The sequence below is a fragment of the Cobetia sp. 3AK genome, from assembly GCF_029846335.1.
Taxonomy (GTDB): domain Bacteria; phylum Pseudomonadota; class Gammaproteobacteria; order Pseudomonadales; family Halomonadaceae; genus Cobetia; species Cobetia marina.
On sequence record NZ_JARWKR010000006.1, the window covers coordinates 1 to 115,343 of the forward strand.

Annotated in this window: 91 protein-coding genes and 1 tRNA gene (1 of these 92 running past the window's edge); 38 read left to right on the plus strand and 54 right to left on the minus strand. The window is 62.3% G+C overall.

Annotated features, from left to right (window positions below; all coding sequences use genetic code 11):
• Positions 1-142: 142 nt before the first annotated feature.
• Together QD228_RS09780 and QD228_RS09785 are read right to left on the minus strand one after the other, a co-directional pair.
• Positions 143-3,082, minus strand: coding sequence for an FAD-binding and (Fe-S)-binding domain-containing protein (locus tag QD228_RS09780; protein ID WP_279875455.1), 2,940 nt, complete (start codon positions 3,080-3,082; stop codon positions 143-145).
• Between the two features lie 64 nt (positions 3,083-3,146).
• Positions 3,147-4,853 (minus strand): L-lactate permease, encoded by a 1,707-nt coding sequence (locus QD228_RS09785; RefSeq protein WP_279875457.1) that lies wholly within the window; start codon positions 4,851-4,853, stop codon positions 3,147-3,149.
• A 412-nt stretch (positions 4,854-5,265) separates the two neighbouring features.
• Between QD228_RS09785 and QD228_RS09790 the strand changes: the two genes are divergently transcribed.
• From QD228_RS09790 to QD228_RS09800, 3 genes are all read left to right on the plus strand, one after another.
• Positions 5,266-6,033 carry an FCD domain-containing protein gene (locus QD228_RS09790; RefSeq protein ID WP_077379971.1) on the plus strand — a complete coding sequence of 256 codons (768 nt, stop codon included), beginning with the start codon at positions 5,266-5,268 and terminating at the stop codon, positions 6,031-6,033.
• 74 nt (positions 6,034-6,107) lie between these two features.
• On the plus strand, positions 6,108-8,468 hold the full coding sequence (locus QD228_RS09795) for an ATP-binding protein (protein WP_279875459.1): 2,361 nt from the start codon (positions 6,108-6,110) through the stop codon (positions 8,466-8,468).
• Positions 8,465-9,910 carry a sigma-54 dependent transcriptional regulator gene (locus QD228_RS09800; RefSeq protein ID WP_084207741.1) on the plus strand — a complete coding sequence of 482 codons (1,446 nt, stop codon included), beginning with the start codon at positions 8,465-8,467 and terminating at the stop codon, positions 9,908-9,910. Before QD228_RS09795 ends, QD228_RS09800 begins: the two co-directional genes overlap by 4 nt.
• 36 nt (positions 9,911-9,946) lie before the next feature.
• Here QD228_RS09800 and QD228_RS09805 read toward each other — a convergent pair whose 3' ends face one another.
• From QD228_RS09805 to QD228_RS09815, 3 genes are all read right to left on the minus strand, one after another.
• Positions 9,947-10,654 carry a metal-dependent hydrolase gene (locus QD228_RS09805; protein WP_077379967.1) on the minus strand — a complete coding sequence of 236 codons (708 nt, stop codon included), beginning with the start codon at positions 10,652-10,654 and terminating at the stop codon, positions 9,947-9,949.
• A 247-nt stretch (positions 10,655-10,901) separates the two neighbouring features.
• Entirely contained in the window at positions 10,902-11,444 is a 543-nt protein-coding gene (locus tag QD228_RS09810; RefSeq protein WP_191236384.1) for a gamma carbonic anhydrase family protein, read from the minus strand.
• Positions 11,445-11,611: 167 nt separating this feature from the next.
• Positions 11,612-12,955: a sodium-dependent transporter gene (locus QD228_RS09815; RefSeq protein ID WP_077379963.1), complete on the minus strand. Its 1,344-nt coding sequence runs from the start codon at positions 12,953-12,955 to the stop codon at positions 11,612-11,614.
• 282 nt (positions 12,956-13,237) lie between these two features.
• Between QD228_RS09815 and prlC the strand changes: the two genes are divergently transcribed.
• Together prlC and QD228_RS09825 are read left to right on the plus strand one after the other, a co-directional pair.
• Positions 13,238-15,286, plus strand: a complete 2,049-nt coding sequence (prlC, locus tag QD228_RS09820; RefSeq protein WP_084207739.1) for an oligopeptidase A — start codon at positions 13,238-13,240, stop codon at positions 15,284-15,286.
• A gap of 170 nt (positions 15,287-15,456) precedes the next feature.
• Positions 15,457-15,708: a YheV family putative zinc ribbon protein gene (locus tag QD228_RS09825; protein WP_077379959.1), complete on the plus strand. Its 252-nt coding sequence runs from the start codon at positions 15,457-15,459 to the stop codon at positions 15,706-15,708.
• Positions 15,709-15,834: 126 nt separating this feature from the next.
• Here QD228_RS09825 and sodC read toward each other — a convergent pair whose 3' ends face one another.
• Positions 15,835-16,404 (minus strand): superoxide dismutase family protein, encoded by a 570-nt coding sequence (sodC, locus tag QD228_RS09830; protein ID WP_084207737.1) that lies wholly within the window; start codon positions 16,402-16,404, stop codon positions 15,835-15,837.
• Positions 16,405-16,563: 159 nt separating this feature from the next.
• Positions 16,564-17,415, minus strand: a complete 852-nt coding sequence (gene metF, locus QD228_RS09835) for a methylenetetrahydrofolate reductase [NAD(P)H] (protein ID WP_077379955.1) — start codon at positions 17,413-17,415, stop codon at positions 16,564-16,566.
• A 348-nt stretch (positions 17,416-17,763) separates the two neighbouring features.
• Between metF and QD228_RS09840 the strand changes: the two genes are divergently transcribed.
• On the plus strand, positions 17,764-18,693 hold the full coding sequence (locus QD228_RS09840; RefSeq protein ID WP_077379953.1) for an AEC family transporter: 930 nt from the start codon (positions 17,764-17,766) through the stop codon (positions 18,691-18,693).
• 3 nt (positions 18,694-18,696) lie between these two features.
• On the opposite strand, the gene QD228_RS09845 is transcribed toward QD228_RS09840, so the two are convergent.
• The 3 genes from QD228_RS09845 to QD228_RS09855 form a co-directional block, all read right to left on the minus strand.
• Positions 18,697-19,590, minus strand: a complete 894-nt coding sequence (locus QD228_RS09845; RefSeq protein WP_279875462.1) for a UDP-2,3-diacylglucosamine diphosphatase — start codon at positions 19,588-19,590, stop codon at positions 18,697-18,699.
• A gap of 139 nt (positions 19,591-19,729) precedes the next feature.
• Positions 19,730-20,878 carry a diguanylate cyclase gene (locus QD228_RS09850; RefSeq protein WP_167592949.1) on the minus strand — a complete coding sequence of 383 codons (1,149 nt, stop codon included), beginning with the start codon at positions 20,876-20,878 and terminating at the stop codon, positions 19,730-19,732.
• Positions 20,879-21,088: 210 nt separating this feature from the next.
• Positions 21,089-22,564, minus strand: a complete 1,476-nt coding sequence (locus QD228_RS09855; protein ID WP_077379947.1) for an NCS1 family nucleobase:cation symporter-1 — start codon at positions 22,562-22,564, stop codon at positions 21,089-21,091.
• 393 nt (positions 22,565-22,957) lie between these two features.
• On the opposite strand from QD228_RS09855, the gene QD228_RS09860 reads away from it, so the two are divergent.
• On the plus strand, positions 22,958-23,698 hold the full coding sequence (locus QD228_RS09860) for an aspartate/glutamate racemase family protein (RefSeq protein WP_279875464.1): 741 nt from the start codon (positions 22,958-22,960) through the stop codon (positions 23,696-23,698).
• 99 nt (positions 23,699-23,797) lie between these two features.
• Here QD228_RS09860 and QD228_RS09865 read toward each other — a convergent pair whose 3' ends face one another.
• From QD228_RS09865 to metK, 3 genes are all read right to left on the minus strand, one after another.
• Positions 23,798-25,069 (minus strand): sodium:proton antiporter, encoded by a 1,272-nt coding sequence (locus QD228_RS09865; protein ID WP_077379943.1) that lies wholly within the window; start codon positions 25,067-25,069, stop codon positions 23,798-23,800.
• Between the two features lie 194 nt (positions 25,070-25,263).
• Positions 25,264-25,767, minus strand: coding sequence for a YgjP-like metallopeptidase domain-containing protein (locus QD228_RS09870; protein ID WP_279875466.1), 504 nt, complete (start codon positions 25,765-25,767; stop codon positions 25,264-25,266).
• A gap of 176 nt (positions 25,768-25,943) precedes the next feature.
• Positions 25,944-27,164, minus strand: a complete 1,221-nt coding sequence (metK, locus tag QD228_RS09875; RefSeq protein ID WP_077379939.1) for a methionine adenosyltransferase — start codon at positions 27,162-27,164, stop codon at positions 25,944-25,946.
• A gap of 446 nt (positions 27,165-27,610) precedes the next feature.
• On the opposite strand from metK, the gene tkt reads away from it, so the two are divergent.
• From tkt to QD228_RS09915, 8 genes are all read left to right on the plus strand, one after another.
• Positions 27,611-29,605: a transketolase gene (tkt, locus tag QD228_RS09880; RefSeq protein WP_279875468.1), complete on the plus strand. Its 1,995-nt coding sequence runs from the start codon at positions 27,611-27,613 to the stop codon at positions 29,603-29,605.
• Between the two features lie 435 nt (positions 29,606-30,040).
• Positions 30,041-31,177, plus strand: a complete 1,137-nt coding sequence (locus tag QD228_RS09885) for a glyceraldehyde 3-phosphate dehydrogenase NAD-binding domain-containing protein (RefSeq protein ID WP_077379935.1) — start codon at positions 30,041-30,043, stop codon at positions 31,175-31,177.
• Positions 31,174-32,337, plus strand: a complete 1,164-nt coding sequence (locus QD228_RS09890; protein WP_279855708.1) for a phosphoglycerate kinase — start codon at positions 31,174-31,176, stop codon at positions 32,335-32,337. Before QD228_RS09885 ends, QD228_RS09890 begins: the two co-directional genes overlap by 4 nt.
• 181 nt (positions 32,338-32,518) lie before the next feature.
• Positions 32,519-33,583: a class II fructose-bisphosphate aldolase gene (gene fba / locus QD228_RS09895; RefSeq protein WP_077379931.1), complete on the plus strand. Its 1,065-nt coding sequence runs from the start codon at positions 32,519-32,521 to the stop codon at positions 33,581-33,583.
• A gap of 154 nt (positions 33,584-33,737) precedes the next feature.
• On the plus strand, positions 33,738-34,112 hold the full coding sequence (locus tag QD228_RS09900) for a translation initiation factor Sui1 (RefSeq protein WP_279875470.1): 375 nt from the start codon (positions 33,738-33,740) through the stop codon (positions 34,110-34,112).
• A gap of 74 nt (positions 34,113-34,186) precedes the next feature.
• Complete coding sequence (locus QD228_RS09905) at positions 34,187-34,636, plus strand: YbaY family lipoprotein (RefSeq protein WP_136939537.1); 450 nt, start codon at positions 34,187-34,189, stop codon at positions 34,634-34,636.
• 34 nt (positions 34,637-34,670) lie between these two features.
• Positions 34,671-35,591, plus strand: a complete 921-nt coding sequence (locus QD228_RS09910; protein ID WP_077379925.1) for a nuclease-related domain-containing protein — start codon at positions 34,671-34,673, stop codon at positions 35,589-35,591.
• Positions 35,592-35,730: 139 nt separating this feature from the next.
• Positions 35,731-36,567, plus strand: coding sequence for an alpha-L-glutamate ligase (locus QD228_RS09915; protein WP_084207730.1), 837 nt, complete (start codon positions 35,731-35,733; stop codon positions 36,565-36,567).
• Positions 36,568-36,671: 104 nt separating this feature from the next.
• On the opposite strand, the gene QD228_RS09920 is transcribed toward QD228_RS09915, so the two are convergent.
• The 7 genes from QD228_RS09920 to QD228_RS09950 form a co-directional block, all read right to left on the minus strand.
• Positions 36,672-38,423 carry a BCCT family transporter gene (locus QD228_RS09920; protein ID WP_077379921.1) on the minus strand — a complete coding sequence of 584 codons (1,752 nt, stop codon included), beginning with the start codon at positions 38,421-38,423 and terminating at the stop codon, positions 36,672-36,674.
• Positions 38,424-38,773: 350 nt separating this feature from the next.
• Complete coding sequence (locus QD228_RS09925; RefSeq protein ID WP_084207729.1) at positions 38,774-40,111, minus strand: deoxyguanosinetriphosphate triphosphohydrolase; 1,338 nt, start codon at positions 40,109-40,111, stop codon at positions 38,774-38,776.
• Positions 40,112-40,335: 224 nt separating this feature from the next.
• Complete coding sequence (gene ntrC / locus QD228_RS09930; RefSeq protein ID WP_077379917.1) at positions 40,336-41,745, minus strand: nitrogen regulation protein NR(I); 1,410 nt, start codon at positions 41,743-41,745, stop codon at positions 40,336-40,338.
• Positions 41,742-42,821, minus strand: a complete 1,080-nt coding sequence (gene glnL / locus QD228_RS09935; protein ID WP_077380022.1) for a nitrogen regulation protein NR(II) — start codon at positions 42,819-42,821, stop codon at positions 41,742-41,744. Before glnL ends, ntrC begins: the two co-directional genes overlap by 4 nt.
• Positions 42,822-43,134: 313 nt before the next feature.
• Positions 43,135-43,776, minus strand: coding sequence for a DUF4124 domain-containing protein (locus QD228_RS09940; RefSeq protein ID WP_279875475.1), 642 nt, complete (start codon positions 43,774-43,776; stop codon positions 43,135-43,137).
• A 417-nt stretch (positions 43,777-44,193) separates the two neighbouring features.
• Entirely contained in the window at positions 44,194-45,600 is a 1,407-nt protein-coding gene (gene glnA / locus QD228_RS09945) for a glutamate--ammonia ligase (RefSeq protein ID WP_065392424.1), read from the minus strand.
• Complete coding sequence (locus QD228_RS09950; protein ID WP_136939534.1) at positions 45,593-45,886, minus strand: hypothetical protein; 294 nt, start codon at positions 45,884-45,886, stop codon at positions 45,593-45,595. Before QD228_RS09950 ends, glnA begins: the two co-directional genes overlap by 8 nt.
• 373 nt (positions 45,887-46,259) lie before the next feature.
• Between QD228_RS09950 and typA the strand changes: the two genes are divergently transcribed.
• The 3 genes from typA (at position 46,260) to rnk (ending at position 50,151) form a co-directional block, all read left to right on the plus strand.
• Positions 46,260-48,068 carry a translational GTPase TypA gene (gene typA / locus QD228_RS09955; protein WP_077379915.1) on the plus strand — a complete coding sequence of 603 codons (1,809 nt, stop codon included), beginning with the start codon at positions 46,260-46,262 and terminating at the stop codon, positions 48,066-48,068.
• Positions 48,069-48,694: 626 nt separating this feature from the next.
• Positions 48,695-49,585 (plus strand): WYL domain-containing protein, encoded by an 891-nt coding sequence (locus QD228_RS09960; protein ID WP_077379913.1) that lies wholly within the window; start codon positions 48,695-48,697, stop codon positions 49,583-49,585.
• Between the two features lie 152 nt (positions 49,586-49,737).
• The gene (gene rnk / locus QD228_RS09965; protein ID WP_077379911.1) at positions 49,738-50,151 is read left to right on the plus strand and encodes a nucleoside diphosphate kinase regulator; all 414 of its coding nucleotides are present in this window, start codon (positions 49,738-49,740) and stop codon (positions 50,149-50,151) included.
• Between the two features lie 6 nt (positions 50,152-50,157).
• Here rnk and QD228_RS09970 read toward each other — a convergent pair whose 3' ends face one another.
• Complete coding sequence (locus tag QD228_RS09970) at positions 50,158-51,615, minus strand: coniferyl aldehyde dehydrogenase (protein ID WP_279875477.1); 1,458 nt, start codon at positions 51,613-51,615, stop codon at positions 50,158-50,160.
• A 293-nt stretch (positions 51,616-51,908) separates the two neighbouring features.
• A tRNA-Arg gene (locus tag QD228_RS09975) sits at positions 51,909-51,985 on the minus strand.
• A gap of 145 nt (positions 51,986-52,130) precedes the next feature.
• Between QD228_RS09975 and QD228_RS09980 the strand changes: the two genes are divergently transcribed.
• Entirely contained in the window at positions 52,131-52,625 is a 495-nt protein-coding gene (locus QD228_RS09980) for a c-type cytochrome (protein WP_279875479.1), read from the plus strand.
• A gap of 13 nt (positions 52,626-52,638) precedes the next feature.
• Here QD228_RS09980 and rep read toward each other — a convergent pair whose 3' ends face one another.
• The 4 genes from rep to pyrE form a co-directional block, all read right to left on the minus strand.
• Positions 52,639-54,720 carry a DNA helicase Rep gene (gene rep / locus QD228_RS09985; protein ID WP_077379907.1) on the minus strand — a complete coding sequence of 694 codons (2,082 nt, stop codon included), beginning with the start codon at positions 54,718-54,720 and terminating at the stop codon, positions 52,639-52,641.
• A 75-nt stretch (positions 54,721-54,795) separates the two neighbouring features.
• Entirely contained in the window at positions 54,796-55,269 is a 474-nt protein-coding gene (trmL, locus tag QD228_RS09990) for a tRNA (uridine(34)/cytosine(34)/5-carboxymethylaminomethyluridine(34)-2'-O)-methyltransferase TrmL (RefSeq protein WP_136939531.1), read from the minus strand.
• A gap of 145 nt (positions 55,270-55,414) precedes the next feature.
• On the minus strand, positions 55,415-55,975 hold the full coding sequence (locus QD228_RS09995) for a YfaZ family outer membrane protein (RefSeq protein WP_077379903.1): 561 nt from the start codon (positions 55,973-55,975) through the stop codon (positions 55,415-55,417).
• Between the two features lie 55 nt (positions 55,976-56,030).
• A complete protein-coding gene (gene pyrE / locus QD228_RS10000) occupies positions 56,031-56,705 on the minus strand; it encodes an orotate phosphoribosyltransferase (protein ID WP_279875481.1) in 675 nt (224 codons plus the stop codon).
• Between the two features lie 86 nt (positions 56,706-56,791).
• Here pyrE and QD228_RS10005 point away from each other — a divergent pair, with 86 nt between their 5' ends.
• The gene (locus QD228_RS10005) at positions 56,792-57,559 is read left to right on the plus strand and encodes an exodeoxyribonuclease III (RefSeq protein ID WP_077379899.1); all 768 of its coding nucleotides are present in this window, start codon (positions 56,792-56,794) and stop codon (positions 57,557-57,559) included.
• Positions 57,560-57,692: 133 nt separating this feature from the next.
• Here the strand turns inward: QD228_RS10005 and rph are convergent, their stop codons facing one another.
• A complete protein-coding gene (gene rph / locus QD228_RS10010) occupies positions 57,693-58,439 on the minus strand; it encodes a ribonuclease PH (RefSeq protein ID WP_084207725.1) in 747 nt (248 codons plus the stop codon).
• 198 nt (positions 58,440-58,637) lie between these two features.
• Between rph and QD228_RS10015 the strand changes: the two genes are divergently transcribed.
• Positions 58,638-59,501 (plus strand): YicC/YloC family endoribonuclease, encoded by an 864-nt coding sequence (locus QD228_RS10015; RefSeq protein ID WP_077379895.1) that lies wholly within the window; start codon positions 58,638-58,640, stop codon positions 59,499-59,501.
• A 71-nt stretch (positions 59,502-59,572) separates the two neighbouring features.
• Here the strand turns inward: QD228_RS10015 and QD228_RS10020 are convergent, their stop codons facing one another.
• Complete coding sequence (locus tag QD228_RS10020) at positions 59,573-60,028, minus strand: very short patch repair endonuclease (protein WP_279875482.1); 456 nt, start codon at positions 60,026-60,028, stop codon at positions 59,573-59,575.
• 44 nt (positions 60,029-60,072) lie between these two features.
• Here QD228_RS10020 and dcm point away from each other — a divergent pair, with 44 nt between their 5' ends.
• Positions 60,073-61,758 (plus strand): DNA (cytosine-5-)-methyltransferase, encoded by a 1,686-nt coding sequence (gene dcm / locus QD228_RS10025; protein ID WP_279875484.1) that lies wholly within the window; start codon positions 60,073-60,075, stop codon positions 61,756-61,758.
• 69 nt (positions 61,759-61,827) lie between these two features.
• Here the strand turns inward: dcm and QD228_RS10030 are convergent, their stop codons facing one another.
• From QD228_RS10030 to QD228_RS10045, 4 genes are read right to left on the minus strand one after another with little or no spacing between them, the layout of a single operon-like run.
• Positions 61,828-63,918 (minus strand): AIPR family protein, encoded by a 2,091-nt coding sequence (locus QD228_RS10030; protein ID WP_279875486.1) that lies wholly within the window; start codon positions 63,916-63,918, stop codon positions 61,828-61,830.
• Positions 63,911-64,876 carry a PD-(D/E)XK motif protein gene (locus tag QD228_RS10035; RefSeq protein WP_279875488.1) on the minus strand — a complete coding sequence of 322 codons (966 nt, stop codon included), beginning with the start codon at positions 64,874-64,876 and terminating at the stop codon, positions 63,911-63,913. The genes QD228_RS10030 and QD228_RS10035 overlap by 8 nt, the downstream gene beginning before the upstream one ends.
• A complete protein-coding gene (locus tag QD228_RS10040) occupies positions 64,866-67,613 on the minus strand; it encodes a Z1 domain-containing protein (RefSeq protein ID WP_279875490.1) in 2,748 nt (915 codons plus the stop codon). Before QD228_RS10040 ends, QD228_RS10035 begins: the two co-directional genes overlap by 11 nt.
• The gene (locus QD228_RS10045) at positions 67,613-69,118 is read right to left on the minus strand and encodes an ATP-binding protein (RefSeq protein WP_279875492.1); all 1,506 of its coding nucleotides are present in this window, start codon (positions 69,116-69,118) and stop codon (positions 67,613-67,615) included. The genes QD228_RS10040 and QD228_RS10045 overlap by 1 nt, the downstream gene beginning before the upstream one ends.
• A 246-nt stretch (positions 69,119-69,364) precedes the next feature.
• On the opposite strand from QD228_RS10045, the gene QD228_RS10050 reads away from it, so the two are divergent.
• The gene (locus tag QD228_RS10050) at positions 69,365-69,793 is read left to right on the plus strand and encodes an organic hydroperoxide resistance protein (RefSeq protein ID WP_077379887.1); all 429 of its coding nucleotides are present in this window, start codon (positions 69,365-69,367) and stop codon (positions 69,791-69,793) included.
• A gap of 96 nt (positions 69,794-69,889) precedes the next feature.
• Here QD228_RS10050 and QD228_RS10055 read toward each other — a convergent pair whose 3' ends face one another.
• The gene (locus QD228_RS10055) at positions 69,890-71,470 is read right to left on the minus strand and encodes a BCCT family transporter (RefSeq protein WP_077379885.1); all 1,581 of its coding nucleotides are present in this window, start codon (positions 71,468-71,470) and stop codon (positions 69,890-69,892) included.
• Positions 71,471-71,811: 341 nt separating this feature from the next.
• Positions 71,812-73,392, minus strand: a complete 1,581-nt coding sequence (locus QD228_RS10060; protein ID WP_279875495.1) for a BCCT family transporter — start codon at positions 73,390-73,392, stop codon at positions 71,812-71,814.
• Between the two features lie 294 nt (positions 73,393-73,686).
• Between QD228_RS10060 and QD228_RS10065 the strand changes: the two genes are divergently transcribed.
• Entirely contained in the window at positions 73,687-74,688 is a 1,002-nt protein-coding gene (locus QD228_RS10065; protein WP_240499631.1) for a GlxA family transcriptional regulator, read from the plus strand.
• A gap of 115 nt (positions 74,689-74,803) precedes the next feature.
• On the opposite strand, the gene QD228_RS10070 is transcribed toward QD228_RS10065, so the two are convergent.
• The gene (locus tag QD228_RS10070; RefSeq protein ID WP_077379879.1) at positions 74,804-75,991 is read right to left on the minus strand and encodes an MFS transporter; all 1,188 of its coding nucleotides are present in this window, start codon (positions 75,989-75,991) and stop codon (positions 74,804-74,806) included.
• 546 nt (positions 75,992-76,537) lie between these two features.
• Here QD228_RS10070 and gmk point away from each other — a divergent pair.
• The 4 genes from gmk to QD228_RS10090 all read left to right on the plus strand — a co-directional run bounded on the left by gmk (position 76,538) and on the right by QD228_RS10090 (position 80,667).
• Positions 76,538-77,194, plus strand: a complete 657-nt coding sequence (gene gmk / locus QD228_RS10075) for a guanylate kinase (RefSeq protein ID WP_077380016.1) — start codon at positions 76,538-76,540, stop codon at positions 77,192-77,194.
• A gap of 346 nt (positions 77,195-77,540) precedes the next feature.
• The gene (gene rpoZ, locus QD228_RS10080; RefSeq protein ID WP_077379876.1) at positions 77,541-77,792 is read left to right on the plus strand and encodes a DNA-directed RNA polymerase subunit omega; all 252 of its coding nucleotides are present in this window, start codon (positions 77,541-77,543) and stop codon (positions 77,790-77,792) included.
• A 111-nt stretch (positions 77,793-77,903) separates the two neighbouring features.
• Positions 77,904-80,069 carry a bifunctional (p)ppGpp synthetase/guanosine-3',5'-bis(diphosphate) 3'-pyrophosphohydrolase gene (locus QD228_RS10085; protein WP_077379874.1) on the plus strand — a complete coding sequence of 722 codons (2,166 nt, stop codon included), beginning with the start codon at positions 77,904-77,906 and terminating at the stop codon, positions 80,067-80,069.
• Between the two features lie 208 nt (positions 80,070-80,277).
• Positions 80,278-80,667: a RidA family protein gene (locus tag QD228_RS10090; protein WP_077379872.1), complete on the plus strand. Its 390-nt coding sequence runs from the start codon at positions 80,278-80,280 to the stop codon at positions 80,665-80,667.
• A gap of 241 nt (positions 80,668-80,908) precedes the next feature.
• On the opposite strand, the gene QD228_RS10095 is transcribed toward QD228_RS10090, so the two are convergent.
• Entirely contained in the window at positions 80,909-81,796 is an 888-nt protein-coding gene (locus QD228_RS10095) for an NAD-dependent epimerase/dehydratase family protein (RefSeq protein WP_077379870.1), read from the minus strand.
• A 71-nt stretch (positions 81,797-81,867) separates the two neighbouring features.
• Here QD228_RS10095 and QD228_RS10100 point away from each other — a divergent pair, with 71 nt between their 5' ends.
• Positions 81,868-82,833, plus strand: a complete 966-nt coding sequence (locus QD228_RS10100; protein ID WP_077379868.1) for a hydrogen peroxide-inducible genes activator — start codon at positions 81,868-81,870, stop codon at positions 82,831-82,833.
• The gene (gene recG, locus QD228_RS10105; RefSeq protein ID WP_077379866.1) at positions 82,830-84,971 is read left to right on the plus strand and encodes an ATP-dependent DNA helicase RecG; all 2,142 of its coding nucleotides are present in this window, start codon (positions 82,830-82,832) and stop codon (positions 84,969-84,971) included. Before QD228_RS10100 ends, recG begins: the two co-directional genes overlap by 4 nt.
• Before the next feature lie 96 nt (positions 84,972-85,067).
• Here recG and yccS read toward each other — a convergent pair whose 3' ends face one another.
• Positions 85,068-87,320 (minus strand): YccS family putative transporter, encoded by a 2,253-nt coding sequence (gene yccS / locus QD228_RS10110; protein ID WP_279875496.1) that lies wholly within the window; start codon positions 87,318-87,320, stop codon positions 85,068-85,070.
• Positions 87,321-87,522: 202 nt separating this feature from the next.
• On the opposite strand from yccS, the gene QD228_RS10115 reads away from it, so the two are divergent.
• On the plus strand, positions 87,523-87,939 hold the full coding sequence (locus tag QD228_RS10115; protein ID WP_077379862.1) for a DUF2780 domain-containing protein: 417 nt from the start codon (positions 87,523-87,525) through the stop codon (positions 87,937-87,939).
• Positions 87,940-88,022: 83 nt separating this feature from the next.
• Here the strand turns inward: QD228_RS10115 and QD228_RS10120 are convergent, their stop codons facing one another.
• The 3 genes from QD228_RS10120 to QD228_RS10130 all read right to left on the minus strand — a co-directional run bounded on the left by QD228_RS10120 (position 88,023) and on the right by QD228_RS10130 (position 90,292).
• Positions 88,023-88,379, minus strand: coding sequence for a hypothetical protein (locus tag QD228_RS10120; RefSeq protein WP_077379860.1), 357 nt, complete (start codon positions 88,377-88,379; stop codon positions 88,023-88,025).
• A 178-nt stretch (positions 88,380-88,557) separates the two neighbouring features.
• A complete protein-coding gene (locus tag QD228_RS10125; RefSeq protein ID WP_024952843.1) occupies positions 88,558-88,833 on the minus strand; it encodes an HU family DNA-binding protein in 276 nt (91 codons plus the stop codon).
• 274 nt (positions 88,834-89,107) lie between these two features.
• Complete coding sequence (locus tag QD228_RS10130) at positions 89,108-90,292, minus strand: FAD-dependent oxidoreductase (RefSeq protein WP_191236405.1); 1,185 nt, start codon at positions 90,290-90,292, stop codon at positions 89,108-89,110.
• A gap of 151 nt (positions 90,293-90,443) precedes the next feature.
• On the opposite strand from QD228_RS10130, the gene QD228_RS10135 reads away from it, so the two are divergent.
• The 4 genes from QD228_RS10135 to phoR all read left to right on the plus strand — a co-directional run bounded on the left by QD228_RS10135 (position 90,444) and on the right by phoR (position 94,223).
• Positions 90,444-91,091 carry a chorismate lyase gene (locus QD228_RS10135; protein WP_240704350.1) on the plus strand — a complete coding sequence of 216 codons (648 nt, stop codon included), beginning with the start codon at positions 90,444-90,446 and terminating at the stop codon, positions 91,089-91,091.
• A gap of 30 nt (positions 91,092-91,121) precedes the next feature.
• Positions 91,122-92,003 (plus strand): 4-hydroxybenzoate octaprenyltransferase, encoded by an 882-nt coding sequence (ubiA, locus tag QD228_RS10140; protein WP_279875499.1) that lies wholly within the window; start codon positions 91,122-91,124, stop codon positions 92,001-92,003.
• Between the two features lie 227 nt (positions 92,004-92,230).
• Entirely contained in the window at positions 92,231-92,920 is a 690-nt protein-coding gene (gene phoB / locus QD228_RS10145; protein WP_077379851.1) for a phosphate regulon transcriptional regulator PhoB, read from the plus strand.
• A gap of 7 nt (positions 92,921-92,927) precedes the next feature.
• On the plus strand, positions 92,928-94,223 hold the full coding sequence (phoR, locus tag QD228_RS10150; protein WP_279855721.1) for a phosphate regulon sensor histidine kinase PhoR: 1,296 nt from the start codon (positions 92,928-92,930) through the stop codon (positions 94,221-94,223).
• 105 nt (positions 94,224-94,328) lie between these two features.
• Here the strand turns inward: phoR and cysZ are convergent, their stop codons facing one another.
• From cysZ to QD228_RS10180, 6 genes are all read right to left on the minus strand, one after another.
• Entirely contained in the window at positions 94,329-95,057 is a 729-nt protein-coding gene (cysZ, locus tag QD228_RS10155) for a sulfate transporter CysZ (protein WP_084207711.1), read from the minus strand.
• A gap of 186 nt (positions 95,058-95,243) precedes the next feature.
• Positions 95,244-95,969 (minus strand): phosphate signaling complex protein PhoU, encoded by a 726-nt coding sequence (gene phoU, locus QD228_RS10160; RefSeq protein ID WP_077379844.1) that lies wholly within the window; start codon positions 95,967-95,969, stop codon positions 95,244-95,246.
• 256 nt (positions 95,970-96,225) lie between these two features.
• The gene (gene pstB / locus QD228_RS10165; protein ID WP_077379842.1) at positions 96,226-97,071 is read right to left on the minus strand and encodes a phosphate ABC transporter ATP-binding protein PstB; all 846 of its coding nucleotides are present in this window, start codon (positions 97,069-97,071) and stop codon (positions 96,226-96,228) included.
• Entirely contained in the window at positions 97,068-98,867 is a 1,800-nt protein-coding gene (gene pstA / locus QD228_RS10170) for a phosphate ABC transporter permease PstA (RefSeq protein ID WP_084207710.1), read from the minus strand. The genes pstB and pstA overlap by 4 nt, the downstream gene beginning before the upstream one ends.
• Positions 98,864-100,894 carry an ABC transporter permease subunit gene (locus QD228_RS10175; RefSeq protein ID WP_279875500.1) on the minus strand — a complete coding sequence of 677 codons (2,031 nt, stop codon included), beginning with the start codon at positions 100,892-100,894 and terminating at the stop codon, positions 98,864-98,866. The genes pstA and QD228_RS10175 overlap by 4 nt, the downstream gene beginning before the upstream one ends.
• A 139-nt stretch (positions 100,895-101,033) precedes the next feature.
• Positions 101,034-102,032: a phosphate ABC transporter substrate-binding protein gene (locus QD228_RS10180; protein ID WP_176493840.1), complete on the minus strand. Its 999-nt coding sequence runs from the start codon at positions 102,030-102,032 to the stop codon at positions 101,034-101,036.
• Between the two features lie 367 nt (positions 102,033-102,399).
• On the opposite strand from QD228_RS10180, the gene QD228_RS10185 reads away from it, so the two are divergent.
• Positions 102,400-102,825 (plus strand): acyl-CoA thioesterase, encoded by a 426-nt coding sequence (locus tag QD228_RS10185; protein WP_077379833.1) that lies wholly within the window; start codon positions 102,400-102,402, stop codon positions 102,823-102,825.
• Between the two features lie 129 nt (positions 102,826-102,954).
• Here QD228_RS10185 and QD228_RS10190 read toward each other — a convergent pair whose 3' ends face one another.
• The 3 genes from QD228_RS10190 to hexR all read right to left on the minus strand — a co-directional run bounded on the left by QD228_RS10190 (position 102,955) and on the right by hexR (position 107,527).
• Entirely contained in the window at positions 102,955-104,055 is a 1,101-nt protein-coding gene (locus QD228_RS10190; protein WP_077379831.1) for a TRAP transporter substrate-binding protein, read from the minus strand.
• Between the two features lie 206 nt (positions 104,056-104,261).
• Positions 104,262-106,484, minus strand: coding sequence for a DNA helicase II (gene uvrD / locus QD228_RS10195; RefSeq protein ID WP_084209565.1), 2,223 nt, complete (start codon positions 106,482-106,484; stop codon positions 104,262-104,264).
• 176 nt (positions 106,485-106,660) lie between these two features.
• Positions 106,661-107,527, minus strand: coding sequence for a transcriptional regulator HexR (gene hexR, locus QD228_RS10200; protein WP_043331730.1), 867 nt, complete (start codon positions 107,525-107,527; stop codon positions 106,661-106,663).
• A gap of 166 nt (positions 107,528-107,693) precedes the next feature.
• Between hexR and QD228_RS10205 the strand changes: the two genes are divergently transcribed.
• On the plus strand, positions 107,694-107,912 hold the full coding sequence (locus tag QD228_RS10205) for a hypothetical protein (protein WP_077379827.1): 219 nt from the start codon (positions 107,694-107,696) through the stop codon (positions 107,910-107,912).
• Between the two features lie 482 nt (positions 107,913-108,394).
• Here the strand turns inward: QD228_RS10205 and QD228_RS10210 are convergent, their stop codons facing one another.
• On the minus strand, positions 108,395-109,762 hold the full coding sequence (locus QD228_RS10210; protein ID WP_077379825.1) for a sodium-dependent transporter: 1,368 nt from the start codon (positions 109,760-109,762) through the stop codon (positions 108,395-108,397).
• Positions 109,763-110,163: 401 nt separating this feature from the next.
• Positions 110,164-110,991, minus strand: coding sequence for a DUF72 domain-containing protein (locus QD228_RS10215; protein ID WP_240704349.1), 828 nt, complete (start codon positions 110,989-110,991; stop codon positions 110,164-110,166).
• 333 nt (positions 110,992-111,324) lie between these two features.
• Between QD228_RS10215 and QD228_RS10220 the strand changes: the two genes are divergently transcribed.
• The gene (locus tag QD228_RS10220; RefSeq protein WP_077379821.1) at positions 111,325-112,017 is read left to right on the plus strand and encodes a YitT family protein; all 693 of its coding nucleotides are present in this window, start codon (positions 111,325-111,327) and stop codon (positions 112,015-112,017) included.
• On the opposite strand, the gene rluF is transcribed toward QD228_RS10220, so the two are convergent.
• The 3 genes from rluF to QD228_RS10235 all read right to left on the minus strand — a co-directional run.
• The gene (gene rluF, locus QD228_RS10225) at positions 112,014-113,303 is read right to left on the minus strand and encodes a 23S rRNA pseudouridine(2604) synthase RluF (protein ID WP_077379820.1); all 1,290 of its coding nucleotides are present in this window, start codon (positions 113,301-113,303) and stop codon (positions 112,014-112,016) included. The two genes, QD228_RS10220 and rluF, sit on opposite strands and share 4 nt — an antisense overlap.
• 169 nt (positions 113,304-113,472) lie before the next feature.
• Positions 113,473-115,320, minus strand: a complete 1,848-nt coding sequence (gene glmS / locus QD228_RS10230; protein ID WP_077379814.1) for a glutamine--fructose-6-phosphate transaminase (isomerizing) — start codon at positions 115,318-115,320, stop codon at positions 113,473-113,475.
• 11 nt (positions 115,321-115,331) lie between these two features.
• Positions 115,332-115,343: the end of a DeoR family transcriptional regulator gene (locus QD228_RS10235; RefSeq protein ID WP_077379812.1), read on the minus strand. 768 nt of this gene lie beyond the right edge of the window; only the last 12 of its 780 coding nucleotides appear in the window; its start codon lies off the right edge, out of view — the gene reads right to left on this strand; it ends in the stop codon at positions 115,332-115,334.

A 115,343-nucleotide genomic window follows, 5' to 3' on the forward strand; every position in this document is an offset into this window, starting at 1 on the left:
TTCACCGCTGGTAACGCCATGCGTCCCCGGCAGCGGATGCGTACTTTACGCACGAACCGGCGTGAGCACAAGGGCTTTTTCAAGAGATTGTCATCACGCTGTCACGGAGCGTCACACTCCCTCTTCTCCCTATCCTTGCCCTCTATCCTTGCCTTGATGCCGAGGCACGCTCCACCAGGCCAAGAATCGACTGATAACTGAGCCCTGAGTGCTCACTCAGCCCTATCTCACAGGTGCGCGAGTTGGAGACACCATAGTCACAGTCGGCGACCACGTCCTTCAGCCCTTTCAGCGCCGAAGCATTGAGCTCCGGTGTCGCGAAGCCCTTGTCTCCCGCGAAACCACAGCAGGTGATCTCTTCCGGCACGACGATCTCGGTCGCACACTGGCGCGCCAGTGCCACGAAACGCTCCGCCAAGCCCATGCGGACACTGGAGCAGGTGACATGCACCGCGACTCTTGCCTTGAGCGGCGTGATCGAGAGGTGTGGCAATAGATAGTCGAGCACCAGCTGCACCGGCTCGACCAGCGTGAGTGATACCTCGAGATGTTCACGTGCGTAGGCCTGTGCCTGGGCGAGACACGGGCTGGTATCACAGAAGATCGGCAGACGCCCGCCATCGCTCGCTTCCACCAGCGCGGCTGCCAACTCGGCGGCCTTGGCATCCCCGGCCTCGAACTGGCCCTTGGACTGGAAGGCCATTCCGCAGCACAGAGCATCCACTCCCTTGGGCAGAACGACTTCGAATCCCGCCTTGTCCATCAGGGCCAGCGCCATCTCGGTGGCGCTGCGCGGATCGATGTCGCCAGTGGCGACCCCGAAGACACGCGTGGCACAGGACGGAAAATAGACGACATGCCCATTGGGCGTCTCGTTGCGCCCCAATGGCTGCGCCAGACGCTTGAGATAGGGGCGCGGAGCGGCGGCCGGCATGCTGGGGGTCCATTGCTGCACCCTGTCGCCGGAGACCTTGCGGGCGGCCTGAGTCAGCCGTCGCATGTTGCGCGTACCGACCACACCATGCAGCCCATCTGCCAGGCGCAAGACACCGCGCATGCCACTGGTGACATGGGTGAAGTGCTCGCCGGCCCAGTGCGCCACCTTCACCTTGCCCGGATGATCGGCACCGGCGTTCTCCTCGTGGCGCAGACCGCGGATCAGATCCCCGGTATTGATGCCGACCGGACACTGGGTCGCACACAGACCATCTCCCGCGCAGGTCTCCATGCCTTGATAGGCGTAATCCTTCTTGAGCGCCGCCAGCTGAGCGCGCTGCTCGTCCGTCGGTATATCGAGGGCGGCGAGTCGTGCGATCTCACGCCGGATGACGATGCGCTGACGTGGAGTGAGGCTGAGATTCTTCGACGGACACACCGACTCGCAGAATCCGCACTCGATGCAGCGATCCACCAGCGGGTCTGCTGCCGGGAGAGGCTTGAGGTTCTCCAGATGCAGACGGGAATTGCGTGTCAGGATGACTTCCGGATTGAGCAGATTGTCCGGGTCGAAAGCCTCCTTGATACGCCACATCAGGGCGTAGGCCTCCTTGCCCCACTCAAGCTCTACATAAGGTGCCATGTTGCGACCGGTACCATGCTCGGCCTTGAGCGAACCACCGTATTCCTGCCCCACCAGCCGTGCGACGTCATCCATCAATGCCTGATAGCGCTCCACCTCGCCTTCACGCTCGAAGCCCTGCGGGAAGACGAAATGCAGGTTGCCTTCCAGCGCGTGGCCGAACAGGATCGCCTGAGAGTAGCCATGACGCTGGAAGACCTCCGTCAGCGCCCCGACCCCTTCCGCCAGCCGCTCGATGGGGAAGGCGACATCCTCGATGATCACGGTGGTCCCCAGGTCACGCACCGCACCGACCGCCGGAAACAGCCCCTTGCGGATCTTCCAGTACAACGCATAGCGCTGCGCATCCTGGGTGAAGGCCCACGCTTCACAGGTCTCGATGCCTTCCAGCACGCGGGCGACCTCCGCCATGCGCGTCTCCAGCTCCTGCTGATGCGCGCCGCGCACATCCACCAGCAGCGCGACCGCCGCTTCCGGCAGGGTGCGCAGCACCTCCGGCATGCCCGGCGCGTCCTCGACGGAGCGCAGCGCCGCGCGATCCATCAGCTCCACCGCCGCCACCGGCGCCGTCTTGAGCAGCATGGTGGCGCGACAGGCCGCATCGATGTTCGGGTAGTAGACCAGCGCCGCCGCCTTGTGTGACTCCTCGATCACCGTGCGATAGGTGATCGAGGCGATGAAGCCCAGCGTGCCTTCCGAGCCGATCATCAGATGCTTGAGGATCTCGAGACCATCGGCATAGTCGACCAGCGCATTGAGGCTGTAGCCGGTCGTGTTCTTGAGGCGGTACTTGTGGCGGATGCGCTCCGCCAGTTCAGGGTCCGCCCGCACATCGCAGGCCATCCTTTCCAACGCTGCCAGCAGGCCAGCGTGGCTTGCACGGAAGGCCTGTACGCTCTTCGGCACCGCCGTATCCAGGCAGGTGCCATCGGCGAGAATGACGCGAATGTCCTCCACGGTGCGATAACTGTTGTGTGCCGTGCCGCAGCACATGCCGGAGGCGTTGTTGGCCGCGATGCCACCAATCATGCAGCTGTTGATGGAGGCCGGGTCCGGGCCGATCTTGCGCCCGAAGGGGGCCAGCAATTGATTGGCACGCGCGCCGATCACCCCCGGCTGCAGGCGGATACGACTGCCCTGTTCCAGCACCTGCGCCCCACGCCACTCACCGCCCAGCTGGATGAGCACCGAATCCGTCAGCGCCTGACCGGACAGCGACGTCCCGGCCGCCCGGAAGGTTACCGGCAGCTTGCGCGCCCGACACTCGCGCAGCACATGCCCCAGCTCCTGCTCGTCATGCACGCGCACCACCAGCTGCGGCACCAGACGATAGAAGCTGGCATCCGTGCCGTAGGCCAGCGTCCGCAACGCGTCGTGAATCAAGCGCTCAGCGGGAAGGTGCAATGCCAGCGCCTCGCGCAATGCCAGATAGGCAGCAGCACGCTCAGTCGCCGATGGGGTCTCGCTCAAGGCATCTCGTGCAATGGCGTCAGGAGCAGTCATGGCCAATCTCTTTTTGAAAAAACGGTGTGGATGTCAGTCAGGGCGGCATCACGAAAAGGCTCTGTCACTTGAGCAATGGGTCACTCAGGCCCAGCAAGTGGAACGCCAGCAAGCCAAGCACGCCAGAAGCCAACAGATAGTAAGCCGTCGGAATCGCCGTCATGCGCAGGGTGCGTCCCTCACGCCCCAGCAGGCCGACGGTCGCCGAGGCCGCCACCACATTGTGGATGGCGATCATGTTGCCAGCCGCCGCCCCGACCGCCTGCAGCGCCACCATCAGCGCTCCCGAGAGCCCGAGCTGGGCAGCGACATTGAACTGGAACTGGGACAGCATCATGTTCGAGACCGTATTGGAGCCGGCGATGAAGGCCCCCAGCGCGCCGATGCCGGACGCGAACAGCGGATACGCCTGACCGAGACTGTCGGCCACCACGTTCGCCATCACCACCGGCATCGAGGCCAGGTCGTTCAGATTGACGCCGGAGTTGATCAGGATGCGCACCATGGGAATGGTGAACACCAGCACGAATCCGGCCCCGACCAGCGTGCGCCAGGATTCACTGGCCGCCGCCACCAGCTGACGCGTCTGCATGCGATGCAGCATCAGGGTGATCAGTGCCACGAAGACCATGATGCCGCCCGGCAGGTAGAGCGGTTGTATCGACCCCGACACACCGCTGGCCCCCACCAGGTCCGTGGCACTGAACTGCACGCTGACCAGCCAGCCCTTGAAGTCACTCGATACGCGTGAGGCGACCAGCAGCAGCGCGATCAGCCCATAGGGCAACCACGCCAGCCACAGAGGCAGCGGTTTTCTGCCCGCCGCGGCGGCCTCGACGTCATCACGCTCCAGCGTCAGGTCTCCCAGCCAATGTTTGGGCCACTCGGCCTCGGGCGGAAAGTCCCAGCTGTCCTTCGGCAGTAGAAATCCGGCACGCGCCGCCGGTACCACAAGGATCAACCCGACCAGCGCCCCGATCAGTGACGGGAATTCCGGGCCGAGGAAGATGCCCGCCGCCACGTAGGGCAGCGTGAAGCACAGGCCGGCGAACAGCGCGAACGGCGCAATCGACAGCCCCTCGCTCCAGCTTTTCTTCGCACCGAAGAAGCGCGTCATCATCACGGTCATGAACAGCGGCATCAGCAGGCCGACGATGCCGTGCACGATGGCAACTTCCGAGGTGATCAGCTGCAGGAAGGCTTCCCAGCTGGAATGGTTCGCCAGCAGCTGCTCACCGAGATTGGCCTTGTCGAGGCCTGCATTCACGCCGATCACGATCGGCGTGCCCACCGCCCCGAATGACACCGGCGTCGACTGGATCATCATGCCCACCATCACCGCCCCCAGCGCCGGGAAGCCGATGGCGACCAGCAGCGGCGCCGCGATGGCCGCAGGCGTCCCGAAGCCGGAAGCGCCCTCGATGAAGCTGCCGAACAGCCAGGCGATGATGATCGCCTGTACGCGCCGATCCGGGCTGATGGTGGTGAAGGCACCGCGGATCACCGCGATCGCCCCGGAATGCTTGAGGGTGTTGAGCAGGAAGATGGCGCCGAAGATGATCCACAGCACCGAGACGGTGACCATCAATCCCTGCAGCGTGGAGGCCAGAATGCGCGTCAGCGACATCTGCCACACGAAATAGCCGATGGCAGCGGTGACGAGGAAGACCAATGGCATGGCGCGGCGCGCGGGCCATTGCAGGCCGACGAGCAGGATGCCCGCCAGCAGAATGGGGGCAAAGGCCAGCAAGGCCAGGAGGGGCTCGGACATGACGGAAACTCCGCAGGCGAATTGTTGTGATTGTTGTCGGGCACAGCAGTGAAGCACTCGGGGTTGGCGCACCCTCTGGTCAGGTCTCCACGCAAATTGGTCATACCAATTTACCTTGCTGCACCTCGGCATAATCTAGGCGTCGCCCTCATGGCGGTCAAACATCATGAGCTGCCTGATATCTAGACATTGGTCAAAGCACCACCGCCCTTTAAAATTGGTATTACCAATTGTTGGCAATCCCAATCAGCCACGCGAGGCGTGGTTGTCATACATATTGGTAAGACCAATGTCGGCTATAGCGCGAAGTCGCCACACGCCACACTGATCCTCGGTCGCGCCTCTTCTGCATGCCGCACACCGGCTTGCAGCACTCGGCGCCACCTTTCACTTCTGCCGCAAGGACACTTCCATGCGTTACGCCCCCGTCCGCCAACCCCGTATCGCCGATGTGCTCACCGAACGCCTCGAGAGCATGATTCTCGAGGGCAGTCTGAAGCCCGGTGAGCGGCTTCCTCCGGAGCGCACCCTCGCCGAGCAGTTCGAGGTCTCGCGACCGTCCGTACGGGAAGCCATCCAGAAGCTGGCGGCGCGCGGGCTTTTGACCTCACGTCAGGGTGGCGGCACCTACGTGTCCGAAGAGTTGGCGCGCGCCTGGTCCGACCCGCTCAGTGCGCTGCTGGGTCGGCACTCCGAGTTCAATCTCGACCTGCTGGAGTTTCGCGACGCCCTGGAAGGCATCAGCGCCTATTACGCTGCCATGCGCTCCACCCCGGCCGACAAGGAGATGCTGCGTCAATGCTTCGAGACGCTGGAGAAGAGTTTCGAGGGACGTGACCCGGAACTGGAAGCCGGCGCGGATGCCGCCTTCCACCTCGCCATCGCCGAGGCCGCACACAACGTGGTGCTGCTGCACTCGATGCGCAGCCTGTTCCAGTTGCTGGAGAAGAGCATCGTGGCCAACCTGCGCCACCTGTTCGAGAAGCCGGAATCGCGTCCGCGCCTGATCCAGCAGCACCGCACCCTGTTCGAGGCAATCATGGAAGGACGCGCCGAGGACGCCCGCAACGCGGCCCACGAGCACCTGGTGTTCGTCGAGGATTCACTGCTGGAGCTGGAGCGCGCCGAAACCCGTGCACAGCGTGCCCTGCGCCGTGCCCAGGCCATGCCGGAGCGCTGAGGGTGCAACGCTGATGGATCAGTGAGGGTGGCCGCTCCCCCTCCCCTTGAGCCCTTGCCCAGGAAGGCCTGCCGATGAAGGACACGCGTCTGCCTCACCACTGGCGTCTGCTGCTGGCGATCGTGCTACCGATCGGTCTGATGCTGTGCGTCTGGCAGGCGGTGGCCGTCGCGCGCAGCCAGTCACTCGAGCGCCTGACCCATGAAGCAGACAACGAGTTGCGCCTGACCGCCGCCAGCCTGCGTGGTCAACTGAGTCAGCATGCCTACCTGCCACGGCTGGTCGCCGAGAACGATCAGCTGCGCGCTTTCCTTGATGCCCCCGATGACCCCAGCGCCGAGATGGCACTCAATCAACGGCTCGATCGCATGCGCGCGCTCGCGAAGGTGTCCGACCTCTACCTGGTCAACGACGTCGGCACCACCATCGCCGCCAGCAACTGGCGCTCGGCATCCACCTTCATCGGCCAGAACTATCGCTTCCGCCCCTACTGGAAGGACGCCATCGATGGCGGCGAAGCACGCTTCTACGGGCTGGGGACCAGTTCCGGCGAGCGTGGCTACTTCTTCAGCGCCAGCGTGGTGAGTCCCCGCGGGCGGCGCGGCGTGGTGGTGGCCAAGGTGCAGATCGCCGCGCTGGAAGCGGCATGGCTGGATCAGAATGCCGACATCATGGTCACCGACCCCCACGGCGTGATCTTCATCGCCAGTCAGCCCGACCGGGTACTGCGCACGCTGGACCCCCTCAGTGACGAGACCCGCAACCGGCTGCTCGACACCCAGCGCTATGCCAATCAACGCCTGCGCCCCCTGCGGCTCTATCACCGTGAAGCCTTGTCCGATCTGTCGACGCCCGAGCCGCCCTTGCGTCTCGACGCCGTCACCACGGTCGAGCTGCTGCAACTGACGCCGGGCGATCTCTGGCAGCACGCCTGGTTGAGCCTGTCACGCCCGCTGCCGGACATCGGCTGGCGCCTGCATGTGCTCAAGCCACTGGCCCCGCTGCGCGGCAGCATCTGGCAAGCCGCCGGACTGGCCGCCGGTGGCTACGTACTGCTGTGCCTGCTGGCGGGGCTGGGCTGGCAACGGCTGCGCATCCTGCGCGAGCGGCGTCTGTTCGCCGAACGTGAACGACAGTCGCTCGCCGCCAGTCAGCAACGGGTGCGGGGCATCATCGACCGCACTCAGGCGGGGCTGTGTATCCTCGATGAACGTGCTCACCTGGTGTACCTCAATCCTACCGCCGTGGCGCTGTTCGGTTCGCCCTTGAGCGCCGATGCCTCACGGGACGACAGCCCCCGGCAGCCCAGCGCACGCGAAGGGCGTGACCTGCGCGAACTGTTCCTGCCGGCCGAGCGTGCGCTGCTGGACCACCTGACCCGCCCCCGCCCGATCGGGCCGCTGGAAGTGCATGGCCTGCGCAGCGGAGTGGCCGTGCCGCTGGAGCTGTCCTGCGCCCCGCTACCGAGCCCCAATGGCCCGCGCTGGCTGGTGACGGTCTTCGATGTCAGCGAGCGGCGCGCCCAGGCCGAGGCTCTCGCCCAGGCACGCGATGCCTTCGAGCAACGCGTGGTCGAGCGCACCCGTGACCTCGCTGCCAGCAATGCGCGCCTGAGCGCGGAAGTCGAGGAACGCACCCGCGCCGAGCGTGAGCTGCGCGCGACCCGCGATGAACTGATCCAGACCGCCAAGCTGGCAGTGCTTGGCGAGCTGGCCGCCGGCATCAACCACGAGCTCAACCAGCCGCTGGCCGCCATCCGCGCCTATGCCGAGAATGCCAGCGCCTTCCTCGCCCGTGCCCAGACACCTCAGGTCGAGAGCAACCTGCGCCAGATCACCGAGCTGACCCAGCGCATGGGCGAGATCAGCGCCCAGCTGCGCCAGTTCTCGCGCAAGAGTGGTGACCGCCTGGAAGCGGTCGACCTCGCCACCAGTCTCGACTATGCCCTGCGCCTGCTGCAGCCACGCTGTGATGCCCAGGCAGTCGACATCACGCGTGAGCAGAGCACCGCCCTGCCCAGGGTGCGTGCCGAACCGGTACGCCTCGAGCAGGTACTGGTCAATCTGCTCAGCAATGCACTGGATGCGCTGGCTGACAGACCGTCAGCGCCAGCCTGCCTCCAGCTGAACCTGCATGAACGAGCCGGAAGTGAAGGCACGCAAGTGGTGCTGGAAGTGCATGACAACGGCCCGGGGCTTGCGCCAGCCCAGCTGACGCGGGTCTTCGAACCCTTCTATACCCAGCGCGCCGATGGCAAGGGACTGGGACTGGGGCTGTCGATCAGCGCGCGTATCGTGGCGGATCTCGGCGGCACCCTCGAGGCGCATCCCTCACCGCTGGGGGGCGCACTGTTCCGGCTGACGCTGCCGGCGTCGGGCACGCCATCACAGCCCCTTTCCCCATCCGCCGCCGCCAATTCACAGGAGCCGTCATGAGTGATGTCACGAATGCTGACATGCAGGTGCTGGTCGTGGATGACGAACCACATCTACGCGACAGCCTGAGCCAGAGCCTGATGCTGGCCGATTACCTCACCCGGCCGCTGGCCAGTGCCGAGGAAGCGCTTGAGATCCTGAACACCGAAGCCCCCTTCGAAGGCGTGGTGATCACCGACATCCGCATGCCGGGCATGGATGGTCTGAGCCTGCTGCGCGCTGCCCGTGAGCTGGATGACGAGCTGCCGGTGATCGTGATGACAGGGCATGGCGATGTCGATACCGCCGTCTCCGCCATGCAGGGCGGCGCCTGGGACTTCATCGAGAAACCCTTCGATCGTGAGCGGCTGCTGGACGGGGTGCGGCGTGCGGTGGCCGCCAGACGTCTGGCGCTGGAGAACCGCTCGCTGCGCGAGCAGCTGGATACCCAGCGCAACAGCGCCGGGCCGCGCCTGGTCGGCAGCAGCGAGGTGATTCAGCGCCTGGATGCCCAGGTCTCACGGCTGGCGGCGGTGGATGCCGATACCCTGCTGTACGGCGAGACCGGAGCCGGCAAGGATCGCGTGGCCCGCTGTCTGCACGAGCGCAGTCTCCGTGCCAGCAAGCCCTTCGTGGCACTCAATTGTGGCGGCATGCCGGAGACGTTGATCGAGTCGGAGCTGTTCGGCCACGAAAAGGGGGCCTTTACCGGCGCCAGCGAGCGCCGGATCGGCAAGCTGGAACACGCCGACGGCGGCACCCTGTTTCTCGATGAGATCGAGTCCATGCCGATGTCGTTGCAGATCAAGCTGTTGCGTGTCCTTCAGGAGCGCAGTATCGAGCGACTGGGCAGCAATACACCGCGCCCCATCGACATCCGCGTCATCGCGGCCACCAAGCGTGACCTGCGTGAAGCGGCCAGCGCCGGCGACTTTCGTGAAGACCTCTACTACCGCCTGAACGTCGTCACGCTGTATCTGCCGCCACTGCGTGAGCATCGCGAGGATATCCTGCAGCTGTTTCGACACTTCGCCATTCTGGCCAGCGAGCGCACCAGTCTGGAGGTTCCGCCGCTGGATTCGCGTACGCTGCAGGCGCTGCTCGACCATGACTGGCCGGGCAATGTGCGTGAGCTGAGAAACTGTGCGGAGCGTCATGTGCTGCTGGGGGGGCTGGAGGGCAATATCGGCGACAGCATGGCGGAGGGGCAGCCGCCGGGAGGTTCCGCCGAACAACGCAGCCTGCAGGCGGAGATGTCACTGGAAGAGAGCGTCAGCCAGGCAACCGAAGGGCAGGCACTGCCGACACGCATGGAGGCCTTCGAGGCCGCGCTCATCCGTGACGCGCTGGCCGCGTGCCGCGGACAGGTCGTGATGGCCTGCGAACGACTGGGACTGCCGCGCAAGACACTTTACGACAAGCTCAAGAAGCATGGCCTGAGTGCCGAACCCTACCGGCGCTGAAGCGCATGGCGGACTGCGGGAGAGGTAGCCGTCGTGTCAGACACCGGCCATCAGGCGAGACAGGCTGGCGCCGAAGACGGACAACGGTCCCTGCAGGTGCATGATGTCCACCAGCACCGCCAGCGGCGGTAGCCAGGGAGTCATCGCGGCGATCACCGCCACCATCGCCAGCGAGTTGCCCGGCTCGCGGTAATCGAACAGCTTGAAGGCAGTGCCGAAACTCTTCTTGAGACGCGCCCCGACCATGTCGACGCTGTACATCTCATCCAGCAACAGATGGATCATGGCGCCGAACAACAGGGCGGCGCCCTGCCACCAGGCCTGCTCCTCACTCTGGCCGAGCAGATGCAGACTGGCGGCCGTCACGCCCAGCGAGCACAGCAATGAGGCCAGCAGGGAATGCCAGATGCCGCGATGGACGGTGAAACGCTTGAAGATGGCGCTGGCCACATAGCGCACGCCCAGATAGGTCGCGCCGCCCGCCATCATCAGCGGCCCCGCCAGCAGGCGGTCCTGCAGCAGCAGCACGCAGGCCATGGTCGCCAGCACCGCAAACAGCGTGAACAGGATACGGATGGCGCGCGAGTTGTCGGAGTCGATGTCCGGCAGGATGCCACCGAAGGTCGTCAGGCTCGCCAGCGGCACACCCTCCGCCAGTGACCACAGGCCGCCTTGCCAGCCGGCCGCCGCCACGATACCGCCGGCAAAGGCTGCCACGGTGATATGGGTACGAAAATTGGCCATGAGATACGGGTCGCGAGCCCTCGACGATGTCACTGGACCAGTCACCACACGCTGTCACTGGATATATGTCCAGATTATGACGCAAGCATTTCATGAAAAACAATGGCTTGTCCGGGTTTGTGAGTGCAGATGCTGCCTCCACCGTCAACGCTCGGGAAATGCAGCCCCCGAAACGCGCACTCCCCCGCCAGCCTGGGCCGACGGGGGAGTGCTCTTTGCTGCGCTCGGGGAACTCCTTGAAGGAGGTTCAGCCGGCGTAATCCTCAGACAGATGCTGATCCTTCAGCTTGACGTAGTTCACCGCCGAATAGGTGAAGAACTCACGCTCGCTGTCCTTGATGGGACGCAGCGCACGCGCGGGATTGCCCGCATACACATGCCCGCCTTCGAGACGCTTGCCAGGCGGCACCAGTGCGCCCGCCGCGATGATGACCTCATCCTCCACCACCACACCGTCCATCACGATGGCTCCCATGCCGACCAGCACGCGGTCATGGATGGTGCAGCCGTGCAGCACGGCCTTGTGGCCGATGGTGACGTCGTCACCGATTTCCAGCGGATGGCCGCCCGGATTGAAGTCGCTGGCGTGAGTGATGTGCAGCACTGCCCCGTCCTGCACGCTGGTACGCGCGCCGATACGGATACGGTGCATGTCGCCGCGGATCACGGCCAGTGGCCATACCGAGCTGTCATCACCGAGGGCGACATCGCCCAGTACGACACTGCTGGGGTCGATGAAAACCCGTTCGCCCAGCCGCGGCGTCAGGCCCTTGAAGGATCGAATGCTCATGCCTTGCCTCCTGAATTAGGCCACCAGCCTACTGCTCCCATCGTCATGATGCCAATAGCGCGGCAGCCTGAATCGCGTTGCGGTTTGCTCGACGACGCTCATTTCCCCGCCTTGCGGCACCGCCCCTCCCGAGGACTAAACGCCCTGCTCACGTAACCCTTGGCGGCCTACTTGAAGAAGCTCCACCCCAGCACGACCAGCACCAGCGGAATCGAGATCCAGCGCAGCACCCAACGCCAGCGACGGAAGAAACGACGCGACGTCCCCAGCCCCGCCAATGCCAGATTCTGCGGCATGATCCAGCCCGCGAAGATGGCGATCAGCAGGCCGCCGATCGGCAGGAAGAAGTCCGGCGGAATCGTCGTCACCACATCGAAGGCGTTCATCTCGCCCAGCAGGTGCACCTCCTTGAGGCTCGAGAAGGACAGCACCGACAACAGGCCCATCGCCCAGACCGCGATACCCACCGCCAGCGCGGCACGCCGACGTGTCATTCCCCAGCCCTGCAGCACCTCGACGATGGGTTCGGCGATGTTGATCGAGCTGGTCCAGGTCGCCAGCAGCAGCAACAGGAAGAACAGCGCCAGCAGCAGGCTGCCGCCCGGCAGATTGGCAAAGGCGATGGGCAGGCTGACGAACATCAGGCCGGGCCCGGAGGCCGGGTCCAGCCCCTGACTGAACACCGCCGCGAAGATGGCGATCCCCGCCAGCAATGCCACCCCGATGTCCAGCGCCGCCACGGCGATCGCGGCCGTCGGCAGACTCTGGCGCTCCGGCATGTAGGCGCCATAGGCCATCAGCGCACAGGCGCCGACCGCCAACGTGAAGAAGGCATGCCCCATGGCATTGAGTATCACGTCCAGCGTGATGGCGTCGGGATTGGGCATGAACAGCCAGCTGATGGCGGGACCGAAGCCCGGAGTGCTGATGCTGTAACCGGCCAATGCCAGCAACAGCACGTAGAGCAGCGGCATCATCAGGTTGTTGAGACGTTCGAGCCCCGAGGAGATGCCGGCGGCCACCACGCTCATGGTCATCAGCATGAAGACGGTGTGGTTGAAGGTCATGGTGACCGGGTCTTCCAGGAAGGCACCGAAGGAGGCGCCGATCTCCGGCGGGCTCATGCCGCTGAAGTCCCCCTTCAGTGAATCGACCAGATACTCGATCGACCAGCCCGACACCACCGAATAGAACGACAGGATGAAGAACATGGTGATGGCACCGAAGAAGCCCAGCCAGCGCCAGTTCGGCGTACGGCCAGCGCTGGTCGCCAGATGGGCGAGCGCCTGCATCGGCCCGCGCCGACCGGCGCGACCGATCATGATCTCGGCCATCATCACCGGCAGGCCCAGCAGCAGCACGAAGCCGATGTACAGCAGCAGAAAGGCCGAACCGCCGTTCTCGCCCGTCATGTACGGGAAGCGCCAGATGTTGCCCAACCCGACGGCAGCGCCGGTGACGGCCAGGATGAAGGCGCGGCGACTGCCCCAGCGTTCGGTGGTTTCGCTCATGTCTGCTCTCGTGGTGAAGAATCGATAGTCAATGAAGGCTCATCAGGGGCTGCAAGATAGCAGCCGCGTCGTTCAGGGCCAATGCAGGCTCGGCTCGGGCGTCCCACGCGGAGAGGTCCGGGCCGCCTCCTATCGGGTCGATAGATTGAATAACACGCGCCAAGGCCTCACATTCTAGGTATCCCCGCGGCGACGGTGACACCGTTCTCGTGGCGCCTCCGACGCGCCAGTCTTCCTTTACCGTTCACCGCTGCCGCCCATCCGAATGACGCGAGGTACACGATGTCGATCAATCCCCTGTTGGAACGCAACACTCTGCCCCCCTTCGACACCCTCAAGGCCGAGCATGTCGAAGACGCGATCAGCGAACTGCTGGAGCACAACCAGCAGGAGATCGAGCGCCTGATCGAGGCCACCCGCGACGACACGCGCTGGGACAACTTCGCCGCGCCGCTGGAAGCGCTGGGCGACCGCCTGAGTCAGGCCTGGTCACCGGTCTCGCACCTCAACTCGACCATGAATTCCCCCAAGCTGCGCGAGGCCTATCAGGCCTGTCTGGCCAAGCTGTCGGCCTACTCCACCTGGGTGGGTCAGAACAGCGATCTGGCTGCGGCCTATCAGCGCCTTGCGGACAGCGACGAATTCGCAAGCCTCGATGAAGCCCAGCAGAAGGCGATCACCAACAGTCTGCGCGATTTCCGTCTCGCCGGTGTCGATCTGCCCCAGGACAAGAAGCAGCGTTATGGCGAGATCCAGGCGCGCCTGTCCGAACTCTCCAACACCTTCTCCAACCATGTGCTGGATGCCACCCAGGCCTGGCACAAGGATGTCGAGGAAGAGGCACTGGCGGGCGTGCCGGAAAGCGGCCTCGCGGCGCTCAAGGCCAACGCCGAGGCCAAGGGGCTGGAAGGCTATCGCATCACCCTGGACTTCCCGAGCTTCTTCCCGGTGCTCAGCTACGCCGACAACCGCGAGCTGCGCGAGGAGGTCTACACCGCCTTCGTCACCCGCGCCTCGGAAAAGGGTCCCAACGCCGGTGATTTCGACAACGGTCCGGTGATCGAGGAGATTCTGGCCCTGCGTCAGGAACTGGCCAGGCTGATCGGTTTCGACGATTACGCCTCACTGTCACTGGCGACCAAGATGGCCGACTCGCCGGCACAGGTCATCAGCTTCCTCGAGGACCTCGCGACCCGCGCAGTGCCCCAGGCGCGTGAAGAGTTCAACGAGCTGGCGGCCTACGCCACCGAAAGCCTCGGCATCGATGACCTGCAACCGTGGGATGTCGGCTACGCCAGCGAGAAGCTGCGCGAATCACGCTACGCGATCAATCAGGAACAGCTGCGCCCCTACTTCCCGGCGCCGCAGGCCATCGACGGGCTGTTCGAGGTGGTCAATCGCCTCTACGGCATCACCTTCCAGCAGCGTGAAGTGCCGGTGTGGCACGACGACGTCAGCTACTACGAGGTGATCGAGAATGACACGCCGATCGCCGGCTTCTATCTCGACCTCTATGCCCGCGAAGGCAAGCGTGGCGGCGCCTGGATGGATGAGTGCCGCGTGCGTCGTCGCCGCGAGGATGGCAGCCTGCAGTTGCCGGTCGCCTATCTGACCTGCAACTTCACCCGCCCGGTGGGTGGCCGCCCGGCGCTGCTGACCCACGATGAAGTGGTCACGCTGTTCCACGAGTTCGGTCACGGTCTGCATCACATGCTGACCCGTCAGGAAGTCGCCGAAGTCTCCGGCATCAATGGCGTGGCGTGGGACGCCGTCGAGCTGCCCAGCCAGTTCATGGAGAACTTCTGCTACGAGCGTGAAGGGCTGGATCTGATCGCGCGTCACGTGGACACCGGCGAGCGTCTGCCCGACGACATGCTCGAGCGCCTGCAGGCAGCCCGCAACTTCCAGGCGGCGATGACCATGGTCCGCCAGCTGGAATTCTCGCTGTTCGACTTCCGCCTGCATCACGAGCTCGACACGCCGTCCGCCGGCGATGTCCAGACGCTGCTCGACGAGGTACGCAGCAAGGTCGCCGTGGTCCCGGCAGTCGAGTTCAACCGCTTCCAGAATGGCTTCAGCCACATCTTCGCCGGCGGTTACGCCGCGGGCTACTACAGCTACAAGTGGGCCGAAGTGCTGTCGGCGGATGCCTTCAGCGCCTTCGAGGAAAGCGCCGTCTTCGACACCGCCACCGGTCAGCGCTTCCGGGAAGAGGTACTGGCCAAGGGTGGCTCGCGTGATGCCGCCGAGCTGTTCCGCGCCTTCCGGGGCCGTGACCCGCAGGTCGATGCCCTGCTGCGTCACTCCGGCATCGGTGCCCAGGCGGCCTGAGCCTCGCCCAGACCCCGGTCTTGATGACGGCGCAAGCCTGATCACACCGCTGACCCTGCGCCCCTGACCTTTGCCGGTCGGGGGCGTATCATATGGCGCATCGTCCGCCTGACGCTCGCATTGCCCGATGCCGAGCGGCCTGACACAACCAGATCCTGACTGGAGGCACCATGTCTACCATCAAGCGCTTCATCGCGGGTGCCGTCTGCCCACGCTGCGGAGCAATGGACCGCCTGCGCACCTGGGAGCAGAACGAGACACGCTACCGTGACTGCGTGTCCTGTGACTTCTTCGAGCAACAGGCCATCGAGGAACCGCCCACCCTCGAGGAGCTATCCACGCGCGTGAACGCGCCACGCGACGAGCCCGCGAGTGATGAGGTCCAGCCGGTGCGTATCCTGGACCCCGGCAAGCGGCATTGACCGCATGTGATTGTGATATCGCGAGCCCCCCATGGCATCCATGCTTGCTGCATGAAAAAGCCCCGCCAGATGGCGGGGCTTTTTCATGCAGCTCGACGGACTGTCAGCTCGACTGGCCCACGGCTTTCATTTGACCACGCCGCAGGCAACGCGCGAGCCGCCACCACCCAGCTTGGGCGTATCGGTGTAGTTGTCACCGCCGGAGTGGATCATCAGCGCATGACCGCCGAGATCGCTCTCCTTGAGGCGCGGAGCCAACACCGGCAGCGAGATCTTGCCATCGGCATCGACGCTCAGCGCCGGAAGATCGCCCAGGTGGCCATCGCCATACGGGCCCTGGTGGGTGCCGGTCTCCTCTGGGTCGAAGTGGCCACCTGCCGCGGCACCGGCCACGGCCTCACCGTCCTTCTCGGCGGGTTCGCAGCTGGCATTGGCATGCAGGTGGAAGCCATGGATGCCGCTTTCGAGCCCTTCGATCTTCGGCGTCAGCAGCAGACCATCAGCAGTGTCCTCGGCCATGATGCTACCGACGGTCTCGCCCACCCCGTCACTGCTGACACGATGCATTTCCACCTCGGTGGCCGCCTGGGCGACACCCCCGAACAACCAGGCACCCAGCGCCACCGCAGCGGCGCTCTTGAAGGGCTTTCTGGTAGATGACGCAAAGGATGCCGTGTGCTGTGTCTCGTGATTCATGAGCAATCTCTCCTTCACTGAGGCCGGCTCCACTGCCGACGCCTTGAGTGGCTTGCGGGCCGCTGTCGCAAGCGGCTACCCCTCAGACCTCAGGGCGAGAGACGTCACATTCAATGCAATTCTGCCAATGACTTGCCGCGCACGCCGGGCGAGCACACCTCAGCGAGAAGAGATCCCTAGGTTTTCCAGCACCTTGAGACACGGCCCGGCCTGGTTGAGGGTATAGAAATGCAGACCCGGCGCGCCGCCATCCAGCAGACGCTGACTCATCCGCGAGATCACCTCGGTACCGAAGGCCTGGAGGCTCTCGCTGTCATCGGCGTAGCTCTCGAGCTGCCTGCGAATCCAGCGCGGAATCTCGGCACCGCAGGAGTCGGAGAAACGCGCCAGCTTGGTGTAATTGGTGATCGGCATGATGCCCGGGATGATCGGCTGCTGGATGCCCAGATCACGTGCTCGCTCCACGAAGTGGAAGTAGGCATCGGCATTGAAGAAGTACTGGGTGATGGCGATGTCGGCCCCGGCATTCATCTTGCGTGCGAAGTTCTCCAGATCCATACGGTAGTTGTCAGCCTGCGGGTGACACTCCGGGTAGGCGGCCACCGCGATCTCGAAATGATCGCCGGTCTCGTCACGCACGAACTCCACCAGCTCATTGGCATGGCGCAGTTCACTGCGCGCGCCCATCCCGGACGGCAGATCACCGCGCAGCGCCACCAGGCGCTTGATGCCCTGCTCGCGATACTCGCCGAGAATCTCGCGCAGCTCACCACGGTCGCTGCCGACACATGACAGATGCGGCGCCGTGCAGATACCGCTGCTGCGCACGGACTGCACGGTATTGAAGGTGCGCTCACGCGTGGAGCCACCAGCGCCATAGGTGACCGAGAAGAATGCCGGGTCCAGCGCGGCCAGACGGTCACGGACACCCATCAGCTTTTCACGTCCCACCTCGGTATTCGGTGGAAAGAACTCGAAACTGATGCCTGAGGGGTGTTCGCTGGCGCTCATGGGGCGGCCTCCTGATCGGTCGTGTCCGGCATTGATGTTCTTGTGCCGCACACGTCGCGGTGTGCGTGCTGCCGTGTGACGCTGCGCTGATGACACAAGCACGCGCACGGTGCATGTCATGCATCATGACCTGCGCCTCGATCCACGGCCAATGAAAGGTTTTCGCCTCAACATCAATATCATTCATATAAGAATCTGCTTTCTTATAACCACAACGCCTTACCCGACTCACCTGCTGCGCGACATCCTCCCTGCGGCCTGAGCGGGCGCCGTTTTCGAGATGACGTCGGCACATGACTCACGGCATGATGGCTCGCATGCCCTCGCCCCGCTTCACAAGGAACCGTGATGGATCACCTGGATCTGCAGCAACCGCTCTGGATGCTGATCACCTTCGTTGCCATCGGCGCACTGTGCGCCCGCAAGCTGGCCATCGACCCACGCCCCATCGCTACCTTGCTGATCTACGTGATCGCGCCGCTGACCTTCTTCCGCGGACTGGTGCTAGGCGAGCCCTCCTTGAGCGATCTGGGTCTGACACTGGGCCTGTTCACGCTGTCGAGCCTCATCTGTCTGCTGGTGCGTCCACTGGCCGCGAAGTTCTTCCCGCCGCAGGAGGCCGCCTTGCTCGCCTTCTCTTCCGGCACCGGCAACACCGGCTACTTCGGCCTGCCGGTCGCGATGCTGTTGCTACCGCCGGAAGGCGTGACCCAGTACCTGTTCTGCCTGCTCGGCATCACCCTGTATGAGTTCACGCTGGGCTTCTACGTCAGTGCGCGCGGGCAGTTCTCGATGCAGCAAAGTCTGGTGAAGATCGCGCGGCTGCCGCTGATCTACGCCTTCATGGCCGCACTGCTGGTCGGCACGCTGGGGCTCCAGGTGCCGGGGGCGGTCATGGAGGGGCTCGACTACTTCAAGTACAGCTACACGGTGCTGGGCATGATGATCATCGGCATGACGCTGGGGGGCATCAGCCTGCGCGAGGTCGACCCGCGCTTCATCCTGGCCGCGACTGCCCTGCGTTTCGTGATGTGGCCGCTGCTGAGTCTGGGCAGCGTGATGCTGCTGGGCAGCCTGTTCGCACTCGACCCGGTACTGGCGCAGGTCCTGCTGCTGCTGGGGGTGGTGCCGATGGCCGCCAATGTGGTCGTGCTGGCCATCGAGCTGAACATCCAGCCGGCCAAGGGCGCGATCGCGGTGATGCTGACTACCCTGGCGGCCCCGCTGATCATCCCACTCTACCTGTCATGGATGCTGACGATCAGCGGGCTGGGGTGAGGCTCAGGCCCCGGCCATCTCGGGGGTGACGGCCTCGGTGGCGGGTGGCACGACCTGACGCGGCATCACATGACGCGGGGCGCTTTCGAGAATCTGCCCCTGCCAGTCGATCAGATGCAGTGCGCCGTCGCCATCTTCCGCCAGCGCAGTGCAGTGCTCTACCCAGTCGCCGTCGTTGCAGTAGAGCACGCCATCCTCGACCCGAAAGCCCGCCTGGTGGATATGCCCACCGACATAGCCATCCAGGCCTTCGAGACGGGCCTGGCGCATGGCCGCCTCCTCGAACTGGGCCACGTAGCGCTGGGCGACGCCACTGCGGCGCTTGAGCGCGCTGGCCAGCGACCAGTAAGGCAGACCGAACATGCCACGCGCGCGGTTGCACCAGCGATTGAGCGACAGGATGAAGCCGTGCATGCCATCCCCCAGCGTGAGCAGCCACGGCGCGATGCGCACATGGGTATCGAATTCATCGCCGTGGGAGACCAGCAGGCGGCGCCCGCTGCCGGTGGTGTGGATCGCGCGCCGCTCGATGCTCACGTTGTGGAGCTTGAGGCCGCAGAGCCGACGGAAGGCGGCATCGTGATTGCCGGGAATGTAGATGACCTCGCAGCCACTGCGTGCCAGGCGCAGTACCCGCGCCACCAGCGCCTGCTGGTCCTTGTCGAGCACCGCACGCTTGCGCATCGCCAGCAGATCCACGATATCGCCGACCAGATACAGACGCTCAGGGCGCACGCGCCGCAGCAGCTTCGCGAGCAGCGCCGCCTGACAGTCCGGCGTGCCCAGATGCACGTCCGAGATGAACAATGTCCGCACCTGGCCGAGTGACGCATGCCGTGGCGCCGCCTCTGCAGAAGACGCCGGAGAAGACGGGGGAGCGAAGTGCGGCACGGGCATGTCAGTTACCTCTGATCAATCACCTCGGGATCGGCGAGCGCAGACAGACATGGCTACGCCCCGGATTGCCGGACCAGAGTGACCGCGTGCGATGACGCCTCCATAACAGGACCATGACCGGGCGATGACAACTAGCCGCTCACGCCTGCTGATTGCTCCCCTTTACCACCGCATGCCGGCCGGCGCGCTTCTGACGGTACATGCGATCATCCGCGATGTGGATGAGATCCTGCACGCTGATCTCGCCCTGCAGTACCGAGTCATGCGTGACCCGCCCGATGCTCACCTCGACCGGAAAGGCGATCTGCTCCTCGAGACGTTGCGCCTCCAGGTGATGCATCAGCTGATTCGCCGCCTGCTGACTGGCCATGTCGCAGGCCCCGGGCAGCACGACCAGAAACTCGTCTCCGCCCAGACGGCAGGCCATCCCTTCCTCTCCCGCGGCCTGTGCCGCGCCTGCGGCGACCAACTGGATCAGCCGGTCCCCCTGGGGATGGCCAAAGGTGTCGTTGACGTACTTCAAGCGATCGACATCCACGAACAGGATGGATAGACACCGGCGTTCTCGCAGGCTGGCGGCCAACGTCCTGTCGAGAAACTCGAGACCACAGCGGCGGTTGGGCAGACTGGTCAGCAGGTCATGGTTGGCACGGTATTCCAGCTCATGCTGCTGCGTGAGCAGCTGCTGATTCATGTGGCTGAGCTCGGCGTTGCGCACCTCCAGTGCCCGGCGCAGCTTGACGGTACGCAGGAAGGTGGAGCTGCGAGCGTGCGCCAGCGCCGGCGCCATGATCATCGTCGCGATCATGTAGGCACCTCCCGCGCCGGCAAGGTCCTTGAGCGAGAGCGGGCTCAGCCATAGAAAGAGCGGCAGATAGCCCAGTATCAACGGCAGACTGCTGACCAGCTGGTACCGCCAGCCCCACACCAGCCACGCCGGCATGGCGATCAGCATGGAGGTCGAGAAGCTCAGGTTCCACAGCGATAGCGTGATGGCATCCTGGATCATCGTCGCGCCGAAGCAGAAATACAGATTGGCGCAGACGGCGCCGAGCAATGCGATATCGTCGGGTCGACGTGGCTGGCGACGCAGTAGCGTCACACACAGCACACAGACACCGAGAAGCAGAAAGCGCCCGAGCCACAGGGTCGGCCAGGCGTCAGGGACCTGGAAGTAATCGAACAGCAGAAAGCACGCCAGACCCGCCATCGCGAACAGCACGAAGGTATGATTGAGTCGCGCCCGATAATGGCGAGACTCCTCATCCTCCATCTCACTGCATGGCATGAGGTGATCATGGAACGACACGGCACGTCCTCTCGGAAAGCTGGGGCATGGCCTCATGCTACACCTGCCGCCAGCCTCCCCCTATCCCGACGGCTCGCGTCCCGCCAACGCTACTGCCACGAGTCCTGGCGGCGAGATGCACTCAGGGCCCGATACCGGGAAGGTACGGGCCCTGAGCGTCTCGACGTGACTCGCGCCTTTCGCCTGCGGTCAGACGACCTTGCCGCGTGAACCAGCAGGCACATAGATGCGCGCGGAGGCAGCATCTCCCAGCCAATATCCCGAGAAGATGCCATACAGCCCTGCCGCCATCAGGCCGCCGATGAACAGCGTGAAGTGGGTGATGTCACCCAGCGGCAGGAAGCTGATGACCAGCGTCACCGCCGAGGAGGCCAGCAACGCCTTGACCGCCGCGACATTGACGCCCTTCTCGAAGAAATACTCTCCCTGCGCGCTGTCGGTGAACAATGCCCGGGTGTTGATGCCGCCCTTGTGGATCAAGTAGTGATCGAACAGGATCACGCCATACACCGGGCCGATGGCCGCGGCGAGAATGCCCACGGTGTACTGGATGATCTCCGGATTGTTGAACAGATTCCACGGCGTGATGAAGATGGAGCCGACGGCGGCGAGCATGCCGCCCATCCGCCAGCTGATGCGCGACGGCGCCACATTGGAGAAATCGAACGCCGGTGACACGAAGTTGGCCACGATGTTGATGCCGATGGTCGCCAGCACCAGGGTCAGGATGCCCAGCGCCGCCGCGACACCGTTGTCGATGCGCGCGACAGTCTCCATCGGGTCATGCAGCATCTCGCCGAAGATGGGCTGCGTGCCGGACACTACTACCACGGTGATGACGGCAAACAGCAGGAAGTTGACCGGCAGGCCCCAGAAGTTGCCACGCTTCACGTCACCAGGCGTGGCGCAGTAACGCGAGAAGTCACCGAAGTTGAGCGTCGGACCCGCGAAGTAGCCCGCCACCAGGGCCGCGGCGATCACCATCTGCCACAGGGCATCACTGCCGGAGAGTGTCTTGCTGCCCAGCGTGAAGCTGATGTTGTCCCAGCCGGCCTGCCAGACGATCCAGCCCGCCAGCGCGAACATCACCACATAGACCGCCGGCCCGGCGAAATCGATGAAACGGCGCACCGCGTTCATGCCCCACCAGAACACCAGCGCCTGCAGCACCCACATGAACAGGAAGCAGTACCAGCCAAGCTGCGAGAGGCCGAGGTACTGGACCTCGGTCAGCCCCTCCAGCGACGGCACGTAACGCAGCAGCACCAGCATCAAGGCATGTGCCGCCAGATACGTCTGGATGCCGTACCACACCACCGCGATCAGCCCGCGGATGATCGCCGGGATATTGGCACCATAGATGCCGAAGGACTGGCGGCATACCACCGGAAACGGTACCCCCGTCTGCTGGCTGGGCCGCGAGATCAGATTGGCGAACACCTGCACCACCAGAATCCCCACCAGCATCGAGACCAGAATCTGCCAGCTGGCCAGGCCCAGGGTGAACAGACTGGCGGCGAAGACATAGCCACCGACACTGTGCACGTCGGACATCCAGAACGAGAAGATGTTGTACCAGTTCCAGTTCTGCTCGCAGGGCGCGAGGTCGTCGTTGATGAGCCGCTTGCTGGCGTTGCTCAGGTCAGGGGGAGTCTGGGGTGTCATTGTTGTCTCCAGAGGGGGCTTGGTGCCCGAGTGGACGTTCCGTCCGTGGGCCGGTCACGAGGCATCACGCCTCGCCATGCCTATCCCCCTATCAACAAGCATGCCAATGAAACACATGTTGCGGCTTTTCAATCTCCCAGCGTTTCCCCCAGCCCCCATTCTGCCTGCACCTCCTGCCAGTACTACCTCTCAAGCCGAAATCGCTGCCCCCTCAAGCACCATCGATTCCCCCTGCATTCGCCATATGCACCACCAGGGCGCACCAGCGATGAAACGAACGTTGCTGAAGCGGTGATTGCCCGTCTGGCACGAATGCTGCTCACGTATTGACCATCCTGCTCGAACGTCTCACCCATCCCCGCGAGCCTAACCTCATCACAGGAGACACGCGCCATGTTGCGTCTCAAGGTCATCAATCCCAACACCAGCCAGGCGATGAGCCAGCAGATGGCGCACTCGCTGCAACGACAGCTCGCGGACGACGTCCGACTCGAGGTACTGACCGCCGAGCATGGCGCCCCCAGCATCGAGACAGCCGTCGAGGAAGCCATGGCGGTGGTCGCGCTGCTGAGTCTGATCGCCCGGGACAGGGAAGGCCTGCTGGACACGCCCCCCGCCGATGGCTATCTGCTGGCCTGCTTCGGTGACCCCGGCCTTGAGGCCGCCCGCGAACTGAGCCCCGTGCCGGTGATCGGCATCGCCCAGGCCGCCATGCACATGGCCACGCTGGCGGCACCCTCCTTTGCCATCGTCACCAGCATGACCAGCACGCTGCCGATGTCCGAGCAGCTGCTGGAGCGCTATGCGATGCGTCCGCTGTGCAAGGCACTGCTGGCCTGTGACGTCCCGGTACTGGCGCTGTCCGAGGCGCGCACTCCCCCGCAGGCGCTGCTCGAGAGCTGTGAGCAGGCCAGGGCGAGCGGTGCCGGCAGCATCGTGCTGGGCTGCGCCGCGATGGGCCCGCTGCGCGACGCCATCGCTCGGGATATCGGTCTGCCGGTGGTCGACCCGCTGCTGGCGGGACGGGATCTGCTGCTGACATTGATGCGCCAGCCCGCCGTCACCCGCGCGGCGCCGGGCGGCGAGGCCAAGTCGCTCAGCGGCGTCTTTGCCCGGGGGCTGGCCGCCCTCTGACCTGCCATTGCGATGCCATTGGCTTGCCTCTCTCGACAGCAACGAAAACGCCCCCTCACTGCTGTCAGTGAGGGGGCGTTTCTCTTGGCAGGCTCTGACTCAATGCTGGTCGTGCGGCGCCTCCGAGCGAGAGCGATCCCCGACGACTGCGGTCACCAGCTTGCCGATGCTCAACCCCTGCACGAGGATCGAGAACAGCACGATGATGTAGGTGGTGACCACCAGCGGCTCGCGGAAGTCACCTTCGGGAATCGCCAGGGCCAGTGCCACCGAGATGCCGCCACGCAGTCCCCCCCAGGTGAGCACGCGCGTGGTGCCGGCCCGGAAGGTATACCAGCGCCGCAAGATGCTCAGCGGAATGCCGATCAGCGCCAGACGCGAGAGCAGGATGACCGCCACCAGCGCCAGGGCGATGCCGATCGAGGTCAGGGTGATCGGCATCAGCACCAGCTCGAGGCCGATCAGCACGAACAGCACCGCGTTGAGGATCTCGTCGACCAGCTCCCAGAAACCGTCCAGATAGCGGCGGGTGTTGTCGGACATGGCGCCATCACGCGCCATGTTGCCGATGATCAGCCCCGCCACCACCATCGCGATGGGGCCGGAGACGTGCAGCGCCGAGGCCAGCGCGTAGCCGCCCAACACCAGCGCCAGGCTCAGCATCACCTCGACCTGATACTGGTCGATGCTGCGCATCAGCTGATAGACCAGCGCACCCAGTGCCAGCCCGAGCAGAATCCCGCCGCCGGCTTCCTCGAGGAACAGGAGCCCCATGTGGCCGAGCTCGACCTCACCGCTGCCCGCCGAGGCCGCGCTCAACAGCGCGGTGAACAGCACCACCGCCACGCCATCATTGAACAGTGACTCGCCGACGATGCGGATCTCCATGTCGGCAGGCGCTCCGGCGCTGCGCATGATGCCGAGCACGGCGATCGGGTCGGTGGGCGAGATCAACGCGCCGAACACCAGGCAATACAGGTAGGGCACCTCGATGCCGGCCCACTGGAACAGCCACCAGGCGGCGGAGCCGATCACCAGGGTCGAGACCAGCACGCCCAGCGTGGCCAGCAGGCCGATGGAGCGGCGATAGGCCTTCAGACGCGAGAGATCCACGTGCAGCGCACCGGCGAACAGCAGGAAGGACAGCATGCCGTCCATCAGCAGGCTGTTGAAGTTGATGCGCCCCAGCCAGTCTTCCGCGATGTCGGCCACGACGGTGGTCACCGCGAAGTGATCCAGCCCGATCACGCCGAGTGACAGCACCAGACCGATGGCCATCACGCCGATGGTCGGGGGCAGGCGCAGGACCCGGTGGTTGAACCACATGCACACGGCAGTGATGGTAATGAACAGTGCAGCGAGATTGAGCATCCGAAAACGGTCCTTTGCAGTGGCGCCGATACCCTGGAGGGCATGACGTCCTTGTCATTCGTCTTTCATACGAGCTGATGCGGAGAGCCACTCGCGTGGCCAGCAGCGCTGATCGTGACTGCCATAACGGGTCGTGACTGCCAGAACGGGTCGTGACTGCCAGCACTGGCCGTGATTCCCAGCACTGGCCGTGACTACCAGAGATCACCGTGACGTTCACGGTGACAGAGATAGAGACGCAGCTCGAACTCACGTTGATGATACTCCGGCTGCATGTGACAGCAGAGTCGATAGAACGCCTTGTCGTGGGCCTTCTCGCGCAGATGCGCCAGCTCATGGACCACGATCATGTTCAGCAGCGGCTCCGGCAGGCGCCGAAACAACGACGAGATGCGGATCTCGTGCTTGGCCTTGAGCTTGTTGCCCTGCACCCGCGACACGAAGGTGTGCAGCCCCAGGGCGTTGTCGATGACGTGAATCCGGTCGTCATAGATCACCTTGCTGATCGGCGCCGAGCTGCGCAGGTGCTGATTCTTCAGCGCCATGGTGTAGTCATGCAGCGCACGGGCCCCCTGCAGCTGATGAGGCTCGGGATATCTAGCGAGAAAGAAGGCTGCCGTCTTGCCCGACGCCAGCAGTTCACTCGCCTGCTGTTGGATCTCGGGGCCGTAGCCCTTGAGATAGCGTAGATCAGCCACTGGGCCTCTCTCCTGTTGCTGTCCCACAAAGGGTCAGACCTGCGTGTCAGTCGGGCTCGCGCCGCTAACGCTCCACCAGAGACAAGAAAACCCGCCGAAGCGGGTTTTCCTGTCATGACACTGAGCCGGCAGGGGCGAGATGTCCCTCCCCTGCCAGGCCTGTCGAGCTGACGACCTTACAGGCCGGCAGCAGCCTTGAGGCCAGCGGCACGGTCGGTCTTTTCCCACGGGAAGGCGGTGAAGGTTTCGGTCTTCTTCTCGCCGGTCACGTCGGTCCAGCTGTAGCTGTGCTCGAACGGCTCACGACCGAAGTGGCCGTAGGCAGCGGTCAGCTGATACATCGGGTGCGCCAGATCCAGCATGGTGGTGATGGCATACGGACGCAGGTCGAAGTGCTCGCGCACCAGCTCGACGATCTTGGCATCGCTGATCTTGCCGGTGCCGAAGGTGTTGATCGAGACGGAGGTCGGCTCGGCGACACCGATGGCGTAGGAGACCTGGATCTCGCACTTGTCGGCCAGACCGCTGGCGACGACGTTCTTGGCCACGTAACGACCGGCATAGGCGGCGCTGCGATCGACCTTGGACGGGTCCTTGCCGGAGAAGGCACCACCACCGTGACGGGCCATGCCGCCGTAGGTGTCGACGATGATCTTGCGGCCCGTCAGACCACAGTCACCCACCGGGCCACCGATGACGAAGTTGCCGGTCGGGTTGATGTGGTATTCGGTGGTCTCGGACAGCCACTCGGCCGGCAGGACCTGCTCGATGATCTCGCGCTTGACCATCGCGCGCAGGTCTTCCTGGGACACTTCCGGGTCATGCTGGGTGGACAGCACGACGGCTTCGACGGCGACCGGCTTGCCGGCTTCGTCGTAGCGGAAGGTGACCTGACTCTTCGCATCCGGACGCAGCCACGGCAGCATGCCGTTCTTGCGCAGTTCCGCCTGACGCTCCACCAGACGGTGAGCGTAGTGGATCGGCGCCGGCATGAAGGAGTCGGTCTCGTTGGTGGCATAGCCGAACATCAGGCCCTGGTCGCCCGCGCCCTGATCTTCCGGCTTGGTGCGATCGACGCCCTGGGCGATATCGACGCTCTGCTTGCCGATCAGGTTCAGGACACCACAGGTCTCGCCGTCGAAACCGACATCGGAAGAGGTGTAGCCGATATCCGTGATGACACGACGTACCAGCTCCTCGAGATCGACCCACGCGCTGGTGGAGATCTCACCGGCCACGATGGCCACGCCTGTCTTGACGAGCGTTTCGCACGCCACGCGTGCCTGCTTGTCGCGCGCGATGATGGCATCGAGCACGGCATCGGAAATCTGGTCGGCAATCTTGTCCGGGTGCCCTTCGGACACGGACTCGGATGTGAAGAGTGAGTATTCGCTCATTGGTCCTCGACCCTCTTTTCGGATGCGGGGATGATTCGGCCACTGACGGCAGATGGCTGCTTGAGACCGAGTAGAAACACGCTTGCGGCGCACGTTGAGGACTGACACAGACGGCCCGGCCTCGGGGGGGCGAGTTTACACGCCACTTATGTGAGTGCCTAGCGCCATGCGGACTGCACGACGGCCGTTTCGAGACCTTTTTGCCACAAGAAGGACACCAACCGGCATAAGTCAGCAAGACGCATGGACGGCTGCGGGGCCCGGATGCGATTTGCCGCGCCCCGTCATCTCGGTGACAATACTGGCCCGGAGATCGCGTACGGGCGAAGCTTCGTACGCACAAGGTTCACGCGACGCACTGTCCTTTCCGGCGCGCTGCGCACCACAGGCAGAACGCCGTGATTCATTGCCACACTCTTGACGCCCCGCAGGCGAGGAGCTATTGCATGCCTTCCCGTTTTGACCTGGCCAACGCCATCCGTGCACTTTCCATGGACGCCGTTCAGAAGGCCAAGTCTGGCCACCCCGGCGCCCCCATGGGCATGGCCGACATCGCTGAAGTGCTCTGGAACGACCACCTCAAGCACAACCCGGCCAACCCGAACTGGGCCGACCGTGACCGCTTCGTGCTGTCCAACGGCCACGGCTCCATGCTGCTCTACTCCCTGCTGCACCTCACGGGCTACCAGCTGAGCCTTGAAGATCTGCAGAACTTCCGCCAACTGCATTCCAAGACCGCCGGTCACCCGGAATACGGTTATGCGCCGGGTATCGAGACCACCACCGGCCCGCTGGGCCAGGGGCTGGCCAATGCCGTGGGCATGGCGATCGCCGAGAAGACACTGGCGGCGCAGTTCAACCGTCCGGGCCACACCGTCGTCGACCACACCACCTGGTGCTTCCTGGGCGATGGCTGCCTGATGGAAGGCATCTCCCACGAGGTCGGCTCGCTGGCCGGCACCCTGGGTCTGGGCAAGCTGGTCGCCCTGTATGACGACAACGGCATCTCCATCGATGGGGAAGTCGAAGGCTGGTTCACCGATGACACCGCCAAGCGCTTCGAAGCCTATGGCTGGCACGTCGTGGCCAACGTCGACGGCCACAAGCCGGAAGAGATCAACGCCGCCATCGCCCTGGCCAAGAGCCACGACGACAAACCGAGCCTGATCATCTGCAAGACCGTCATCGGCTTCGGCTCCCCGAACAAGGAAGGCACCGAGTCCTGCCACGGCGCTCCGCTGGGTGATGACGAAGTCGCGGCGACCCGCGAGAAGCTGGGCTGGACCCACGCACCCTTCCACATCCCGGAAGACATCTATCAGGGCTGGGATGCCAGCGAGCGCGGCGCCAAGCTCGAGAGTGACTGGGATGCGCGCTTCGCCCGTTACGCCGACGCGCACCCGGAACTGGCCGCCGAGTTCACCCGTCGTCTGGAAGGCAAGCTGCCGCACGCCCTGAGCAGCGAGAAGATGATCGAGGATGCTCAGGCCGCCGGCGACAGCCCGGCGTCGCGCAAGGCCTCCTTCGAGTGCCTGAACCAGCTCGGCCCGCAGCTGCCGGAACTGCTCGGCGGCAGCGCCGACCTCGCCCCGTCCAACCTGACCTTCTGGAAGGGCGCCCAGGCGATCACCCGCGAAGACTTCAGCGGCAACTACCTGCATTACGGTGTGCGTGAGTTCGGCATGGGCGCGATCATGAACGGCGCCGGTCTGCACGGCGGCTTCATCCCGTACGGCGCGACCTTCCTGATCTTCATGGAGTACATGCGCAACGCCGTTCGCATGGCCGCCCTGATGGGTCAGCAGGCCGTCTACGTCTTCACCCACGACTCCATCGGTCTGGGCGAAGATGGCCCGACGCACCAGCCGATCGAGCAGCTGACCAGCCTGCGCACCACGCCGAATCTGTCCACCTGGCGTCCGGCGGATGCCGTGGAGACCGCAGCCGCCTGGGATGCGGCCATCAAGCGTCACTCCGGCCCGACCGCGCTGATCCTGTCGCGTCAGAACCTTCCGCACCAGAACCGCGACAAGGCCCAGCTGGCCAACATCAGCCGTGGCGGTTACGTGCTGAAGGACGCCGCCAACGGCCAGCCGGAACTGATCCTGATCGCCACCGGCTCCGAAGTCGGTCTGGCGATGGATGCCGCCGCCGAGCTGGAAGCCGCCGGTCGCGCCGTGCGTGTCGTGTCCATGCCGGCCACCGACCTGTTCGATGCCCAGGACGCGGAATACCGCGAATCCGTGCTGCCGTCCTCCGTCACCGCGCGCGTGGCGATCGAAGCCGGGCATCGTGACTACTGGTTCAAGTATGTCGGCCTGAACGGCGACATCATCGGCATGGAGACCTTCGGGGAATCCGCGCCGGCTGGCGACCTGTTCAAGCACTTCGGCTTCACGGTCGAGAACGTGGTCGAACGCGCCAACACGCTGCTGGGCTGATCACCGCCTGACTCACCCCGTCGATGACGGAGTGGGACGCAGATCGACGCCGCCGCCTCCCGATGGGAGCGGCGGCGTTTTCGTCTGTGCGACACTCGAGAAGCCCTCCACCGTCACCGGCTGTCGCCTGTAGTCGACGCGCTCCATGTCAGTCACAGCTTGATGACACGATTCATCCTGCATGAACGGTCATTCTCCGGCGATCCAGCCCTCGACAGACAGTGCGGATGGCGACTACACAACCCCTCCAGTTGGGTAGTGTGACTACGTGTTCTTAGACGAAAAAAACCAGAAATCAGGCGCTTGCGCGCCTTTCGCTCCCTCCGCCCAGCAAAGCGATGCGCTACCATGGACCCCCTGAAAAACACCCGGAACGAGACCTCATTGAGCCATCAGTCCCCTCTGCCCACCTCCGACGCCTCCCAGGAGGCCAGCATGCGCCTTCGCCAGGGGAACGCCCCCTTGCGAGTGGCCATCAATGGCTACGGACGCATCGGTCAGTGTGTGCTGAGAGCGCTGGTGGAACGTGAAGCACGTGGCGAGACGCTGCCACTGGAAGTGGTGGCGATCAACGAGCTGTCAGACCTGGACACCATTACCTATCTGACACGCTACGACACCACCCATGGCCGCTTCCCCGGCACGGTGGAGCAGCGCGACGGCCAGCTGGTCGTCAACGGCCATGCGATCAGCATCCTGTCCGAGGCCAATCCAGACTGCCTGCCCTGGCGGGCACTGGGGATTGACCTGGTCCTGGAGTGCTCCGGCAGCTTCAAGGACCGGGCCACCGCCGAGCGCCATCTGTCGGCAGGCGCGGGACGGCTGCTGTTCTCCCAGCCCGGCGATACCGACGCCGATGTCGATGCCACCATCGTGTGCGGCATCAACCAGTCGGCGCTGGCCCCCGCCGGGACAGGGCAGGACGCTGGCGGCATGCGCATCGTCTCGGCGGCGTCGTGTACGACCAATTGCCTGATCCCGATCCTCACGGTGCTGGAGCAGGCCTTCGGGCTGGAGCGTGGCGTCACCACTACGGTGCATTCGGCGATGAACGACCAGCCGGTGATCGACGCCTACCACCAGACGGACCTGCGCCTGACGCGCTCCGCGATGAGTTCGATCGTGCCGGTGGATACGGGGCTGGCCAAGGGCATCAACCGCCTGATGCCGCATCTGGAAGGACGCTTCGAGTGTCTGCACCTGCGGGTGCCGACCATCAACGTGTCCTGCATGGACATGTCCATCGAGGTGAAGCGCGACGTGAGCGCGGACGAGGTCAATGACCTGCTGCGCGAGGCCTGCGCACGACGCCTGCAGGGCCTGATGGGGTTGAGCGAGGAGCCGACGGCGTCCATCGACTTCAACCACGATCCGCGCTCGGGTATCGTGGATGCGACCCAGACCCGTGTTGCCGGCGGCCGGCTGATCAAGATGCTGTGCTGGTTCGACAACGAATGGGGCTTTGCCAATCGCATGCTGGACGTCGCCACCCATTGGCACGCCTGCGAGATGACAACGCCTCTGGCGACGGGAGCTCTCTCCACCGATTCACGACCAAGGAACCCGTCATGAACGTGCAAACGATGACCGCCCTCGACCTGTCAGGCAAACGCGTGCTGATCCGCGAAGATCTCAACGTGCCGGTTCGCAATGGTCAGGTGACCAGCGACGCGCGTATCCGCGCCAGCCTGCCGACCATCACGGCGGCCCGCGATGCGGGAGCGCGCGTCATGCTGATGAGCCATCTGGGCCGTCCCACCGAAGGGCAGCCGGAAGAGCAGTTCTCTCTGGCACCGGTCGCGGCACACCTGGGCGAGCTGCTGGGCAGCCCGGTGCGTCTGATCACCGACTATCTCGACACGGCACCGGACGTCGCCGAGGGCGAGGTCGTGCTGCTGGAAAACGTGCGCTTCAATGCCGGCGAGAAGAAGGACGATGAAGCGCTGTCTCGCGCCTACGCCGCCCTGTGCGACATCTACGTGATGGACGCCTTCGGCACTGCGCACCGCGCCCAGGCCTCCACCCATGGCGTGGCACGCTTCGCCCCGGACGCCTGCGCCGGCCCGCTGCTGGCTGCCGAGCTGGAAGCCCTCGAGAAGGCACTCGCCGCGCCGCGCGCGCCGATGGTCGCCATCGTCGGCGGCTCCAAGGTCTCCACCAAGCTGGACGTGCTCAAGGCGCTGTCCGACAAGTGCCATCAGCTGATCGTCGGTGGCGGCATCGCCAACACCTTCATCGCCGCCGCCGGTTACAACGTCGGCAAGTCGCTCTACGAGGCTGACCTGCTCGATACCGCTCGCGCGCTGATGGACAAGGTCGAGATCCCGCTGCCCACCGACGTCGTCGTGGCCACCGAGTTCTCCGACAAGGCCGAGGCCATCGTGCGTGACGTTGCCGACGTGCGTGATGACGAAATGATTCTGGATATCGGCCCGGACACCGCCTCCCGCTTCGGGGCGCTGCTCAAGGATGCCGGCACCATTCTGTGGAACGGCCCGGTGGGCGTGTTCGAGATCGACCAGTTCGCCAACGGTACCGAGAAGCTGGCCATGGCCATCGCCGAGAGCGACGCCTTCTCCATCGCTGGTGGTGGGGACACCCTGGCGGCCATCGACAAATACGCTGTCGAGTCCCGCGTGTCCTACATTTCTACCGGTGGCGGTGCCTTCCTCGAGTACGTGGAAGGCAAGACGCTACCGGCCGTGGCGGCATTGGAAGCCGCTGCAAGCTGACCCGGGCTGCGCTCGAATGGCGCAGCGACAAGGTCCTCATCGACTGTCCCGGTACCCTGAGCCAGCCACATGCCCGGGGTACCCGGTAACTGGGTCACGGTAACAGGGCCATCCTCTGCCTGCGGCACAGGGTGGCCAGACGCTACTCCCTTTTCCATTCCCCAAGAAGACAGGTGATGTCATGGCATTGATCAGCATGCGCCAGATGTTGGACCACGCAGCCGAGTACGGATACGGCATTCCCGCGTTCAACGTCAACAACCTCGAGCAGATGCGCGCCATCATGGAAGCCGCCGACCACACCGACTCTCCGGTGATCGTCCAGGCCTCTGCAGGCGCTCGCAAATACGCCGGCGCGCCGTTCCTTCGCCACCTGATTCTGGCCGCGATCGAGGAATTCCCGCATATCCCGGTGGTCATGCACCAGGATCACGGCACCTCGCCAGCCGTCTGCCAGCGCTCCATCCAGCTGGGCTTCAGCTCGGTGATGATGGACGGTTCGCTGGGGGAAGATGGCAAGACCCCGACAAGCTACGAATACAACGTCGATGTGACCCGTCGCACCGTCGAGATGGCGCATGCCTGTGGCGTGTCCGTCGAAGGCGAACTGGGTTGCCTCGGCTCGCTGGAAACCGGCATGGCCGGTGAAGAAGATGGCATCGGTGCCGAAGGCAAGCTGGACCACGACCAGATGCTGACCGACCCCGAAGAAGCCGCCGACTTCGTCAAGAAGACCCACGTCGATGCCCTGGCCATCGCCATCGGCACCTCCCACGGCGCCTACAAGTTCACCAAGCCGCCGACGGGTGACACCCTGTCCATCCAGCGCATCAAGGAGATCCACGCCCGCATCCCCGAGACTCACCTGGTGATGCACGGCTCTTCCTCCGTGCCGCAGGACTGGCTGGAAATCATCAACGAATACGGTGGCAAGATTCCGGAAACCTACGGGGTTCCGGTCGACGAGATCGTCGAAGGCATCAAGCACGGTGTGCGCAAGATCAACGTCGATACCGACCTGCGCCTCGCCTCCACCGGCTCCATCCGTCGTTTCATGGCCCAGAACCCGTCTGAATTCGACCCGCGCAAGTACCTCAAGGAATCCGTGAAGGCGATGCGCGACATCTGCATCGCACGCTACGAAGCCTTCGGTGCTGCCGGCCACGGCAGCAAGATCGACCCGATCAACCTCGAAGCGATGTTCGAGCGTTACCACCGTGGCGAGCTGGACCCGAAGATCAACTGATCTGACGGCCATGCGCACGACGGCATGAACGAAAGGCGGCCCGCAGGGGCCGCCTTTTTTTGACGCATCAGGGTGCCGCTGCCGACGCGCACGGGTATCCTTTCCTCAGGCACCGCCGACAACGCATCATTTTTCTGGTACCGCAGGAGACATCATGGCCTCGCTCAAGGATCAACTTTCCGGGCTTGTCTATTCCACTGAACACGGCGCCACCTGCCCCGAATGCCGCCGCGCCGAAGCCGACTGCGAGTGCGCGGACCTCGCCGAGCGCGAACGCCTGGCAAGCCTCGATGGCGTGGTGCGTATCCGCCGCGAGACCAGCGGCCGCAAGGGCAAGGGCGTGACCACCGTGAGCGGGATTCCGCTGGCGGAGAAGGAACTCAAGGCGCTTGCCAAGACTCTCAAGCAGCGGTGTGGCACCGGCGGCAGCCTCAAGGACGGTATCGTGGAGATCCAGGGCGATCACCGCGAGACGCTCAAGACCGAGCTGACGCGACGCGGCTATACCGTCAAGCTGGCCGGCGGCTGAACCTGCACGCCCCGGCATCCGTCTCATCAGACATCTCGGTTGGCGGCGTATCGCCGACCGCACAAGGGACCTCCATGCTGAAACTCTCCATGCCTCATCCTTCCCGCTCTCTGGCCATCGGCGCACTGCTGCTCGGCACGCTGGGGCTGGCGGGCTGCATGACCGGCCCTGACTTCGCTCAGCTGGAGGCACGCGTGGTGCCACAGCAGGCCTTCCAGGCACCGGGTGATGCGCTGCTGGAGGTCCGCCTGGTGGATATCTCCAGAGCCGATGCACCGGCCAACCTGATCGCCAGCACCCGCTTCGGCGGTCTGCGCCAGGGGCCTTTCCCGGTCAGCCTGCAATATGATCGCAATGCCATCGAGGATGGCCATCGCTATGCACTGCAGGCCGACGTGCGCAGTGACGGCAAGCTGTACTGGATCAATGACAGCGTGGTGCCGGTACTGGACACTACCCACAACGCAGCGCAGGGTGAGGTCGAGGTGCCGATCGTGCCGCTGCCACGTGCGCTGGGCCACTGAATACGCTCCCCTCTCCTGTAGATAGGACATCCCGATGGATTGGCTGGAATACCTGTTACCTGTCTTCTTTCTCACCCCGCTGGGCGCCATCGCGCTGGTGGTGCTGGGCATGCGCGGCCTGCATGAGCGCCGCATCCAGTCACCCCTGACCCGCCGCCAGCTGCGCGAGCCGGGCCAGAGCCTGCGAGACCGCCTCGATGACGCCTTCCAGTCATTGTTTCTCGATGGCGCACTGGGACCGCTCATCACCCTGAGCCCGCTGATCTATGGCATGGGACGCATGGTGTTCGGCGAAGAGCAGAACTGGCTGGAGTGGGCGGGCTATGGACTGGCCTGCGCGCTGTTCGTGCTGATCTTCGCGCTGCGCCTCACCCGCCACTTCCAGCGCATCCGCAAGTTGAAGCTGGGGCTGGCCTGCGAGCTGTCCATCGGCCAGGAGCTGGATCAGCTCATTCGCCCGGAGCAGTTGAGCAGCGTGGTCTATCATGACGTCCCCGCCGACGGCTTCCATATCGACCATCTGGTGCTCACGCCGCTCGGTGCCTATGCCATCCGCACCAAGGCGCGCTCGCGTCCGCTGGATGCTCTGGGAGCGATCAAGAACGAGGTCAAGCTGGAGGATGGGCGTCTGCACTTCCCCGGCGGGCGCGAGCGCAAGCCGCTGCGCGAGACACGCGTCGCGCGTGACTGGACTGCCGCCTGGCTCAAGCGCGAGTGTGGTGTCGAGGTACCGGTGCACGGCATTCTGGCGCTGCCGGGCTGGCAGATCATCCGGCGTGGTGAACAGCGCAAGGGCGACCCGGACGTCGTCAATGGCGAAGGGCTGGCCGAGTGGCTCAGCACCCATTGCATGACCCCGGAGGATGGCTGCCCGGCGCTGGATGAGGCACTCAAGCAGCGCATCAACGAGGCGATTCTGCTGCGGGTACAGGCCGAACGTATGGAAACGCCCTAGGCCAGCGACTGGCGGCCTCCCATCCGCCCGTCACAAGGACTTGCCAAGCGGGCCGGCGCGACGTTAAATACGCGCCGGTCCAGCCCTGGCTCCTTGATCGCGCCATCGCAATGATGGCGCTTCTGGCGACATATCCCCCATGAAACTCATCACCTTCGACGCATTTCGCACTCTCGGTATCGCCGGCGTTCGCTATATCAAGCCGGAACGCATGCTGGATCACCTCGACGAGATCCGCGCCGCCGACATCCTGCTGTTTCCCGAATACTGGCAGATCACCACCCTGGTCTATGGCCTGGGAAAACGCATCTTCCCGAGCCTGCCCAGCTACGCCATCGGCCACGACAAGGTCGAGCAGACGCGCGTCTTTCAGGCCATCTGCCCGGACAATGTGCCGCCCACCGAGATTCGGGGTGCCAGCCGTCAGGCAATCGACGACATCGAGGCACGCTTCGGCTATCCGCTGATCGTCAAGGAAGTGAAGAGCTCCATGGGGGCCGGGGTGAAGCTGATCCAGTCACGTGGCGAGCTGGAAGCCCACGCAGCCGAGCACCCGGTGCTGTATGCCCAGCCGCGGCTGGATATCGATCGCGACCTGCGCATCGTGGTGGTCGGTGGCGAAGTCATCACTGCCTACTGGCGCGTCACGCCGCTGGGCGGCTATCGCTCCAATGTCAGTCAGGGCGGCGAGACGGCCTATGACAACATCCCGGCGCCCGCCATCGAGCTGGCGCTGCAGCTGGCCGAGGCGCTGAGTGTCGACCACGCCGGTTTCGATATCGCGATGGTCGATGGCCATCCGATGGTCTTCGAGTTCAATCGTCTGTTCGGCAACCAGGGCATTCAGGACAGTTCACGGCGTATCGGTGCCGCCATCAGTCGCTATCTGGCCCTCGACAATGACGACAAGGACCCGACGCCGCCGGTGCTGACACCGCGCCGCTCCCGCAGCGAGACACTGCAGGAAACCGCCTGAGTCATCGCCCCTGAGACTCACCAGCTCCGTCATCCAGACGACAGAAAGCCGCCCCGAGGGGCGGCTTTCTGTCGTCGGCGGCCTGATCCTTCAGGCCGGCCGGATCACAGTCGGGAAGGACGGCTGTGCGGGTCGCCTTCGACATGATCCTTGGGCGTGTCCTGCTGCGGCTTGCCCGCCGCAGGCACGTCCTCGTCCGGAATCTCCCAGGTGCCCTCTTCCGTCCAGGGGTCGTCTTCCGGGAATTCCTCGATATTGATCTCCTTGACCGTGTAATCCGGCTGATAGCGCAGGTCATAGTGCGCGGCGCGCACGATGGAGATGCACAGCAGCAACGCCACCGCCAGCAACGGCACGCCGCCGATGATCGAGGCCGTCTGCAGGGTTTCCAGCCCGCCGACGAACATCAGCACGATCGGCATGAACGACAGCGCGAAGGCCCAGAAGAGACGGTTCCAGCGCATCGGCTCCTCATCCACTTCCTTCTGGACCACGGCCGCCAGGATATAGGAGATGGAGTCGAAGGTGGTGGCCGTGAAGATCAGTGCCAGCAGCGTGAAGGCAAAGATCACCACATAGTCCAGCGGCAGGGTATGCAGCATGGCGAAGATGGCAGCGGTCGGGCTCTGCTCGTTGAGTATGGTCACCACGTCCAGCTCACCTGACAGCTGCAGGTACAGGCCGTAGTTGCCCATCACCATGAAGAACAGGAAGCAGCCCATGGTGCCGAAGAACATCGAGCCCGCCACCATCGCGCGAATGGTGCGACCCCGCGAGATGCGCGCGATGAACAGCCCCACGCTGGGCGCGAACACCAGCCACCAGGCCCAGTAGAAGATGGTCCAGTCCTGCGGGAAGTGGGTGTTCTCGAAGCCCTTGAACTCGGCGAACGGCTCAAGCCAGGTCGCCATGTGGATCAGATTGCTCATCACGCGCCCCAGCGCGTCCAGACCGGTATTGGCCATGAACAGGGTCGGACCTGCGATGAAGATGAACAGCAGCAACCCGACCGCCAGCCAGAAGTTGATGTCCGACAGCAGCTTGATGCCCTTCTTGAGCCCCACGTAGGCGCTGTAGCCGAACAGCGCGGTACACACCAGCAGCACGACGACCTGGGTCATCAGCGACTTGGGTACGCCGAACAGCTCATGCACCCCCTCGTTGATCATCGGAGCTGCCAGACCGAGCGTGGTCGCCCCGCCACCCAGCATGCCGAAGACGAAGCTGATGTCGACCAGCTTGCCCAGCCAGCCACGCGCCAGCTTTTCGCCGAGCACCGGCATCAGCGCCTCGGAAATCTTCAGGACACTGTGGTGACGCACGTAGTAGAAGTAGGCGATCGGCACGGCGGGAATCAGATAGATCGCCCATGCCAGCGGCCCCCAGTGGAAGATACCGTAGGCGGCGGCCCATTCCGCGGCCTCCGGTGTCTGACCTTCCACGTGGAACGGCGGCGACTGGTAGTAGTAGACCCACTCGATCATCGACCAGTAGAGGATGGAGGCCCCGATACCGGCGCAGAACAGCATGGCCGCCCACGACACGATCGAGAACTCGGGCTTCTCTTCGGCGTCGCCCAGCTTGATCTGCCCGATATCACTGAAGATGATGTAGATCATGAAGCCACCGGCTCCGACACCCAGCATCAGGTAGAGCACACCCAGCTTGCTGGTGACGAAATTCTTGGCCGCCGATACCCACATCGCACCCTGCTCGGGGAAGATGACCAATGGCAACGTCACTGCCAGCAGCAGAAAGATCGAGCCGAAGAAGGTCGGCTTGTCGATCATGTCGAAGGCCTTCTCTGGCTTGTTCTCCGCGTTGGCAGCGGTTCCTCCGGGGGTTTTCTTGCTCATAAATAAGCCTCGTTTATCGTTATCACCCTGCATGATAATAGCTTATCATGAATGAAAAGTGACCTGCGCGTTCACACTTCGTACAAAGCTAGTACAACAACTCGATAGGCTACGTAAAGAAAATTTACCGCTTGTCAGCGCAAGGACATCACGCGAGACAGCAGCCGGCCAGGATGACGTCGACGGAGACATCGAGGAAAAGAGGGACGGAGGGAAAGCGGGAAAGGAGTTGCCGGAACAGATGGGGCGCGTGACCGGCAGGAGGCCGGCAAGGCAACGCGGAGATGACACGGCAGACCACGACTGCCCGGCACGGCTTGCCGGACAGTCGTCATGCTCGAGCGGATGGCTCAGTCGCCGCGCAGGCGGCCACCCATCTCCTGAGCGAGGTCCACTGCGAAGTGATCGGTCATGCCGCCGATGAAATCGAGCATGCGCCGGTAACTGCGGTAGAGATCCCAGTCACGCGTCGGGGTGTTCTCGCCGATCAGCGCCAGCACGCGCTGATGCTTGAAGCTGGAGCGCCCCGTGGTGTGCAGCTCATGGGCAGCCCCGATGAAGGCTTCGAGCAGGATGCCCAGCGTGGTGTAGGCGCCGATTTCCAGCTTGGCCTTGCGCTCGTTGCGAAAGATCTTCTGGCGCGCCAGATTCTTGGCTTCCCGCACGCCCCAGCCGAGATCGGGATGACACAGATCCAGCAGGTCCTCACTGAGGGTGCCCGCCAGCAATTCCGCCTCATGCTGCACGAAGGCCTGGGCCACGTCATTGACCGCCCGCTCCATCGCCGCGCCCCTGAGGGCCGCCACCTTGCGCCGCTGTGACGTGCCACGCGCGACCATGTCGTCATACTCCCGCGGCGCGCCACCACTGATGCCGGTCAGAATCTCGTAGACCTCCTCGAACTGCAGTATGCCCATCTCGAGGCCATCCTCGAGATCGAGCAGCGCATAGCAGATGTCATCGGCGGCCTCGACCAGCCATGCCAACGGGTGGCGACACCAGCGGCCATCGTCACGCGCCAGCAGCCCGCAGCGCTCGGCCACCTGATCCAGCAGTTCACGCTCACTCTGGTAGCAACCGAACTTGCCGCCTGCCGTGGCGTGCTTCACCGTCCAGGGATACTTGAGCAGGGTGCCCAGCGTCGCCGCCGTCAGGCGCATGCCGCCATGAAACTGGTTGTATTCGATCTGGGTGACGATACGAAAGCCCTGGGCGTTGCCTTCATAGGTGAGCAGGTCTTCGCGCTCGGCCTCGCTCAGGCCTGACAGACGCCCGTGGTCGCTGGCGGCCTCTGCGGCAAACCAGTCCCGGATGGCATATTCTCCGGCATGCCCGAAGGGTGGGTTGCCGATGTCGTGTCCCAGACAACCGGTCTGGACGATGACGCCGAGGTCGGCGGGCGTCACCCACTCGGGCAGATGGTCCTTCAACTTCTCGCCGACCATCATGCCCAGCGAACGCCCGACGCAGCCGACCTCCAGGGAGTGGGTCAGACGCGTGTGGATGTGGTCGTTGTCGGTCAGCGGATGCACCTGGGTCTTGCGACCCAGCCGTCGGAAGGAGCCCGCGAACACGATCCGGTCGTGATCCTTGTGAAAGGGCGTACGGCCCATCTCACGCGATACGGTGCCCGGTGCGTCATGCAGGCGACTCGGCTCCAGCAGTCGTTCCCAGTTCATTGATGACATCAGGCAACTCCTTGGCAGGCGCCCGAGAAACGACGCCGGCGAGCAGACAACGGTGAATGACGGGCAGAAAAAAAGAGAACAGGGATTGTGGCACCCTGTTCTCTTTCTCTCCAGACCGCTGGGCGGTTCTCCTGTCCGCCCAGACGGTTTCTCGACCCGCTCAGGCGGTTCATCACCCGCTCAGCCAGAGAAGGGCGCTCGGGACTGTCTGGCGCCGGGGCGGCTCAATCCTCGGCCAGCGCCGGCAACAGCACCTTGAGCTTGCGCGTCAGCGTGTTGCGTCCCCAGCCCAGCAACTCGGCGGCCTCGCCCTTGCGACCGCCGGTATGCTTGAGCGCCGTCTCGATCAGGATGCGCTCGAAGTCGGGCACCGCCTCTTCCAGCAGATGGGTGTGGCCGGCGGCGAGCGCGCGGTCCGCCCACTCACGGAAGGCACCACGCCAGTCCCCGGACGCGGCCTCGGTGCCACTGACGTCACGCAGTTCCGGCGGCAGATCCTCGACCATCACCTCGCGGCCCGAGGCCATCACCGTCAGCCAGCGACAGGTGTTCTCCAGCTGGCGCACGTTGCCCGGCCAGTCGAAGCGCGTGAGGTGCTTCTCGGCCGCCTCGGTGAGCACCTTGGGGTCCGTGGCCAGCTCGCGTGCGGCTTCGGCGAGGAAGTGCTGCATCAGGCGCGGGATGTCCTCACGGCGCTCTGACAGCCGTGGCAGGTGGACGCGAATCACGTTGAGGCGGTGGAAGAGATCCTCGCGGAAACGACCATCCTCCACCAACGCCTCCAGGTGCTGGTGGGTCGCGGCGATGATACGCACATCCACCTTGACCGGCGTGATGCCCCCCACGCGGTAGAACTCGCCATCCGCCAGCACCCGCAACAGACGTGTCTGGGTTTCCGCCGGCATGTCGCCGATCTCGTCCAGGAACAGGGTGCCACCATCGGCCTGCTCGAAGCGTCCGCGACGCAGAGCGGTGGCACCGGTGAAGGCGCCCTTCTCGTGGCCGAAGAGCTCTGACTCCATCAGGTCCTTGGGGATCGCCGCCATGTTCAGCGCGATGAACGGCTTGGCCTTGCGGGGCGAATGCTGATGCAGCGCCTGGGCGACACGCTCCTTGCCGGTCCCGGATTCGCCGTTGATCAGTACGGTGATGTGCGACTGGGACAGGCGACCGATGGCTCGAAAGACCTCCTGCATCGCTGGCGCTTCCCCGATGATCTCCTTGGTCAATCCTTCCGGCACCACCGCGGGGGCCTTGGATTCCCGCGCGTGCGCCACGGCGCGCCGCACCAGCGCCAGCGCCTCATCGACATCGAAGGGCTTGGGCAGATACTCGAAGGCACCGCCCTGATAGGAGGCCACGGCACTGTCGAGGTCGGAATGAGCCGTCATCACGATCACCGGCAGGTCCGGATAGCGCTCGCGGACTCGTGCCATCAGATCGAGGCCATCGATACCGGGCATGCGGATGTCGGTGATCAGCACATCCGGGCACTGGCGCATGATGCTGGCTTCTGCCTGATCCGGGCGCTCGAAGCTTTCCACCTCGAGGTCAGGCTGGGCCAGAGCGCGCTCCAGTACCCAGCGGATGGCGCGGTCATCATCGACGATACAGACGCGTGCAGTCTCGCTCATGAGGGATCTCCAGAAGTGCCGGCAAGCGGGATTAATAGTCGGAATTCGGTATGGCCGGGGCGCGAGTCACACTCGATCAACCCCTGATGCTGGTGCAGGATGCCCTGGGCGATGGAAAGCCCGAGCCCTGAGCCTTCGGCGCGCCCCGAGACCATCGGGTAGAACAGCGTCTCGCGCAGCGCCTCGGGAATGCCCGGGCCGTTGTCGCTGATCGCCAGCTCACAGACCAGACGATGGCGCTCATGACCCAGCGTGAACTGCCGCCGGGCCCGCGTGCGCAGGGTGATCTCCCACGGCGCCTCATTGCCATCGGCTGATTCGGGCTGCGGCTGCTCGTTGAGGGCCTGGGTCGCGTTGCGCGCGATGTTGAGCACCGCCTGGATCAACTGGCCTTCATCGCCGATGACTTCAGGAAGGCTCGGGTCATAGTCGGCCGTCAGCTTGATGTGATGCCCTTCCGCCGCCAGCAGGGAGCGCACCCGCTCGGTCACCGAGTGGATATTGACCGGCGACTGCAGCGGTGGCCGATTCGGCCCCAGCATGCGATCGACCAGATCGCGCAGGCGATCCACCTCCTCGATGATGATGCGCGTGAACTCCACCATCTGCGGCTCCGGCAGATCGCGCTCCAGCAACTGGGCCGCGCCCCGGATACCGCCAAGCGGGTTCTTCACTTCATGCGCCAGCCCGCGTGTCAGCACCTTGACGGCTTCCTGCCGAGCGATCAGCGCCTCCTCGCGGGAGATCTGCATCAGACGATCACGCGGCTCGATTTCCACCAGCAGCTCATTGGCGCTGACCGGGGTCGCGGTGAAGTCCACCGTCAGCGGCTCGTTGGCCGCATTGACGATCTCGGCCTCACGCTGGGTATAGGGATGCTGTTCTTCCAGCGCCTTGCGCAGCACCTTGATGGGCTCTTCATCCAGCCCGGTCAGATGTTCAGGGGAGCTGCCCTTGACGCGCACCAGGCTGACCGCCAATAGCGTCTCGGCCGCCGGGTTCAGCCATACCACGCGCAGCTGTGCATCCAGCACCACCACGGCAGTATTCAGGTGTTCGAGCAGTCGTTGATGCATGCCTTTATCCGCCATTCGCAGTACGTCTCCCTGTTCTGCAATAACCGCGCCAGTCTGGTGCAAATGCCGCGTGCATGGCACCCGCGCCGATGCACCTCTTTCGGGCGTCGATTTGAAGCACCATTATGGTGCACCAAAGGACCGCACTGCCAACCCGATGCAGCAGACCTGCTCATCAGCGGGCGTGCTGCTGCATCGCGGGCGATACCGTTGCCAGACCTGGCGACAAAAAAGGCCACCCGAAGGTGGCCTGATGACCTGGCGCGCGAGTCACGTGTCGTTCGCAAGCCAGGAGTACTGTCACCCCCGCCTCTCAGCCACCCCCGGCATTGGCCGGGTTGTTGGGATTGCGCGGGAGATTGACGCTGGCGCGTTGCACGTAGACCACACGGGGCTCGGTGGTCTGGCGCACTCGTCCGGAGGCATCCAGCAGCTCCGCCTGGATGACATGCTTGCCACGCTCGAGCCCCGGCACCATGAAGACACTGCTGTTCATGGCCGATTGCGACGGCGCGCCATCCACGGTCACGCGTACCTTGTGCTCGGGACGCAGCTGCGGCTCGATGGCCAGGCGCACCGCCAGGTTGCCGGCCTGCCCCGTAGGCAGCGTCTCTTCATTGCTCGGGCTCTGGATGAAGAAGCGGGTATAGCCACGGAAGCTGACATCCACGGCAGGCGCGGAGGGTCGGCTACGGGAAGCGGTCTCGGACGGGGAAGATGACACGCCACGCGAAGCAGGCGCGCGCGAGGGAGCAGCCTCGGTGGAAGGCACCACACTCAGCGGCGTCAGCTTGACCTTGCTGCCGCCCGCCGGCTGATCACTGAACACCACGTTGCCGTTGGCATCCACGTGCCGGTAGACCTGAGCCGCCTCGAGCTCCGCCGAGACGCTGCCCAGGGCCAGCACCGCTGAGAGGCAGAGGCCGAGCGTCGTCATGCCGGACAGGCGAGCCATCCGCCGCATTCCCTTGACCGGCAAGGACCTGCTGTCACCCACTGAACCGATGCCACGCGAAGAAGAAGTGAAGGGCCACATCCGGGAATTCCTGAAGAAGTCATGGGAAGCCAGAAGCGCGCATCCGCTCCTGCCAGTCGTGTCACTCACTCGGACGCTACCAGCGTGCCAGAAGTGACATATCCTGCTGCCAAGTTACAAAGCTTCCCGCGTTGATACCAGCCCTGCTTGTTGCGACGCGACTTTCCGCGACGGGTCGCGGGTCCTGGACAGCCGGGAGTCAGCTCTTGGAGCACATGTCTCAGAAACGAGAACAGGGCCATACCTATCGGTATGACCCTGTGTGTCTCGCCTCACGCATGCCCCGCGCTCAGACTGCTCCGGGCGGTGCCGTGAGCGACATGCGCCGTCGGTAGATCAGACGCTGTAGTACATGTCGAATTCGAGCGGGTGAGTCGCCATGCGCAGGCGCTGGATGTCTTCGCCCTTCAGCTCGAGGTAGGCATCGATCATGTCGTCGGTGAAGACGCCACCCTGGGTCAGGAACTCACGATCGCCGTCCAGCGCGGTCAGTGCCTGTTCGAGGCTCTCGGCCACGGTCGGGATGGACTTGGCTTCTTCGGCCGGCAGGTCGTAGAGGTTCTTGTCCATGGCATCGCCCGGGTGGATCTTGTTCTTGATGCCGTCGATACCGGCCATCAGCATCGCGGAGAACGCCAGGTACGGGTTGGCCGTCGGATCCGGGAAGCGAGCCTCGACACGCTTGCCTTTCGGGCTGGCGGTGTACGGGATACGGATGGAAGCGGAACGGTTGCGGGCAGAGTAGGCCAGCATGACCGGGGCTTCGAAGCCCGGCACCAGACGCTTGTAGGAGTTGGTGGACGCATTGGTGAAGGCGTTCAGCGCACGAGCGTGCTTGATGATGCCGCCAATGTAGTAGAGGGCCATTTCGGACAGACCCGCGTACTCGTCACCGGCGAACTGGTTGTCGCCATCCTTCCAGAAGGACTGGTGAACGTGCATGCCGGAACCGTTGTCACCGACCAGCGGCTTGGGCATGAAGGTCGCGGACTTGCCGTAAGCGTGCGCCACGTTGTGGATCACGTACTTGAGTTCCTGAACCTCATCGGCCTTCTTGACCAGGGTGTTGAACTTGACACCGATCTCGTTCTGGCCGGCGTTCGCCACTTCGTGGTGGTGAACTTCGACTTCCTGACCGATGGCTTCCAGGGTGTTGCACATGGCAGCACGGATATCGTGGAAGCTGTCGATCGGCGGGACCGGGAAGTAGCCGCCCTTCAGACGCGGACGGTGACCCAGGTTGCCGCCTTCCGGCGTGGAATCGGTCGCCCATGCACCTTCTTCGGAAGAGATCTTGAACATCGCGCCGTTCATCTCGTTCTTCCAGTGCACTTCATCGAAGATGAAGAATTCCGGCTCCGGACCAAAGAAGGCAGTATCGCCCAGACCGGTGGACTTCAGATATTCCTCGGCACGCTTGGCGACGGAACGCGGGTCGCGCTCATAGCCCTGCATGGTGGCCGGCTCGATGACGTCACAGCGCAGCACCAGAGTGGTGTCTTCGGTGAACGGGTCAAGGAAGGCAGTGCCGTCGTCCGGCATCAGGATCATGTCGGACTCGTTGATGCCCTTCCAACCTTCGATAGAAGAACCATCGAACATCTGACCATTCTCGAAGAATTCTTCGTCAACCGTGCGCGCCGGGATGGAGACGTGCTGCTCCTTGCCCTTGGTGTCGGTGAAGCGCAGATCAACCCACTTGACTTCGTGTTCTTCAATCAGGGCAAGTGTCTTCTCAGCCATGGTAATTCTCCGATGGAGCCGGCGGCTCGGTTGCAGTTGGTGTCAGCGTTGTCTGTTCAGGTCTTTCGTTGTCTGTCTTTTTTCTCATGGTCAGCCAATGGATGCCAGCCATGAAGAGGATGACCTGATAATGCATCGAGCGTGCCAGAATGAAGCACACCAGAACATCAACAACAATAACTAACTGAAAACAATGAAGAAATACATGCACCCAAAGATGACATGCTGGATTTTGCAGCGAGAAACATGACCCCACAAGGTGCAGAAAAGAGGATTGCGCAGGCACGAATTATCATATTGGTGCATCAAAAAATGCCCTGGCACCAATATGGTGCACAGCGAGCCATCAGGCCGATCTGACCGGTCGCATCAGCCTCACGCTGGCCGCGTCAATTCGAGAGAACTCGCTGTCGATGACGGTCTTTTTCGCTCGTGATCGTCATGGCAGCCCCTGGCCACAAGTTTTTTTTCATCTGTCACAAGCGCGCGGAAAAGACTTGAGAGACAATCATTTGGGCACTTCAGGCCAATCCATGGCCCTCACTGACCCGCCTCGTGAATGCACGATGCTGGCAGGAGGCATGCCATGCCCCCTATAATGCGCCCCAAATCACAAGCGCCCGGTACGCGAGCGCCCATTTTCCGCACAGGTTCCCGTCGTGATCGAGAAACTTCGCAACATAGCCATCATCGCCCACGTTGACCACGGTAAAACTACCCTGGTCGACAAGCTCCTGAGTCAGTCTGGCACCCTGGACCGCAAGGCCGAGGGTCAGGAACGCATCATGGATTCCAACGACCAGGAAAAAGAGCGCGGCATCACCATTCTCGCGAAGAACACCGCGATCCAGTGGAACGATTACCACATCAACATCGTGGATACCCCTGGGCACGCTGACTTCGGTGGCGAAGTCGAGCGCGTGATGTCCATGGTCGATTCCGTGCTGCTGCTGGTCGATGCTGTCGATGGCCCGATGCCGCAGACTCGCTTCGTGACCCAGAAGGCTTTCGCCCAGGGTCTGAAGCCGATCGTCGTCGTCAACAAGATCGACCGTCCGGGCTCTCGTCCTGACTGGGTCGTCGACCAGATCTTCGATCTGTTCGACAACCTGGGCGCGACCGACGAGCAGCTCGACTTCCCGATCATCTACTGCTCTGCCCTCAACGGCATTGCCGGCATGGATCCTGAAGACCTGCAAGACACCATGGACCCGATGTTCCAGTCCATCGTCGACATCGTCGAGCCGCCGAAGGTCGAGCTGGACGGTCCGTTCCAGATGCAGATCTCCGCACTGGACTACAACAGCTACGTCGGCGTCATCGGTCTGGGCCGCATCAAGCGCGGTTCCGTCAGCCCGGGCCAGCAGGTTTCCATCGTCACCAAGGAAGGCGCTGTCCGCAAGGGCAAGATCGGCCAGGTCATGACTCACATGGGTCTGGACCGCGTGCAGACCGACAAGGCGACCGCCGGCGACATCGTCTGCATCACCGGTATCGAGAACCTCGCGATCTCCGACACCATCTGCGACACCGCGACCGTCGAAGCGCTGCCGCCGCTGACCGTCGATGAGCCGACCGTCTCCATGACCTTCCAGGTCAATGACTCTCCGTTCGCCGGTCAGGACGGCAAGTTCGTCACCAGCCGCAACATCCGTGAGCGTCTGGACCAGGAACTGATCCACAACGTCGCCCTGCGCGTCGAACAGGGTGAGACGCCGGAGAAATTCGTCGTTTCCGGCCGTGGTGAGCTGCACCTCTCCGTACTGATCGAATCCATGCGTCGTGAAGGCTTCGAGCTGGCCGTGGGCCGCCCGGAAGTCATCATCAAGGAAATCGACGGCAAGAAGCAGGAGCCGTACGAAGAAGTCATCATCGACTGTGAAGAGCAGCACCAGGGCTCCATCATGGAAGAGCTGGGCTACCGCAAGGGTGAGCTGACCAACATGAACCCGGATGGCAAGGGTCGTGTGCGTCTGGACTTCATCATCCCGTCACGTGGTCTGATCGGCTTCCGTGGCCAGTTCCTGACCCTGACCTCCGGTACCGGCATCCTGACCAGCCGCTTCGATCACTACGGTGACCTGAAGGAAGGCGCAGGCGTCGAGCGTCGCAACGGTGTCATGATCTCCATGGTGCCGGGCAAGGCACTGTCCTACGCCCTGTACACTCTGCAGGAGCGCGGCAAGCTGATCATCGGTCACGGTACCGAAGTCTATGAAGGCATGCTGGTGGGTATCCACAACCGTGCCAACGACCTGGTCGTCAACCCGACCAAGGCCAAGAAGCTGGATAACATGCGCTCCACCGGCAACGACGAGAACATCGTGCTGACGCCGCCGATCCGCTTCACTCTGGAACAGGCGATCGAGTTCCTGGATTCCGATGAGCTGGTGGAAGTCACTCCGCTGCACATCCGTATCCGCAAGAAGTACCTGAAAGAGAACGAGCGCAAGCGCGCCAGCAAGTAAGACGCTGCCCGTGCAGCCCTCCACCCCATGTGGAGGGCAAGCCTGAAACGCAAAAGACCCGCCTCCCGGCGGGTCTTTTGCGTTTCAGGCGTTAACAACGTCACTTCCCTAATACTCGAGCATGTCATTGCAGATAGTGCGTCGCCATTAGGGCCGGCAGTTTCCCCCCTCAAACGTCCGTTCCTTGGCCTAACGCGTTCTAACCTCTTAAATGTGAGTCATATCAAGCTTCTGTTGTTGCGCATATCGCAGTGCTGCTCTCTTCCACCCGGCGATAGTGGTTTTCGGATGCGCCAACTTGTTGCCCGCAACGGCCAGAAGCCGCAATAGAAAACTGGAACCTGTTTATATGGCAACAGATTATTTCAATGCGTCACTTTCATGCGACGCAATGAAGTCGCGCCTTTCGCGGACACTGGGGTCAACGCATCCGAACAGGTATCTTCTGCCGGAGCTTTTTTCATGCCTACCCAGCATTTAAGAAGTCCTCAGCCATCACAGGAAGCCCGGAACCGGGTCATCTTCCCGATCATCAATGACGCCTGCAACGCGTTGCCATTGCCAGGGCCCTCTCCAGCAATCTCGCATTTCGGCGCCATAGAAGACCCGTATGAAAGGATTCATCAATGAGCATCAAGGAACGCCTGGAAACCCTGCCCTGGGACACGCTGGCACGCTACCGTCTGATCGAGATCATCGCCCTGTGGGAAGGCCGCGTCACGTCACGTCATCTGGGCAACGCCTTCGGGATTGCACGCCAGCAGGCGTCACGCGTCATGAAGACCTATCGCGAGACCGTCGCCGAACACAATCTTGAATATGATCCCGTGATCAAGGGCTACCGCCCCTCCGCCAATTTTCACCCGATGTTGACGCGGGGTGAGGTGGATGAATATCTGCAGCTGCTCGGCAATCATGACAATCTGAATCCCCACTTCACCGGACTCGGACTCGGCCAGGCCAACACCGAGGCGCTCCGCTTGCCGTCCCGCAGCGCCAGCCCGCCCGTGGTCCGGACATTGATTGAAGCGGCCAGCCAGGGAGCACGCCTGGAGGTCACCTACGCCTCTTTGAACTCCCCTCAGGGGGAAGAGCGTATCCTGTGTCCACATACGCTGGTCTATGCCGCAGGTCGCTGGCATGTGCGGGCCTTCTGTGAGAAGAACCGGGCTTTTCGCGACTTCGTGCTGTCTCGATTCCGCGATGTCCCTGAGCTGTTCGGCGAGGCCCTTGAAGGCAGTCAACGTGAATTCGATGACGGCTGGGAAACCCGGGTCACCCTGCGCCTGGGGGCAGACCCTCGCCTGACGCCAGATGAGCGTGGCCTGATCGAACAGGACCACGGCATGGTCGACGGCGAGCTTCACCTGCCGACTCGCGGCGCCCTCGTCCAGTATGTGCTGCGTGAGCTGGGCATCAATCCGGATTATCTGGATGAGTCGCCCCGTGCGCAGCAATTGGTGGTGTTGAATCATGCCGAGATCAGCGACTGGTTGTTCGTCAGCTCCAGCGCCTGAAACGATGGCTTGCAGGACTATCCAGCGCTGAGTGAAGTTTATATGATGACTTCTGCACACAGTCCTTCGCCTACCCGGCGGAGGGCTGTTTTTTTGGTAACTCGCCAGGCCTTGTCAGCAAGGCGCGGATACCACACCTGACAGGAGGTCACATGGCCACACTTCCCTCGATCATCATCAATCGTCTGGATGCCGAACGCCTCGAGCGCCTGATTGATCGCGTCTCGGCTGCCGACCGCCAGGTGGCGGAACAGCTCGAGGACGAACTGGAGCGCGGCGATATCGTCGAGCCTCACGAGGTGCCCGCCGATATCGTCAGCATGAACAGCCGCGTGGAGTTCACGGATCTGACCCGCCAGCAGACCCTGATACGCACGCTGGTCTATCCGCACGCCCTGTCAGACCAGCAGGATGGCCTGTCAGTACTGGCGCCTCTGGGAGCCGCTCTGCTGGGGCTGCGGGTCGGTAGCCTCATCGAGTGGCAGCTGCCGGATGGCAGCCTGCACGAGGTACGCATCGAGGCGCTCCACTACCAGCCGGAAAGCGCGGGCGATCTGCACCGCTGACAGCGCCTAGCGCATCAGCAGGCGGCGGATCAGACCATGGATGGCGCGTGCTGCCGGCCCGTCGGCATAGGGCGGATACATCAGCTTCGCGCCATTCATGCGCCCCTTGGCAAAGACGCCCTTGGCCTTGCTCAGCGTCTGGAATCCTTCCCGCCCGTGGTAATGCCCCATGCCGGATGGCCCGATGCCGCCGAACGGCATGTCATCCTGCGCCACATGCAGCAGGGTGTCGTTCAGACACATTCCGCCTGCATGCGTGCCCTCGGTGACCCGCTGCTGTTCGTGCTTGTCGTGGCCGAAGTAGTAAAGCGCCAGCGGGCGTGGGCGCGCATTCACGTAGGCCATCGCAGCGGACAGCTCATCCACCGCCGCGTCCGGCAGCGCGACAATCGGCAGCAGCGGCCCGAAGATCTCCTCCTGCATCACCCGCATCTCATCCGTCACCTCAAGCAGTGCCAGCGGCGGCATCAGACGCTTCTCGACCAGCGCCGGGTCATCCCAGTCAGGGCTGTCGAGCAATGGCCTGAGCGTCGCGCCCTTGGCCAGTGCATCCTCGAGCACTTCCCTCACGCGCTGGTATTGACGCTGATTGATGATGCGCGAGTAATCCTGCGTCTCGGCGAAGCGCGGATAGAAGCGCTGGAAGCACTCCCCCAACGCCTGAACCAGCGACTCGATCTGATCTTCCGCACACAGCACGTAATCCGGAGCGACACAGGTCTGGCCGGCATTCATGCCCTTGCCGAAGGCAAGACGTGAGGCCGCCTCGCGGCGCTGCGCGTCGTCCGCCATCAATTGGCGCGACATGATCACCGGCGACTTGCCGCCCAGCTCCAGCGTGACGGGGGTCAGATTCTCCGCCGCGGCGCGCATCACATGCCGGCCCACCGCCGTGCTGCCGGTGAACAGCAGGTGGTCGAAGGGCAGTGCCGAGAAGGCCGCCGCGACCTCGGCCTCGCCGGTCACCACCGCGACCTGCGCTTCCTCGAAGGCATCCGCGAGCATGCCGCGCAGCGCCTCGGCGGTTTCCGGCGTGAACTCGCTCATCTTGATCATCACCCGATTGCCGGCGCTCAGCGCGCTGATCAAGGGGCCGATCGCCAGATACAGCGGATAGTTCCACGGCACGATGATGCCGACCACACCAAGTGGCTGGTAGACGACACTTGCACTGGCTGGCTGGAAGGCGGCGCTGACGTGGCGCTTCGAGGGCTTCATCCAGCCCTTCAGGTGACGGCGTGCATGGCGAATGCCCTCGTAGCTCGGTACCAGTTCCGCCAGGCGTGTCTCGTGAGCACTGCGATGACCGAAATCTCGGCTGATGGCCGCGACCAGGGCCTCCTCGTGCACCTTGAGCGCATCACGCAGCGCTGCCAGCCAGCCACGCCGCTCCTCGGCACTCGGCATCGGCGCGTGGGCGAAGGCTGCTCGCTGAGCGTCCAGCAACTCACGCATGCGAGCCATCTCGGCCTCTCCCTCGTGGTCTGATGAGGCAGTCGCAGCGTCGGAGGTGGCAGGGAGGTCGTCAACAGCACGGGGGTCTTCAGGGGAAGCAGGCGTCATGAGCGTATCCGGTGGGAGCTGTCGAGAATGACAGACGTCGTCGTGGCTCACTCCGTTTTAGAACACTCGTTTGATGGCGTCAAAGAAAGTCTGCACGACAGTCCACGCAAGCCAGAATGCAAGAAGCCCCCGCACCGTGAGGTGCGAGGGCTTCTCGGATGTCATCTTGCCGATCGGCCGATGACGGAATTCGTTGGCGCGCCCAGCAGGATTTGAACCTGCGACCCCTGCCTTCGGAGGGCAGTACTCTATCCAGCTGAGCTATGGGCGCGCATGCCATGGTTGCGGAGAACCAAGGCGCGCTTATGGTAACGTCTTGATTCTACGTTGTCGAGATATCACGCCCGTCACACGGTTGCCGCCCCCTCGGCCAGCGCTATACTGGCTCGATACACAGCCTTCAAAAGGTGCACCTCATGCAAGCTCGCCAGCCATCCGCGTCATTCCTCACGCGCTCATCCCTGCCGGTTTCCCTGAGCGCGATGCTGTTCAGCGTGCTTGTCAGTTCACAGGCGCTCGCCGCGGACAATTCGCATGACGCCATCGCCGAGCGCCTCAAGCCGGTGGGTGAGCTATGCCTGAAAGGTGAGAATTGCGCAGGTGACATGGCCGGAGCGGGCCAACAGCCGTCTGCGGCGGCAGAGAGTGACTCCGCCAGTGCTCCCAGCGCGATCGACGGCGAGAAGGTCTACGGCGGTATCTGCATGGCCTGCCATACCACGGGCGCGGCCGGCGCACCGCGTCTGGGAGAGGCCGGCGACTGGGAAGCGCGTCTCGCCAAGGGCGACGAGACGCTTTACACCCATGCCATCGAAGGCTTCAATGCGATGCCGGCCAAGGGCGGCAACCCGGCGCTGTCCGATGAGGAAGTGAAGGCCGCCGTGGACTATCTGCTCGACTCCGTGCGCTGACCCTCGAGCGCGACTAACCGAGCAGGGAACGCAGGCCCGCGATGGCATCCCGTCCGCGGGCCACCTTCTTCTCCTGATCCTGCGGCTTGTCGGCACGCCCTTCCCACTCGAGATCCTCGGGGGGCAGCTCGTCCAGGAAGCGACTCGGCACACAGTCCATCATCTCGCCATAGGTCTTGCGCTGCCGGGCCAGTGTCAGCACCAGCGTGCGCCGTGCCCGCGTGATGCCGACATAGGCGAGGCGACGCTCCTCCTCCACCGTCTCCATCTCGATGGAGTTGCGGTGCGGCAACAGGTCTTCCTCCAGCCCCATCACGTAGACGTGCGGGAATTCCAGGCCCTTGGAGGCATGCAGCGTCAGCAGCTGCACACGGTCCGAATCGTCCTCCTCGGCCTGCTGCTCGAGAATGTCGCGCAGCACCAGACGTGAGATGGCCGCCGCGACATCACCGGTCTCGGTGTCACCGACCATCGCCTCGCTGCCCTCAAGCTCTTCCACCTCCTCCTGGGGATTGCCGCTGATCGACTTCTCCAGCTGGTCGATCAGGATCCAGACGTTGGCCATGCGCCGCTCGGCGATCTTGGGGGCACTGGCGTTCTGATACAGCCAGCCCTCGTAATCCACTTCATGAAACAGCTCGCGGATCGCGCTGATCGACTGACCAGCATCCATCTCGCGGCGCACGCGGTCCAGCGTGTGGGTGAAGCGGCCGAGGCGGTCCAGCGCCCGCTCGCTGAGCTGCTCGCGCAGGCCCATCTCGCTGCAGGCGGCGTAGAGTGACACGCCACGCCCGGTGGCGTAGTTGGCCAGCTTCTCCAGCGTGCCCGGCCCGACTTCGCGCCGCGGCACGTTGACGATGCGCAGGAAGGCATTGTCGTCCGCCGGGTTGATCAGCAGACGCAGATAGGCCATCGCGTCCTTGATCTCGTTGCGCCCGAAGAAGGAGGTGCCGCCGGAGAGCTTGTAGGGAATCTGATAGTGCTGCAGCTTCAGCTCCAGCAGGCGCGCCTGGAAGTTGCCACGATAGAGCACCGCGAAATCACGCCACTCGGCGCCTTCCTTGATGCGCCGCGTCAGGATCTCCCCCGCCACGCGCTCGGCCTCGGCCTCTTCGTTGCGATTCATGATGATGCGGATCGGGTCGCCATCGCCCATCTGCGACCACAGCGTCTTGTCGTAGACGTGCGGGTTGTTGGCGATCAGGGTGTTCGCCGCGCGCAGGATGATGCCGGTGGAGCGATAGTTCTGCTCCAGCTTGATCAGATTCAGGCGCGGGAAATCCTCGCCGAGGGTGACGAGGTTCTCGGGGCGCGCGCCGCGCCAGGCGTAGATGGACTGATCATCGTCCCCCACCACGGTGAAGGTCTGACGCTCCTGCATCAGCATCTTCACCAGCAGATACTGACTGATGTTGGTGTCCTGATACTCATCGACCAGCATGTAGTGGATGCGCCGCTGCCAGCGCGCCAGCACCTCGGGATGGTCACGGAACAGCACCACCGGCAGCAGGATCAGGTCATCGAAGTCCACCGCGTTGTAGGCCTTGAGATGCCGGTTGTAGGCCTCGTAGATCACCGCGGCGTACTGGGCGTCTTCATCCTCGGCATGCGACAGCGCCGCCCCGGGCAGGATGAGGTCATTCTTCCAGGTGGAAATCTGGCTCTGCACCGCATTGATCTGCTCGGCGTCGGTGTCAGCTTCCTTGTGCATCAGCTCCTTGATCAACACCTTGGCGTCATCGGTGTCGAACAGCGAGAAGCCCGGCTTGTAGCCCAATGTCTTCAGCTCGCCGCGGATGATGGTCAGGCCGAGGGTGTGGAAGGTCGAGACGATCAGCCCGTGGCCCTCGCGGCCCTTGAGCATCTTGCCGACTCGCTCCTTCATCTCGCGCGCCGCCTTGTTGGTGAAGGTCACGGCGGCGATGTTGCGTGCCTTCATGCCGCATTCCTGCACCAGATAGGCGATCTTGGTCGTGATCACGCTGGTCTTGCCGGAACCGGCCCCTGCCAGTACCAGACAGGGGCCATCGATGGCGCGCACGGCTTCCTGCTGGCGGGGGTTGAGCTTGGCGAGGCGATCACGGATCTCGGTCATCACGGTGTCCTGCTGGGCGAGGAAATCAATCGAAGAAACATCTCTGGTGGTGCCGGGCATGACCGGGCAGCGCACTCAATCGAGCTGCACGGCCCCGGCAAAGTCGAGCTGACGCCAGCTCTCGTAGACGACGACGGCGACGGCATTCGACAGATTCATGCTGCGGCTGTCGGCCAGCATCGGCAGGCGCAATACCTGCTCGCGGGGGAGACTGTCGAGCATCGCCTGTGGCAGGCCGCGCGTCTCGGGGCCGAACACCAGCGCATCCCCGGCCTGGAAGCTGGCCTCATGCGGCGCGGTGCGGCCCCGCGTCGAGAGCGCGAAGATCCGCGTCGGGGCCACACTTGCCACGAAGGCCTCGAGGCTGGCATGGCGCTGCACACGTGCCCACTCATGATAATCGAGTCCGGCACGCCGCAGGCGCTTGTCCTCCAGCTCGAACCCGAGCGGCTCGATCAGATGCAGGCGAAAGCCGGTATTGGCGCACAGGCGGATGATGTTGCCGGTATTGGGCGGAATCTCGGGCTGATAGAGCACGATATCGAGCATGAGCGAACTCGCGGCAGATGACGAAACAGGGCGTTGGCAGGCCAGCATTCCCCTCATGGCAGCACCGCCCGCCAGGACAACGCAAAGCGGGCCCCGAAGGGCCCGCCATCTTACCGCAATGCGCATCCGTCGCGCAGGGCGGGAATCAGAACTGCAGACGCATGCCGACCAGCGGGCCGGAATCCAGCGTGCGCTCGTCCCGGTTGTCGAAGTCCGCCTTCACCTTGCGGTAGCCGACATAGCCTTCGACGTTGTCGATGACCTGGTAGCGGGCGCGCAGGCCGTACTCGTAGCTGTGCTCCAGCTCGTCGCTGGTCACGACGTTCGGGGTGACGTAGCCATAGCCACCCAGCGAGACGCGCGGCGCGCCCGGCAGGTAGTAGTAGCCATAGCCGCCCAGGCCCAGACCGCCGCCGTCACCGTGGTCGGTGTCGTACTGGCTCCAGCGCGCGCCGAGGCCCACGTCGTATTCGCTGGTGCGCTCGGTGCCCAGCAGCTGGACGTGACCGGCGGTGACATCATCGTGGTCATCGCTGGACAGGATACCGCCGCCGAGCTGGACGCCGTTGCTGATCTCGCCGTTCAGCTCGCCCTGGACGGCTTCACTGTTGAGGTTGAGATCGGCGTTGCCGGCGAGTGCCGGGGCGGACAGGCTAGCGGCAAGGATAGCTGCCGAAAGGCCGAGAATGTTACGGTAAGCTGTCATGTGCATGTCTCTCTACGTGACTGGGAAATGTGGTGTGCGCGGGTCATGAGCGCTCTCAGGCGCTCTGGAGACCGTACTGCGCACGATAGTCGCGGATAGCTGCCGCGTACCCAGACAGTTCCTGCTGTGCGTATTGCTCAAGATACTCCAGCACCTGGTCGAGCGTCACGATACTGACCACGGGCATGGAGAAACGTGCTTCCACTTCCTGGATGGCACTGTTCGCTTTCAGGCCACCCTGTCCATCCGGAGCACGCTCCTGACGGTCCAGAGCGATCACGACCCCCGCCGCCTTGGCACGCTCGGCGTGGATGATCTCCATCACCTCGCCGATGGCGGTACCGGCGGTGATGACGTCATCGATGATCATCACGCGGCCTTCCAGGGGCGCGCCGACCAGCGAGCCGCCTTCACCATGCGTCTTGGCTTCCTTGCGATTGAAGGTAAACGGCATGTCGCGCTGATGGTGGTCGGCCAGCGCGACGGCCGTCACGGCACCCAGCGGGATGCCCTTGTAGGCAGGGCCGAACAGCACGCCGGCCTCCAGACCCGAGTCGACGATGGCGCGGGCGTAGAAACGGCCCAGGCGCGCCAACGCCTGACCGGAGCGGAACAGGCCAGCATTGAAGAAGTAGGGGCTCACCCGCCCGGACTTGAGCGTAAACTCGCCAAACCGCAGCACGTCCTGCTCGATGGCAAACTCAATGAACTCCCGCTGGTAGTCCTGCATCCGATATCACCTTTGAATTCGTTAGCCATTTACCAAATCGTCTAAAGCTCGGGTATCATACAGGCGCGACGAACCAGGGACCACGTATGAAAATCGCTACAGTTAACGTCAATGGTATTCGAGAAGCGGTCAGCCGCGGCTTCCTCGACTGGCTTGCCAGTCAGGACGCCGACGTCGTCTGCATCCAGAACCTCAAGGCCAAGAGCTTCGAGCTCGACGACAGCATCCTCTACCCGGAAGGGTATGAAGGCTACTTCCTTGACGCCGAGAAAGACGGCTTCTCGGGCGTAGGCCTCTACTGCCGCCAGATTCCCAAGGCCATCATGTATGGACTGGGCTTCGAGCAGTGCGACAACGAAGGCCGCTACCTGCAGGCCGATTACGACCGCTTCAGCATCTGCTCCTTCCTGATGCCTGACGGCAGTGATCCGGACGCCAAGGGCGCCTTCATGGAGCAGTATCAGGAATACCTCAGCAAGCTGCGCCGCAAGCGTCGTGATTACATGATCTGCGGCACCTGGCATGTGGCCCACAAGACCGTCGATCTCGCCAACTGGTCCGACAACCAGATGACGCCCGGCTTCAAGCCGGAAGAGCGCGCCTGGATGGATCAGGTCTTCGGCCCGATCGGCTTCATCGATGCCTTCCGTGAGGTCAATCGCGAGGCTCACCAGTACTCCTGGTGGCCGGCGCTGGACAGTGACCAGCCGCGCGCCCGTCAAGAAGGCTGGCGCCTGGACTATCAGGTCATCGACCCGAACCTGCGTCGTCACATCAAGGACGCATGGATCGATACCGACGCGACCTTCAGCGAATTCGCACCGGTGATCGTCGAGTACGACCTCGAACTGTGATCCGTCGCGTCTCGCCTTGAGCGCTCGGCCTCGGGCCACCCTGCCAGTCGCATGATGTGCCATCCGGCACTGACGAAAACGCCCCCACCGCGCAAGCGATGGGGGCGTTTTCCGTCGGGTCCCGAAAAAGGACTCAGGCCTCGGCGGGCATGCCCAGCGCCGCACGCTGCGCGGCGAACAGCTCCGCTCCGGTCCGCTCGGCGAGATCCAGCAGCGCGTTGAGCTCGGCGCGATCAAAGGCTGCGCCTTCGGCCGTGCCCTGCACCTCGATCAGCCCCTTGCCTTCCGCCATCACCACGTTCATGTCGGTATCGGCCTTGCTGTCTTCCGGATAGTCGAGATCCGTGACCGGCACGCCCTTGTAGATACCGACGGACACGGCGCTGACCAGACTCACCAGCGGGTCGGTCTTGATCTTGCGCTCACGCTGCAGGCCCTGCAGCGCATCGACCAGCGCCACACAGCCACCGGTGATCGCCGCGGTACGCGTGCCGCCATCGGCCTGCAGCACATCGCAGTCGATGGTGATGGTGTATTCGCCCAGCTTCTTGAGGTCCACCGCAGCGCGCAGCGCACGGCCGATCAGACGCTGGATCTCCACCGTACGACCACCCTGCTTGCCGCGCGCCGCCTCACGATCACTGCGGGTGTGGGTCGCGCGCGGCAGCATGCCATACTCGGCGGTCAGCCAGCCCTTGCCGGAACCGCGCAGCCAGCGCGGCACGCCCGCCACGACAGAGGCGGTGCACAGTACGCGGGTATCCCCGAACTCCACCAGCACCGAGCCCTCGGCGTGACGAGTGAACTCACGGGTCAGGCGGATCTCGCGCGGCTGCTCCGGGGTGCGGCCACTGGGACGGGTCACGTTGGCTTCGCTCATGGGGATTCCTTGTTGCAGTCTTCGGGAGGCCAGAGTCTACACGCCGCAGCCACGGGCGACGACCTTCGCACCGCGCGGGCCAGACCTGCTCCTGATAACTGGGCGCTCAAGAGCGGCACGCGTACACTTCAGGCTATCAGCGCGGTCGCTTCATGCTCCGCCCCTTCTTCCCGACTGCCAACCGACAAGGAGCACGTCATGGTCCACAGCATGACCGCCTTCAGCCGCCAGACCCATGAAGCCGACTACGGCACCCTGACACTGGAACTGCGCTCGGTGAACCAGCGTTATCTGGAACCGCACTTCCGCCTGCCCGACAGCCTGCGCGAACTCGAAAGCGCCTTCCGCGAAGGCCTGCGCAAGCGCCTCAATCGCGGCAAGGTCGAACTCTCGCTGCGCTTTGACGCCGAAGCCGGTGCCGACAGCCTCGCCGTCGATGCCAGACGCCTTGGCGAACTCAGTCGCGTGCTCGCCGAAGTCGGCCAGCACTGCCCGGACGCCCCTCAGCCCTCACGCCTCGCCCTGCTCGACTATCCCGGCGTACTGGTACGCGAAGGTGCCGATCAGGAGCGCATCAAGGCCGATGCCTTGAGTCTGTTCAAGCGCGCGCTGGACGAGCATATCGAAGGCCGCGCCCGCGAAGGCGAACGCCTCGCCGAACTCATCACCGCTCGCCTCGACAGCGTCGACAGCCACGTCGCCGAAGTCCGCCGCCTGATGCCGGACATCCTCGCCCGACAGCGTGAAACCCTGCTCGCTCGCCTCGAGGAAGTTCGCGCCACCCTCGACCCGCAACGCCTGGAAGCCGAACTGACCCTGATGGCCCAGAAGGCCGATGTCGATGAAGAGCTCGACCGCCTCGACACCCACGTCAGCGAAGTCCGTCGTCAGCTCACCCAGAAGGGCCCCATCGGCCGCCGCCTCGACTTCCTGATGCAGGAACTCAACCGCGAAGCCAACACCCTCTCCTCCAAATCCGTCGTCGCCGACACCACCCGCTGCGCCGTCGAGCTCAAGGTACTGATCGAACAGATGCGTGAGCAGATTCAGAATATCGAGTGAAGCTGGCATTTGGTGGGCGCCCGCGAACCTGGTATTCTCCTGGTCACGCTGGGCGCCATGCGAGCATCCGATTACCTCATGCGAGGCGGAATTGCTGGCCATTGCATGTCAGCATGCAGTGATCGGATCAGCTCTGGAATCTGATGATCCTCAAGATCAAGGTGCTTCAAGCCGCATTCCCATACGACAAGCACTCTCCAACCAAGCTGCCGCAGCTCATTCTGGACTCTGGCATCGCGGGCCATGTTGGCCTCGAACTTCTGTTGCCAGAACTCAGGCCTCGTTTTCGGGCTGGCGGCGTAGAAACACTTTTCATGTCGATGCCAGAAACAGCCGTGTACGAAGATGACGAGTGAGTGACGCTTGAGCACCAGGTCGGGAGAGCCCGGAAGACCTCGTCGGTGCAGGCGATAGCGGAACCCCTGGGCATGCAGATACTGGCGCAACTGGATTTCAGGCTTCGTATTCTTGCCCTTGATGGCCCCCATCATCCGGGAACGCACTTGAGGATCAACCACATCAGTCATGTCAGCCCCCTGCTTCATTCAGGCATCAATTCAGGCTTAGAACCATGAACCATTCAATTCAGGTGGTCGACCTTTTTGCAGGCCCAGGTGGCCTGGGTGAAGGATTCAACTCCCTACGGGATGACAACGAGAAACGCGTCTTCAAGACACTCGTCTCGGTCGAGAAGGAAGCTTCCGCTCACAAGACACTGACCCTTCGAGCCTTCTTCCGGGAACTGCTCGATAGCGGAAAGGACAGGAGTGTCTACTTCAATTATCTGACAGGCGGCCCGCATCCCTCCAGCCTCGAAGAATATCGCGACCTCTGGGAACACGCAGAGCATGAAGCATTGTCATTGGAGCTGGGAGGCGAAGCTGGCAATCATGCACTTGAGGAGAGGCTCGAGCAGGGGCTGGATCATTCGAGAAACTGGGTACTGATAGGTGGGCCGCCCTGCCAGGCCTACTCCCTTGCCGGGCGCTCCAGAAACAAGGGCAACAAGGAATACAAGGCAGAAGATGACAAGAGGCACTTCCTTTACAAGGAGTATCTATCCGTCATCGCGCGCCATCGCCCTGCTGTCTTCATCATGGAAAACGTTCGCGGGATATTGTCATCCAAGGTCAATGGTGAATACATCTTTGACCAGATCCTGTCTGATCTACATGAGCCAGATTCTGCCGTAGAGGTCACTACCGCGGATTCCGTGATGTCGGTGCAGAAGAAGGGCTACACCATCTTTTCTCTGGTGGATGACAAGGTTCACTACCCGCGCGAGAACAGTGGCTGGTTTGGCTCTACCCCTCTTTCAAGAGATGAGTTTTCCTCTTTCCTGATAAAGGCAGAGCAATACGGCATACCGCAGGCCCGTCATCGCGTCATTCTGGCGGGTGTCAGAAATGATCTTGTTGAAAGCATGGGGATCGACAAGATCGCCAGCATGCTCAAGGTTCCTCTTCACAGGGGAGGTGAGCCGGTGCCTGCTGCAGAGGTTCTTTATCACTCAGGCATGCCTGAACTGCGCAGTGGTCTGAGCCGCGAGGATTCACGTGAAGAGTGGTCCAGAACGGTTCATGAATCCGCGCAAAGAATCATTGCTGAACTGAAGGAGAAACCTCCTGTAAAACTTGATTCAAGGCAAGCTGAGGAGCTGCTTGACGAGATCAAGTCCGTATCCGGTCATGCAGCCAAGGGGCTACGCCTTGAGCGAAAGCAGATGGTGGTGGAAGGGGCTTACAAATCCAGCCCGATAGTCAGCCAACTGGAAGAGTGGCTGCATGGTGCCTATGACAGAAAAGTGATGCCTATCTGGGTGAATCATGAGACGCGTGGTCATATCAAGGAAGATCTGGCGCGTTATCTCTATTGCTCCGCATATGCAAAGGTTACCGGAAGAGCCCCCAAGGGCTCCGAAGAGATACACCTGGATTGCCTGGCACCCAATCATGCCAATTGGAAATCCGGCAATTTCTCGGATCGCTTCCGAGTGGTTGTCGAAAACCAGCCATCCAAGACGATCACGAGTCATATCTCCAAGGATGGTCACTATTTCATCCACCCGGATCCATTCCAATGCCGTAGCCTGACGGTCAGAGAAGCAGCACGCATCCAGACATTCCCGGATGACTATTTCTTTGAGGGAAACCGGACACAACAATATGTCCAAGTGGGAAATGCTGTGCCACCGCTGCTGGCAAGACAGATTGCTGAAAGAGTCATTGAAGTTTTAAGTGCAGTCAATAACGCTTGAACTATCTGTCAGCACAGATTACCGGAGATACTGCTAATCATCAGTATCTCCGGTATCAATGGATCATGATCAACCATCAGACAATGCTAGTCCACTATGTTCGAATCCATCCATTTTCAACTTATCCAAGGCTAACAGAGCAGCTTTACACTGCTTCGGAGACGGTGGTCTTTTGTGCATCGACTTACATGCCCTTAGTGAATTCTGTTCGCCAAGAGTGATTGTATCGCATTCCAAAGACCACTCATATGCAGCCTCCCAACAGTCGGTACTGATCTTGTAAACGTGTAGTTCCATATCAATACTATCATCAAACTGCTTCTCTAACTGGGCAGATTTCTTGTTATCCCTGTCTTCCTCTGTAGAAATCAGAGATTCTCCAATCTTGGCTGTATAAGTAACGGTAGAGTCGCGCACATGTTGCCAACAGACCTCTTTCTTGGCCCATTCACTGTAATTCTTGATGCCAGGCAAGGGATTGGTAATGATTTTCTGTGCCTGTTCAGCAGTAGCAAGCAAAGCCAACCGAAGCTCAGGAGTCAAAGTTTGGCGGCGCCATACAAGATCAAGGTCAATACAGCCCCCTGTTTTTCTAGTATCGTAAACGAGTTTTGAGATCGCATAAGCGACAATATTGGCTCGATAACCACCAGCATACCATTCGGCATTGGAAACAAGCTTTTCGGTGGCCTTGAAAATGATAGCCTTTGCTATCATCTGCTTGTACCAGTAATCATTGTAGGAAGACTCATAGCTCTTCCATTGCTTGCCTATTTCTTTCGCAAACTCAATGAAATTCTTTTGTGCCCCCAAGCTTACAATATGTGGTTTCTCTGCCCAAAGATTTTCATACTTTGCCAAGTCTGTCTTTGTAAAGAATTGACTTTTCGGATGTTGATTATCAAAAGCCTTTCTTTGAGCGATCGTCAATTTACTGCGTTGATCCGCATACTGTCCCCTGGCTCTTTCATAGAACCATTTTGTATCCATATACCCATCTAGCCCCCTCGGAGCCAGTATTTTACGTGAATACTGCTCAATTCGAGTATGGAATGGGTGATTCGCAAAGAAATCTGCAGCATTCACCTTGTTTTGACTATTGGCAAATTCTGAGATCTTGGGAACTATTTCTTCAGACGCCTCTTTCGGTACTATGGTAAGCTTCATCTGAACATGAACTCGCTTCAATTCCTCCGAGGAGTCTTTGAGTGCAGCATGAAGCGATGCTGTTGTTTGTCCACCATTTACGATCTGAAGATTCTCTGCTTGTGCTAACTCATAACCGCTTTCTGTCTTGTTCACCTTCACACTTTCAGCAGTAACACTCAAACCATTATTGTAGGATAAAAACATTTCGGGAGTTGTCTTTATTGTATCTCTTATACCTCTATTAATTTTATTTCGAGCTTGTAGAAAACTTCTGACATTAGACTCTAAGAGGCGTGCACCCCATTTAGCGTATATCTCCGCTAATTTGTCACCAGGAATAACTGCCAAGTAACTAGGATATTCTTCATTTTGAACAGGAATAGGCAATATAGGCAGCGCACCTCCATAGTCACTACCAAAGTCGATAACAAGCTCAGCTCTACTTTGCCCCTGCTCTTCGAAAGCCTTCAGTCGTTTTAGATCCCATATACTTAGCTCTACTTCTTTGTCTCCGATTGACTCTAATCTACCAGAGTCCATCCTCCCCCTATAATCTCCGTTAGTAACGAATATTACCTTAACTTTGGAAATAGATGACCAAGTAGTATTTATCATATCACCGACTACATACGCTAGGCTTGTTTCCTCTATATAATCGAGAAAATCAGTAAATTTGCAACTAGATACAAAATTGCGTGCTCTATTGGATAACGAAGTAGCATTAGCACTAGTCAGCGCTCTTACTTCATAATCAATCTCGAAGTCACAGACAATAACAGTTAGAACACCCTCATCATTTCTTGGATCCCCGCCATAACCATCTATCTGAAGATACTGATATCCCTGCTTTCCTGTAAAATAAGCACGCTCTACCTCAGATAACTCCCCGGCCTCCAAGAGGAAATCACCAACTTTTTCGAAAAATGCTTCTGAGACAATAATACCTTTGGCATCTGCTTCACTTTGCACATCAGCCAATAGCTGCTCACTATAAACAGATATATCATTCATTTTCTAAAATCTCCTTTTCCAAAAAATGATCATATATTCTTGGAACAATATATTCACTGCACTCTTCTAGCGATAGATTATATCTCAGTCGATTTATACCTTTAGGTAAAGGTGGCACTAGTCGAGGAAAATCTATGCCAATAAAGTAATCTGTATTCCCAACCAGTTCCCAATGACGGTCTTCATAGTCATTAGTAGGATCATAACCTGTTGCAATGATGGTGTTTTGCCACAGATCATATGTAATTTCATCAGTCTGAAATATTTTATCTATCTGCTCTACTAATTCATGCAATGTCATACCATCTGGACCAGCCCCAGAGGCTACCGAGGAAACACGTAAATAGAGATGGCTGCCTGCAACAGGTTCGAGTTGATACTCTGAGGATATCGATACAACAGGCTGACTGGCCGCCCTTCGAGTCTTCACCTCCACACAAAACCCGGGGAACTCGAAGTCTTTCGCCGACCCCATAGGGCCTTGCCATGCTTCAATAGCCTTTCTTGGGCTCATCAAATTCGATATGTAGACAAGGAAGTCAAGCTCACCCACAAGTCCTCTTTGCTCTTCTTGTGTCAGACCTCTGACTCCCCCATTCTTGAGGAAATAGTGCCATTTACCAGTACACTTCACTGCCTTGGAAACAGCTTCCTCAGAGGTACCTGACTGCTTGGCTGCATTTACAACATCGAAGCAAAGTGTGGTAAAAATTTTTTTGTACGACTTATCTTTTAGTCCTATCACCAAGGCAAATCCATCACCCATGGTACGAATTTGCACATTGATATTCTTGAATTTTGGCATCCGAACTCGAGAATCTAGTTGCTCGCTAAAAGAAAGCAACAGCCCCAGCGACCCATCCTCCAGAATTATCCAGAAGAATTCATGTAGAGCGCCAGGGTCGACTCTACGCATGACACCGGGCTTTATCCCCATCCATGGATCACTATTGTTCATCCGTTTCCTCCTCATCCCCTAACTCTTCTTCACCAAATATCTCAATGAAACGAGTAGTGTTGACTACATATTCAACTCTCTCATCAGGCCTGCTCGACTTGGGCAGACTTATACTCCAGGCTACGACCGGTGAGCTCGGTAACAATGAAATATGTTGCGAATCATCAATTGTGGTTACGTTCAATCTGAGATCAATCAAATGAATTATGAGTAACGGTTTAACCCTTTTTTCACGATATATCTTATCAGGAAAATTATTACCATTACCCTGTGCTAGGTATTTTTCTTCAGCTACTTTTATTGAGCAAGTATCCACACCAGCTTTCTCTATACCCTTGCTTGAAACTCTTCTCTTGCTCCCACCAATCGAGATAATCCCTTTGCCCAGGTCTTCGGTACTGATCGACCGCTGTATGGGATAAACTGGCTTTCCTAATACCAAGCTTTCAGTGCAACCTGTCTGCTTTCCAGATACTAATACATCCCATTTATATAGCTCTGTATCCTTTCTCGATTCTATATATTTTCTGACTAACACTGGATCTGTTTGATCATTTACAAGGATACTTTTCCAATTGGACAAAAAAGCATCGATAATATTTACAGGAACATCCTTGTATAAATAACCGGATTTCCAATCACTGTCCGGAGCACTCGTCAGTTGTGACACCAATTCCTTTGCAGCAAGAGTATTCTGATCCAGATGGTTCTTATCCAAACTAAGGCGAGCTGTCTCGGTAAATTTATTTGAAAGACCAATATTAGCCATTATCTTCTTGCCAGAGCCTAACTTGTTTCTAGCCGTAACCAGCAAAGAGGCGGGATGACTTCGTACTGCAAGGCCAAATTCACTTGGCGTCGCTTTCTGAGCCTGCATGGCCCTCAATTCATCATGTAACTCTATAGTCGCACTGGCGATATAGGTATACCAGCCAATTGCTTCCTCGGGCATCCAGATACGACAAAGGTCCTCATATTTATTCCTATAACCGAACCAACGCCCCATCTGCATCAAAGTGTCATACATCTGTGTATTACGTAAAAACCAGGTTACTGTCAGTCCTTCCAGTGTCAAGCCTCGTGAAAGAGAAAACCCACCAACGGCTATCAGAGTTTTTCCTTTATCACTTGCCGCCTCATAATCGAGTTCGTTCGTACGACTATTGACTTCTACTACTTTTGCTGATGCAACACTTTCCAAGAGATTACTCAATACCTCTTCCCAAGTTTCTTCAAGATGAGAGTATTCTTCCACCCATGTATCATGTAGTGATTTTATTTCGATATTGTTCAAGGCATCATCGTTTTTGCTTGCGCTAACCCTTATCGCATTCAGTATACGATCCAATGCCTCGTGTAGCCGATTTCTGATCTTGCCCTGGATACCTGTAAAACGACTTGCATTGACCAACATCGAGCAATGTTGGCCAGCTTGACCTCTCAAATTTCTGATTGTTCTTGCCAAAAGAAATGTTCGCAAAGCCATCATCAGCGACTCTGGTAACATATTGAAGTCATGGTCTATCTTGTGCTTTATCGGAATATGGAATTCATTATCATGTATCTCCCTGACATATATCCTATTACTTGTGACATCTTCATCTTGCTCTTCATTCTTGTCATCTTCTTCCAGAAACACTTTGGCAGGGCCAAAGTAATTGCTAGGTGCATCCAAGCCGATGATGAAGTCTTTGGGAAAAAGATCCTCTTTGTATATTTCATCTTCGTGGTCAGGGTCAATGAAAATATTTGCAAACGGAGTTGCCGTATATCCTACGTAGCAACATCTATGAAAAGTCTTCAATAAATCACGTATTTGTCCATTGATTTTGGTAACTTCACGCTTCCCATACTTTGTATTAATTGAAGCATTATCAGCCTCATCATCTATCAGAAGCATAGGCTGATCAATCATATTACCATCACCACGGTCACTATTATTTTCTTTCAACCAGTCAATCAAGTTTTTCAATGTACTACTGTTTTTCTTTATTACCAAAACGACTGGCACTTTATATGAGTCTATTTCGCTAGTATTTGTGGATGCTGTTGCCTTATTGAAATCTTTCAATGTGTTTGTCAGGCTGACAGGCGTGTTGCGAGCATCAAACTTACCGACTCCGATTACATTACTACTTTTCTTTTTCTTGTTTGCCTTGGCTATCAGGCTTCCTGTATCGCGCCCGATAAAGCCCTCATCTATACGTTTCTGTGTTTGATCCCTAAGATTGTTATGTATTCCTGCGATAACAATTATCAATCTATAACCAGCATCTGCAGCCTTACAAATAACACCGGTGTAATTAGCTGTCTTTCCACTTTGTACATGACCTACGACCATACCGCGACGATCCCATGGTGTAAGCTCCCGGGGGTTGCCTAGTCGACCAAGAATTTTCTCTGTTACTCTATCAGTAGCCGTTACAACATCTTTTGGCAATCCATTTTGAAGTAATAACTTCTTGTACCTTTCCCAATAAAAAGGATCAATGGAGGCCTTGGCATCATCAAGCCATTCTATAAAATCATTACTATCAACAACAGATCCAAGACCTGCTTTAACACCATGTTTGCTTTCAAGTTCACGAGCCATACTTTCGATATCGTCATACGACATGGTCGGCGCTATTACTTTAGCCAAATCAGCGATGAACTCCCTCAACTCTTCACCAGTCTTTTCGCCGGTCTCATAGAGTGTTGCCTCTACAGCTGACATCAGTCCCTTGTTGCTATTCATCAACTCTTCTCCAGTATGTAATTGCCTACAACATCTCGGACTTCACTTTGACTGACTCCAGGTATAGCGTAGTTACTTACCACGCTCATCAAGGACGATATCTCAACCCCTCCATCAAGCAATACATCTGATAACTGATAGATGACCTCCTTTAATTCATCTCTTTTTTCTGGTCCGCTCCTCAATGAATCTGAACCAGAGGAAAGCTCCATGAATATAGTATCAATTGGCAAACCTATGCCCAGTAGCTTTACGCACTGAACGAAACCTTCTTGAAAATCTTTCGGCAACTTTTTCAGATAATCAACGATAACCGGATGTTCAAGATTAGGTCTAAACATAACATTGGAATCTCTTATTTCTCGATTCCAGATAGGATTCATCTCGCGATCAACAAGCTTGTTACCTTTACTCTGATATGTACGCTTGGATGTGCTAGCTAAACGCTCTACAATCTTTTTCAACCGTGACCTAACTGCTGGCGGTAATTGCGCTGACGCCTTTTTGACATCTATCTTCCAGTCAGAGTCCATAGAGTTTGGAATATCGACTCGCACTCGGCAAAGCTTGGTCAGCTCTGACTGTCGTGTCAGTCCTAACCACCCACCTGCAATTATCAATCTATCCCCGCGATATATATAGAACCCTTGAGACTTCAAGTAACCCTCACTACCACCAAGCTCCTCCCAATCTTCGGGGCTTAACTTTCCATGGTGGGGTAGTGTATGGCACAGCACATCGACATTCCCATTCAATAGCGAAATTGTTTCAACAGGATCTTTTTGAGTAGCTTTATGATTACTTGCCATAGGGTCTATAGGACGAAGTTTCCGGCCATTCAATGTCAGCACTAACCGATGACCCAATCGCTCCATGAAGCGATGAAACACTAGCCTCAAGTGAGCTTCTGCATCTGCAAGCTGACTATTCATATGCTCCTGTCTATATGTGCCAGGCTCCTGTCCACCACTCAACCTATCCAATTTTTCCCATAGTACAACGGTACCGTTGGTATAGCCTTCAAGGTGTCTCCAACATGGCAATGATGCATCTTTTCCCAGTAATTCAAGTGCCCACGTATTGCGTCTAGCGACATGATCAAGGTCCCAGCGTGCACAGGAAGTCACCCCTTCCTTACGAGAAAGAACCGTCAAAGAGCGGCATTGTGAGAAGCTGGCGCTCTTGAGCCCTAAGCCAAACCGCCCCAAGTCACCACTTTCTCTAGCATCGGTTGGATTCTTGGAGCCCAATCTCATCGCTTCGATCAGCTCTTCTTCGGACATGCCAGTACCGTTATCCACGATCGCCAACCATGGATCATCAGAACTGGTATCTACTTCCAGCTTGACGCTTGTGGCTCCTGCAGAGATGGAATTGTCGATGACATCTGCAAGCGCAGTCTTAAGGTCATAGCCAAAATCCCTATGCCCCTCAATCAGTGCTGATGCATTCGGTGGAGTATCGATTTCTCTACTGACCTGCCCTGCCTCTTCTTTCTTGTACATATCGCCACCACTACTTAAAGTTTATCTACAATATGCCTAACTTATAACACTCTGTTGGTCTCTTGGTAACTATGGTGATGCTCATATTCGCTATGGACTTTGATCGATACACTAAAAATCAACTTGACTTGGCAGCTGTTCCATATAAGTACTTGAATCTATGAATATCTACTTGAACTCACCAGCAGTGACCATCATCTTGTTCCCACCCCTCGACTGAGGGCTTTTCCGCTCAAGGAGTCAGGCATGTCTATCGAACAAGTGCTGTACCGTGCAGAAGCCACTACCACTGGGGGTCGTGAGGGCAAGTCGCGTTCTTCCGATGGTGCGCTGGATGTCACCCTGAGCACACCGAAGGAGCTGGGCGGTGGTGGCGGTGAAGGCACCAACCCGGAGCAGCTGTTCGCGGCGGGTTACTCTGCCTGCTTCATCGGTGCCATGAAGCACGTGGCCAGCACTGACGGCGTGACGCTGCCGGAAGGCCTGGAGATCACCGGCAAGGTGGGTATCGGCCAGATTCCGGCCGGTTTCGGTATCGAGGTGGCGCTGGATATCAGCCTGCCGGGCATGGACAAGTCCGAGGCGGATGCGCTGGTCGAGAAGGCGCACCAGGTGTGCCCTTACTCCAACGCGACGCGTGGCAATATCGATGTGACGCTGAACGTCAGCGTCTGATGACTGACGTCTGATCGCCAGACACGAAAACGCCGCCCCTCGGGGCGGCGTTTTTGATGGTGCGACACGCTCATTGCTCTCGAGCGTGCGAGCCGATCAGACGCCCTGCTCACGCGCCATGCGGCGGGCAATCAGCGGAGCGTTCCACAGGCTGGGCAGCAGAATCAGTGACACCGGCACGGCGGTGACGACGATGAAGGATTGCAGCGCATTGATGCCGCCATCGCCCATCGAGATCAGCAGCGCCGCGACCACGCCCATCATCAGGCTCCAGAACACGCGCACGCCACGCGGCGGATTGTCGTGACCGCTCATCACCATCGAGACGGCGTAGGTCATCGAGTCACCGGTGGTGGCGACGAACAGCGTGGTCAGCACCAGGAACAGTACCGAGATGGTGAAGCCAAACGGCAGTTGCTGGGTGATGGCGATCAGCGCTGCCGGCAGGTTGAAGCCGGTGAACGGGCCGGAGACGCTGCCCGGGTTGCTCAGCTCGAAGGCGAGACCGCTGCCACCGATGATGGTGAACCACAGGCAGGTGACCAGCGGCGAGATGACCGCGATCAACAGCACCATCTGACGCAGGGTACGGCCACGCGAGATGCGCGCGACGAACATCGCCATCAGCGGACCATAGCCGATGAACCAGCCCCAGAAGAACAGCGTCCAGCCATTCAGCCAGCCATCGTCAGCACGGAAGGTGGACATGGAGACGAAGTCGCCGACGTAGCGCACCAGCCCTTGCGGGAAGGCATCCAGCAGGAAGCCGGTCGGGCCCATGATCAGGATGAACAGCAACAGCGCGCCGCCGAGCAGGACGTTGGTGCTGCTCAGGAACTGGATGCCACGGGTCACGCCGCTCACCGCTGACAGGGTGTAGATGACGGTCAGCACGAGCAGCAGGGTGAGCTGGGTCGCGTAGGTATCGGGGATGCCGAACAGCGCGTTGAGCCCATAGCTGACCTGCAGGCCAAGGAAGCCGATGGGGCCGACGGTACCGGCGACCACCGCCAGCACGCAGCAGGCATCCACCAGCGCGCCGACGGGGCCACGCATGACGCGGTCGCCGAACAGCGGGTAGAGCAGCGTGCGCGGCTTGAGCGGCAGACCCTTCTCGTAGTGCAGGTACATGAAGATGATGCCGGTCAGGCTGCCGAGCATCGCCCAGGCCAGGAAGCCCCAGTGCATGAAGCTCTGCGCCAGCGCGTTGTAGGCGGCATCGGCGTTGCCCGTCGGGGCATCGGCGCCGAACACCGGCGGCGGCGAGGTGAAGTGAGCGATCGGCTCGGCCGCTGCCCAGAAGACACCACCGCCCGCCAGCAGCGTGCACAGGATGATGGCCATCCAGCGCAGCGTCGAGATATCCGGCGCGGCGAGTCCGCCCATGCGCACCCGTCCGGTGCGGCCGATGGTCAGCACGATGGCGATGACGAAGGTCGCCAGCATCAGCGCTTGCCAGTAGGCACCGAAGTAGTGGGTCGAGACACCGAAGGCACTCTGGATGAGCGCGGAGACACCGTCGAGATCGACCAGTGCGGCGATGGCGAACAGCGCCAGCACGCCACCACTGATGATGAAGACAGGCCAGTCGATACCTTGCGGGGAGTGTGCGGAATCAGCGGGGGGAGTTACCGGTGTGGCGGAGCCGGACGAAACAGTCCGGGAAGAATCCGTCATTAGTCAGCCTCTAGGCATGATCTGAGTGACGGTGCAGTGTATCAGTCGAGACAGGAGGAAATAGGCGATAAGCGGTTGTTTTTACACCTATGTAACGCGACGTATCATCAAGCCTACAGCCGTTTTACATTCTTGGCGCGCCGTAACAAGACGCATCCTTCGAGTCGTGCCCCTTCGCGCCGCTTGTGCCCTCACTCCCTCTCCTCATGAAGACGCCGCCCTGGAGGGCGGCGTCTTCTTTCTCGTCATCGGATGACATGGCCCTGCTCATCCTGCCGGGCGAATCATGTCGGGCGAACCATGTCAGCCAAGGTCATGACGGCCAAGGTCATGAGGATGAATCAGAGTCCTTGCTCGCGGGCCATCCTGCGCGCGATGCCGGGCGCATTCCACAGGCTCGGCAACAGGATCAGCGAGACCGGCACGGCGGTGACGACGATGAAGGATTGCAGTGCATTGATGCCGCCATCGCCCATCGAGATCAGCAAGGCTGCCACCACGCCCATGATCAGACTCCAGAACACGCGCACGCTGCGCGGCGGGGCGTCGTGACCACTCATCACCATCGAGATGGCATACGTCATCGAGTCGCCAGTGGTGGCCACGAACAATGCCGACAGAATCAGGAACATCACGGACATGATGAAACCGAACGGCAGCTGCTGGGTGATGGCGATCAAGGCCGCCGACAGGTTGAAGCCGGTGAACGGGCCGGACACGCTGCCGGGATCGGCCAGCTCGAAGGCCAGACCGCTGCCACCGAGAATGGTGAACCACACGCAGGTCGCCAGCGGCGACAGGAGAGTGATCAACCACACCATCTGGCGCAGCGTGCGGCCCCGCGAGATACGCGCGACCAGCATCGCCATCAGGGGTCCGAAACCGATGAACCAGCCCCAGAAGAACAGCGTCCAGCTGTTCAGCCACCCAGTGTCCGCGCGAAAGACCGCCATCGGCGCGATGTGTTTCAGGTAGTCCACCATGCCCAGCGGGAAGGCCTTGAGCAGGAATTCCGTCGGTCCCATGATCAGGATGAACAGCAACATCGCGCCGCCGATCAGCACATTGGCGCTGCTCAGGAATTGAATGCCGCGCATGACACCACTCACCGCTGACAGGGTGTAGACGGCGGTCAACATGGCCAACAGCACCAGTTGCGTCGTGTAGGTGTCGGGAATGCCGAACAGCGCGTTGAGCCCGAAGCTGAGCTGGATGCCGAGAAAGCCCACTGGCCCCACGGTGCCCGCGATGACCGCCAGCACGCAGCAGGCATCCACCAGCGCTCCCGCAGGTCCACGCATCACCCGGTCGCCGAACAGCGGATAGAGTAGCGTGCGCGGCTTGAGCGGCAGGCCCTTCTCATAATGGAGATGCATGAAGACCACGCCGGTCAGGCTGCCCAGAACCGCCCAGCCGAGAAATCCCCAGTGCATGAAGCTCTGCGCCAGCGCGTTGTAGGCAGCATCGAGATTGCCCACGGCGGCGTCCGGGCCGAACACCGGTGGCGGCGAGGTGAAGTGGGCGATCGGCTCCGCCGCTGCCCAGAAGACGCCACCCCCCGCCAGCAACGTGCACAGGATGGTCGCCATCCAGCGCGGCGTGGAAATGTCCGGCGTGTCCAGGCCACCCAGCACCACCCGTCCCGTGCGACCGAACGTCATGCCGATGGCGACAAGGAAGGTGGCGATCATCAGCGCCTGCCAATAGGCACCGAAGTAGGCGGTCGAGAGATCGAAGGCATGCTGGATGAGCGACGAGACGCCCTCGAGATTGACCAGTGCGGCGATCACGAACACCGCCATCACGCCACCGCTGAGGAGGAAGACGGGCCAGTCGAGGCCCCGGGAGGAAGCGCGGGAAACAGGGGTAGGGGCTGCTGAAGTTGCGGCGACGGACGAAAGAGTCCGGGTGGTATCCGTCATTTATCTGCCTCTGGGCATGGTCTGATTAGCCGGGCAGTCTATCAGCCACACCCTTGGCATCGCTGTGACAAGTCCATGATTTTACTGCTGTGTTACGCGAAGTATCACCAAGCCCACAGCGGCATTACATTCTGTCCAACACAAGGACACCGGATTGCCACTCGCCGTGCCTGCCAACTCCTGAGAGGATGAAGCTGACACGTGAGGCATTGCCTGCCCCGCCCCCTCCTTCATCCGCGATAGTGCTCCCTCGATACCATGACATCGCCTCGCCGCCGTGATTTCACCCCCTCGATGAAACTGCGCAACCAGCGCCTGCTTCAGGACGTGACCTGCTCCCGGAGCGCACCGCTCGATGTGGCCTTCGTGCTGCTGGAGCACTTCTCCCTCCCCGCCTTCACCTCCGGGCTGGATGCGCTGGTGACTGCCAATCTGCTCCGTGACGATCCCTTCTATCGCCTGCACACCTGTGGCCTGAACGATGGCAGCGTACGCAGCGATCTGGGCATCGACATCATGCCCGGCCTGACGCTTGCCGAGCTGGACCCTGCCCAGTGCGATCTGCTGATCGTGTGCGGAGGCTATCGCGTGATGCTGGAAGAGATCCCGAGGCTCAACGAGCTGCTGCGCCGTGCCGCCCAGCAGGGCTGTCGCCTGGGCAGTCTGTGGAACGGCAGCTACTTCCTGGCCTCGGCCGGGGTGATGGAGGGCCATCGTTGCACCATTCACCCCGAGAACGCGGCGCTGTTCAGCGAGACCTTCCCCGCGCTCGAGCTGTCCCGAGCCCCGCTGGTCGTCGAGGAAGCGCGTCTCAGCAGTGCCAGCGCCGCCAGTGCGCTGGACATGATGCTGGAAGGCATGCGTCAGCGTCACGGGGAGGATCTGGCGCGCAGCGTCGAGGAGATTCTGGCCTGCGAGCGCCCGGCCACGCCCAGTCCGTGGCATGTCGAGCAGACGCTGCCCGCACCGGACAGTCACCTTCCCGAGGCACTGCGCTCCATCCTGGAGTTGATGAGCAGCAACCTCGAGGAGCCGCTGAGCATGACCGACATCTCGCACTGCGTCTCCCTGTCGCGGCGCCAGATAGAGCGGCTTTTCACGCGACATCTGGATACCACGCCATCTCGCCATTATCTGGAGATGCGCCTGACACGCGCCCGCCAGCTGCTGACCCAGGGCAATGCCAGCATCACCGATGTCACCGTGGCCTGCGGCTTCGTCAGCACCACACATTTCAGTCACTGCTTTCGGGATTACTTCGGCATGTCACCGACGCGCGCTCGCCAGAGATGCTGACAGTCCCTTGCCACTGATGAGCCCCAGAAACGCAGAACGCCGCCCCGAAGGGCGGCGTTCTGCGTTGCGACGTCTTGTGCTCACGGGGCTTTCACGGCCTCGCTTCATGCACACATCAGGCGGAAGCCGTCTGCAATTCGCGGCGCTCATGGCGCTGCCCGAGCAGGAAGACGATCAAGCCGGCGATGGCCATGGCCACCCCGACCAGGCCGATGGAGGAGTGGGACGGGCCATACGCGAAGGCCAGGCCACCACACCAGGCGCCCAGCGCATTGGCGATGTTGAAGGCCGCGTGATTGAGGGTCGCCGCCATGGTCTGGGCGTCTTCCGCCACATCCATCAGGCGCATCTGCAGCGCCGGTGCCAGGCCGATGCCCGTACCGACCAGTCCGACGAACAGGATACCGCTCCAGACACCGTCAGCGGCGAAGTAGAAGCCACCCTGTACCAGCGCGCTCCAGATCAGCACGGCAGGAATGGTGCGCATCAGGTCGATGTCCGCAGCACGGCTACCGATCAGGTTGCCGATGATGGTGCCTACCCCGAAGACGGCCAGCACCATCGGCACCAGATTCTGGGACAGTCCGGCCTGGACGTTGAGCGTCTCCACCGCATAGCTGTAGACACTGAACATGCCGCCGAAACCGATGCAGGCGATGCCGAGGGTATAGAGCACCCGCGGCTTGATCAGCGCGGCCAGCTCGGTCAGCGGCGTCGCGTTCTGATTGCCTGCCTGATAGGGCACGAAGCCACGCACCAGCACGGCCGTCGCCAGCGCCAGCAGGCCGACGAGGAGGAACGCGGAATGCCAACCGAACAGACTGCCGAACCAGGTCGCCGCTGGCGCCCCGATGAGAATCGCCACCGTCAGCCCCATCATCACGCGCCCGACGGCACGGCCACGCTCGCCGGCGGGAGCAGCATCCGCCGCCACCAGTGCGGCCACCCCCAGATAGACGCCATGCGGCAGCCCCGCGATGAAGCGCAGCGCGGCGAAGCTGGTCAGTGAGGGGGCCATCAGGCTGGCCACGTTGCTGAGCGCGAACAGCAGCATCAGGCCGATCAACAGGCCACGCCGCGGCAGGCGTGCGCCAAGCGCCGAGATCAGCGGAGCTCCGACCACCACCCCCATCGCATAGGCGCTGATGGCATAGCCGACCTGCTGGGATGACACCTGAAAGTCCGCGGCGATGTTGGGCATCAGCCCCATGATCACGAATTCGGTAGTGCCGATGGCAAAGGCACCGAGTGCCAGCGCCAGTTCGGCGATGCGCGGATGGCGCGCAACGGGGGAGGCAGACATGTCCGGGTCTCCTGAAACTTGAAAGGGGGTATCACCCGTGTCCGTGCTCATCCGCAGCACCGCTGACAGGTGCAGGCCAAGGATGGCATTGCCTGCGCATGGCTGGCGCTACGCAAGGCAAAAGACCGCGCGCCATTCATCATCTGCCAGGAAGGCGGGAATGAATGGCGCGCGGGACAGGTAACAGGTGATGCGCTCGTGCGTGGCGTCTCTCTTGGACGCCTGCTGCACGTCATGGCGCTGCTCTATCGTCTGGCAAACGGTATTGCGGCAACCCTCCTCAAGTTGCCTTGGGCGAGGCGTCAGCAAACCGTGCGATCCCTCATGGGGCCGAGCCGACTCGCGGGCTGGCCGATGCTTGAGCGATCAATGAAATATACGACCATTGTTGCAGATAACGCCACGCCGGCCCAACCGATTCATCACGACAACTGTGGTGCCGGAAGTGCAACATCGGTACATGACACCGTCATGTCTGCCTGCAGCCCAAGCAGGGGTGAGTGTGCGATAATGCGCCGATTCAGCGACAGCAAGCGGATCCCTTCCATGTCTTCGACATCATCAGCACCCTCCACTGCCGCCAGCAACGCCCGTGGCACTCTCTACATCATTTCCGCGCCCTCCGGCGCCGGCAAGACCACACTGGTCAAGGCATTGCTGGAGCGCATGGACGGCATCGGCGTATCCGTCTCGCACACCACCCGCGGCCAGCGCCCGGGCGAGCAGGATGCCGTCAACTACCACTTCGTGGATGTCGATCACTTCAAGACGATGATCGAGCAGGGCGACTTCTTCGAGCACGCCCAGGTCTTCGACAACTTCTATGGCACCTCGCGTCCGGCGGTCGAAGCTCGCCTGAGCAAGGGCGAGGACGTCATCCTCGAGATCGACTGGCAAGGCGCCCAGCAGGTACGCGCCCAGGTGCCGGAAGCCGTCTCCATCTTCATCCTGCCGCCGTCGCGTGAAGCGCTGCTCGAGCGTCTGTCCGGCCGCGGTACCGATGGGGAAGACGTCATCGCCCGGCGCATGCGTGACGCCGTCAGCGAGATGTCCCACTACGACGAATACGACCTGATCGTCATCAACGATGATTTTACTCAGGCATTGGACGAGCTGTGCAGTCTGATCACCGCCGAGCGCGCACGCCGCCCGCGCGTCCAGGCGCGCCATGCCGCCCTGCTGGACTCCCTGCTCGCCGGATGACGCCCGTGCACGAAGTCCAGGCATGACAAGGACTTGTTGCGGCCTACGGTGCTGATCATGCGCGCTCTGGTCGCTTACGCCGCCGAGAGCGCGCCATGTCGCGCCACCGGATAGCGCCCTACTTGTCACGCCACAAGGGCGTCGAGTAGACTCGATTCCCTTTCAGAATCATTGGCCGCTGCGCTGTCTCGCCCCTGGCGGGCTGGCGCAGCGGCATTGTGCTTGCGTCGTGTGCGAGATACTGTCAGATGATCAGGGTATGCGGCCCCTAGCGGTCGCGGCACTCTGCGCTGATTACACGCCGACAGCGAACCCCCGAATATCCCGCTATTGAAGGTGCACTGCCATGGCCCGCGTAACCGTAGAAGATTGCCTCGAGAACGTCGACAACCGCTTCCAGCTGGTGATGATCTCCACTCGTCGTGCCCGTCAGCTGTCACGTGGCAGCCGCAACGCCCAACTGCCGTGGGAAAACGACAAGCCGACCGTGCTGGCCCTGCGCGAAGTGGCGGCAGGTCTGGTCAACCGCGACATCCTGAATGAGCCGGTCGAAGCTCCGATCCAGCGCAAGCCGGTGCTGCCGCAGATCGAGGACTGAGCCCCGGCTCTCCCTCTCCTGTACGTGTGCTGATCCGCACCTCCAACGTCGCGCCATCATGGCCATCACGCGGGGTGCGGGCCCGGAACCACCTTGAGCCAAGGCCGCTGAATGTTCACGATCGATGACCTGGCAGACCGCCTGGGCGGTTATCTTCCCGAGGAAGAGATCCGTCAGGTTAGGCGCGCCTTCTATTACGCCGAGCAGGCCCACGATGGCCAGCGCAGGCGTTCCGGTGAACCCTATGTGACCCACCCGCTGGCGGTGGCGAACATTCTCGCCAACATGCACATGGACCATCAGAGCCTGATGGCGGCCATGCTGCACGATGTCATCGAAGACACCAGCGTGACCTTCGAGGCACTGGCCGGCCAGTTCGGCGAGCCGGTGGCCTTGCTGGTCGATGGCGTCTCGAAGCTGACCCAGATCACCTTCGAGGACAAGGCCGTCGCTCAGGCCGAGAACTTCCAGAAGATGGTGCTGGCGATGTCCCAGGACATCCGCGTCATCATCGTCAAACTGGCCGACCGTCTCCACAACATGCGTACCCTCGGTGCCCTGCGCCCCGAGAAGAAGCGGCGCATCGCCCGTGAGACGCTCGAGATCTACGCCCGCGTCGCCAACCGCCTCGGTATCAACACCATCCGTGTCGAACTGGAAGATCTGTCCTTCCAGGCGCTGCACCCGATGCGCTCCGAACGCATCAAGCGTGCCGTCACCGCCGCGCGTGGCAATCGTCGTACCCTGATGCGCGAGATCCAGGCCAGCCTGCAGAACGCGCTGGAGCGCGATCAGCTGCCCGGCTCGGTGATCGGCCGTCAGAAGCATCTGCTGTCCATCTACCGCAAGATGCGTGACCAGCAGAAGCCCTTCAATGAACTGATGGACGTGTTCGGCTTCCGCATCATCACTGATGACGTGGACAGCTGCTATCGCATCCTCGGCGTGGTGCACAATCTCTACAAGCCGGTACCGGGTCGCTTCAAGGATTACATCGCGATCCCCAAGGCCAATGGCTACCAGAGTCTGCACACCACGCTGTTCGGCATGAACGGCATGCCCATCGAGGTGCAGATCCGCACCCGCGAGATGGAAGCGATGGCCAACAACGGCATCGCGGCCCACTGGCTGTACAAGGCCGGGCAGACCGACCGTCCCATCGGCGCGGGCAGCCACGCGCGTGCCCGCGAGTGGGTACGCGGCCTGCTCGAGATGCAACGGCATGCCGGCAACTCGCTGGAATTCATCGAGCACGTCAAGAACGACCTGTTCCCCGATGATACCTACGTGTTCACCCCCAAGGGCGACATCATGGAGCTGCCGCGCGGTGCGACGGCGGTCGATTTCGCCTATGCGGTGCACACCGATGTCGGCAACAGCTGCATCGCCTGTCGCATCGATCGTCATCTGGCACCGCTATCCTCGCCACTGGAGAGCGGTCAGACCGTCGAGGTCATCACCGCACCGGGCGCCAAGCCCAATCTGGCGTGGCTCAACTTCGTCACCACCGCCAAGGCGCGTTCCGCCATTCGCCACTACCTCAAGCATCAGCAGCGCAGCGAGTCCGTGGCATTGGGCCAGCGCCTGCTGATCAAGGCACTCGCCGGCCTGGACATCACCCTCGAACAGCTGCCGCCCCAGCGCCTGGATACCCTGGCGGCGGAGCTTGAGCTGGAAGGCGGGCGTGATGATCTGCTCGAGTCCATCGGTCTCGGTACCCGCGCCGCCTACAGCGTGGCGCAGAGCCTGCTGAACGACAGGATGAGTCCCGCGGCACAGCAGCCCAAGTTCTCGGCCAAGGATGGCAACGTCCAGCCGGAGGACAGTGGCATCGGGCCGATGCAGGTCAGTGGCGGCGACAGCATGGTCACCAGCTATGCACGCTGCTGCCACCCGCTGCCGGGAGAGCCCATCATGGGCCACCTGTCAGCCGGCAAGGGCCTGGTGGTCCATCGTCAGGAATGCAGCAATCTGACCGAGCTGGCCAGCGATCCGGAGCGTGTCTTCCCGCTGACCTGGGCCGAGCAGATCGAAGGCGACTTCACCGTCGCCCTGCGCATCGAAGCCCAGACCCAGCGCGGGCTGATCGCCGAGCTGGCCGAACTCGTCACCGACGCGGAAGCCAATATCGAACGCATCGGCATCGAGGAGCGCGACGCACACCTGGCCATCGTCAATCTGACCCTGGCGGTACGTGATCGCATTCACCTGGCACGCATCATCAAGCGCATGCGCAACCTGTTGCACGTGGAGCGCATTACCCGCGTCATCAGTTGATCGGATTCAAGGCCGCGTCGTTCGCCACCGGCGGGCGGCGCGGTTTTCGTTTTTGGGACTTCCGCAAGGTCGTCCATGGACACGACGGGCCTCTGCCCGACACCTCGCCGAGACAGGCGAGCAGCGCACTCACAAACACAATCGCAATTCACTGTCACAAGGCAACTGGCACAAGACCAGTAGGAAAGACAGTCACAAGGAGCACAACATGAGCAATCGCGCGATCATCAACACCGACAAGGCACCCGCTGCCATCGGGCCGTACTCCCAGGCCATCAAGGCGGGCAACACCGTCTATCTCTCCGGCCAGATTCCGCTGGACCCGCAGACGATGGAAGTCGTCGAAGGCGGTATCGAGGCGCAGGCGCGTCAGGTGTTCACCAACCTGAGCGCCGTGTGTGAAGAAGCCGCCGGCAGCCTGGGCGACATCGTCAAGCTCAACCTCTACCTGACGGACCTCGATGACTTCGCTCGCGTCAACGCGGTGATGGAAGAGTTCTTCAGCGCGCCCTTCCCGGCGCGTGCCGCCGTCGGCGTCAAGGCACTGCCCAAGGGCGTGGCCTTCGAAGCCGAAGGCGTGATGGTCATCGGCGACTGATCACGGTGGATCTTGCCGCCTGATCTGCCGAAATGCCTGACCTGCTGAAACGTGGTCTGCTGAAACGTGGTCTGCTGAAACGTGGTCTGCTGAAACGACAGTGCCCGCCCCGGAAACCCGGGGCGGGCACTGTCAGTTATCGGGCTAGGCAGCCTTGGCTCCCGGCGTCTCGACTTGTCCACAGCCGGTCAGGATGCGTCACGCGCGACCTCCTGTGGACAAGTCAATCGCCGTGCGGCGCTCAGCGCCCGGAAAGCTCGCTCTCCGGTACCGTCACGCCATGTTCCTTGAGCACCTCGGCATAACCCTCGCGGAAGGTCGGGTAACGGAAGCGATAGCCACTCTCGAGCAGCAGCGCATTGCCGCAGCGCTTACTGGAGCGACGCCGCAGCGGCGACTGGATCACCTCGGTGGATTCGACCTTGAGCTGACGTGCCAACCACGCCATCACCTCGTGCAGCGGTGCGCCATCACAGTCGGTGGCCAGATAGATCGGCTCGACCGGCTTGCCCTCGAGACTCAGTGCGATGAGGTGCGCCAGCACCCCCGCGCAGTCGTCACGATGGATGCGGTTGGAGTAGAGTGGCGGATTGCTGGCGGCGATGCGCCCATCGCGCGCCTGACGGATCAGCATGTCGCGGCCCGGCCCGTAGATACCGGAGAAGCGCACCACGGTGCCATTGAGCGAGGAGTCGAGCAGGACCTGCTCGCCTTCCCGCATCAGCTGCCCCGAGAAGCTGGTGGCGTCGGTGGGGGACTGCTCGTCGACCTCTTCGCCTTCCTTCTGGGCGTAGACGGAGGTCGAGGACACGAAGAATACGCGTGTCGGCGGGTTGGCACGCGATTCCAGCTCCGCGACCAGCGCACGAATGCCATCGACGTAGGCGGCCCGATAGGCGTCTTCGTCGAAGTGGTCAGCGCTCAGCACGTGTACCACGGTGTCGGCATCTGGCAAGCTGGCCAGAGCACCTTCCGCGGTGATGTCCAGTGCCAGCGTCTCGATACCGAGATCCGCCAGCCTGGACACATCGCGTCTGACACCGATGACGTGCTGATCGGCCTTGAGCAGCTCGCGCGCCAGCGCGCTGCCAACGTCGCCACAACCGAGGATGAGACTCGTCTTCTTCACCTTTGCCGTGCTCCTTGGTAAAACGAATCGGTACCCACCGCATCCCAGGATGCCAGTTCCGGGCAGGAATCATGACTCTAACAGAACTCCGCTACATCGTAACCTTGGCCCAGGAGCGTCATTTCGGACGCGCCGCAGAGCGCTGCTTCGTCTCGCAGCCGACCCTGTCGGTGGCCGTCAAGAAGCTGGAAGAGGAGCTGGGAGTCGCACTGTTCGAGCGTTCCAAGTCCACCGTACAGGTCACACCGCTCGGCGAGAAGATCGTTCAGCAGGCCCAGCGCGTGCTGGAACAGTCCAGCGTGATCAAGGAGCTGGCCAATGCCGGCAAGGATCAGCTCTCCAGCCCGTTGCGCATCGGCGCCATCTATACCATTGGACCTTACCTGTTTCCGCATCTGGTGCCGGAACTGACGCGGCGTGCGCCGAAGATGCCGCTCTACATCGAGGAAGGCATGACCGGCGATCTGCGCCGCAAGCTCAGAAACGGTGAGCTGGACATCATCATCGTGGCGCTGCCCTTCACCGAGACCGACGTGCTGACCAAGACGCTCTACGAAGAACCCTTCGAGGTGCTGTTGCCGTCGGGTCACGCGCTGCTCGAACAGGACAGCATCGCCAAGGAGCAATTGATCAATGAGCGTCTGCTGATGCTGGGCGAGGGCCACTGCTTCCGTGATCAGATTCTCGAGGCGTGTCCGGCCATCGGCCATCAGATCAACAATCCCGAGAACACCCTGATCGCCGAGGGGGGCTCGCTGGAGACCATTCGTCACATGGTCGCCTCAGGCCTCGGTATCACCGTGCTGCCCTACTCGGCCACCGGTACCGGCCATTACGAGAGCGGCGTGCTCGAGACACGTCCCTTCAAGGACCCCGCCCCCAGCCGCAGCGTGGCCCTGGCATGGCGTGCCAGCTTCCCGCGCCCCAAGGCGATTGACGTGATCAGCCAGGCGATCGCCGAGTGCTCGACCCGCGCCCGCCAGAGCAACGAGAACGGCATGCAGGGTTCCGCTTCCCAGAGCCACGAACCGGCATGAGCAGGGCGGGCACGGACGCCTCATCTGCCGGGCCCGCCAGCGCCGGTGTCTTTGCCACCGGCGCGCTGGCGCAACCGCTGGACAGCCTGAGCGGGGTCGGCCCCGCGCTGAGCGAGAAGCTGTCGCGGCTGGGACTGGAGCGCGTGGCGGACCTGCTCTTCCACCTGCCGCTGCGTTATCAGGACAGGACTCGCGTCACCCCCATCGGCACGCTCAAGAGCGGCATGGAGGCCGTGGTGGAAGGCGAGGTGACGGCCTGCGACATCGTCAAGGGTCGCCGGCGCAGCCTGCTGGTGCGCCTGCGCGATGGCAGCGGCATCCTCAGCCTGCGCTTCTTCCACTTCTCTCCCGCCCAGCAACAGCAGTTCCAGCGTGGCCACAGCGTGCGCTGCTTCGGCGAGGCGCGTGCCGGGGCCACCGGTCTCGAGATCTATCATCCGGAATACCGTCTGCTCGGTCAGGGCGCGGCGCCGGTGGAAGACCACCTCACCCCCATCTATCCGGCCACCGAAGGACTCAATCAGGCGCGCCTGCGCGGCTTGATCGGCCAGGCCCTCAAGCAGCTTGAGGAGACGCCCCATGAGCTGCCGGACCTGATCCCCGAGGCCCTGCGCGCACGCTTTCGCCTGCCCGGGGTGATCGAGTGCCTGCGTTTCCTGCATGAGCCACCGCCGGATGCGCCCGTCGATCAGATGAGCGACGGCGTGCATCCCAGTCAGCGGCGTCTCGCCCAGGAAGAGCTGCTCGCCCATCAGCTGAGCCTGCGGCAGGTGCGAGCGCGCATCCAGCAGGATGGCGCCCCCTCGTTAAGCGCCAGCGGTGGCCTGAGCACCCGCTTTCTTGCCCAGTTGCCCTTCTCGCTGACCGGCGCCCAACGCCGTGTGCTGGATGAGGTACGCCGTGACCTGGCGCGCGAAGTGCCGATGCTGCGCCTGGTGCAGGGCGACGTGGGCTCGGGCAAGACGGTGGTGGCGGCAATGGCGGCTCTGATCGCCATCGGTGGCGGCTGTCAGGCCGCCTTGATGGCCCCCACCGAGATTCTCGCCGAGCAGCACTATCGCAACTTCCGCGAATGGCTGGAGCCGCTGGGCATCGAGGTCGCGTGGCTGGCCGGCAAGCTCAAGGGCAAGGCGCGGCTGGATGCCAAGGCGGCCATCGCCGATGGCCGGGCACGCATGGTGGTCGGGACTCACGCGCTGTTCCAGGCCGACGTGACCTTCCAGCGCCTGGGGCTGGCGATCGTCGATGAGCAGCATCGCTTCGGCGTGCATCAGCGTCTCGCCTTGCGCGAGAAGGGCGAGGCCGGCGGCCTGACCCCCCATCAGCTGATCATGACCGCCACGCCGATCCCGCGCACTCTGGCGATGAGCGCCTACGCGGATCTCGATCTCTCGGTGATCGACGAGCTTCCCCCGGGACGTACCCCGGTGCAGACCGTGGCAGTGGCCGACCCGCGGCGCCCCGAGGTGGTCGAGCGCATTCGCGCCGCCTGCGCCGAGGGTCGTCAGGCCTATTGGGTATGCACGCTGATCGAGGAATCCGAGGTGATGACCTGTCAGGCCGCCGAGGTGACGCGTGACGAGCTGACCGAGGCGTTGCCGGAGCTGTCCATCGGTCTGGTGCACGGCCGCATGAAGGCGGCCGAGAAGGCCGAGGTGATGGCGGCGTTCAAGGAAGGCGAACATGACCTGCTGGTGGCCACCACGGTGATCGAGGTCGGGGTCGATGTGCCGAATGCCAGCCTGATGGTGATCGACAACCCCGAGCGTCTCGGCCTGTCGCAGCTGCACCAGCTACGCGGGCGTGTCGGGCGTGGCAGCACCGAGAGCTTCTGCGTGCTGCTCTATCACCCGCCGCTCTCTCAGCACTCCAGGCAACGCCTGGCGGTGATGCGCGAGACCACCGACGGCTTCAAGATCGCCGAGAAGGACCTGGAGCTGCGCGGGCCCGGCGAAGTGCTGGGCACGCGTCAGACGGGACTGGCGGGGATGAAGATCGCCGATCTCGAGCGTGACAGTGACCTGATCGCCCCGACCACCACCCTGGCCGACGCCATTCTCACTGAGGCCCCCCAGGCCGCGGAGCCCCTGATCCGCCGCTGGCTGGGGGAGGCGGCTGGCCAATACGGCGCCGTCTGAGCGCCCTGTCCACCTGTCCCCCAACGCATTCGTTCACCTGGTCACTCGTTCACCTGGTCACTCGTTCACTTGGCCACTTGCCAGCCGCGCCAGCCCTCAGCTGGCGCGGCTGGCCTTGATCAGCTGGGTGCCGGCACTTTCCAGCGGCTGCAACAGCCGCAGCACCAGAATCAGCTGTGACAGCGCCAGGCGCCCGGTGGTGGACTCGACCTGCTCGATCTCGGCCTCCAGCGCCGCGATCTCATGATCGCTTTCCAGCGTGAGGGTGATCTCGCCGCCCGCCTCCAGCTGCTCACCCAATGTCGTCAGCTGCTGACTCAGATGCTCGCCATGGCGCAACAGCGTCTCGATGCCGCTGCTGGCGGACGAGGTGGATTCCAGCTCGCCACGATGCGCCGCCAATGCCGACAGATACCCCAGCGCGGTATGGGCATGGAGCAGGAAGCCGAAGCCCGGTTCCACGTCACGCCGGAAATGGCCCGGCTCCTTGCGCGCCGTCGCCAGCAGGCTCGAGAAGGCGGCGTCGGCATTGTGGGCATTGCGCCGCGCCAGGCGGTAGGCCAGGTCATCGCGCTTGCCGTGACGATACTGGGACAGCACCTCCCCCAGATAGCGCCCGCTGGTCTTGAGGCTGACACCGGCCTGACGATAGAGCTTGCGGCCCTGCCAGTCCGGCAGGATCAACACCACGGAAAGCCCTGCCAGCAGGCCACCGACCAGCGTATCGAACAGTCGCGGCCAGATGAGATCGAAGCCATCACCGACCTGGTTGAAGCAGGCCAGCACCATCAGGGTGATGGCCGCCGTCGCCAGGGTGTAGCGTGACCCGCGGGTGGCGAAGAACAGCACCCCCGCGACCACGGCGATGCCGGCCTGGAGGGTGGGGGCCGGGAACAGGCTGATCAGCGCCCAGCCAGCCAGCAGACCGATCAAGGTACCGACGATGCGCTGAGCCAGGGTGCGCCGGGTATCGCCGAAGCTGGGCCGGCAGACGAACAGCCCCGTCAGCAGAATCCAGTAGCCCTGGGTCGGGTGGACCGCCAGCAGCACGCCATAGCCGGCCACCAGGGTCGCGGTCAGGCGCAGCGAGTGACGGAAGATCGGTGAGCGCGGGGTCAGATGGCTGCGAATGCGCTCGAGCATGTCCCGCGTGCCGTGAGGCGAGCGGTCCAGCAGGCTGTTGTCGCTTTCGCTGCTGCTGGCTTCCAGATCGCCGAGTCGCTCGATCTGCCCTTCGATCAACCGCAGGTTGCCCGCCAGCGCCTCCAGCGCCTGCATCAGATGACGCCATTCAGGCCGATGCTGCTGCTTGAGATACTCGAGCGAGGCGTTGAGGTCTTCCAGCGCCTGCTGGCTGTCACTGGCCTCGAAGGGCTGACGCATCAGCAGCGCCCGGCCCAGCCCCTTGCAGGCGCCGCCCTGCTGCTCCAGCAGGCGCTGACAGCGGAACAGGATATCGTGATGGAAGAAGGCATCACTGAGCTGGCCATAGGGGTAATGGCTCGAACTGGCCCGCTCATGAAGGTCCTGGGCGATGAAGTAGAGCCGCAGGTAGCGATCCAGCTTGCTGGTGTCGCGCCGCCCGGCGAGACGCCGGAAGACCATCTCCTTGGTCTGGTTGAGCGCCACGACCACACGACCATTCTGCTCCGCCAGCGCCAGACGACGCGCCGAGCGATCCACGTTGCGCAGTGGCTCGAACAGCTGAGCCTTGAGAATCAGATAGCGGCCCAGTTCACGGTAGAGGGTCGCCATGCTGTGCTTGAGCGGCTGACGCGAGAACAGCGCGCACCACAGTACCGACAGCAGGCCATACCAGGTCGCGCCGATCACCAGCAGCAACGGCTGGACCAGATTGATACCCAGTCCCGGCTCACGCAGCCACTCGGGCAGGCTGCGCTCCAGCAGCGCGATCTGCCCATCGCCATGCTGCTGCTCGAGACTGATCATGGTGTACACGGCCAGAATCAGCGAGGCGCGGGCGATGGCCCCGTAGCGGGCATCGATCGCCGCCAGCATCGGCAGGGTGAAGGTGGCCAGCGCCAGGCCGATCACGAAGGGCAGCGGCATGCCGAACAGCAGCTCCACCGAGACGGCGGCGATGCTGAAGCAGGCCAGTGTCATGCCCAGCGCGCGCAGTCGCCCGCGCCAATGGTCATCCGTTTCCGCCAGTCCCGAGGCAATCACGCCGAGAAACAGCGGGATCACCAGCGCCATCTCGTCCAGCCAGAACCCTACCGCCATCACACCGCCCAGCGCGATGAGCATGCGCAGCGAATAGCTGAAGGCATCCAGCGTCCACAGTCGACGCAGGGAGTGGATGAGCGAGTGTTGCAGGGAGCGTGTCATGAAGTGTTCCGTGACCAGGGCGCGAGCAGCGCATTAGACTTTAGATTTATGCCGCTAGCATACCACCCTGTTCTGCCGTGTCCGATAGCTCCGGCTCACACAAGCGTTGGCAAGCGCTTCAGGCGCCAAACTCTCCGTCCGTGCCACTCTACCCACTCATGCTACCCACTCATGCCTACCCCGGATTTCATGGAGAATACCGATGCACCCACTCATCGAACGTGTCACTGGCGCCCTCGGGCTGTCACCGGAGATTGCCGAACAGGCGGTCGGCCTCATTCTCAAGTTCGTGCGTGAACAGGGCCCGGATGGGCCGGCGGCATCACTGCTGGGGGCCATTCCGGGCGCCGAAGGGTTGATCGGCAGCGCTGGCGAGGAAGCCGCCGAGTCCGGGGGCGGTGGCCTCATGGGCGGCCTGATGGGGGCGGTCAGTGCATTCACCGGAGGCAGCGGAGGGGGAGCACTGGAGCTGGGCCAGAAGCTGATGGGACTGGACCTGAACATGGATCAGGCACGTGGCGTGGCCGATGAGACGCTGAGCTATGCGCGCGAGCAAGCCGGCGATGGTGTGGTCGACCAGGTCATCGAGGGCATCCCGGGCCTCAAGCATCTGCTGTGACACCTTGCGTGTCCTCACGAAAAACGCCCCGCTGAGCAGATCAGCGGGGCGTTTTTTTCGGTCACTACGGCATGGCCGTCGGTTCAGCGAATCCGCTTGAGCAATGACTGCAGACGATTGAGCTGGGCGGAATCCCCGACCAGACGCACGCGCTGCTCCATCATGCCATTCAAGAAGGCCTTGGGAGACGGCTTGAGCAGGAAGGCCACCGCACTCTCAGCATCCGCGAAGCGCAGCTCAAGCTCCGTATCCACCGGCAGACCGGTGCCGGAGGTCACACCTTCCCGAGACATCCGATAATGACGCGCGATGCTCAGATCCTCCGTGGCAACGCCCCAATCCAGCGAACGCGTCTCGAGCTGAGCGCGAAATTCGGGGTCGCGCCGGAAGGCACGCTTGAGCAGCAGGCCCAGTACCCACAACAGCAACTTGAGCTTCATGGCGTCAATCCTTCCTTGAGAGGCGGCACGGTCAAGCGGTCAGCCGCGAACAGCCATCGATACCGTCCATGACAAAATGCCACCGGGCCCGAGTGGCGGAGCCGGTGGCATCGATACTGACATCGGGCAAGCATGGCGGGCCGCCACGCCAGCAGGGGCGCGGCGGCGTGGACCAGACTTACTTGGTCACCGCATCCTTCAATGACTTGCCCGGCTTGAAGGCCACTGTCTTGCTGGCCGGGATGGTCAGGGGTTTGCCTGTCTGGGGGTTCTTGCCGGTACGCGCTGCACGCTGACGCACCGTGAAGGAGCCAAAACCAATCAATGAAACATCGTTGCCCTTGGCGACCGTGTGGGTGATCTCGTCGAGAATCACGTTCAACACCTGACTAGCCTTGTCCTTGGACAGATCCGCACGCTCGGCGATGGCCGCAGCGAGTTCTGGCTTGCGCATGAAAAGCCCTCCTGGTTTGGCATTCTGCACGGGCGGCTCAGCCGCCGATTCATTGTTGTTCTTGCACGGATGTTGTTCTTGCACGGATGTTGCTGCACTTGCTGGCATTGCATGGCGCTTGGGCGATGCGATACCGGGTCCCCCTTTCTCGGGGTGAACGTCACCGGTAACACGTCGTCCCTGATTCTCGCCTGACGCTCTGTGACGGAAACTTCACTATCGTGCCTGACTACGCTGGCTTCAAGGGGTCTGCGACCATCGGCCATGGCATCGCCTAGCCTAGCAACGGCGGTGCCTGCCGCGCCAGCTCGACTTTCCTGCGAACGGAGGCGCCTGTCAACGCATATCCAATCAAGCGTTCGTTCGCATCGAGAGCGCGTGCATCGAGATCATCTCCCTCGCCCGTGATGTCCCAGCGCGCCACGGCCGTCCGAGGCGGGTAGGCCACGATGGGCAGCGCCGGTGTCTTGACCAGCACGGGCCAGGCCTTCCAGTCGAGCTCGACCGCCTCGCCGCACAGATTGGCGGCCAGCACCCGAGCCGCGGCCTGCAGGGGCTGCACGTACATGGCATTGACCCCTTCGACACTGGCGCAGTCTCCCAGCGCCCAGACATGCGGCCGGGAGGTGGCAAGGTGACGATCGACGCGGATGCCGTCCCCACCAGCACTCAACCCCGCGCCCTGTGCCAGCTTGATGCGTGGCGCGAGCCCCGTGGCCAGCAGCACCAGCGAGCCCTCCACCGCATGACCACTCTGCAGCACCACACTGACGGGCGCCTGCGTTGCCTTGCCGGCGGTGATGGTCTCGACCATCTCTCCTTGCAGCCGACGCACGCCGATGGCATCGAAGGCCTTGCCAAGTCGCTGGCCGAGCGCCTGGGGAAGCAAGCCATCCAGCGGAGTGTCTTCCGCCGCGACCAAGGTGACCTCATGTCCTGCGGCTTTCAGGTCATTGGCGTATTCACACCCCACCAGACCGGCACCGACGATCACGACACGGCCACTCTCCCCCGCCTCACGCGCTGCCGTCAGCGTGGCGCTGAAGGCGGCGTAGTCATCGAGATCATTGATGCTCATCACGCGCGAGCCGACCGAGTCATCGATGGGGAAGGGTCGCCGCGGCGCGGCACCGAGTGCCAGCACCAGTTCGTCATAGGCCAGGCATTCCTCGCCCAGCCAGACCTGTCGCGCGTGGGTATCGATGCTCGTCACTCGCTGATGGGTGCGCAGCTCGGCGTCCAGTTCATCCACCAGGGCCACGGAGGTCTGCCGTGCCAATGCCCGGGCGCTCATGCCCTTGGCAAAGGCGGTGGACAGCAGAGGCTTGGCGTAATCGTGGCCACTGTCCTGACTGACCAGGATCAGTCGACTGTCCTTGTCACGCGCACGCAGGGCACGCGCCAGGCCAATGCCGGCCATGCCGGTGCCGATGATGACAAGGGTACGAGGGTCGCGCATGGCGCCATCTCCTGAGATCGATCCGAGAGGAAAAGAGGGTAGTCGGGCCCCAGCATACCAGCCTGCCACTGGCGCGGGCATGCTCACGCTGCAGGCCTTGCGGTTCGGGCGTGCTAGACTCGCCACTTGTCATCCTGACAGGGAATTCATCGTGGTCTGTCACTCCCACTCGGCAGCGTTTGCCGGCAAGATCGCCATCCGGGCCATGTCTCGCTCGGAACTCAGCACTCCCTGCGCTCACCAGAGAGCGATGGACTCGGCGGTCCGCCGCCACTGGCAGCCCGCCGCGAGCCTGCAAGGCGTCATGCCGGCCGGCTGGTGGCCATGGCTGTCCTCCAGCGACTCGCTGACCCAGCGTCTCGATCACGCCATGCGCATGCTCGATGGTCAGGGGCTGCGCGTGCGCCTGCTGCTGCAGGACACCGGCCCTGCCCGGCGGGATGAGGCGCGGATGCTGGGTATCGCGCCACGACGCCATGTCTGGCGGCGCGAAGTGGCCCTGTGTCATGGCGATGAGCCCTGGGTGATCGCGCGCTCGCTGGCGGCGCTGGACCTGGCCCATGGCCACCGTCTTTCGACGCTCGGCGAAGGCTCGCTGGGCCATTGGCTGTTCCGCCAGCCCGACCTGACCCGCAGCGCCATCGATGTCAGCCGGGCGCCACTGAGACTTGCCAGCACGCAGCCGCTGGCACGCACCGCCAGCCTGTGGATGCGCCGCTCGATGTTCTCGCACGGTCGCTTCCGGGTACTGGTCCAGGAAGGTTTCACCCCTCGGTTCCAGCACGCTCTGGAACTCTGATTCCCCACTGCCGTTCGATCAGGAGTCTTGATGTCAGCGTCATCCGCTTCCCGCCCGTCCAAACTGGCCGATTACCTCGCCCTGACTCGTCTGGACCGCCCCATCGGCACCTGGCTGCTGATGTGGCCGACCCTCTGGGCCCTGTGGCTGGCGGCCGATGGGCTACCGGACCGCGATATGCTGCTGATCTTCGTGGCTGGCGTCTATCTGATGCGTGCCGCCGGCTGCGTGATCAACGACTACGCGGATCGCCACTGGGACAAGCATGTCGAACGCACCCGGGATCGCCCGCTGACCTCAGGACGCATCACGGAGCGCGAGGCGCTGACCCTGTTCGGTGTGCTGGTCGCGGCCGCCTTCGTGCTGGTGTGCTTCACCAACCTGACCACGGTGCTGCTGTCGATCGTCGCCGTGCTGCTGGCGGCCAGCTATCCGTTCATGAAGCGCTTTCATCATCTGCCGCAGGTGGTGCTGGGTGCCGCCTTCGGCTGGGCGATTCCGATGGCCTTCGCGGCGACGCTTGAGGAGGTGCCGACCTATGGCTGGTGGCTGTTCGCGGCCAATCTGATGTGGACGGTGGCCTACGACACCGCCTATGCGATGGTCGATCGCAATGACGACCTCAAGGTCGGCATCAAGTCCACCGCCGTGCTGTTCGGCCGCGCCGACACGCTGATGATCGGTCTGCTGCAGCTGGGCATGCTGGCGGTGTTGATCGGCATCGGCCTGCACCTGGCGCTGGGCGGCTTCTACTGGCTGGGGCTGGCCGCGGCGGCCGTGACGTTCGTCTGGCAGCAGCGCCTGATTCGCGAGCGGGAGCGTGGCCCCTGCTTCCAGGCATTTCTCAACAACCACTGGTCCGGCCTGCTGATCTTCGCGGGCATCGCGCTGGCGACCTGGCCAGCTGCTTGATCCCTCTTTCCGGCCAACGGGCCCGCGTCCTCATCCGGTCTGCCAGCGATCTTCCTCATGCGGCGAGGCGTGACATTCACGCCTTGAGAGAGTTGAGGGACTCACTGGCAAGCCGGGCGGCAAGCTGCCAAGCTGGCGATTGTCATCTCACTGTCATATAAGCAGGTTGTAATCGTCATCGACTTGTCATTCTGGCGCGTGCGCCGACTGCTGCATGGGATCTAGCGATGAGCTCCAAGACCGTACTGATTGTCGACGACGAATCCTCGATACGCGAGATGATCGCCGTCGCCCTGGAAATGGCGGATTACCGCGTGCTGGAGGCCGACAATGCCCAGGACGCCCACGCCATCGTCGTCGATGAAAAGCCCGATCTGCTGTTGCTGGACTGGATGATGCCCGGCACCAGCGGGCTGGAACTGGCGCGCCGCCTCAAGCGTGACGAGACCACGGCGGAGCTGCCGATCATCCTGCTCACCGCCAAGGGCGAGGAAGACAACAAGATCCAGGGGCTCGAGGCCGGGGCGGACGATTACATCACCAAGCCCTTCTCGCCACGCGAGCTGGTGGCACGCCTCAAGGCCGTGCTGCGCCGCACCACGCCCAAGGGCGTCGAGGAGTCGGTGGAAGTCGAGGGTCTGATGCTCGACCCCGCCAGCCACCGCGTGACCGCACACGGCAACTCCCTGGAGGTCGGCCCCACCGAATACCGCCTGCTGCAGTTCTTCATGACCCATCAGGAGCGCGCCTACACCCGCAGCCAGCTGCTGGATCAGGTCTGGGGCGGCAATGTCTATGTCGAGGAGCGCACCGTGGACGTGCACATTCGTCGTCTGCGCAAGGCGCTGGGCGAGGGGCATCAGCACTTGATCCAGACCGTCCGCGGTACCGGTTATCGCTTCAGCGCCCAGGCCTGAGACGCGGATGCGCTACTGGACGAACGAGCTATGGCGGCTGGGCTATCTGGCGGGCGGCTTCGGGCTGGTCGGCGGACTGCTCGGCCTGCTGGGCTGGGGCCTGGCGCTGGGGCTGGCGCTGTACCTGTTCGTCCATCTCAAGCACCTCAAGAGCCTCTACACCTGGCTGATCACCAACCCCCATGAAGAGCCGCCGCCCGGCGATGGCGTCTGGGGGGATCTGCTCGATCGTCTGTATCGCTACCAGAAGGGTCAGCGTCAGGCACAGGAGCGACTGCGCAGCATCCTCAATCGCATCCAGGAATCCTCGGAAGCGATGCGCGATGGCCTGGTGATGCTCGACAATCACGGCGACATGGAGTGGTGGAACAGCGCTGCCGAGCAGTTGATCGGCCTCAAGGCCAGTCACGACCGCGGCCAGCACGTCACCAACTATCTGCGTGACCCCGTGTTCATCGATTACTTCAATCGGCTGGCCTATCGTGAGCCGCTGACCCTGCAATCGCCGCTCTCCGACAACCTGACCCTGCAGATCTCCATCACCCTGTTCGGTGACAACGAGCGCCTGGTGATGGTGCGCGATGTCACCCGTCTCTACCGTCTCGAGGAAATGCGCCGCGATTTCGTGGCCAATGTCTCCCATGAGCTGCGCACGCCGCTGACGGTACTGGCCGGCTACCTCGAGACCTATTCCGACTATGCCGATGACCTGCCCCCGCGCTGGCAGCGTGGCCTGGGACAGATGCAGAGTCAGACCGACCGCATGCAGCACCTCGTCGAGGATCTGCTGACCCTGTCGCGCCTGGAGACCGACGAGCTGTCGGGCGAAGGACGTCGCATCGACATGGCGCAGCTGCTGACGCGTATCCGGGAAGATGCCGAAGGCCTCTCGAAGGAGCGGCATGTCATCACGGTGGAGGTCGAGCCCGGACTGGCCCTGATGGGTGAGGAGCAGGAGCTGAGAAGCGCGATCTCGAATCTGGTCTTCAATGCGGTGCGTTACACGCCGGAAGACTGCCACATCACGCTGCGCTGCCAGAGCACCAGCGAGGGCGTGATGGTCGAGGTGGAGGATGACGGTGACGGCATTGATCCCGTGCATCTACCGCGCCTGACGGAGCGCTTCTATCGCATCGACAAGGGACGCAGCACCGCCACTGGTGGCACCGGGCTGGGGCTGGCCATCGTCAAGCATGTGCTGATCCGCCATCAGGGCCGCCTGGAGATCGACAGCCTGCCCGGCGAGGGCGCACGCTTCCGTTGTCATTTCCCGGTGGAACGCCGCTGCGCGACGACTGCCTGACGGTTGCAGCCCCACTGACACGAACGCCCCGCCGCGCCCTCTGCATGAGGTCACGGCGGGGCGTCGTGGTATCTGCGTTCGTCAACGCTCGCGATAAAGCCTGGCTCAGCGGCGCGGTGCAGGCAGCTGTCGGTAGTGGCTCTGCCACATCAGGACGGCACCCGCCACGGCCCCGGGAATGAACAGCAGGTTGGCCAAGGGCACCAGCGTCAGCACGAACACGGCACCACCGAAGGTCAGTGACGGCCACCAGCGCGCCTTGAGACGCTGCTTCATGTCACCGAAGCTGACCTGATGGTTGTCCATCGGATAGTCCAGATACTGGATCGCCATGCTCCAGGCCGAGAACAGCCCCCACAGCAGCGGTGAGAGCAGATTCAGGCCCGGAATGAAGCCGAGAATGAACAGCGCGATCATGCGGGGAATGAAGTAACCCAGTTTGGCCATCTCGCGCCCCAGCGAGTCGATCCCGATCTTCACCAGGCCACGCTCATCCTCGATCAAGGTGCCATCCAGTCGATGCTCGACCTTCTCGGCCAGAATGCCGTAGAACGGCGCCGCGATCAGATTGGTCACCAGGCTGAAGGTGAAGAACACCGCCAGCAACAGACTCAGCACCAGCACCGGCCAGATCAACCAGCTCAGCCATTCCAGCCAGCTGGGCACCTTGAGCATCCAGTAATCGATCCAGCCCTCGAACTGGCTGAACAACAGCCACAGCGTGGCACTGTAGAGCACCAGGTTGATCGCCAGTGGTACGAACACGAAACGGCGTAGCCCGGGGGTATAGACCATGCGGGTCCCGCGGACCAGCGCCGATACGGCATCAATCATGCGACGTCCTCGTCATCTCGTGAAAGGCGGCTGCCCTCAGGCGGCCGGAGCCACACCCTAGCACTACCACCCGCCCCACGCAGCTGTCGGCGCATCGAATGGCAGACGCCCCGCACTCCGTCGGCGGGACAGAGGCGGGGCGTCATCGGCAGACAGGCGTCAGGCCCCGGGGAAGGGGCCTGCACGTCAGGGCTTGTCGAGATCCTGCGGCTGGAGGTCATGGGTGTCGGTGTGACGCACGTCCACGCCCTTGACCAGGAAGATGACGTACTCGGCGAGGTTGTCGGCGTGATCCCCGATACGCTCCAGCGCACGCAGAATCCACATCACGTTGAGCACCGGGGTGATCTGGCGCGCGTCTTCCATCATGAAGGTCATCAGCGAACGCATCGCACTCTGGTATTCCAGGTCCACCGAGGCGTCCTCACGCAGTACCTTGAGCGCCAGATCCGTGTCGAAGCGGGCGAAGGCGGTCAGCGAGTCACGCACCATGCTGCGCACATGCTGACTGAGGTGACGCACCTCGACCATGCCACGCGGGCTCTGGCCGTTCTCGACCAGCGAGATGGCATTGCGCGCGATCTTGCTGGATTCATCGCCGATACGCTCCAGATCCGAGGTGGCGCGAATCACGGCCAGCACCAGACGCAGATCGGAGGCCGCCGGCTGACGGCGCGCCAGCACGCGGGTGCACTCGTCATCGATCTTCAGCTGCATGTCGTTGACGGCCTTGTCATTGTCACGCACGCGTGTCGCCGTCTCGCTGTCACCCTCCAGCAGGGCCGTGACGGCATCCTGCAGCTGCTTCTCCACCAGACCGCCCATGGCCAGCAGGTGTGTCTTCAGCGCATCCAGCTCGTGATTGAACTGCTGGGATATGTGCTTGCCGTGCGAATCGCTGGTGATATCCATTACCCTCTCCCGGGAAGTCATCCGCCGAGGCAGGCGGTCTCTGACATGTGGCATTGATGTAGAAGCGCTGCAGCAGGGTCTGGCGCAGGCGGCTCCCTCCTAGCATGACGCCTCTTGATTGCAGTTATATTTCACTCGAGCGCCGGGACGCCAATCGAATCTCGCGCCGCGCTGAAATATCCACGACGCGATGGCCCATCCGCCAATGTCCCGCGCGAGACACGTGTCAGCCACCTGCAGTGCCGCTTTGGTGATCTCACCCGAAACGACCGGTGATGTAGTCCTCGGTCTGGCGACGACGCGGATTGGTGAACAGCTGATCGGTCGGGGCATATTCCACCAGCTGCCCTTCATGCAGAAAGGCCGTGGCATCCGAGACACGTGCTGCCTGCTGCATGTTGTGGGTGACGATGACCAACGTCAGGCGTGAGCGCAGCGAGCGGATCAGCTCCTCGATCTTGAGCGTCGAGATCGGGTCCAGCGCCGAGGCTGGCTCATCCAGCAGCAGGACTTCCGGCTCCACCGCCAGCGTGCGCGCGATCACCAGGCGCTGCTGCTGGCCACCGGAAAGCCCCAGCGCGCTGTCGAACAGCCGGTCCTTCACTTCCTCCCACAGCGCCGCGGCCCGCAGACAGGATTCGACCTTGTCATCCAGATGGCGCTTGTCATTCTCGCCGACCAGCCGCAGCCCGAAGGCCACGTTCTCGTAGACCGACATCGGAAAGGGGTTGGGCGTCTGGAACACCATGCCGACGCGCCGGCGCAGCATGGGGACATCCACGCCCCGGGCATGGATGTCCTCGCCTTCCAGCCAGACCTTGCCACTCAGGCGTGACTGCTCATCGAGATCGGTCATGCGATTGAAGGTGCGCAGCAGGCTCGACTTGCCACATCCCGAGGGGCCGATGAAAGCCGTCACGCGCTTGCGCGCGATGCGCAGGCTGATGTCGTCAAGCGCACGCCGCCGGTGGCGCTCCTTGCCCACCTGCGCCTGATAATCGAGGCACAGGTGGCGGGTTTCCAGGCACGTGTCCTGCGGATTGACGACCTCGGGGTGCTGCGAGCTCGACTGGACGCTCTCACGTGCAGAGTCACGCTTCATTCGGTGGCTCCCTTGTAACGTTGTGCCAGCATGTGACGCAGGCGAATGGCACTCAGATTGAGGCACAGGATCACGACCACCAGCACCAGCGCGGTCGCGTAGACCAGCGGGCGACTGCTGAAGGCATCGCTGCTCTGGAAGGCCAGATCATAGACCTGATGGCCGAGGTGCATGAACTTGCGATCCAGATGCAGCCACGGGAAGCTGTCATCCAGCGGCAGGTCCGGTGCCAGCTTGACCACGCCGACCAGCATCAAGGGCGCGACCTCGCCTGCCGCACGCGCCACCGCCAGAATCAGCCCGGTCATCAAGGCCGGAGATGCCGCGGGTATCACCACGCGCCTGAGGGTCTCGAAGCGCGTGGCACCCAGTGCCAGCGCGCCTTCGCGCAGACGATGCGGCACCCGCGCCAGCCCCTCCTCCGTGGCCACGATCACCACCGGCAGCGTCAGCAGCGCCAGCGTCAGCGATGCCCACAGCAATCCGCCGGTGCCGAAGGTGGGGGTGGGCAGACGCTCGGAAAAGAACAGTTCATCCAGGCCGGCCCCCAGCCCGTAGACGAAGAACCCCAGCCCGAAGACCCCATAGACGATGGAAGGCACGCCGGCGAGATTGCGCAGCGCGATGCGGGTCAGTCGCGTGAGACGCCCCTGATGCGCGACCTCGTGCAGATAGAGGGCCGCCATCACGCCGAAGGGCATCACCAGAATCGCCATCAGCACCACCATCAGCACGGTACCGAAGATGGCGGGCCAGATGCCGCCACTGCCTTCATTGGGCGAGCCGGAGACGAAGTCGCGAAAGCGCTCCAGCGTCAGCAACAGTCGTCCGCCAAAGCCCATGGCATTCGGCTGCCAGACATGACGGATGTCATTCAGCGCGATGCGCCCCTCATGACCGCCATTGCCCCCGAGCAGCAGCTGGCCGGCGTCCAGGGCTCCCCGGAGGGCCAGCAGTTGCCCCTCACGGGTGATCAGTGCCTCGCGTGTCGTCTCGAGCTCCGCGATCAAGGAGGCATCCGCCTCGTCCTGCGTCGTGACAGGCCCTTGTCGAGCGGACAGTTGCTGCTGCAAGGCCAGCAGGCGCGCGCTCAAGGCCTCGCTGTCAGCGCGCAGTGCCGCCAGCTGACGGCGCTGCCCCTCAAGCGCCGCCAGCCGCGCATGCAGTGCCTCGGCATTCTGGTGCAGTGAAGGAGTCGGTGCCCCCGGGACCGCACTGTCGGAGGAGAGCTGCGGAGAATGATCCAGCTCACCGGTGAGCGGATCACTCAGCGCTCTGGCCATGCCATACAGCACTCGCCCGTCGCGCATTTCCAGCATCAGCGCCTGGCGAGGAAAGCGGATATTCTCCATCAGGGTATCCGGCAGCCACTGCCAGCTCGCCGAGGCCCCATCCTGAGAGGAGGTCTGCAGCAGCCACCAGCGCTGCGACTGTCGCTCACGTTGCTGATCACCGGTGTCCGCTGCCGAGGGACGCAGCTCCTCATGCATCAATTCGCCCAGCAGATGACGGTTGTCCGCCGCCGGCTCGCCACGGGTGGTCTTGAGCGCCGTGACGCTCTGCCCCGGCTGGGTGGTGAGTTCGACCTCGACCAGCCGTGAGGGCCAGAAGTGACTGAGCGAGCCCACCACCAGCAGGCTGATCAGCCCCAGCACCAGTACCAGCGAGACACTGACCGCCATGGCATTCAGCCAGCCCCAGGGGCCACCATCACGCCAGTAACGCGCCAGACGCGCCGTCACAGGCTCACGAGGTCTGAGCAACGAGGACGGCGGTACCGCATCAGGACGACTCATCCCCAGCCTCCACGTTGCGGCGGCATGAAGCGCAGGCGCAGCACTTCCGCCAGCGTATTGACCACGAAGGTGAAGAGGAACAAGGCCAGCGCGGCAAGGAACAGCAGGCGGTAATGGCTGCTGCCGACCTCGGCTTCCGGCAACTCGATCGCCAGGGTCGCCGCCAGTGAGCGCACTCCCTCGAACAGGCTGGCATCCACCAGCGGCGTGTTGCCGGCGACCATCAACACGATCATCGTCTCGCCCACGGCGCGCCCCATGCCGATCATCATCGCGGAGAACAGCCCGACGGCGGCAGCCGGCAGGATCACGCGGCGCAGACTCTGCCAGGGCGTCGCCCCCAGTGCCGCGGACCCCGCCGCCAGTCCTCGAGGGACTGAGGACAGCGCATCCTCACTGAGCGTGAAGAGTGTCGGCATCACCGCCAGCCCCAGCGCCATACCGGTCACCAGGGTATTGCGCTGGGCGTAATCGATGCCGTGATGGGCAAACAGCCATTGACGGATGTCGCCCTCGAACCACCAGGCTTCCAGTTGATGAGCCAGCGTCACATCCAGCCACAGCAGCAGCATCAGCAGCGGCAACAGCCCGAAGGCGGCCATGTTTTCCGGCATCAGACTGCGCAGTGCGCGCGGCGACAGGGTCCACACGAAACCGGCCACCATGGTGCCCAGCGGAATCAGTACCAGCCCCAGCAGCACGGCCATCAATTCACGCTCGACGAAGGGCGCGACCACCAGCGCCGCGATGAAGCCGATCACCACCGTGGGCAAGGCCTCCATCATCTCCAGCATCGGCTTGATGCGCGCCCGCTGGCGCGGGGCCATGAAACAGGCCACATGGATGGCACAGCCCAGTCCCAACGGCACGGCAAACAGCAGGCCGACCAACGCGACCTTGAGCGTCCCCCACATGATGGGTACCAGCGACAGGCGGGGTTCATGGGCACCGGTGCTCTCCAGCTGCCAGATCCAGGCCGGTGCGTCACGCCCCTCATACCAGACCTTGCCGAAGATCGCGCCAAGCCCCACGACCTGATGCGGATCACGGATCTCGAGACCCGCATAGGCCTGTTCAAGAGCCCCAAGGCCACCTGCCACGGACGTTGGCCGTGCCAGCAGACGACGATCCGCCTGCTGGAAGCTCAACTCGACTCCTGCCGCCACCTGTGCGGGTGACAGCCAGTCCACCAGCTGCCGACGACGCTCGGCCGTGGCGAGATACAGCCCGAGTCGGCCATCCGCGTCGAGTGCCGCGAAGCCCAACCCATGATGTGCCGCGGCGATGGTTCTCACCGGGGCCGACAGGCCACTGTCGAAGTCTCCCGCCTTGATCAGCGGGCTGGCATGCGCGGGCAGCAGGTAATGACTCAGTCCACCGCCGGCATCCCCCAGGATCAGGCTCTTGCCGCCGCGCAGGACACTCAGGGCGGTGATCGGCTGGGCAGCATGCTCCTGCCGGCCCAGCTTGCGGGCCAGAGGTACCTGGCCGGCGGACGCATCGTTCAACTGCCATTGAGTGAAGGCATGCGGCCCTGCCGTGACCAGCAACTGCCCCTCCAGGGCCGAAAGGCTGGCCGGGCCGGGCAGCCATTGCTGCTGCCAGCTGCCTTGCGGCGTGGTCGAGGCCAGTCTTGCCAGCCACAGGCGCTCACCTTGTCGGTCGGGCATGCGCAGCCATAGCTGCTGTCGGCTCTGCGTGAGGTGAGCCTGCCGATGATCCAGTCCCTCGGGTACCTGGAGGGAACTCGATCGACGCAGACCGTCATCGGTGTGCTGGATCAGCTGCAACCGGTTGCCGGCCAGCCACTCGATCCGCCACTCGTCCATGTCCGCGGCGCGAGTGTCCAATGCTCGAGATTCCAGTACCTGCGAGCTGCTCGGCGTCGTGCCGGGCGGTTTGAGCAGCGGCCATGACACGCTGATCAGATAGCCGAGCATCACCACCACCAGCGCCATCACGCCAAGACCGGCAACCGTCAGCCACAGGCTTGCCAGGCGATCGCGACGCAGACGGCGAGATTGCATTCGTGAGGCTTCAGCAGCAGCCGGCATGAATATTCACCACAAGAGAAGAAGCGCGCGGGGAGGGATCACTCCCGCGAGCGAAAGATGGGGTCTGCCTCAAGATTATGTCCATGAGATGACAGCGAGATGACAAGCGTACTCAGAGACCCTCGCCCTCATCCAGCCCCAGACGTTCACGCCACTGGTTCAGCTGATCGTCCGGTAACGGTACATAGCCTTCCCGCAGGATGGCCTGTTGTCCCTGACGCGACATGATCAACGACAGGAACGCCTGCTCCAATGACGGCAGCGGCTTGTCTGGCACGCGATTGACGTAAATGTACAGGGCGCGTGTCAGCGGGTAACGCCCGTCGCGGATACTGGCCCGACTCGGAAATATCGCCATGCTGCCGGCGTCACGACTCACCGACAGCTGTTTGACCATGGGAGATGAAGTGCTGAAGCTGGCGTAGCCGATCCCGCCCGGCGAGGAGCCCACGGCGCCGATGATCGACGCCGACCCCGGTTGCTCGCTCACGTCCAGCCGGAAGTCGCCGCCACACAGGGCGACACGCCGGAAGGCACCGTAGGTCCCGGAGGTGGCACTGCGCCCGAAGCGGCTGATCTGACGCTCAGCCCAGTCTCCCGACAGCCCCAGTTGCCCCCACCGATCGGCCCGCTGACTGCCACACTCATGACTGGCCGAGAAGATGGCATCGAGCTGCGCGATGCTGATCGACTCCAGCGGATTGCGGCGATGCACGAGGATGCCCATGGCATCCAGCGCCACGGGGACTTCCAATGGCGGATACCCGAATGCCCGGATGAAGTCCTGGCGCTCCTGATCGCTCATCGGCCGTGACATCAGCCCCACCCGTGTGGTGCCGGCAATCAGGGCAGGCGGCGCCGTCGAGGACCCCGCTGCCTGCAACTGGACCCGCACCCCTGGATGGTAGCGACGCAGCTGAGCCGCCCACCGCGTCACCAGCACCGAGAGGGTATCGGAGCCCACGGCCGTCAGGTTGCCGACGACCCCCGGCACGGGGCGATATTCAGGTACCTCGGCAAACGCGGGCACGACCGGCATCAGCAGGCAGGCCAGCAACGCAAGGCGACTCGAGAGCCAACGGGGACGACGCAAGGATGCGATGAAGAACATGACGATTTCAGGCCTGAAAGATGAATGATCCGCTCATTGGCGGTGATGACTATCGCGTTGTTCCTTCAACCCCTGCCACTCCTTCAATACCACTTCCCTGCGTGAGGCTGCCTCACCAGCGGCATTGCTGCGCCGAGTATCCTTCATTGCAACGTTGAGGCACGAGACCATCATGCTGCAATGCAAGAAAATTCCCGCTGCAACGCCTGCCGAGAGAGGACATCCCTTCCACTGGCAGAGTAGGATACCGGACATGAGATGCCATTCATGAGCCACTGCCCGCTCGGGCTCTCCTTCCATCGCCACTGGGCAAACCGCCGACGCCAGTGCCCCCTGAAGACATAACAACAAGACAGCGAGTGACGACATGCAAGCCCTGGATGATGCCCCGGTGCCGAACGGCACGCTGACGCTCAAGCTGATCGCTCAGCGTCACGATACCAATCTTTATGGCGATATCAGCGGTGGCTGGTTGATGCATCGCATGGATGAGGCCTGCGAACTGGCCGCCGGCCGTGTGGCCAACGGACGGACTGCCACCGTCGCCGTGGAGGGCCTCGACTTTCTCTCACCGGTGCGCGTCGGCTCGGTGGTCAATATCTTCACGCACGTCACGGAAGTCGGACGCAGCTCGGTACGGCTCACGGTCGAGGTCTGGATTCGGCCGCCTCAGGAGCGCAACCATCGTGCGCTGACCAAGGTGACCGAGGCCAACTACGTGATGGTGGCCCTGGACGACAATGGCCGAATCCGCGCGGTGCCGGAACAGGGCAACGACGAGGAAAGTGTCTGACGTGATGGACACCGCCATTCATGAAGAAGCCGCCCCGAGGGGCGGCTTCTTCATTTCCCACCAGAGCCCGCCTGACACTGCCTGACGAGCGAGTCGCGATGTCCCCACACACAGCGGCGGGCGGTCACCTCAGCTCTCGCCCAGCACCCGGGCACGCGCATCAAGGAAGCCCTGTTCACCGATGCGCGTCCAGGGGGCGACCTGCTGCTGGAAGGCACGGTAGGACTCGTAGACACGCCTGGCGTCCTCATCCTTGGCGATGAACTCGTCCAGCACCTCGTTGGACGCCTTGAACAGCGCCGCGTAGACATCCTGCGGAAATTCGCGCAGCTCAACGCCATGTTCCTCGACCAGCGAGGTCAGGGCGGTGGCATTGCGCAGCGCGAATTCATCCACCATCGCATGATTGGCAATCCTGGCTGCCTGGATCACCACCTGCTGGAGGTCTTCCGGCAACGCCTGCCAGGCCTCGAGATTGACGGTGCCTTCGAGAATGGCGGAGGGCTCGTTCCAGGCCGGGGAGTAGTAATACTTGGCCACCTGATGCAGACCGAAGGCCAGATCATTGTAGGGACCGACCCAGTCGGTGGCGTCGATCACACCGGTCTCCATCGCAGTGAAGATCTCGCTGCCCGGCAGATTCACCGCACTGGCACCGATGCGGTTCATCACTTCACCCGCGAGCCCCGGCAGGCGGATCTTCAGGCCTTTCATGTCCGAGAGACTGTTCACTTCCTTGTTGAACCAGCCGGCCATCTGGGTGCCGGTATTGCCCACCGCCAGCGGCTTGAGGTTGTGACGCGCGTAGATCTCGTCCCACAGCTTCATGCCATCGCCGTGATACAGCCAGGCGTTGGTCTCGGTGGTATTCATGCCGAAGGGCACGGCGGTGAAGAACTGGGCGGCAGGTACCTTGCCCTTCCAGTAATAGGACGCCGAGTGGCCCATCTGGGCTGTCCCGGAAGACACGGCGTCGAAGACTTCCAAAGCCGGCACCATCTCACCGGCCCCATAGACCTTGACCTGAAGACGACCACCGGAAAGCTTCCCGATCAGGCTGGCGAACTCATTGGCACCGGTGCCCAGTGCCGGGAAGTTCTTCGGCCAGGAGGTCACCATCTTCCAGTGGATGGTTTCCTCCTCGGCGGCATTGGCCGTGGAGACGAAAGGTGCAGCGGCGAGACCGGCAGCACCGGCCCCCAGAGCAGAGAGAAAACGGCGGCGTTGCATGGGGCGTTCCTTGTTCGAGTTGTGGGCAATGCATGACGCGGCATCAAGACAGCAGATTATCTGCCACTATGCCGCGACCCATGGATGGCCCACAACTGCACCAAGGCCGTAATGGCGCACGAATACCGCGCCCCCTGCACCGCTTTTCACTTCTCGCCAGCGCCTGCTGTCAGCGCCTCATGCCTGCGTCTGCCATCAATGCAGGATCAGCTGAGTACTTCCAGCTTGGCGAAACCCAGCACCAGCCACTTGTCGCCTTCGCCCTCGAAGCTGATCTGGACACGCGCGCGCTCGCCCTGGCCTTCGGCGTTGATGACCACGCCCTCGCCGAACAGCGGATGACGCACCAGGCTGCCGAGCGACAGCGCCGGCATGTCGCCATTGGCCTCGACACTCTCCTGACGCGGCCCGGAGGGGCGACGATTCGGCGTGGCACGCTGGGTCGAGACCGGACGCGAGACCTGGCCACGCAGGCGCACTTCCTCCAGCAGCTCTTCCGGCAGCTCACGCAGGAAGCGCGACGGTCGCTGGAAGGTCTCCTTGCCGTGCATGCGCCGCAGCTCGGCGTAGGTCAGGTAGAGGCGCTGCATGGCGCGGGTGACACCGACGTAGCACAGGCGACGCTCTTCCTCGAGGCGCCCCGGCTCCTCCAGTGACATCTTGTGCGGGAACAGCCCTTCCTCGACCCCGGCGACGAACACCACCGGGAATTCGAGCCCCTTGGCGGAGTGCAGCGTCATCATCTGTACGCATTCCTCGCCTTCGGCGGCTTCATGATCACCGGCATCCAGCGCGGCTTCGGCGAGGAAGGGCTCCAGCGCCTCGGCCCCTTCGCTGGGGGCTTCCGGGTCCATGCGCTCGCCCTGACTGAAGGCACGACAGGCGTTGACCAGCTCGGCAAGGTTCTCGAGACGCGCCTGGCCCTTCTCGCCCTTCTCGGCGGCGTGGTGCTCGCGCAGGCCGGAGACGTGGATGACGTGCTCGACCAGCTCATGCAGCGCCATGCCGGCGGTGTCGTTGTCGAGGCCATCGATGATGTCGGCGAAGGCACGCACGGCGGTGGCGGCGCGCCCCTTGAGGGCGCCGTCGGAAACCGCATCGCTCATCGCCTGCCACATGGTCAGGTTGCCGTAGCGCGCACGCTCGCGCAGCTGCTCGACGGTGCGCATGCCGATGCCACGCGCCGGCACGTTGATCACGCGCTCCAGGGCGGCATCGTCCTCGCGGTTGTTCATCAGACGCAGGTAGGCGAGCGCGTTCTTGATCTCGAGACGCTCATAGAAACGCTGGCCGCCATAGATGCGATACGGCATGCCCTGGCGGATCAGCGTCTCCTCCAGCACGCGTGACTGGGCGTTGGAGCGATACAGGATCGCGATCTCGTCGCGACTGTAACCATGCTCATTGACCAGTTCGCGGATGGTATCGGCGATGTAGCGCGATTCGTCGATGTCGTTGAAGCCGGCATAGACCCGAATCCGCTCGCCACGGCCGCTGTCGGTCCACAGCTCCTTGCCCATGCGCCCGCCGTTGTGGCTGATCAGGGCGTTGGCAGCCTCCAGGATGGCGCTGGAGGAGCGGTAGTTCTGCTCCAGACGCACCACACGGGTATTGGCGAATTCCTCGGTGAAGCGCTGGATGTTCTCGACCCGCGCGCCACGCCAGCCGTAGATGGACTGGTCATCATCGCCGACCACGGTCATGCACTCGCGATCGCCGGCCAGCAGCTTCAGCCAGGCGTACTGCAGGGTATTGGTATCCTGGAACTCGTCGACCAGCAGGTGGGCGAAGCGCTCGCGGTAATGCGCCAGCAGATGCGGCGTATCGCGCAGCAGCTCCAGCGAGCGCAGCAGCAGCTCACCGAAATCGACCAGGCCGCCGCGTTCACAGGCGAGCTGATAGAGCTCGTACATCTCGACCATCTTGCCCATGTAGGCATCGCCATGGGTCTGCACCTGATGGGCGCGCAGACCTTCCTCCTTGCAGCCGGCGATGAAGTACTGGACCTGCTTGGGCGGCCAGCGCTCATCATCGACGTTGTGCTCCTTGAGCAGCCGCTTGACCATGCGCAGCTGGTCATCACTGTCGATGATCTGGAAGTGCTCGGGCAGGCGCGCCTCCTGCCAGTGGGTGCGCAGTAGACGGTGACTGATGGAGTGGAAGGTGCCGACCCACATGTGGCGCAGGCTGCTGCCATTGAGCGCCTCGAGACGCGTGCGCATCTCCCGCGAGGCCTTGTTGGTGAAGGTCACCGACAGGATGGCGTAGGGCGAGAACTGATATTGGTCCATCAGCCAGGCGATGCGGTGAACCAGCACGCGGGTCTTGCCGGAACCGGCCCCCGCCAGTACCAGCATGTTGCCCGGCGGCGCGGACACGGCCTCACGCTGATGCGTGTTGAGGTGATCGAGGAGGGGCGATTCGGACATGCAGGGCTCACCACAGGGCAGAGGAGTCGAGGAGCGGAGCAGCATGAGATTCACTGCCCCTGTTCAGGCATCCACCTTATCACAGCGGCCTGCCTTGCTCTTCCTTGCCTTGTGCACCCCTGATGGTTGATCCCTGTCGGGCAATATCCTGCTGGCGAGTGCTGAGTGACGAGAACTCAGTGGGTATCGAAATCGTGGTCGTCGATGCGCAGGGTGGCGAGGCTCTTCTTGACCGCTTCCAGTTGCTCCTTGAGCTTGGGCCCACGCGCCTTGGCGACACCGACCGCCAGCGTATCGACGATCACCAGGTGCGCGATGCGTGAGCTCATCGGCGTATAGATCTCGGTATCTTCGTGCACATCGATATGCAGCGGCAGCGTGACCTCATCCGCCAGCGGCGAGCCGCTGGGACACAGGCCGATGACGGTCGCGCCGGCATCCCGTGCCAGACGCACGCTGGCGATCAGCGCCTTGGTGCGTCCGGTCTGGGAGATGGCGACCACCACGTCGCGCGGCCCCAGCGTCACCGCTGACATGTTCTGCATGTGCGGGTCGGTGTAGGCGGCAGTGGAGATCTGCAGACGAAAGAACTTGTGCTGGGCATCGTGGGCCACGGCACCCGAGGCGCCATAGCCGTAGAACTCGACCCGGCTGGCGGAGGCCAGCGAGTGGATGGCACGTGCGACGGCTTCGGCATCCAGACGGTCACGCACTGACAGCAGCGTGCCGATGGTGGAATCGAACAGCGAGTGAGAGAACTCCGCCACGCTGTCGGAGTCATTCATCGAGAACTGGGCGAACTGGGTGCCCGTGGCCAGGCGTTGCGCCAGCTGGAGCTTGAAGTCCTGGAAGCCGGCAAAGCCCATCGCACGACAGAAGCGCACTACCGTCGGTTCACTGACCGAGGATTCACTGGCCAGATCGACGATCCGCATGTGAATCACCTCCTCCGGATGGCGGAGGACGTAACGGGCAACCTTCTGTTCAGAGCGGCGGAAATTCTCCATCCGGCTCCTCAGGTCGTCGAAGATGGCATGACTCACGGCACACTCCTTGCAGACTTCATGGGCATGCCTGAGCTTACGACATCCCCCGGGGGGTGTCGCCATCACAGGCGGTCTATGGTCACAATTTTGTCAAGTGAGCTATAGTAAAACGGTGTGGCGCCAGTGAAAGCCCACATCCTTTGGATGCCATGGAGGTCGAATCATGCGTAATTCAGAGCAGGTAGATACGCTCAAGAACGAGCTTCTCGATATTTTCATGACCCTCGGTGCCGACGAACATCAGGCCCGCAAGAAACAAAGCGCAGTCCGCCACCTCCGCGCCAGACGCGGAATCGAAATGCACAACGAAATCAAGCGCCTGAGCGAGGATTTAAGCGACATCGAAGTGCTGGAAACGGAAAGCGATATCGATACCCACTGATTCTCGGGCGGGGAGCGATACGTCTCCCCGCCGAGCAGTCCCCATCTCCCTGCCAGCTCAGGGACTAGGGCTTCTGTCTTCCTTGCCGCCATCTCTGATGAGCATGGTCAGCCCCCCTCGCGACATTTTCTTCTGCCTTCGGGCCCTCAGCCTTCATTTCCCTCTGCAACGACTCTGCCTTCTGCCGCGCGCTCGCCACGGTGTCACTCTCGATCGTCCTTCATCTGCACCGACATTCTCTGCCTCATTGTCATGTCATCGCCCAGGACGATGCACCAACAGGGTGCAAGTACACACCGACATGAACGTGACGCCCGCCATCTCCCACACTGAGCATCGAGTCGCCGCCTGGGTGTCGTGCACGGGCCATCTCGGCCAGAAACGCAAGAGGCTCGCCGGATAGGCGAGCCTCTTGTCGTTCTTCAATGCCGTCAGATCCGTGCTGACAGAACATCAGGACAGCCTGAAGAGTGGGGCCGGGATTACAGGCTGGAGGCGAAGACCACCACCACGCCGATCGGGGCGATGAAGCGCGCCACGAAGCTCCACAGCTTGAAGGCCGAGTCGCTCATGTTGAGCTGACTGCGCACTTCATCACGCCCCATGAACCAGCCGACGAAGACGATGGTCGCCAGGCCGGTCAGCGGCAGCATCAGCTTGCTGGTCGCGTAATCAAGCAGGTCGAAGATGGTCATGCCCTCGAACTTGGCGAACATGCCCAGCGGCGCCACATCACTCCACAGATTGAAGGACAGGATGGTGGCGATCCCCAGCAGCCAGGTCGCGATCCCCGCCACCCAGGCAGAGGCCACGCGTGACATCGGCGTCTTCTCTTCCAGCCATTCGACGATGGGTTCCAGCAGCGAGATGCCTGAGGTCCAGGCCGCGAAGACCAGCAGCACGAAGAACACCACGCCGAACACTTCTCCGCCCGGCATGTGGCCGAAGGCCAGCGGCAGGGTCTGGAAGATCAGGCCCGGGCCCGCAGCGGCGTCGAGACCATTGGAGAACACCACCGGGAAGATGGCCAGCCCCGCCAGCAGAGCGATGACGGTATCCAGCACCACCACGATCAGCGCGGTACGCCCGATGTTGACGTCATCGGAGAGATAGGAGCCGTAGGCCATCATGATGCCCATGCCCAATGACAGGGTGAAGAAGGCATGCCCCATCGCCGCCAGCACGCCATCCTTGTCGAGCTTGGAGAAGTCCGGTGTCAGCAGCCAGGCAGCCGCTTCGGCGAAGCCATCAGTGGTCGCCGCATACCCGACCAGCATGACCAGCATGACCGCCAGCAGCGGCATCAGGATCTTGGCGGCACGCTCCAGACCACCCGCGACGCCCCCGGCCACGACCAGGATCACCATCAGCATGAAGGCACTGTGCCAGGCCAGCAGGGTGGTCGGGTCGCCCAGCAGACCACCGAACAGACTGCCTGCCGTGTCAGAGGTCAGGCTTTCGAAGCTGCCACTGGCGGCGTCAGCGATGAAGGCCAGTGCCCAGCCACCGATGACACTGTAGAAGGACAGGATCAGATAGGCGCCGAGCACACCGGCCACCCCGATCAACACCCAGGCGGGGCTACGCTTGAGGCGCGCACTGATGTGACTCATGGTCGAGATCGGGTTCTTCTGTCCCAGGCGGCCCAGCAGCCACTCGGACATCAGGATCGGCAGACCGATCAACAGAATGCAGACCAGATAGACAAGAACGAAGGCACCGCCGCCGCTCTCACCGGTCATGTACGGGAATTTCCAGATGTTGCCCAGTCCGACGGAGGAACCGACGGCGGCCAGGGTGAAGGCCAGGCGAGAAGACCACTGAGCGTGGGAATGCGGTTTGGATGACATGTGAGTCCCTGATTCGTCGCGATGATGCCAGCCACGGGTAGCGGCCTGTGGCATCTTGTTGTGCTTGTTGCATCATGCTGGCGAGACGGAAGGATGAACCGTGGCCGACAGGATGGCGTCGCAGGATCACTGCTGTGGTGCATCTGGCCGTCATCATGGCCGGATAGGCCCGTATGACAGACAGACTGGTGTCGATAGACACGCCGGAATGGACACGCTGCCCGCCCCGGTAAATATCGCCGTGGTAACGACAATAGGTAGGTAAAGTTACTCGATTGACCCGATATCTACCAGCAAGCCACCCTCAGACCATCGCCTCACGATAGAAAACAGCGACTGAGGCCGGCAGGTCACTTCCCCCGTCCCGCAAGACACTGAAGCGCGACAGGCAGCGGATGGCGCTAGAAGAGACGTCCTTGTCCTTCCCCGGGGAAGGCACCGATCAATGGCCGATCAAGCCGCTCCAGCACCTGATTGGCCAGACGACGCGCCAAGGCCGGAGCCGCCTTGTTGTCAGGAGTATGCACAAACAGGAAAGGGCTTTTCCCCTGACTTATCCACAGGGAAAGGCGTTCCACCCAGGGCTGGAAGAAGGCCAGATTGGTCGCGTCGTCATGATGCCCGATGAAGCGGACCAGCGGTTGGCGTGCGCTGGAGAACACATGCAATGGGCGATGCGGCTTTTCCGAGCGTGCCACGGCAAGCCCTGGATGCGCGGTATCAGGGCCACTGAAGAGTGGACGGACATCCAGCATCACGCGATCGACTCCGTGACTTATCAACAAGCGATTCAACTGTCGTTCCACCGAGCCCTTGGCAAAGAAACTCGGGGCACGGGGCTCCACGGCCCAATCAAGGCCAGCACCCTCGACATGCGCGAAGAATTGCGCAAGACGCGGGAGTACCTCCTCCCCGAGGTCGCGTGGCAGCTGGATCATGATCGGCCCCATGCGCGACTTAAGCGGCGCAAGCCGCGCCAGGAATTCCGCCAGCTCCTCCTCGATTCCCTGAAGCCTCAACTCATGGGTCAGTCGTCCCGGCAACTTGAAGCAGAAGCGGAAGTGCTCGGGCGCCTGGCGGGCCCAGCTGGCCACGGCGCTCTCCGGCGGCAGAGCATAGAAGCTGGTATTGCCTTCGACACAGTCGAAGACCTGCGCGTAATCCGCCAGATGCTCGCGCGGGCCACTGCCCGGCAGCAGGCTGCCGCGCCAGTCATCGTTGGCCCACATCGCGAGCCCGAGATGAAGATGCCCCGCCTCGCAAGCTCTGTCATGGCCCGCAGCGTGCGGAACATTCGTCTCCGTCGGTGCGGAGGATGCATGAAAATGGTGCATGAAGGCGCCATAGCTAGAGGAATGTGAGGGTCAAAGGCCCAATACACCGAATAATATCGTCTGCTAGAGCGACGTAAGCACAATAAAAACTGTCATCACGGCGTGCTATGGTCCGCTTCCTGCATGAACCGTCACAGGCGAACCACCCCTCGCCGCGACATCGCTTTCTGCCCGCCACAAGCAGGTCGGAAGCCACCATTGTTGACTGCCCATACCCCGGAGCCTGTCATGACTGCTTTCCAACGACTCATCCTGCGTGCCAACGACGGCCGCTCCCGTGCGGCCAATGCCATCACGCTGCGTAGCCTGATCACGCTCTTCGAGGGCTGTCTGCTGGTGGCACTCGGCGTGCGCCTGCTGCAGGCCGGCGGCTTGCTGGTCAGTGGTACTGCCGGGATGTCATTGCTTGGCTCGGACCTGACGGGTTTGAGCTTCGGCAGTCTGTTCTTCCTGATCAACCTGCCCTTCTACGGGCTGGCCTGGAAGCAGCTGGGGCTCAACTTCACGCTGCGCACCCTGGGATGCGTCAGTCTGCTCTCGGTCCTGACGGATCTACTGGCGGTCAGTCTGCCGCTGGGCGACGTCAATCTGCCGGTGGTGGCGATTGCCGCAGGCCTGCTCATCGGGCTGGGGGTCACCCTGCTGTTTCGCGAGAACGCCTCCCTCGGCGGACTCAACATTCTCGCGCTGGATCTGGAGCGACGCTTCGCCATCCATGCAGGCCGCACGACTTTCGCCTTCGATCTGCTGCTGATCGCGCTCGCCGCGCTGGTCTATCCCTGGCCGCAGGTCATCTGCTCGGCACTGGCGTTCGCCACGCTGTCTTTCGTACTGGGCCGCTACCACCGCCGCACGCCTCAAGGCTCAGATGCCAGCACCACCGCTCAAGACGATGGCAAGCAGGTGCAGGCAGCTCACTAGCGGCGACCACGCCCGCCATTGGAGCCGCCGCCGCCCTTGTACGACGAGCTCTTGCCCCCGGCACTTCTGCCGCCAGGATTCTTCTTGCCAAAGGTCGTGTTGCCAGAGGTCTTGCTACCAGAAGACTTGCTACCAGAGGACTTTTCGCCAGCCCCCCTGCTCGCCGCATCGCGCTCATCGCGACGCTCTCCGGCCTTGCCACGCGTGCGTGGCTTGAGGCCGCTCGCGAGCTTGCCCGCGCCATTGGCGCTCTTGCTGCCCGGCTGGGAGCCGCCCTTGCCGGCGCTGCTGCGTTCCTGATTGCCACGAACGGACCTGGACTCATCGGTACGCTCCCGCCGCCCCGCCCCTTCCTGGCGAGCACCCGAGCGTTGGCCTGTCTTGGGCTGACCTGAGCCGCGCTGATCCGAGCTGCGCTGGCCCATGGCGCGCTTGCTGCTGTCCTCGCGCCGAGCACCACCACGCCGGCCGCTATCCGTATCCTGCGCGGCACGCTGATGGCGCGCGGCAGTCGCGTGCTGGGAAGGCGTCGGCGCCTCCGCCAGTCGTGAGGCCTCCTCGGTACCACTGGAGCCTTCGATCATCCGATGGATGTCGTCCATCTCGCGCTGGGTGAGATAGCGCCATTCGCCGATGCCCAGCCCGTCCAGGCTGACATTCATGATGCGCACCCGCTTGAGCTTGAAGACCTCATAGCCCAGCGCCTCGCACATGCGGCGAATCTGGCGATTGAGCCCCTGCGTCAGGATGATGCGGAACACGTAGGTGGAAATCTGCTCGATGCGGCACGGCTGGGTGATGGTATCCAGAATCGGCACGCCGGCTGCCATGCGCTTGAGAAAGTCCGGGTTGATCGGCTTGTCGACCCGCACCACATATTCCTTCTCGTGGGCGTTGCCGGCCCGCAGGATCTTGTTGACGATGTCGCCGTCACTGGTCAGGAAGATCAGGCCATCGGAGGGCTTGTCGAGGCGACCGATCGGGAAGATCCGCTTGGGATGACCGATGTAGTCAATGATGTTGCCTTCCACGTGGCGCTCGGTGGTACAGGTGATGCCCACCGGCTTGTTGAAGGCCAGATAGACCGCTTCCTGCTTGGCCTTCAACGGCTTGCCGTTGACCAGCACCTCATCGCCCGGCGCGACCTTGGTGCCCATCTCGGGGACGACCCCATTGATGGTCACTCGCCCTTCGGCGATATGGCGATCCGCCTCGCGCCGCGAGCAGAAGCCCGTTTCGCTGATGAACTTGTTGAGGCGGGTAAGCGATGCGTCGCGATCAGTCATGGCAGGTCACGTGCGTGCGCCGGGCGATGAACGCGCAGCGGACGTAAGAGGATAAGAAGGCAGGCGCACAGGATACCAAAAACGGCAGCCCTGAGGCTGCCGTTGGCACGATGAGACTGAGCTCATCTGCTGCTGCGCCAGACATGACGCAGCCGTCTTGCAGCTCGGATCACTCGACCGTGACGCTCTTGGCCAGGTTACGCGGCTGATCGACATCGGTGCCCTTGAGCACGGCGACATGGTAGGACAGCAGCTGCAGCGGCAGAGTGTAGAGAATCGGTGCCAGCACTTCGCTGACATGTGGCATGCGCAGCACGCGCACGCCTTCGCTCTCTTCGAGACTGATGTTCTCGTCAGCGAAGACGAACAGCTCCCCGCCACGTGCACGCACTTCCTGCAGGTTCGACTTGAGCTTCTCGAGCAGCTCGTCGTTGGGTGCCACCGCGACCACCGGCATGTCGGCATCCACCAGCGCCAACGGGCCGTGCTTCAGCTCGCCCGCCGGATAGGCCTCGGCGTGGATATAGGAGATTTCCTTGAGCTTGAGCGCGCCTTCCAGCGCGATGGGGAACTGGGTGCCACGCCCGAGGAACAGCGCGTTGTGCTTGTCGGCGAAGGCCTCTGAGAGACGCTCGATCTCGCTGTCCATGGCCAGCGCCTTGGTGACCAGTGACGGCAGCTGACGCAGCTCACGCACCACCTCGGCTTCTCCGGCCTCATCGCCACCCCGCACGCGACGCAGCGACAGCGTCAGCAGCATCAGGCCGACCAGCTGGGTGGTGAAGGCCTTGGTGGAGGCGACGCCGATTTCCGGTCCGGCCATGGTCATCAGGCTGAGGTCTGATTCACGCACCAGCGAGCTGCCCGGAACGTTGCAGATCGCCAGACTGCCGAGGAAGCCGCCCAGCGACTGGGCATAGCGCAGTGCGGACAGCGTGTCGGCGGTCTCGCCGGACTGGGACAGGGTGACGAACAGGGTGCCATCGGCCACCACCACCGGACGGTAGCGGAACTCGGAGGCGACCTCGACCGCCGCCGGAATGCCGGCCAGACGCTCGATCCAGTAACGCGCCACCATGCCGGCGTGGTAGCTGGTACCACAGGCGACGATCTGCACCTGCTTGACCTGACGGAAGAGGTTTTCCGCCTCGCTGCCAAAGCTGCGCACCAGCACGTGATCACCGTTCAGGCGACCTTCCAGCGTGGCAGCCAGCACACGGGACTGCTCGTGGATTTCCTTGAGCATGAAGTGGCGATAGTCGCCCTTGGAGGCGGCATCCTGCGCGTGCTCGAAGGTCTGGACCGGGCGCTCGTTGGCCTCGGTGATCAGACGCTCGCCCTGCTCGAAGATCTCGATCTGCTCGGCGGTCATGCGCACCAGATCGCCTTCCTTGAGATAGATGAAGCGATCGGTGACCTGCAGCAGCGCCAGCTGATCGGAGGCCAGGAAGTGCTCGTCGATCCCGACACCGATCACCAGCGGGCTGCCCTGACGCGCGCCGATCAGCACGTCCGGCTGGGCACGATGCACCACGCCCAGCGCGAAGGCGCCATCCAGCAGGGCGACGGCCTTCTGAACGGCGGTCAGCAGGTCCTGGCTCAGGGTGTATTCACGCGCCAGCAGGTGGGCGACCACCTCGGTGTCGGTCTCGGAGGTGAAGACATACCCCTGACCTTGCAGCTCGCGCTTGAGCGTCTCGTAATTCTCGATGATGCCGTTGTGGACCACGGCCAGGCTGTCACCGGACTGGTGCGGGTGAGCATTGGCTTCACTCGGCGCCCCATGCGTGGCCCAGCGAGTGTGAGCGATACCCACGCGTCCCTTGAGCGGTGATTCTTCGAGACGCTCCTGCAACGCCGCCACCTTGCCCAGCGCACGCACGCGATTCAAGCGGCCCTCTTCGGACAGCACGGCCATGCCGGCACTGTCATAGCCACGGTATTCGAGGCGGTGCAGACCCTCGAGCAGGATGTTCTGGACGTTACGACTGGCGACGGCGCCTACGATGCCACACATGAGCAATCTCCTTATGCTGTTGC

Bases quoted from the DNA above. Each gene is read 5' to 3' on its own strand.
- QD228_RS09865 (WP_077379943.1), bottom strand. From the start codon at position 25,069: ATGCTCAATCTCGCTGCACTGTTCATTACCATCACTGCCGTGTGCATG.
- QD228_RS10050 (WP_077379887.1), top strand. From the start codon at position 69,365: ATGTCTATCGAACAAGTGCTGTACCGTGCAGAAGCCACTACCACTGGG.
- QD228_RS10185 (WP_077379833.1), top strand. From the start codon at position 102,400: ATGCAAGCCCTGGATGATGCCCCGGTGCCGAACGGCACGCTGACGCTC.
- rnk (WP_077379911.1), top strand. From the start codon at position 49,738: ATGGCCACACTTCCCTCGATCATCATCAATCGTCTGGATGCCGAACGC.
- pstA (WP_084207710.1), bottom strand. From the start codon at position 98,867: ATGAGTCGTCCTGATGCGGTACCGCCGTCCTCGTTGCTCAGACCTCGT.
- QD228_RS10020 (WP_279875482.1), bottom strand. From the start codon at position 60,028: ATGACTGATGTGGTTGATCCTCAAGTGCGTTCCCGGATGATGGGGGCC.
- QD228_RS10100 (WP_077379868.1), top strand. From the start codon at position 81,868: ATGACTCTAACAGAACTCCGCTACATCGTAACCTTGGCCCAGGAGCGT.
- glmS (WP_077379814.1), bottom strand. From the start codon at position 115,320: ATGTGTGGCATCGTAGGCGCCGTCGCCAGTCGTAACGTCCAGAACATC.
- QD228_RS10045 (WP_279875492.1), bottom strand. From the start codon at position 69,118: ATGTACAAGAAAGAAGAGGCAGGGCAGGTCAGTAGAGAAATCGATACT.
- ubiA (WP_279875499.1), top strand. From the start codon at position 91,122: ATGTCAGCGTCATCCGCTTCCCGCCCGTCCAAACTGGCCGATTACCTC.
- QD228_RS10215 (WP_240704349.1), bottom strand. From the start codon at position 110,991: ATGTGGGCCAACGATGACTGGCGCGGCAGCCTGCTGCCGGGCAGTGGC.
- QD228_RS09810 (WP_191236384.1), bottom strand. From the start codon at position 11,444: ATGAGCATTCGATCCTTCAAGGGCCTGACGCCGCGGCTGGGCGAACGG.
- QD228_RS09785 (WP_279875457.1), bottom strand. From the start codon at position 4,853: ATGTCCGAGCCCCTCCTGGCCTTGCTGGCCTTTGCCCCCATTCTGCTG.
- QD228_RS09900 (WP_279875470.1), top strand. From the start codon at position 33,738: ATGGCCTCGCTCAAGGATCAACTTTCCGGGCTTGTCTATTCCACTGAA.
- pyrE (WP_279875481.1), bottom strand. From the start codon at position 56,705: ATGCAGGACTACCAGCGGGAGTTCATTGAGTTTGCCATCGAGCAGGAC.
- QD228_RS09960 (WP_077379913.1), top strand. From the start codon at position 48,695: ATGAGCATCAAGGAACGCCTGGAAACCCTGCCCTGGGACACGCTGGCA.
- QD228_RS10055 (WP_077379885.1), bottom strand. From the start codon at position 71,470: ATGACGGATTCTTCCCGGACTGTTTCGTCCGGCTCCGCCACACCGGTA.
- QD228_RS09970 (WP_279875477.1), bottom strand. From the start codon at position 51,615: ATGGCTCGCATGCGTGAGTTGCTGGACGCTCAGCGAGCAGCCTTCGCC.
- QD228_RS10040 (WP_279875490.1), bottom strand. From the start codon at position 67,613: ATGAATAGCAACAAGGGACTGATGTCAGCTGTAGAGGCAACACTCTAT.
- QD228_RS09790 (WP_077379971.1), top strand. From the start codon at position 5,266: ATGCGTTACGCCCCCGTCCGCCAACCCCGTATCGCCGATGTGCTCACC.
- QD228_RS10190 (WP_077379831.1), bottom strand. From the start codon at position 104,055: ATGCAACGCCGCCGTTTTCTCTCTGCTCTGGGGGCCGGTGCTGCCGGT.
- QD228_RS09910 (WP_077379925.1), top strand. From the start codon at position 34,671: ATGGATTGGCTGGAATACCTGTTACCTGTCTTCTTTCTCACCCCGCTG.
- prlC (WP_084207739.1), top strand. From the start codon at position 13,238: ATGTCGATCAATCCCCTGTTGGAACGCAACACTCTGCCCCCCTTCGAC.
- QD228_RS09840 (WP_077379953.1), top strand. From the start codon at position 17,764: ATGGATCACCTGGATCTGCAGCAACCGCTCTGGATGCTGATCACCTTC.
- QD228_RS09925 (WP_084207729.1), bottom strand. From the start codon at position 40,111: ATGTCATCAATGAACTGGGAACGACTGCTGGAGCCGAGTCGCCTGCAT.
- QD228_RS10070 (WP_077379879.1), bottom strand. From the start codon at position 75,991: ATGTCTGCCTCCCCCGTTGCGCGCCATCCGCGCATCGCCGAACTGGCG.
- QD228_RS09795 (WP_279875459.1), top strand. From the start codon at position 6,108: ATGAAGGACACGCGTCTGCCTCACCACTGGCGTCTGCTGCTGGCGATC.
- QD228_RS09780 (WP_279875455.1), bottom strand. From the start codon at position 3,082: ATGACTGCTCCTGACGCCATTGCACGAGATGCCTTGAGCGAGACCCCA.
- glnA (WP_065392424.1), bottom strand. From the start codon at position 45,600: ATGGCTGAGAAGACACTTGCCCTGATTGAAGAACACGAAGTCAAGTGG.
- trmL (WP_136939531.1), bottom strand. From the start codon at position 55,269: ATGCTCGATATCGTGCTCTATCAGCCCGAGATTCCGCCCAATACCGGC.
- phoR (WP_279855721.1), top strand. From the start codon at position 92,928: ATGCGCTACTGGACGAACGAGCTATGGCGGCTGGGCTATCTGGCGGGC.
- QD228_RS10035 (WP_279875488.1), bottom strand. From the start codon at position 64,876: ATGAACAATAGTGATCCATGGATGGGGATAAAGCCCGGTGTCATGCGT.
- QD228_RS10015 (WP_077379895.1), top strand. From the start codon at position 58,638: ATGGTCCACAGCATGACCGCCTTCAGCCGCCAGACCCATGAAGCCGAC.
- rluF (WP_077379820.1), bottom strand. From the start codon at position 113,303: ATGACTGATCGCGACGCATCGCTTACCCGCCTCAACAAGTTCATCAGC.
- QD228_RS10090 (WP_077379872.1), top strand. From the start codon at position 80,278: ATGAGCAATCGCGCGATCATCAACACCGACAAGGCACCCGCTGCCATC.
- QD228_RS09905 (WP_136939537.1), top strand. From the start codon at position 34,187: ATGCTGAAACTCTCCATGCCTCATCCTTCCCGCTCTCTGGCCATCGGC.
- QD228_RS09815 (WP_077379963.1), bottom strand. From the start codon at position 12,955: ATGAGCGAAACCACCGAACGCTGGGGCAGTCGCCGCGCCTTCATCCTG.
- QD228_RS10130 (WP_191236405.1), bottom strand. From the start codon at position 90,292: ATGCGCGACCCTCGTACCCTTGTCATCATCGGCACCGGCATGGCCGGC.
- QD228_RS10085 (WP_077379874.1), top strand. From the start codon at position 77,904: ATGTTCACGATCGATGACCTGGCAGACCGCCTGGGCGGTTATCTTCCC.
- gmk (WP_077380016.1), top strand. From the start codon at position 76,538: ATGTCTTCGACATCATCAGCACCCTCCACTGCCGCCAGCAACGCCCGT.
- cysZ (WP_084207711.1), bottom strand. From the start codon at position 95,057: ATGATTGATGCCGTATCGGCGCTGGTCCGCGGGACCCGCATGGTCTAT.
- QD228_RS09800 (WP_084207741.1), top strand. From the start codon at position 8,465: ATGAGTGATGTCACGAATGCTGACATGCAGGTGCTGGTCGTGGATGAC.
- rpoZ (WP_077379876.1), top strand. From the start codon at position 77,541: ATGGCCCGCGTAACCGTAGAAGATTGCCTCGAGAACGTCGACAACCGC.
- QD228_RS10120 (WP_077379860.1), bottom strand. From the start codon at position 88,379: ATGAAGCTCAAGTTGCTGTTGTGGGTACTGGGCCTGCTGCTCAAGCGT.
- metF (WP_077379955.1), bottom strand. From the start codon at position 17,415: ATGAGCGCCAGCGAACACCCCTCAGGCATCAGTTTCGAGTTCTTTCCA.
- QD228_RS09805 (WP_077379967.1), bottom strand. From the start codon at position 10,654: ATGGCCAATTTTCGTACCCATATCACCGTGGCAGCCTTTGCCGGCGGT.
- ntrC (WP_077379917.1), bottom strand. From the start codon at position 41,745: ATGAGCGAGACTGCACGCGTCTGTATCGTCGATGATGACCGCGCCATC.
- tkt (WP_279875468.1), top strand. From the start codon at position 27,611: ATGCCTTCCCGTTTTGACCTGGCCAACGCCATCCGTGCACTTTCCATG.
- phoU (WP_077379844.1), bottom strand. From the start codon at position 95,969: ATGGATATCACCAGCGATTCGCACGGCAAGCACATATCCCAGCAGTTC.
- metK (WP_077379939.1), bottom strand. From the start codon at position 27,164: ATGAGCGAATACTCACTCTTCACATCCGAGTCCGTGTCCGAAGGGCAC.
- QD228_RS10205 (WP_077379827.1), top strand. From the start codon at position 107,694: ATGCGTAATTCAGAGCAGGTAGATACGCTCAAGAACGAGCTTCTCGAT.
- QD228_RS10030 (WP_279875486.1), bottom strand. From the start codon at position 63,918: ATGAATGATATATCTGTTTATAGTGAGCAGCTATTGGCTGATGTGCAA.
- fba (WP_077379931.1), top strand. From the start codon at position 32,519: ATGGCATTGATCAGCATGCGCCAGATGTTGGACCACGCAGCCGAGTAC.
- QD228_RS09845 (WP_279875462.1), bottom strand. From the start codon at position 19,590: ATGCCCGTGCCGCACTTCGCTCCCCCGTCTTCTCCGGCGTCTTCTGCA.
- QD228_RS09940 (WP_279875475.1), bottom strand. From the start codon at position 43,776: ATGGCTCGCCTGTCCGGCATGACGACGCTCGGCCTCTGCCTCTCAGCG.
- phoB (WP_077379851.1), top strand. From the start codon at position 92,231: ATGAGCTCCAAGACCGTACTGATTGTCGACGACGAATCCTCGATACGC.
- QD228_RS09855 (WP_077379947.1), bottom strand. From the start codon at position 22,564: ATGACACCCCAGACTCCCCCTGACCTGAGCAACGCCAGCAAGCGGCTC.
- QD228_RS10125 (WP_024952843.1), bottom strand. From the start codon at position 88,833: ATGCGCAAGCCAGAACTCGCTGCGGCCATCGCCGAGCGTGCGGATCTG.
- QD228_RS09980 (WP_279875479.1), top strand. From the start codon at position 52,131: ATGCAAGCTCGCCAGCCATCCGCGTCATTCCTCACGCGCTCATCCCTG.
- uvrD (WP_084209565.1), bottom strand. From the start codon at position 106,484: ATGTCCGAATCGCCCCTCCTCGATCACCTCAACACGCATCAGCGTGAG.
- QD228_RS10220 (WP_077379821.1), top strand. From the start codon at position 111,325: ATGACTGCTTTCCAACGACTCATCCTGCGTGCCAACGACGGCCGCTCC.
- recG (WP_077379866.1), top strand. From the start codon at position 82,830: ATGAGCAGGGCGGGCACGGACGCCTCATCTGCCGGGCCCGCCAGCGCC.
- rph (WP_084207725.1), bottom strand. From the start codon at position 58,439: ATGAGCGAAGCCAACGTGACCCGTCCCAGTGGCCGCACCCCGGAGCAG.
- QD228_RS10180 (WP_176493840.1), bottom strand. From the start codon at position 102,032: ATGTTCTTCATCGCATCCTTGCGTCGTCCCCGTTGGCTCTCGAGTCGC.
- QD228_RS10115 (WP_077379862.1), top strand. From the start codon at position 87,523: ATGCACCCACTCATCGAACGTGTCACTGGCGCCCTCGGGCTGTCACCG.
- QD228_RS10065 (WP_240499631.1), top strand. From the start codon at position 73,687: ATGAAACTGCGCAACCAGCGCCTGCTTCAGGACGTGACCTGCTCCCGG.
- pstB (WP_077379842.1), bottom strand. From the start codon at position 97,071: ATGAAGCGTGACTCTGCACGTGAGAGCGTCCAGTCGAGCTCGCAGCAC.
- glnL (WP_077380022.1), bottom strand. From the start codon at position 42,821: ATGCATCAACGACTGCTCGAACACCTGAATACTGCCGTGGTGGTGCTG.
- QD228_RS09850 (WP_167592949.1), bottom strand. From the start codon at position 20,878: ATGCCATGCAGTGAGATGGAGGATGAGGAGTCTCGCCATTATCGGGCG.
- QD228_RS10005 (WP_077379899.1), top strand. From the start codon at position 56,792: ATGAAAATCGCTACAGTTAACGTCAATGGTATTCGAGAAGCGGTCAGC.
- QD228_RS09915 (WP_084207730.1), top strand. From the start codon at position 35,731: ATGAAACTCATCACCTTCGACGCATTTCGCACTCTCGGTATCGCCGGC.
- QD228_RS10175 (WP_279875500.1), bottom strand. From the start codon at position 100,894: ATGCAATCTCGCCGTCTGCGTCGCGATCGCCTGGCAAGCCTGTGGCTG.
- QD228_RS10210 (WP_077379825.1), bottom strand. From the start codon at position 109,762: ATGTCATCCAAACCGCATTCCCACGCTCAGTGGTCTTCTCGCCTGGCC.
- QD228_RS09890 (WP_279855708.1), top strand. From the start codon at position 31,174: ATGAACGTGCAAACGATGACCGCCCTCGACCTGTCAGGCAAACGCGTG.
- sodC (WP_084207737.1), bottom strand. From the start codon at position 16,404: ATGAATCACGAGACACAGCACACGGCATCCTTTGCGTCATCTACCAGA.
- rep (WP_077379907.1), bottom strand. From the start codon at position 54,720: ATGACCGAGATCCGTGATCGCCTCGCCAAGCTCAACCCCCGCCAGCAG.
- QD228_RS09825 (WP_077379959.1), top strand. From the start codon at position 15,457: ATGTCTACCATCAAGCGCTTCATCGCGGGTGCCGTCTGCCCACGCTGC.
- QD228_RS09995 (WP_077379903.1), bottom strand. From the start codon at position 55,975: ATGACAGCTTACCGTAACATTCTCGGCCTTTCGGCAGCTATCCTTGCC.
- QD228_RS09860 (WP_279875464.1), top strand. From the start codon at position 22,958: ATGTTGCGTCTCAAGGTCATCAATCCCAACACCAGCCAGGCGATGAGC.
- QD228_RS09885 (WP_077379935.1), top strand. From the start codon at position 30,041: ATGCGCCTTCGCCAGGGGAACGCCCCCTTGCGAGTGGCCATCAATGGC.
- yccS (WP_279875496.1), bottom strand. From the start codon at position 87,320: ATGACACGCTCCCTGCAACACTCGCTCATCCACTCCCTGCGTCGACTG.
- QD228_RS10060 (WP_279875495.1), bottom strand. From the start codon at position 73,392: ATGACGGATACCACCCGGACTCTTTCGTCCGTCGCCGCAACTTCAGCA.
- dcm (WP_279875484.1), top strand. From the start codon at position 60,073: ATGAACCATTCAATTCAGGTGGTCGACCTTTTTGCAGGCCCAGGTGGC.
- QD228_RS09920 (WP_077379921.1), bottom strand. From the start codon at position 38,423: ATGAGCAAGAAAACCCCCGGAGGAACCGCTGCCAACGCGGAGAACAAG.